Origin of the sequence: Arthrobacter sp. OV608, assembly GCA_900110595.1 — a bacterium.
Classification (GTDB): Bacteria; Actinomycetota; Actinomycetes; order Actinomycetales; family Micrococcaceae; genus Arthrobacter.
The window spans coordinates 1-111272 of the sequence record FOEZ01000008.1 but is presented as its reverse complement, the minus strand read 5'-3'; the positions used below and the strand labels follow the sequence as shown (position 1 = coordinate 111272).

The window sequence follows — 111272 nt, the reverse complement described above, 5'->3', positions numbered from 1 at the left end:
TTTATGCTCCGGGCATGCCGTTTGCCTTCCCGGAGCTTCAGGCGCTGGCCGCCGACGGCCTGCTGACCCGGTTCCATCAGCACGGTTACGCGCTGCCTGGAAGCACGGCCACCCCGCAACTCCGGGCACGGGCAGCCGCTGGAGCCGTTCCGGCAGCCGTGCGCCAACGGGTAGTGGCGGGGCGGATGACAGCGGCCTGGATCTATGGCTGTGCCGCCGAGCCGGACCGGTTGGCACTGCTGGTTGATGCCAAGCGCCGTGTTTCGAGCCTGCGCAACACCCGGGGCTGCAGCCTGCACGAAGTGAAGCTCGGGCCGTTCGATGTTGTCAGCCTGGGCGGTTTGATGGTCTCCAGTCCGCTGCGCACTGCGCTTGACGTAGCCCTGCATGTAGAGGCGGAGCGGGCGATCCCCACCCTGGAAAGTTTGCTGGCGCGCCCGCAGAACGATGTGCGCCTGCGGTTGCTGATCCTGGCCATCGAGGCCAGCCCCCGGGTCCCCCACAAAAGGGCGGCACTGGAAAAGCTGGCGCAGCTAGTTCCGGCGCTTGTTCCCCGTGGTGCGGTAGACGTCGAAAACACCGTCAATCCGGCGGACAGCACTCAGGACGTGGTGCAGGTACTTGGGGTCACCCATCTCGAAGGCGAACTTTGAAATGGCAACGCGGTCGCTGGAGGTATGGACGCTGGCCGCCAGGATGTTGACGTGGTTCTCGGAGAGCACGCGCGTGACGTCGGAGAGCAGCGATTTGCGGTCCAGCGCCTCCACCTGGATCTCCACCAGGAACACGCTGGACTGCGTGGGCGCCCAATCCACCTCAACGATCCGGTCCGGCTGGTCCTTCAGGTCGGAGATGTTGGTGCAGTCCGTCCGGTGCACGGACACGCCGGAGCCCCTGGTCACAAACCCGAGGATCGGGTCCGGAGGAACAGGCGTACAGCAGCGGGCCAGCTTCACCCAGACGTCGCCCACGCCACGGACCACAACACCGGAGTCGGAGAACTTTGCCTTCGTGACCTGCGTGGGGATGCTGACTTCGGTGATGTCGTCGTCGGTGCTTTCGTTCCCGCCGAGGCTCTCGACGAGCTTCTCCATGACCGCCTGGGCAGAGGTATGCCCGTCCCCCACACCGGCGTACAGCCCGGAGATGTCGACGTACTTGAAGTCCTCCGCCACCGCGGCCAACGCCTCATGAGTCATCAGGCGCTGGAGGGGCAGGTTCTGTTTCCGCATGGCACGGGTCAAGAGTTCCTTGCCGCGGTCGATCGCCTCTTCACGGCGTTCCTTGCTGAACCACTGCCGGATCTTGTTGCGGGCCCGGGCGCTCTTGACGAAATGCTGCCAGTCCTGGCTGGGCCCTGCTCCTTCAGCCTTGGAGGTGAAGATCTCCACCCAGTCGCCGTGGTTCAACTCGCTGTTGAGCGGAACGAGCTTTCCATTAACCCGGGCGCCGATGGTCCGGTGACCCACCTCGGTATGGACAGCATAGGCGAAGTCCACAGGGGTGGAGCCGGCCGGCAGGGCCATGACTTCGCCCTTGGGGGTGAAGACGAAAACTTCCCTCGCGTTGATCTCGAACCGCAGGGAATCGAGGAACTCCCCCGGGTCCGAGGTTTCCTGCTGCCAGTCCACCAGTGAGCGCAGCCAGCCCATGTCGCCGTCGCGCGGGCTCCCGGGGCCAACCGCGGTGCGGTTGGGCTGGTCCTTGTACTTCCAGTGCGCGGCGACGCCGTACTCGGCGCGGCGGTGCATCTCATGCGTCCGGATCTGGATTTCCACCGGCTTGCCGCCAGGACCGATCACCGTAGTGTGCAGGGACTGGTACATGTTGAACTTGGGCATCGCGATGTAGTCCTTGAACCTGCCGGGCAGCGGGTTCCAGCGCGAGTGCATGGTACCGAGGGCGGCGTAACAGTCCCGGACGGAGTCCACCAGGACACGGACACCCATGAGGTCATTGATGTCGTCGAAGTCCTTGTCGCGGACAATCATCTTCTGGTAGATCGAGTAGTAGTGCTTGGGCCGGCCGGTAATGGTTGCCTTGATCTTGGCCGTGCGGAGATCTTCAGTAATCTGGTCCCGGATGACGCCCAGGCTCTTCTCGCGCTCCGGAGTCCGGTCCCCCACCATGCGTACGATCTCTTCGTACACCTTGGGGTAGAGCGCCGCGAAGGACAGGTCCTCCAGCTCCCATTTGATGGTGTTCATGCCCAGCCGGTGCGCCAGCGGGGCAAAGATTTCCAGGGTTTCGCGCGCTTTTCGGGCCGAAGATTCGGCTGAAACGAAGCGCCACGTACGGGCGTTGTGGAGCCGGTCGGCGAGCTTGATCATCAGAACCCTGATGTCCTTGGCCATGGCCACAACCATCTTGCGGACCGTCTCGGACTGCGCCGCTTCGCCGAAGCTGACTTTGTCCAGCTTGGTGACCCCGTCAACGAGCATCGCCACTTCCGGACCGAAGTCACGCTTCAGGTCGGCGAGTGTGTACGGCGTGTCCTCGACGGTGTCATGCAGCAGAGCCGCTGCCAGGGTGGTTCCACTGAGTCCCAGTTCGGCGAGGATGGTGGCCACAGCCACCGGATGGGTGATGTAGGGGTCACCGCTCTTGCGCTTCTGCCCGCGATGGCTCCGTTCCGCCACGTCGAAGGCGCGCTGGATGAGGTCAAAATCCTCTTTGGGATTGTTGGCCCGGACCGTCCTCAGCAGTGGTTCGAGGATGGGTGAATAGTTTGCGGCACTCCGGCCTGTCAGCCGGGCGAGCCGTGACCTGGTGCGTTCCCGGCGGCCGGGAAAAGTGGGGCGGGACCCGGAGTTGTCCACGGGGACCAACGAACCTGCGCGCGCGGAAGCCGCCTGGCCGGTCTGCACACCGGCCGGACCCTGATCTCCTTGTGCCGTCGGCAGCGACGCAGAACGTTCTTCCAATGAAGCACCCCTCATGACCGTTTAATTACCCCAGTCTATTCCTCACCCGAAGGAGTTTTATAACCGGCTCTTAAAACAGCCAGGGCCGGACGGCGTCAGGATTCTGACACCGTCCGGCCCCTGCGAAAAACCTAGGCCTGGGCCGGCTCCGCGGGAGCCGCGGAACGCTCGGCACTAGCCCGGCGCTGCTCGACTCGCTTGGCCTGCCTGACGAGGTCCGGCTCGTTCTGCCGCAGCCAGGCGTACATCGGAGCGGCAACGAAAATGGTGGCCGCAGTACCGATCAGGATGCCAACGAACAGGGCAAGCGAGAGGTCGCGCAGAGTTCCCGCGCCCAGGAGTCCGGCACCGATGAACAAGATGGCGCCGACCGGAAGGATGGCCACCATCATGGTGTTGATCGAGCGGACCAGGGTCTGGTTCACGGCCAGGTTGACTTCCTCCGCGAAGGTGCGCCGTGTTGATGCGTCAAGCTCAGCCGTATTCTCACGGATCTTGTCGAACACCACCACCGTGTCATAGAGCGAGTAGCTCAGGACGGTGAGGAACCCGATAATCGCTGATGGGGTCACTTCGAAGTCGCTGAGCGCGTACACTCCGGCTGTAACGAACATGGTCACCACCATGCCCGCAATGGCCGAGAGCGACATCTTCCAGGTGCGGAAGTACAACGCCATCAGCACCGCGGCAAGGAGCACAAAAATCACCAGGCCGAGCAGCGCCTGCTTGGTGACGTCAGCACCCCAGGTGGGTCCCACAAAGGTCGAGGTCACCTCGTTGTCCGTGACTCCGTAAGCCGTGGTCAGGCCCTCTTTGATGCGAAGGGTTTCATCGTCGGTGAGTTTGTCGGTCTGGATCCGCATGGTGGTCCCGGCCACATTGGCGACGCGTGGCACGCTGCCGGCCACCACACTGGTGACGGCCTCCTCGCCTACCGTGGCGTCCGTACTCTTGACGTTCGAGACCGTGAACTCGGATCCGCCCCGGAACTCAATACCGAGGTTGAAGCCGCCCTTGGCCACCGGGATCAGGATGGACAGGGCAACGGCCACGGCCGCGATGATGAACCAGATCTTCTTGGCGCCTACGAAGTTGTAGGAGCGCTTGCCGGTGTAGAGCTCATTACCGAAAGTCGCGAAGCTTGGCATTACTTGTTCTCCTTCGCAGCAGACTTCGAGGAGCCGGCCAGCTCCGCCTGCTTCTGCGCCAGGCGGCGCTCGGCAATGGTCATTCGGCGTTCGGCCTCGGCCGTGGCGCCTGCATTCTTGGCTCGGACTGCAACGGCGGGCCGGTCTTCGGGTGTGCGGAGGCGGCCCGCGCCGCGGTACAGCGGAACTGCGCCGAGACGCTTGGGGTCGAGGCCGGAGAACCTGTGTCCTTCACCGAAGAACCGGGTGCGGGCCAGCAGTTGCAGCGTCGGGTGGGTGAACATAAACACCACGATGAGGTCAGCGATCGCGGTCAGGCCCAGGGTGAAGGCGAAGCCGCGCACGTTGCCGACGGCCACGAAGTACAGGACCAGTGCCGCCAGCAGGTTGACAGCCTTCGAGGCCAGGACGGTCCGCTTGGCGCGCTTCCAGCCGTTTTCGACGGCGGACACCAGCCCGCGCCCTTCACGGAGCTCATCGCGGATGCGTTCGAAGTAGACGATAAACGAGTCCGCAGTCTGGCCGATGGCAACGATGATGCCCGCTACGCCTGCCAGGGACAGCCGGTAGTTTTCCGTCCAGCCCAGGATGGCGATAGCCAGGTAGGTCAGGATACCGGCGACCACCAGCGAGGCGATGGTCACGAAACCAAGGGCCCGGTACTGGAACAGCGAGTAGACCACCACCAGGAGCAGGCCGATCAGGCCCGCGAGGAGGCCCATGCGCAGCTGCTCACCACCGAGGGTGGCGGAAATCTGCTGCTCGCTTTGAATCTCGAAGCTGATGGGCAGGGCACCGAACCGGAGCTGGTCCGAGAGGGCCTTGGCAGTCTGTTCGGTGAAGCCGCCAGTGATCTGCGGGCGGCCGTCGGTGATGACGGCAAGCGAACGGGGAGCGGAAATGACCTGGTCATCGAGCACGATGGCGAACTGTGCCTTGGGGTCGTTACCCGATTGCCCGCCGGCAGCCACGTAGAACTGGTTCAGGCGTTCGGTAACCTCTTTGAACTTACTGGTGCCTTCGCCGTCGAACTGGATGTTGACTGCCCACTCGTTCGTGACGGCACCCTGCGCACCCTGCTGGAGCTGGAAGGAGGAGGTGACGATGTTGCTGCCTTTGACCTCCACCGGACCCAGGATGTACTTGATCGCGGGGTTGTTCCCGGATGCAGGCTCACAGGTGACCAGCGGCTTGGCCGGGTCTGAGCGTTCCTGCTTGTCCTGGGACGGGTTGTCGCAGTCGAGGGCTTCGAACTGGCGGTAGATTTCCGGCGTGATCCAGTTGGTGTCGCTGCTGTTGGCGGGTTCCGCCGTCGGCTTCGGCAGCTGGTCTTCCGGAGCCCGCGACTCCTCCGGGACGGCCGCGCCTGCCCCGTTAAGCAGGACGGGACGGAAGTTCATGTCCGCGGAGGCCTGGATGAGGTCGCGCGTCTGGCTTGAAGGGGTGCCCGGAAGGCTGACCACAACATTGCGCCCGGACTGGGTGCTGATCTCGGCTTCGGCAACACCGGAGCCATCCACGCGCTGGCGGATGATCGCCACAGCCTGGTTGAGCTGTTCTTCGTTGATGTCCGAACCGCCCTCAACCTTGGGCGCCAGGATCATCTGGGTGCCGCCTTCGAGGTCCAGGGCCAGCTTGGGCGCCCAGCTTGCCTTCCCGGCCAGGGTGCCGCCCGCCAGGACAGCAGTCAGCGCGACGATGATGACGCCGAGCCAGACCAGGACCCTGAGGCCTGGTTTCTTAGGGCCAGTTCGTGCCATTGTTGATCTTTCTCTTATTCACGTCAGGAACCGCCGGTGCCTGGTTTTACCGGCACTGGCGGTATTCCGCAGCCGTAGAGGTGTTGAAAAGCGCTAACAGGGACTAGTTGTCCTTCTTGCCCTCGTCATTGAGGCGCTTCAGGGTCTCGTCGGGAGTCTCGGCCGGCTGGGCCGGGGTTCCCGTTTCCGCTGCGGGGATTTCCTGCCCTGTGATGGAGGAGGCATCATCCGGGACGGCCGGCGCAGCGGCCTCGGGCACAGCAGCGGGCTCAACAATCTTGGTGACGGCCTGGCGGTGTACGGTGGCGAGATTGCCGGGGGAAAGTTCAAGGGTGACCTTGTTCTCGGCTTCGTCGATGTCCACAATCCGGCCGTAGAGGCCGAAGCTGGTCATCACGTCGACGCCGGGGCCGAACTTCGACTGGAGTTCCGCCTGCTGCTGCTGCGTCTTCTTGTTGCGGCGGAACATCATAAAGATGAACACGCCGAGCATGACGAACAGGAGAATTGACATTGGATCCAAGGGGAATTCCGTCCTTTTATTTGCCTAGCTGATTTTCCAGCAACATCGGCTTCGCTCCGGCCGGGGCAGAACAGTCAGGCAGGCAGAGGCCTGACGGGTTCCTTCCCCAGCGACGCAGGCAGCGTGTGCAGCCCGCGAAACAAAGACCCGAACGTGCCGAGCGTCATACCAGTCTAAAGGGAAAAGCTGAAGGGAGCCTGCTACTGGCTTTGCGGGGCCCAGTTGTCGGTGCCGTCGGACTCATCTTGCGCAGCCGTATCGAAAAGGTCCAGCGGCTCCTGCCCGAAAACGCCGGACGGGATGGCATAGCCGAGGTGGGTCCAGGCGGGGGCCATGGCGATCCTTCCCCGCGGCGTACGGCCCAGCAGCCCCTCGCGCACCAGGAAGGGCTCGGCCACCGTCTCGACGGTCTCAGTTTCTTCGCCGACGGCGATGGCCAGGGTGGACAGGCCCACGGGGCCGCCGCCGAACTTGGTAATCAGCGCTTCCAGGACGGACCGGTCCAGCCGGTCGAGCCCCTTCTTATCGACTTCATACATATCCAGGGCCGCGGAGGCCGCCCGCGCATCAATCTGTTCGATGCCGTGCACCAGAGCCCAGTCACGGACCCGGCGCAGCAGCCTGTTGGCGATACGCGGTGTACCGCGGGAGCGCCCGGCGATCTCGCTGAATCCGGCGGAGTTGACCTTCAGGTCCAGCAGCCCGGCGGAACGCCGCAGGACAAGCTCAAGTTCGGCAACGGAATAGAACTCCAGGTGCCCGGTGAAGCCGAACCGGTCACGCAGCGGCCCCGGCAGGAGGCCCGCACGGGTGGTGGCACCGACGAGGGTGAACGGCGGCAGTTCGAGCGGAATGGCAGTGGCACCGGCGCCCTTGCCCACCACGATGTCCACCCGGAAGTCCTCCATGGCCATGTAGAGCATTTCTTCGGCCGGCCGGGACATCCGGTGGATTTCGTCCAGGAACAGGACCTCACCCTCGGACAGGGAGGACAGGATGGCGGCCAGGTCTCCTGCGTGCTGGATGGCGGGGCCGCTGCTGATCCGCAGCGGCGCGTTCATCTCGGATGCCACAATCATGGCCAGTGTGGTTTTGCCGAGCCCGGGCGGGCCCGAAAAAAGCACGTGGTCAGCGCTCCGGCCCCGCATGCGTGAGGCCTGCAGCACCAGCGACAACTGTTTCCGCACCCGGTGCTGGCCCACAAAGTCATCGAGGTTCTTGGGCCGGAGGGCGGCCTCGATGGCCCGCTCTTCCGGCTCCTCCCCCGCGGCCACCAGTGACGGTTCAGCCACGGCTGGCTACGCGGTTGCCGGCACGCGCCCCGTCCTGGCCGAGCCAGCGAAGCGTGGTCCGCAGGATTTCCGGCACGTTGCCGCGGAAGGAAACCTCGGGATCGTCCGCCAGTGCCTTGTCGATGCTGGCGGAGGCGTCCTTTTCGGACCAGCCAAGGCTTGTCAGCGCAGCCACCACCTGGGGTTTCCAGGCGGCCTCCGCAGCGGTAGGCGCGCCCGCTGCAGCCGCAGTGCCGTGCGGCACGAGCTTTCCGGCGAGTTCCAAAACGATCCTGCCGGCCACCTTGGGACCGATGCCTGGCACTTTGGTGAAGGTTTTGCTGTCGCCGGTGTGAGCCGCCACCCGGATCGCCTCGGGGTCATGGACCGCAAGAACTGCCAGCGCCAGCCGGGGGCCCACCCCACTGACACTGAGCAGGATGTCGAAAACTTCCCGCTCGTCGTCGGACGCGAAGCCAAAAAGCGTGAGCGAGTCCTCACGCACGATGAGGGATGTGAACAGCTGGCCCTCCTCCCCCGTGCGGAGCTTACTGAGGGTCTGCGGCGTGGCGTTAACGCTCATGCCCGCACCGTTGAGATCGATCACGGCCGTGGACAGGCCTACGTGCGCTACGGTTCCGCGAAGGAAACTGATCAAGGCCGGGCTCCTGGTGTACCGCCGTGCCGCCATCTGGAAAGAAGGCGGGCCCCGGCTATCCGAACATATCTACGAATACCCTAGCAAGGAGCCAGGACAATCAGCGGGCACGCCGCACTTTCGCCTCGGCCTCGGCCCATGCTCGTTGGGCCGGAGTCAGCGAAGAACTGCCGGGGCCGGTAGTGGCAATTGCCGCGCCGCTGCCGGCACGCCACGCATGGGTGATGGCCAGGGCCAGGGCATCTGCTGCGTCAGCCGGCCGGGGCGGGGCATCGAGCCGGAGGATCTTGGTGACGAGCTTGGTCACCGCGTCCTTGTTGGAGGAGCCGCTGCCGGTCACGGCCGCTTTTACTTCCGACGGCGTATGCAGCGCCACCGGGATTCCGCGGCGCGCGGCGGCGGCGATCACCACGCCGGACGCCTGGGCCACGCCCATCACCGTGCTGACGTTGAGCTGGGAAAAGACGCGTTCGACGGCGAGCACCTGGGGCTCGTAGCGGTCCAGCCATTCGTCGATGGCCAGGGCGATCACCAGGAGGCGCTGGTCCAGCGTCTCCTCGGGCGAGGTGCCCACCACGCCCACGGCCACCATGGTGGCCCGCCTGTTCCGCTCAACGTCCACCACGCCGATGCCGCAGCGGGTCAGTCCCGGGTCGACGCCGAGTACACGCAGCGTCACGGGCACGGGGGTTCAGCAGGCACCGCGGGACGTCACTCTGATTCCAGGGCAGCCTGGACTTCGTCGCTGAGGTCGGCGTTGCTGTAAACGTTCTGGACGTCGTCGAGGTCCTCGAGTGCATCGGCAAGCTTGAGGAACTTGCGGGCACCGTCGACGTCGAGCTCCACCTGCATGGAGGGGACGAACTCCACTTCGTCGGTGTCGTACTCGATGCCGGCTTCCTTGAGGGCGTCGCGGATGGCCTGCAGGTCGCCGGGCTCGGAGTGGATCTCGAACGTCTCGCCGTTGTCCTTGACTTCCTCGGCGCCGGCGTCCAGCACTGCCATCAGGACGTCGTCCTCGCTGAGGCCGTTCTTGGGCAGCGTTACAACACCCTTGCGGGCGAAGAGGTAGCTCACGGAACCGGGATCAGCGATGGTGCCGCCGTTGCGCGAAATGGCCAGGCGCACCTCGGAAGCAGCACGGTTCTTGTTGTCCGTAAGGCACTCGACCAGCAGCGCGGAGCCCTGCGGGCCGCGGGCTTCATACATGATTTCGGTGTAGTCCACCACTTCACCGGTGAGGCCGGCGCCGCGCTTGATGGCACGGTCGATGTTGTCGTTGGGAACCGAGGTCTTCTTCGCCTTGGTCACGGCCAGTTCCAGGCCGGGGTTGCCGGCGAGGTCCGGGCCGCCCATGCGTGCGGCAACTTCGATGTTCTTGATCAGCTTGGCGAACGACTTTGCGCGGCGGCTGTCAATGATCGCCTTCTTGTGCTTGGTCGTCGCCCATTTGGAGTGGCCTGACATGCTTTACGCTTCTCCTCTGATCATGCGGATAAAAAGTTCGTGTACGCGTTTCTCCCCCGTCACTTCCGGGTGGAAGGAGGTGGCCAGCAGCCGGCCTGAACGCACTGCAACAATTCTAGCCGTCCCGGGCAGCGGGACCGCGTGGGACGCGTGTTCAGGATCAGCCGGCTCCACCTGCGCCAGGATTTCGACGTCCGGTCCCACACGCTCCACCCACGGTCCGCGGATAAAGACGGCGTGGACGGGCGGAACCCCGGATTCCGTGGCGCTGAAGTCCAGCCCTTTGAAATCAAGGTCCGTCTCGAATGACTCGCGCTGCCGGCCGAACGCGTTGCGGCGCACCGTGATGTCCAGTCCACCGAACGTCTGCTGCGGTGCTCCGGAGAGGTCGGTGGCCGGATCGGCGATGTCAGAGGCCAGCAGGATCATCCCGGCGCAGGACCCGTACACCGGCAGACCGTCGGCGATGCGTTCCTTGAGCGGCCCGGCCAGGTCGAAGGCGCGGGCAAGCTTATCGATGGCGGTGGATTCGCCCCCTGGAATAACCAGGCCGTCCAGGCCGTCCAGTTCCTTGGGGCGGCGGATTCCCACCGCCTCCGCGCCGGTCGCTTCGATGGCCCGGAGGTGTTCGCGGAAGTCACCTTGGAGCGCCAGCACGCCGATCCTCAGACCGGATCCAACGCGTGCGGAAGCCGCTGAAGGGGAATTTGTCATCCATCCAGCATACGGCGCAGTCGCTTTCACACAGTCCGCAAGGCCGTCCCCAGCGGCAGCTGTATGCCGTTGCTGGGATATATTCGAACTATGTTCTCCTTCAGTGTTCCGCTCGGCAAGCTGGTCCGTCGCGCCTCCCGGCTCCGGGGTGGCGGGTCTGCGTTTCCGGGGCTGGTGGTCGAAAAGATCGATCCCGGCTTTATGCGGCGGACACTCACCACCCTCCCCCACGGCGTCGCCGTCGTCAGCGGCACCAACGGCAAAACCACCACCACCAAGATGGTGGTGGAACTGCTGGAAAGCCAGGGCCTGAAGGTTTTCACCAACCGCACCGGCAGCAATTTCACCCGCGGCGTGGCCGCGGCCCTGCTCGGCGAAGTGGACTGGCGCGGCCGGCTAGACGCCGACGTCGCGGTCCTGGAACTGGACGAGGCCCACGCCGTTCATTTCGTCAACAGCGTGCCCCCGCGCTACTGCCTCCTCCTGAACGTCCTGCGGGACCAGCTGGACAGGTTCGGCGAGATCGACAAAACAGCCCAGCTGCTCCAGCACATCGCCGCCAAAACCACGGGCACAGTGGTACTGAACCGCGAGGATCCCCGCGTTGCCCGGATCGCCGCAACGCTGACCGGGCAGGAGGTCAAGTACTTCGGCCTCGATGACTCCCTGCTGGGAACCTTCCCCAACGACGACGACATGCGGGCCGCTCCCGGAAGTCCCGCCCCGGCGGCCCTGCCGGAGAAGCCCGCTGCCGACGTCGTACTCCGCAAGGTAGGCGCGGACAGTGCTGAATTTGAGTACGACGGCGGCACGGTCACCACGGGCATGAAACTGCGCGGGGTGTACAACATCTTTAATGCCGCGGCGGCCCTGACGCTTGCGCGCAGTATTTGCGGCGGCGGCGCAGCCACCGCCGACCATGCCACCTTGCTGGAGGCACTGTCCAAGGTGGAGCCGGCGTTTGGCCGCGGTGAGAGCCTTACCGTGGACGGGCAGCCGTTGGACCTCGTCCTCGTGAAGAACCCGAGCGGCTTCCGGCTGGGGCTGAAGTCCTTTCCCGCCGGCGGCTACGCCACGATGATCGCCATCAATGACAACTACGCCGACGGCCGGGACATGTCCTGGCTGTGGGACGTGGAATTCGATTCCCTGCGCGCGGGCGGAGTGGACCAGGTGACCGGGTCCCGCGCCTACGACATGGCCCTGCGCCTGCAGTACGACGACGTCCGGATCGGCGCTGTGGACACCGAGATCGCCCCCGCCCTCGCGGCCTTCATCAGGGAGGCCCAAGGCAAGCCCAAGCGCGTTTTCTGCACCTACACCGCCATGCTGGGGATCCGCCGCGAGCTGTCCAAAATCACCACCGTGGAGGTTGTCTCATGAGCCAGGCAGGCGTGGATCCCGTCAACGGCAGCAAGGGCACCATCCGTGTGGTGCAGCTGTATCCGCGGGACATGAACATCTACGGCGACTGGGGTAACGCCCTGGTCCTGCAGCAGCGGCTCCGCTGGCACGGCTATACCCCGGAACTGCTCGAATACAACGTGGGCGATCCCTTCCCGGACACAGTGGATATCATCGTGGGCGGCGGCGGCCAGGACAGCGGCCAGCTGGTCATCCAGGACGACCTGCAGGCCCGCGCGGCAACGCTGAAGGACCTCGCCGAGGATGGCGCCCCGATGCTGGTCATCTGCGGGCTGTACCAGCTTTTCGGGCATTTCTTCAAGACGCGCACCGGAGCTGTCATCCCCGGAATCGGCGTCCTGGACGTGGAAACCCATGGCACGGACGAGCGCCTGATCGGGAACGTCAAGGTGTCCACGCCCGAGTTCGGCGAAGTCCTGGGTTACGAGAACCACAGCGGCCAGACCAGGCTCGGCAGCGGGGTTCGGCCCCTCGGCTCCGTTGCCAAGGGCACCGGGAACAACAGCAGCGACGGCCATGAGGGCGCCCGGTACCGCAATGTTGTGGCGAGTTACCTGCACGGCTCGCTGTTGCCGAAAAACCCGGCGATTGCCGATTTCCTGATCCGGACGGCTGCCGAGCGGAAATTCGGGACGTTCGAGCCGGGCCACCCCGACGACCGGTTCGCCGAACTCGCCAGGGAGCACGCGGCGCGCCGCCCGCGCTGATTCCGTTTTTGTTTCAACGGCCGGACGCCGGCACTTGCATTGGCGCCGGCTTACGGCTCGCGGGTGATCAGGAGTTCGTGGGCGCCCGCCGCTGCGGCTCCACGGGATTCCACCACGCTGGTGGTCCGCTGCCTGGTGGCGGCGTCCGCTTCCGGGCCGGCGCAGGGCCCCTGCGGAGCGTCGGCCGCTACCGGGCACCAGCGGTAGGGGTCCCGGACCATCACCGATGGAGCCCAGGCCATATCGGTGGCTGACCACTTCCCGGCGGCGTCCTGGCCAAACTGCACCCTGACCAGCAGGCCCTCATTGTTGACCACGTACCACGGTGACAGCTCGGTGATGCCGTTGCCGAGGCCGTACACAATCCAGGTGCCCTTGTAGTTTTCGATGGGCAGCACCGAGTGGGTGTGGTGCCCGTAGACCAGGTTGAACTGCCCGCTGTCCACCAGCGCATGCGCGACCTCCTGCTGCTGGGCGTTCGGTTCGCTGGCATACTCCTCCCCGGCATGCATCGCTCCCAGGACGATGTCGGCCCCGAGTTCCCGCGCCTTCACGGCCTTGGCAATCATGGCCGGGGCGTCCAGCATGTCCACCTGCCACGGGTAGTCCGGGACCAGCCCGTTGAGCCCGTAGGCGGCCTCGATGACCGCGACCTTCGCGGCCGGCGTCTGCATGATGAGGATCCCCTGGGACTCATTTTCGGTCCGGTAGGAACCAGTGTGTTTAAGGCCGGCGGCATCGAGGGCATCAAGGGTGCGCAGCAGTCCGTCCGTGCCACGGTCGATGGTGTGGTTGCTGGCTGTGGTGCATGCCTGGTACCCCACATTCCTGGATGCTGTGATGATCTGCGGCGGGACGTTGAAGGACGGGTACGCCGAGAACGGACCTTCCGGACCGGCCACGGGTGTTTCCTGGTGGCAGATGGCAAGGTCGCTGCCGTTGATGTACCGGCGTTGCGCTTCCAGCAGCGGCCCGAAATCGTAGCCGGGCTTCCCCGCTGCGGCCGCATCCTGCTGCGCCTGCTGCCAGAGCTGGGTGTGGACCAGCATGTCGCCGGTGACCAGGACCGATGTGCACCGCAGCACCGGGCAGGCCGGGCCCTTGCCAGGGGTGGGAGCAGGCGTCGGGGTGGGGCTGGGGGCCGGAGTTGAGGCTGGTGTCCCCGAACCGGCTACTTCGGAACTGGAAACTGCGGGCCTGGGGGTCTGCCCGTTCTGCTCAGCCACCAACCCGCAGCCGGCCAGTGCAGCAGCTGCGAACAATGCGCAGACGGTGGCGCCTGCGCGCGCGGCGGCACCACCCCAACTAATCCCCATAGCCGTCATTGTAGGTATTGTGGCCGGCCGCCACGGGCATTTGGAGGTCGTTGAGAAGGCGTGGCCCGTGTGGAAGATTTACGTCATGACAAACCCCCTGCTCCATCCCGGTCCGCTTCCATTCGGCCTGCCTCCCTTTGCTGACCTCCAAACCTCGCATTATGCGGAGGCCGCAGAGGCCGGGTTCGCCGGGCACCTGGCCGAAATCCAGGCCATTGCGGAGAACCCCGAACCGGCCACCTTTGAGAACACGGCGGTGGCGATGGAGCGGTCCGGCCAGTTGCTGCAAAGGGCTTCTGCCGCCTTCTTCACCCTGGTGTCCGCCGATGCTACAGACGACATCCGGGATCTTGAAACGGAACTCTCGCCCCGCTTTCCAGCCCACCAGGACGAGATTTTCCTGAACCGGGCGCTGTACGAGCGCTTTGCCGCCCTCGATACTTCCGGCCTCGATGCCGAGTCCGGGCGCCTGGTGGAAGAGTATCTGAAGGAATTCCGGCAGTCCGGCATCCAACTGGACGCGGCCGGGCAGGAGCGGCTCAGGGAGCTCAACGCGGAACTTTCCCGGCTGGGCACAGAGTTCGGCCAGCGGGTTAAGGAAGGGATGAAGTCGGCAGCCCTCCTGCTTGATGACGCGGCGGACCTGGCCGGGATGCCTGCCGACGACGTGGCACGGGCCGCGGAAGCTGCCCGTGCTGCGGGGCACCCTGGGAAGTTCCTCCTGACGCTGATCCAGCCCACCAACCAGCCGGCCCTCGCCGTCCTTGAGAACCGGGACATCCGTCGTCGGCTCTTTGAAGCCTCAGTGGCCCGCGGGAGCAGCGGCGGGAACCTCGACGTCCTGGAGTTGGCCCGGTCGATGGCGGGACTCCGTGCCGAAAAGGCGGCTTTGCTGGGCTTCGCCAACTACGCAGAACTGGTGGTGGACCGCCAGACCGCGCCTGATTTTGGGTCGGTCCAGTCGTTGCTGAACCGCATGGCACCGGCGGCAGTCCGCAACGCCGACCGTGAAGCCGCCGCCCTTGCCGAGTCAGCCGGACACCCTTTGGAAGCCTGGGATTGGGCCTTCTTCTCTGCAAAGGTCCGGCGGGAGAAATACGAGGTGGACGAGCAGGCACTTCGTCCATACTTCGAGCTGGAGGGGGTCCTCACTGACGGTGTCTTTTTCGCCGCAACATCCCTTTACGGCATCACCTTCCAGGAACGGACGGACCTGGCCGGCTACCACCCGGATGTCCGTGTCTGGGAGGTCCGGAACGAGGACGGCACTGCGTTGGGCCTGTTCCTGGGCGACTACTACACGCGGGAGTCCAAGCGCGGGGGCGCCTGGATGAATTCGCTGGTGGAACAATCGGAGCTGCTGGGAACAAGACCAGTTGTCATCAACAACCTAAATATCTCCAAGCCGCCGGCTGGCGAACCCACGCTGCTGACCCTCGACGAACTGCGGACCATGTTCCACGAATTCGGGCATGCACTCCACGGGTTGTTCTCGGACGTGACCTATCCGAGGTTCTCCGGCACTGCTGTCCCCCGCGACTTTGTGGAGTACCCGTCCCAGGTCAACGAAATGTGGATCATGTGGCCGGAAGTGCTGGCCAACTACGCGAAGCACTACAAAACCGGGGAGCCGCTCCCGCAGGACATCGTGGACAAACTCAACGAATCGCGGCTGTGGGGTGAAGGCTTCGCCACCACCGAGTACCTGGGCGCGGCCCTGCTGGACCTGGCCTGGCACGTCCTGGGAGCCTCCGACGTGCCTGAGGACGCAGTGGCCTTCGAGGACAAGTCCCTCGCGGCCGCCGGCATCGCCCATGCACTGGTTCCGCCGCGCTACCGGACAGGGTACTTCCAGCACGTTTTTGCCGGCGCGGGTTACGCGGCCGGCTACTACTCCTACATCTGGAGCGAGGTACTGGACGCCGAAACCGTGGACTGGTTCACCGAAAACGGCGGAATGACCCGGACCAACGGCGAACGATTCCGGCAGGAGCTCCTGTCCCGCGGAAACAGCAGGGACCCCCTCGAGTCCTTCCGAACCCTCCGAGGCCGCCAAGCAAAACTAGAGCCCCTCCTAAAGCGCCGCGGCCTCGAGTAGCCCCGCTCCCCATACCGCTTAAAGAAGTACGACGCCGGTCCCCACCACAAGAAGGTGAGGAACCGGCGTCGTACTTCAACAGCGAAGGCGACGAGTCATTCGGCAAAGGTGACTCGCCCCCGTCGCGGTTTGTTGCTCTAGGGCAGGCGGGGCTGGTCCGGCAGCGCGCGTAAAAGGGGCCCCGCGCCCATGCTCGCCGCGAAGCGGCCTAGCAGGGCGCGGGGAATAGCACGCAGAGGATGACGCCGCCCGGCGCCCCGAAAGGCGCCAGAGAAGCGATTTACCAGCCGCGCTCGGCGAGGCGGTGCGGCTGGGGGATCTCGTCGACGTTGATGCCCACCATGGCTTCGCCCAGGCCGCGGGAGGCCTTGGCGATGACGTCGGGGTCATCGTAGAAGGTGGTGGCCTTCACGACGGCGGCCGCGCGCTGGGCCGGGTTGCCGGACTTGAAGATGCCGGAGCCGACGAACACGCCGTCAGCGCCGAGCTGCATCATCATGGCGGCGTCGGCCGGGGTGGCGATGCCGCCGGCGGTGAACAGCACCACCGGAAGCTTGCCGGCCGCGGCGACTTCCTTGACCAGTTCGTACGGGGCCTGCAGTTCCTTGGCCGCAACGTACAGTTCGTCCTCGGGCAGGGCGGCGAGCTTGGCGATTTCGGAGCGGATCTGGCGCATGTGCCCGGTGGCGTTGGAGACGTCACCGGTGCCGGCCTCGCCCTTGGAGCGGATCATCGCCGCGCCCTCGTTGATGCGGCGCAGCGCCTCTCCGAGGTTGGTGGCACCGCAGACGAAGGGAACCTTGAAGTTCCACTTGTCGATGTGGTTGACGTAGTCGGCCGGGGTCAGGACCTCGGACTCGTCGATGTAGTCCACGCCCAGGGACTGCAGGATCTGGGCCTCGACGAAGTGGCCGATGCGGGCCTTGGCCATGACCGGGATGGACACGGCGTCGATGATCTGGTCGATCATGTCCGGATCGGACATGCGGGACACGCCGCCCTGGGCGCGGATATCGGCCGGAACGCGTTCCAGCGCCATCACAGCAACAGCACCGGCATCTTCGGCGATGCGGGCCTGTTCGACGTTGACGACGTCCATGATGACGCCGCCCTTGAGCATCTCAGCCATGCCCCGCTTCACGCGGCTGCTGCCCGTGACGCTGTTCGCGGACGAACCGGCCTCGTTGCTTACATCAGGTGTAGACACAAAAACCCCTATGGGTAGATAGATGACATTCGCCGGGCGTGCAGGGCGGCAAGGAGATGCCATGTTTACACACACCGGGTTGCCGGATCCATTGACCGGGCAGTCCTAATACTAGTCTCACCGCGGCCGGCCGGCTCAATTCGTGCTAATCCGCCGGGGACGGTTCCGCAAGAGCCTGGCGGCGGACCGAAACCACGCGCTGGACCACCGTGATGAAGCTGGCGAGGGCGAGCAGCGAAAGTGTCACCAGCAACACCACACTCGGAAGCCCCAAACCGGTAAATCCGGTGACCACCAGAACCGAAACCAGGCGTTCCGCCCGTTCGGCGATGCCGACGTTCGCGGTGAAGCCAAGGGACTCCGCTTTTGCCCTGGCATAGGACACCACCATGCCCAGGACGAGGCAGACGGTGGCCATCATCGCGATGGGAACATTGGCTCCGCCAGTGAAGAACCATACGGCGAGGCCCGCGAACAGGGCACCGTCGGCGATCCTGTCCAGGGTGGAGTCGAGGAAGTTGCCCCACCGGCCGCCCACCGCCTGCATCCTGGCCATGATGCCGTCAAGGACGTCGGAGAAGATAAACGCTGTGATGAACAGCGTTCCCCACCAGAGCTGGCCCAGGGGGTAGAAGACGAGGGCCCCCACCACCACACCGGCCGTGCCGATGATCGTGACGGCGTCGGGTGAAACGCCAATGCGCAGGAGCCAGCGGGCAAACGGGGTGAACAGCGCCGTGAAGAACCCGCGCGCGTGCTTATTCAGCATCCGTCTCCCCGGGCCAGGCGTCGGCAACCTGCTGGCGGACCTCATCAAGGGTCTGCGTGATCGCCTTGGTCTGGGCGATGATGGGAAAGAAGTTCCCGTCGCCGCCCCACCGGGGAACGATGTGCTGGTGCAGGTGCGCGGCGATGCCGGCCCCGCCCACCACGCCCTGGTTCATCCCCAGGTTGAAACCGCCCGGATTCGAAACCTTCCGCAGCACCCGCATGGCGGTCTGGGTCAGCTCGGCGAACTCGGCTGTCTCCTCCACCGTCAGGTCCGTGTAGTCCGGGACGTGGCGGTACGGGCAGACCAACAGGTGCCCGGGGTTATACGGAAACAGGTTCAGCACCACGTAGCAGGTCTTTCCCCGGTAGACGATGAGTGCTTCCTCATCGGTACGTGCAGGCCCAACGCAGAACGGGCAGTCGTTTTCGTTCTTGAACTGGTGCTGGCCGCCTTTGATGTAGGCCATGCGGTGCGGAGTCCACAGGCGCTGGAAAGCGTCCGGGACACCGGCGAGGTCAAAGTCGTCGGTAACGCCGGCATCCCCCGGATATCCTGCGCCTGTGTTCTCCTGCACCGTACTCTTCCGTTCCGCTAGCTGGTCCGGTTCCGGACGGCTTCCGTGATCCGCTTGACTGCCTCGGACACTGGCACGCCGTTGTCCTGGCTGCCATCCCGGAACCGGAAGGAGACAGCACCCGCCTCGGCGTCATCACCGCCGGCGATGAGCACAAACGGGATCTTGTCCTTGCTGGCGGTGCGGATCTTCTTGGGGAACCGGTCCGAGGAGGTGTCCACCTCGGCACGGATACCCGCGGCCTTCAGCTGGTCGACGACGTCGAACATGTATTCGTTGAACGTCTCCGCCACCGGAATGCCCACCACCTGGACAGGTGCGAGCCACGCCGGGAACGCGCCGGCGTAGTGCTCCGTGAGCACACCCATGAACCGCTCCACTGAACCGAAAAGCGCACGGTGGATCATCACGGGACGCTGGCGGGTGCCGTCGGCGGCCTGGAATTCCAGCTCGAAGCGTTCAGGCAGGTTGAAGTCCAGCTGGATGGTGGACATCTGCCAGGTGCGGCCCAGCGCGTCCTTGGCCTGGACGGAGATCTTGGGGCCGTAGAAGGCTGCCCCGCCCGGATCCGGCACGAGCTCCAGTCCGGATTCCTGCGCGACCTCGGCGAGGGTCCTGGTGGCTTCCTCCCAGGCGGCGTCCTCACCGACGTACTTTTCCGGGTCCTTGGTGGACAGTTCCAGGTAGAAGTCGTTGAGCCCGTAGTCCTTGAGCAGGTCCAGGACGAAGGTCAGGGTCTTGGTGAGTTCGTCCTTCATCTGTTCGCGGGTGCAGTAGATGTGGGCGTCGTCCTGTGTCATGCCGCGCACACGGGTGAGGCCATGCACCACACCGGACTTCTCGTAGCGGTAGACCGACCCGAATTCGAAGAGGCGCAGCGGCAGCTCCCGGTAGGAGCGCCCGCGGGACCGGAAGATGAGGTTGTGCATGGGGCAGTTCATCGGCTTCAGGTAGTAGTCCTGGCCGGGCTTGCGCACGGTGCCGTCCTCATTGAGCTCGGCGTCCACGTGCATGGCCGGGAACATGCCGTCCTTGTACCAGTCAAGGTGGCCCGAGACTTCGTAGAGGTGGCCCTTGGTGATGTGCGGGGTGTACACGAACTCATAGCCGGCCTCGACGTGGCGCTGCCGGGAGTAGTCTTCCATCTCCTTGCGGATGATGCCGCCCTTGGGGTGGAAGACGGGCAGGCCGGAGCCGAGTTCGTCGGGGAAGGAGAACAGGTCCAGTTCGGAGCCGAGCTTGCGGTGGTCGCGGCGCTCGGCCTCGGCAAGGCGTTCCTGGTACGCCTTGAGGGCGTCCTTGGTGGGCCAGGCCGTCCCGTAAATGCGCTGCAGCTGCTGGTTCTTCTGGTTTCCCAGCCAGTAGGCCGACGACGAACGGGTGAGGGCGAAGGCGTTGGAGATCATCTTGGTGTTGGGCAGGTGCGGGCCGCGGCAGAGGTCACACCAGACCGTGGTCCCTTCCTTGCGCTCAACGTTGTCGTAGATGGTGATGTCGCCGGCACCGACCTCTACGTTGACGCCCTCACCGGCTTCGGCGGCCTCGTTTTTCTTGCCCAGGAGTTCGAGCTTGTAGGGCTCGTTCTTCATCGCCTCGCGGGCCTCCTCCTCGGAGACGACGCGGCGGACAAACTTCTGGTTCTGGTTGACGATCTTGAGCATCATCTTCTCGAGGGTTTTGAGGTCCTCGGGGGTGAAGGGCTCGGCGACGTCGAAGTCGAAGTAGAAGCCGTCCGTAATGTACGGACCGATGCCCAGCTTGGCGTCTGGGCGCAGCTGCTGGACTGCCTGTGCCATCACGTGGGCGGTGGAGTGGCGGAGCACGTTAAGCCCGTCCGGGGAATCGATGGTGACACCCTCAACCTCGGCGCCTTCGGGCAGTTCCTGGTCCAGGTCCTTCAGCTCGCCATCGACGCGGGCCACAACAACATCACGGCGCTCAAAGAAGAGTTCCGCACCGGTTGTCCCGGTAGTCACCTTGGTCTCTTCGCCATCGACGAGAAGGGTGATCTGCTGGGCATCTGACACGGGTGTCTCCTATTCAAAGTTAAGGCTTCATAGCTTGTGGCATACGGGGACCACAGCCAGCCACCGTCAATGCTATCGGTTCGGCGAAGGGCCGACCAAAGCGGCACACGGCATCCTCACCCGCTAAAACCGGTAATCGCCAGGGTCCTGCTGATCCCGTCCAGGGGATGCGGGACGTCGGCAGGCTGGTCTGCCTGCGTTGGGAAGGGCAAAGTCTCCGTGCGGCTGAGGTCCCAGGCCATGCTGGCACTGATGCTGATGCCCCTCGGCCCGGTCCTCCTGGTGGTTCCGCGGATAAGCAGCAACCTTGTTCCGAACAGGAGCAGCCCGGCATTTTCCTGGGCTTCATGGAAGAAGACCGAATCGACGCAACCGGTGCCGTCGTCAATGCTGATGAAAACCACCCTCCTTCCGCCCCGCATGGGAGGTGTCTGGGTGGCAACCCGCACTCCGGCCACCAGCACTTCAGTCCCGTTGCGCAGGCCAAGGAGCTTGTCTGCCGTTGTGACGCCCAGCCGTTCCAGGGTGGGGCGGTGGCTTTCCATGAGGTGGCTGCTGACATCAACGGCCATCAGGTCCAGTTCTGCCCGGACATTCTCTACGAGGGTGGGTGCGGGCAATCCGGGTTTTACATTCCGCAGCTCCACATCGCCCAAGGGAAGGGACAGCTGCCCCTCGACCAGTTCGATGCCCTTCCGCCCGGTACCTGCATTTTGCAGCCGTTGCAGGTGCTGGACCAGGTCAGCCCGGTTGGCCATTCCGCCTGCCTCCCGGTGGAGGGAATCAAACGCACCCAGCTGGGCCAGCCGTTTGATGCTTGGCTTGCTCAGCCGCGAGCGCGCACGGAGGTCTGCGAGGGAGTCGTAGGGCTGGCCGGCAACTATCCTTTTCAGTTCGGTGCCGGACAGCCCATAGATCCCGTTCAGGCTCAGCCGGATTCCGAGCTTCCCGGCATCAGGTCCGTGCAGGATGCGCTCCACCCGGTACTCCCCTTTGCTGCGGTTGATGTCCAGCGGAAGGATGGGGATGCCGAGCCTTCTTGCCTCCGCCACGAGAAGCCGCTTGGGGTACATGCCGGGATCGTGCTCCCACAGGCCGGCAAGGAACGCTTCCGGGTGGTGCGCCTTCAGCCAGGCTGACTGGTACGTGGGGACGGCGAAGGCCGCGCCGTGGGCTTTGCAAAAACCGAAGCTGGCAAAGGACTTCAGGGTCTGCCAGACCTTGTCTACGACGTCGGGTGAGAAGTTCTTTTCCCTGGCATGCTTCCGGAAGTACTCCTCCACCCGGAATTCCCCAACCTCGCTGCTGAGGGCACGGCGGAATTCATCGGCCTTCGCAAGCCCGCACCCGGTCATGACATCGAGAGTGCGCAGGATTTGTTCGTGGAACACCGTCACGCCGTGGGTTTCCTGGAGTACCGGCTTCAGGAGGGGGTGCGGATAAACCTCCGGTGCAAACCCGTGCCGGTGCTCCAGGAAGGGCCGCACCATGTCCGATTTCATGGGCCCGGGACGGAACAGGGAAATATCGATGATGAGGTCATTGAACTCCCGCGGCGCCATCTTGCCGATCAGCTCACGCTGCCCGGGGGACTCGATCTGGAAGCAGCCCAAGGTGTGGGTGCTTCGGATGAGTTCAAAGGTGGGCTCATCATCCAAGGGGATGGCGTTCAGGTCGATGCGCCCGTTCTCTGCAATGAAATCGGGCCCGGCCCCGTCCCTTCCGGTGGGATGGCCGCCGGCAGCCACCACTTCCTTTTTGGAGGGATGGATGCGGATGATTTCCCGAACGGCAAAGGCCATGGCGCTTTGCATCCTGACCCCCAGGACGTCGAGCTTGAGCATGCCCATGGGATCCATGTCGTGCTTGTCGAACTGGCTCATGGGCAGTCCAAGCCCGCTGGGCTGGACAGGGGTGCGGTCCAGCAGGGTGGCATCCCCCAGGATCACCCCGCATGGATGCATGGAGATGTGCCGGGGCAACCGGTCCAGGCGTTCGGTCAGGTCCACCAGCAGGTCAAGCTGCTGGTTGCCATGGGAATCGCGCTGTTCCACCCGGCCGGCAAATTCCCTCAACTCGGGCTTCTCCTGCAGCGCCTCACGGAACTTCGAAGCTGAGAACCGCCACAATTGCTTGGCGATGTCCCCTACGTCCCCCTCATCCATCCCCAGGGCAAGGCCCGCGTCCCGGACGGCACCTCGTGCCCGGTAGCCGTTCTGCATGCTCATCAGCGTGACGCGTTCTTTGCCAAAGCGCTCGAAAATCCGGTGGTACACGTTATGCCGTTCGGCGCTCTCGACGTCTATATCAATATCCGGCAAGGTGGCCCGGTCCTGGGAGAGGAACCGTTCGAAGATGAGGTCGTGCTGCAGCGGATTTACCTGGCTGACGTCTATGAGGTAGTTGACCAGGCTGGAGGCTCCGGAGCCCCTGGCGGCTGCCCGCACCCCCATGTCCTGGATCATCCTCGAAACCTCCGCCACGGTGAGGAAGTAGGAGGAGAACCCCAGGTTCTGGATGATGCCCAGCTCGTGGTCAAGACGGTGGAGCATTTCCTTTTCGCTGGTGCCGGCAATTCCTGGGAATCTCCTGCCAACCCCGGCCTGGCAGCGCTGCACCAGTTCCACATGCGGATCCTGGCTGATCCCGATGACCGCCGCTTCAGGCACTACAGGCTTCTTCCATCCCATGTCGGTGACAGGATCGATCCTGCACACATCGGCGAGCGCCTCTGTCTGTGCCATGAGCCTGTTGAGGTCTTCTGCCCCGTAACCGGCAGCGGAGATGATTTCCTTCCCCAGCTGAAGCATTTGCCGCGCGGATTTCAGCCAGGCCTGGCCGTTGGGTTGCAGCAGTGGTTCCAGGGCCAGTTCCGGAAGGGATTTCAGGGTCCGGGCTGAATCCAGGACGTCTGCGGTTGCCGCTCCGTCCTCCGCGCAATACCGGACCGCGTTGGTGAGGATTGCCGGGATGCTGTTTTCTTCGGCGAGTTTGAGCATCCGGACGGCGTGTGCCGTGCTCAGGGGGGACCCCGGGGCGCTGAGCTGGGACACGATCTCGGCTACCACAGTTCCAGCGGGCATGGCGTCCAGCCACTGCTTGAAAAGGGTGCGCGGGCGCAGGTAACGCCGCCCGCCCATGGCCCGGCCGACGTCGGAATCCGGGCCTATCAGCACCATCAGCACGGGTTTAAGGGTTTGGGGATCCAGGGTGCGGGAGGCAAGTTCGGCACGGGTCACGGCCACCGGTACAACTCCCCCGGATTTTCCCGAAGTGCGGGCATGGGCGTCGGAAACCAGCCGGCACAGCGCGCGGTAGCCGGCACCGTTGTTGTTGCCGCGGGCGAGCACCACCACACGACCTGCCAGCTGCGTGCGGTGATCACCGTCGTCGTCATAGACCGCAAGGTCCACCCCCACGATGGGGTCAAGGCCGGCGGCCATACACGCCTTGAGGTGCTTGATGGTCCCGTACAGGCCGTCCCGGTCAGTGCAGGCGAGCGCGGTGGCACCGTCAGCAGCAGCCACCTGCGCCAGTTCCTCGGGCCAGGACACTCCATAATGGGCGCTGAATGCGGTGGAGACGTGAAGGTGCGTGAAGCTCATGCTGTTCTGGGTCGGAGTGCGTCATGGATCCGCAGGATGCGCCAGCGGCCGCTGCGGATATGGCGGGTCAGGTCAAGGGTGAGCGGCTCTCCCTGTTCAGCCAAGCCGGAGCCTGGAGCTGAAGGCAGCACCTGGACCCGCCAGATTTCGTGGTCCACCAGGCCGGGGCCGCTGCCCAGCGGTGCACGGATTTCTTCTGCCCACCATTGCCTGCGCTCGTACCAGCGCACAGGCTCGGCACAGACCGAATAGGAACGTCCGGCCCAGACAACAGCAACCGGATGGCCCTCAGGGGTGCAGGAGACGTCCACGGATTCGCTGAACATGCCCATGGCGCCTCCCGGATGCAAAAGTTAGAACAGAAACCATTCGAATATATATTCGAACAGAAACAGTCTACGCCTCCCTGAAGCCCCCGCATAGACAAAGGACGGGGCGCAGGTCCAGGGGGAAGGGGAATGCCCCGGATGCGTCTTCGGCTTCCATTTCCGTCAGCCTTCAGGGGTGGACGGACCGAACGGCAGGGAGCAGGATTGTGCCATGAGCACCCATGACGCACTCCTCAAGCAGGTCAGCATCAAGGCCCAGGACTCCACCCTTGTGGCAACATTCGATCTGGACGGCAGCATCCCCGGTTCCGGTGCCTACGTGGTGGGGCTTGTGGCCGCCAGTCCGGACTACTCGTCCCAGCGGCGACTGGGCATCGAGTTCATGAACGGGAAACCAATTTCCTTTTTCTCGTTCAACCATGACCAGAGTTGTGAGGAAAACTACGATCTCTCAGGCGTCAGCCACTCAGGCAGCACCATCACAGGCAACTTCCCCATGGCAGCGATCAATGGCCTCGGCGAGGGGCACGTGATGACCGGCTTCAGTGAGGCTGACGGCCGGGAATTCCAGTCAGGTGTTCCCGTGGAGGAGAACCTGTAACAGCTGGGCCGGGCGGCTCAGCTGTTTTCTTTGTGAACCCGGAGTTCGAGTTCGATGAAACCGGAGATCATGGCCCGGTAGGTGGACTCGACGATGTCCGGGTCGATGTCCTTCTTCTCGGCTGCGGACCGGACGTGTTCAATGATCCGTTCCACCCGCCCCGGAGCGCGCACCTCTGCGTCATCGCCCTTGAGCGTTCCGGCGATCCGGATCAGGCGCTCGCGGCGGGCGATCAGGGTGACAATCTGCTCATCCACTTCGTCCACGGCAATCCGGACGGCAGCGAGCTGTTCCTTGTCGGCCAAAGCATCTCTATCGTTCCCTTGAATTGTCGCCATCCTCTGACAGTATCGAACCATGCAGCCAAGAGTCGACTTCATTTCCCTGGGGGTCCGCAGCGTTCCGGCGTCCCGCTCGTTCTATGTTGACGGCCTGGGCTGGCCGGTCCACCGTGAGGTTCCGGGGGAAGTGGTGTTCATCCAGGTGAACCGCGGCCTGATGCTGTCGCTCTGGGACGTCCGCCAGATGCAGGCCGATGCCGGCGTCAGTGCCCCCGGTCCCGTCCCCCGCATCACACTGAGCCACAACCTTCCCGGCACTGAGGAGGTGGACCGGGTCATGGCAGAAGCAGCGGCGGCCGGCGCCGAAATCATTGCCGAGCCGATTACCCAGCCTTGGGGCGGGTACACCGGCTACTTCGGAGACCCTGACGGCTTCCGCTGGGAAGTGGCGTACAACCCCACTTGGACAGTGGACGACGACGGTACGGTCACCGTTTAGCTCCCGTCCCCCGCGGGTGGGGCTGCTAGAAGAGTGCTTCCACCGGGCGGATCAGCTCCGGCCCGTTGTTGCGCACATTCCCCACGTCCTTGCCTACTGAGTCAACGTGCCAATCCGACGCCACATCCTTGACCCCGGACCGGACCAGGTCCACCAGCCCGGCTGCATCGTCCGCCTGCGGGTCCAGCCACGCTTCCATGGTGGATTTGTCCATCGGCAGCGGAACCCGGTCGTGCAGTGCCGTCAGCTTGCCGAACACCGTCTCTTCGCTTCCGGGCGGCGGCGTGTCAGTGGTGAGGATGGACGTGGATAACACCCAGCCGCCCGGCTCCCCCGCCGGCCACGCCGGATCCTTCCACCACTCGTACAGCCCGGCGAAAACCAGGCCGCGGCCCTCTCCCGGATGCACGTAGTAGGGCTGCTTCGACTTCCCGGGCCCCTGCTTCCATTCGTAGTAGCCGTCCGCGGGGACAGCGCACCGGCGTGACTGGACGGCTTTTCGGAAGGCCGGTTTCTCCAGCACGGATTCGCTCCGGGCATTGATCATCCGGGAACCGATGCCGGGGTCCTTCGCCCAGGACGGAACAAGCCCCCACCGCGCCACGTGGAGCTGGCGCACCTGCTTCGGCGCAGGCCCCTCGTCAACCAGCCGCTCCAGGACGATGGGCACGGCATCGGTGGGCGCTACATTCCAGGACGGCGGAAGGTGCACTTCCTCCTCAAGTTCGGCGTCGAACTCAGCCAGCAGGTCCCCTACAGCACGTGCCATCACGTAACGTCCACACATGGCTCCAGCATGCCACCGGCCTGATGACCTGTCATGTGAAGCGCCGGGAACCGGGGAATATGGGCCTGCACGCTACCGTTGAAGGTAAGGAACCTCTGATCGACACATAGGAGACACTTATGGACTTCACTCCCGAATCCGGCACCATCACCATGTTCTCCACCACGTGGTGCGGCTACTGCAACCGGCTGAAGAAGCAGCTGGACGCGCAGGGCATCGGCTATAACGAGATCAACATCGAGGAAGTGGAAGGTACCGCTGAGCTCGTGGAGCAGCTTAACGGCGGCAACCGCACAGTGCCCACCGTCCTCTTCCCTGACGGCACCGCGGCCACCAACCCGTCCGCTGCTGAGGTCAAGACCCGCCTCGCAGCCTAAGAGCCAGGAAGCCACAGCACCGGGGCAGTCCACAGGCACCCCGGACAGGCGAAACGGGACCAACGCCTTTTGTTGGTCCCGTTTTTGTTGCAGTCCTATGCCCCCAGGCCGCTGAAGGGTGCCATCTCGAGGGCGGTGTGTCCGGCATAGGTTGCCAGCAGCGCCGCCTCCACCGCTGCGACGTCCACGCCGGGAACGAGATCGTCCACTGCCCCGGCCGTGGCAGGATCCCAGTCCAGCCCCAGGGCAGCATAGGTATCGGTCAGGACCTTGCGGATGGGCGCGGAGTTTTCCACCACGATGACGGAGCTGAACAGCCAGCCGCCGGCCACCACGCGCTGGGCGGTACCCACCAGCTTCACCTGGCCGGGATTACCGGGGCCGCTGCCGTGCACACTGAATTCCCCGGGGCAGTACTCGCCGGGAATTTCACCTACCGCTGCGTGCACCCCAAGGCTGCGCAGGGCATCCGCAAACAGCTCACCGAAGTACCCGAACCGGCTTTTTGATCCGGCGATGGCATCCGCGTCCGGTTCAATATGGTCCACCACCAGCGTCCCCTGGTGGTAGGCCGCCGCCCGGCCCCCGGCGCGGCGGACGAGCGGCTCAAAACCGTTGTCGCGGCAGGCCTGCTCCGCGGCTTCGAAACCCGGCAGCCGCGTGTCCCGCTGGCCGAATGCCACCGTGGGGGCCGGCCGGTACAGCCGCAGCGTGGGGCCGATGTCCCCGGACCTCGCCCTGCCCAGGAGCTCCAGGCCAAATTCCAGGTCCCGTCCGGCTCCCAGCGAAAGCTCCTGGCGCACCACTGTCAGTGTGCGGGTCCCCGGATCGGCATGGTGCATGTTGCTAAGCTCCCCTGTGGTCATCGTGCAGTTCCTTGTTGTTGCGGCCGCGTTCGCAGTGATTGACACGCGAGTTGCCGGCCGGACAGGCCAAACCTAGGTTACGCCGTGGCCTTCTACGGCATTGACATCGCCGGGATTGTGTTTGTTGCCCTTCGTCCGGCGTTCGACGGCGGCAGCCGGCTCACAGCCTCGGATTCCGGCCGCGCCGCCCCACCCACATGCCGTGCAGCAGCGGGAGGGCGGACGCAAGCATAAGCGCAATGCCGAGGGCGGGATCGTCCGCACGCACCACAGCCCCTGCAATCAAGACGGCGCCGAATACCAGGGCCGACGCCGCGCGCCGCACCGTCCGGTCCAGCCGGGCCGCCCGCCGCTCCAGGCGGGGGTTGGCAGCGGTAAGGTTGCCTTCCTCGATCCTGGCGATGAGTGCGTCGAGGCGCCCGGGCAGGCGGAGCGCTAGTCCTGCGGCCTCAAGCGCCTGCTGGGCAGCGTCCTGCAGGAGGTTGCCGCGCTCGTCCCGGAGCAACTGCGCGGCGTAGGGCTCCACCGAGTCCCACAGGTTGAACCGGGGATCCAGGGAACTGCACACTCCGGACGTCAGCGACATCGCACGGATGATGAGCAGGAAGTTCTCCGGCAGCTGGAACGGCAGGGAGCGGACCACGTCGCCGAATTCCACTGCGAAGTCACGGAACTCCCGCGGATCCACCTCGCGCAACTCGGCGAAACCCATTCCGCCGAAGCGGCCGAACAGCTGCGTCATGGCCCTTTCCAGCCCCGCCACGTCAGCTGACGGCATCAGGACGCCTACATCGCCGATGGCTGCGACCAGCCCTTTGCCGTCGCGCGAGGCGGCGGCGATCAAAAGCTTGCGCAGGCCGCTGCGGGTCGAGGCCGGAACCTCACCCATCATGCCGAAGTCGATAAACGTCAGTTTCCACGGGAGCCCGCCGGCGCCGGCAGGAGCCGGGGTGACGAAAATATTGCCCGGGTGCGGGTCCGCATGGAAAAACCCGTTGGTGAACAGCTGGTCGAACATCACGGACGCGAACACCGGCGCCACCTGGGCGGGATCGATGCCTGCCGCCTTGAGCGCCGCGACATCCGTAATCTTGATGGCCGTGACGTCCTCGAGCGTCAGCACGCGGCGGGTGCACCGCTCCCAGGCGACCCGGGGCACCGCCACCCTGTCATCGTCAGCGAAGTCCACCCCGAAACGCTCGGAGTTGGCGGCTTCATGGAGGTAGTCGATTTCCTCGAAGCTGGTCTGGGCGAATTCCATTACCAGGGCCGGGACGTCGGCGCGGCTGGACACCACGCGGAAGCGGCTCAGCCATCCGCCCACCTTCCGCAGTGCTGCCAGGTCGACGTCGACAATTACGTCGATGCCCGGGCGCTGCACTTTGATCACGACATCCTTGAGGCCCGTCTCGGCAGCATCAGCAGGAAGAAGCCGTGCACGGTGTGCCTGCCCCAGCGAGGCAGCGGCGATGGTGGTCTCCTCAACCCAGGCGAAGGCCCGCTCGAGCGGGACTCCCAGTTCCTTCTCGGCCAGGGCCCGGATGGCTGGAAACGGGACCGGCGGCACCTCGTCCTGCAGTCCCGCGAGTTCGGTGGTGATTTCCGGGGGAAGCACGTCAAGCCTGGACGAGAGGAACTGGCCCACCTTGATCATCAGGCCCCCGAGGTCCACCGCGAGCACGTGGAAGCGCCGCGCGAAGCGCTGCATCCTGGCCGGCCGCGTCCGCTCGGCCACCAGCCCAAGCCCGATCCGCGGGAGCAGCAGCTCAAACCACCAGGTCACTGCCAGGTTCCAGGCCGCGAAGCGGAGTATGCGGCGGTACCGGGCGCGGATATTTCCGGCGCCGGGATCGTCCACCGGATCTGCACGGTTGCGGCGGACCGAAGCCACCCGGGTCAGCCCTGGGCGAGGATGGAATACATCCGGCGGCGGGCCTCTTCGAGCACGGCCACGGCCTGCTGCACTTGGTCAGGCGTGCCCGTGCGGCCAACTTGCGCCGCGGCCTGCGCCAGTTCAATTCCAGCCTTGGGCAGGGAACCAGACCCGGCGGCCGGTCCTGCGGCGCCCCACGGCGCTGACTCATGGACGCCTGCGGCCTCCTCACGGCCGGCTTCGGTCAAAGAATAGATTTTTCGGCCGTTGGATTCCTCGACGCTGATGACACCTTCGTCGGCCAACAGTTGAAGGGTGGGGTAGACAGAGCCGGCGCTTGGTTTCCAGCTGCCGCCGCTGCGCTCCTCGATCTCACGGATGATCTGGTAGCCATGCATGGGGCGCTCCGCGAGCAGGGCAAGCACGGCTGCCCGCACCTCGCCCTTGCCGGCGCGGGTTCCACCACGCCTTTCGAACCGCGAACGGAACTCCTCAACAGCCTGCCAGAGGCCGTCGATACTGTGTCCGCCGAAGCCGCCTGCCGGGTACGAATCGCGCACTGGGTCTCCTCTGTAAATCGCCAACGATATACAACGACACTTAACGATACATCCGGGCGCGCTGGCGGGGTCAGCTTTTGCGGAGGGTCAAAATCTGCTCCGCGCGCCCGAAAGGGCCCTGCAGATCGTGCAGGACTGTTGAGGTGAGGCCAATCCCGTCCCGGCCAAAGGAGACGGCGTTGTCCAGGCCCAGCCACTCCCCTTCGGGGCGCCGGTACATGTGGATCTGGAGGTCAACGTTGGGGAAGGCGTAGCTGTCCTTGCCCGGCGGCACCCTTGCGGCAATCCCGTTGGCGGTGTCCACCAGTCCCATCAGGCGGGCGAGGTCGCCGCTGTCCGCCTTGTCCGTCAGGGGATGGTCCGCGCGCAGCCACACCTTGCCGGCCCCCGGCCGGTGGCCTTCCGCCATGCGCATTTCAAGGGAGCGGATGTAGCCGCCGGGCCACACTGATGAGCCGTCATAGGGCTTGCATTCCTCCGGGCCGGGAATGGCGGTGTCCTCCACGGCCGCCACGGCTGAAGTATCGCTGGTGACCATCCGCCAGGCTGTGGCCCGGATGGCGGTGCGGCCGCCTGCAATCAATTCGGCCTGCAGCAGTTCGATGGTTTTTCCCGGGCGGAGCGTGGTGGTCTCGATATGGAACCCGCCACCGGGAATCAGCCCCAGGATTTCGTAGCTGAGCCGCGCCATCCGCAACCCCTCCCGCGGCTGGTGCCGCTCCAGGGAATCCGCCATGAGGCCTGATGCGGGGGCCATGTGCTGCTCGTGGACATTCCAGGCACCCTGCGCGTGGATCGTGGAGCGGAAGCGTCCCCCGCCCAGTGACTGGTAGTAGTAGTTTCCCTCGGCCAGTTCAGGCAGATCGGTGGTCAACGGTGGCCCTCCCGGAGATTTCAGTGAATTCGGACTAACTCTATCGTTGTGGCGGCAGGCAACCGGCATAGGTTGTTGGAGGACTCGGTGAAATGTTGGACCCTGACGGCGGTCAGCGGACTAGACTCTTGATCGGTCCTGTCAGCAACCCTCGGAAGAGGTGTTCCATGCGCGTTATCAGCTACAACCTCCGCAAGCACAAAGCAAGCGGCGAGCTCCTCGCCCTGGCACGGAACCATGACATCGATGCACTCTGCCTCCAGGAGGTGGACTCCAGCGACCTCCCCGAGACCCTGGGCCCGCTGCACCTCGCTGACGCCACCAAGGGAAACCGGCTCGGGCTGGCCATCTACTACCGCACCAGCCGCTTCACGGCCCTGGACACCCAGTCCTTCGCCCTGAAGAAGTCGGTTCATGACAGGGTCCTGGCCCCGGCCCACGAGCGGCTCATCGGAACCAGGGTGGTGGACAACGAGACCCAGCATGAACTGGTGATCGGTTCCTTCCACGCAGCGCCCCTCACGGCCTCGAATTCCCTGCGCCGCAAGCAGATCCACGCCGCCCACGCCGAACTGCTCAGCATGGGCCAGGGACTCATGACCCTGATGGTGGGCGACTTCAACTACCCGTTCTTCACCAAGAACCTCCACATCCATATGAAGAACTCGGGCTACGCGCTCTCACTCAGCAACCGGCGGACCTACACCCGCTACAAGGTCTTCAAGGGCCACTTCGACTTCGCCACGTCACTGGGACTGGACATCGAGAGCGTTGAGACGCTGCCCCGCGGAAACTCAGACCACCTGCCCATCCTGGTCCACGCCGAATACGGCCGGGATTATTAAGCAGCCACGTCCAGTGAGCAGGACTGGAACGGGATCCGGCAGGGAGGAACCCTATGCCGAGGCGTCAATCCGTTCCCGCAGGTCCGGCCAGGCAGCGGCGAAGCCTGGGTGCAGTTCCTTGCCATCCACCTCAGCCAGCGGGATCCACAACAACTCGATGCTTTCGGGGTCGCTGATGACGGGGTCGAACGGTTCCCTCACCTGCACCACCACGGTGGTGTAGGACCAGTAGCCCAGGTCCAGCACGGAGGTGAAAAGCACCTCGACGTTCCCGGCGGGCACAGCGGCCTCCTCCCAGGCTTCGCGCAACGCTCCCGCCACGGCGTCCTCGCCCTCGTGCAGCGCTCCTCCCGGAAGGCCCCACGTTCCGCCGTTGTGGCTCCAGACGGCCCGATGCTGCAGGAGCACACCCTTGGCAGGATCGTAGGCGAGGACACCGGCGGCACCAAACCTGCCCCAGAAGCGGCCGCGGCTGCCCTCCACCCAGGCATCACCGGGATCGCGGGGACCGGTGCGGACAGGCGGGGTGGAGGACGCGGCGGACGCCAAAGAATGATCCATCGGTCCAGTCTGACAGGTGCCCGGGGACGGGCGCACCCACCCTGCCGGTACTAGTGCCCGTTGCCGCGCTCGACGGCGAAATCACCGCCGGGATACATGATCGTTTCGTGTCCGTCATCAAAACGGACCAGGTAGGGCGGCGTTCCGCCTTGGCCGCGGACCTCGAGAATCACTCCGTGCCGGTCCGTGGACCCTACCGTCCTGCCGTGCACAATGATCCGGTCGCCCTGGGTTGCCTCCATGGCAATCACCTCCAGCCCCAGATTACGACTCCGGACGGGGAGCGGAAAGGGCCGGCGCAAAGTGGACGTGGCAGGATTTCGGTATGCCGCTGAACCTCCTCCTGCTCGCCGACACCCATGTGCCCAAGCGTGCCCGCGCGCTCCCTGCGCAGGTATGGACCGCCGTCGAAAGCGCCGATGTGGTCTTCCACGCCGGCGACTGGGTGACGGCGGATCTGCTCGACGAACTTGAGCAGCGAAGCCGCTCCCTGGTGGGGGTCTACGGAAACAACGACGGCCCCGACCTGCGGTCGCGGCTGCCCGAAACGGCCGCAGTCACGCTGGACGGCGTCCGGTTTGCCATGGTGCACGAGACCGGGCCGGCGAAAGGCCGGGAAGCGCGGTGCGGTGCGCTGTTCCCTGATGCCGACGTACTGGTTTTCGGGCACAGCCACATCCCCTGGGACACTACCACCGAAGGCGGGCTGCGGCTGATCAACCCGGGCTCCCCTACCGACCGGCGCCGCCAGCCCGCCTGCACCTACATGACCGCCGTGGTGGACGCCGGCGCCCTCAAGGATGTCCGCCTGGTGGAAGTCCGCCGGGACCGGAGTTGAGGGCGAAAGCGGGTTGGCAGCGGCGCGCATCATTGCCTAGGCTTGAACGGTAAGCATACTTAGCTTTTAGTGTCGCCTTAGCAGCAGGAGGACCACCATGACTGACCAGTACACCTTCCGCAATCCCGTCACCGCCTACGAAAAGATCTCGCCGCCGGAGCAGCACCAGCCCGAGCCCGGACTGGACGCGGACCTGGCGCCGAAAGCGGATCTGGGCGAGGAGACCTACCGCGGCACTGGACGGCTGGAGGGCCGGAAGGCGATCGTCACGGGAGCAGATTCCGGGATCGGCGCGGCCACGGCCATTGCTTTTGCCCGCGAAGGGGCCGACGTTGTCCTTTCCTACCTGCCCGAGGAGGAAGAGGACGCGGCCCGCATCGCCGGCATCATCGAAGCCGCAGGACGGAAGGCCGTCAAGGTTCCCGGTGACCTGAAGGACCCCGCCACCTGCCAGGAGCTGGTAGATACTGCAGTGGCCGTTCTGGGCGGCGTGGACATCCTGGTCAACAACGCCGGAAAACAGGTGGCGCAGGAGGACATAGCCCAGATCACGGACGAACAGTTCGACCACACCCAGAAGACCAACGTCTATGCGATGTTCCGGGTGACCAAGGCCGCGGTTCCGCACATGCCGGCGGGGTCCACCATCATCAACACCACGTCCATCCAGGCGTACAACCCGTCCCCCACGCTTCTGGACTACGCCACCACCAAGGCGAGCATCAACAACTTCACCAAGGGCCTGGCGCAGCAGCTCGCGCCCAAGGGCATCCGCGTGAACGCGGTGGCGCCGGGGCCGATCTGGACGCCGCTGCAGGTCAGCAGCGGCCAGCCCAAGGAGGAACTGCCGGAGTTCGGCCAGTCCACGCCCCTCGGCCGGGCCGGCCAGCCCGCCGAACTCGCACCTGCCTACGTTTTCCTGGCCTCCCCTGAATCCAGTTTCGTGTTGGGGGAAACGTTGAACGTCAACGGCGGCAGCCCCACGCCGTAGCGCCCCACACAGCAGGGACGACGGCGGTGCCCCGTGCAGGACGGGCGGGGCATCGCCGTCGCGCTAGCCTTCGTTAAGGCCGGCGAGGAGATCGTCGGTTGCGGGGTCCGGCTGGCCGTCGAAAAACTGCGCCAGGACGGTTTTGAAGACGGTTTCCCCGGGAGCTGCGCGGAGGAACAGCGTCATGGACGAGCGCAGCTTCCGGGCGTCCACGCTGCCAAAAATCTCCTCGGCAGCGCGATCTTTATGGGTGCTGAGCACCTGGGCGCATTCGAGCAGCCGCGGGCCCAAGACCGGGTGGTCAAGGTAGTCCCGGGCCTCCTCAAGGGAGCTGATGGCGTACCGGCGGGAAGTGTCGCTGTGCCCCAGCCCCGCCACCTGGGGAAAAACGAACCACATCCAGTGTCCGGACTTGTTGCCCACCTGCAATTCGGCCAGCGCCTGGTCGTAGGTTCCACCGCTGTTTTGTGCGGCAACAAAGCGTTCCAGGTCATAGGGATCGTTCACGGGTGTCTCCTTGTGGTGGGGCTTGGGGTGCGGACTGTTGCTCGAGGAATGCTGACGCGTGGCGTAACTGCGGATCCGGGTCTGTCCGCCACCGGGCCAGGACAACGGCGGCCCGCTGGCTGTCACGGCCGTTGAGCCGCGCCAGGAAGGGGGCCACCACGTCCGCGAGCAGCGGGTCAACCAGTTCCCTTGTTCCGGCGGACCGAATAAAGCCCTCGATCCGGGTCAGGTCGGAATGACGCAGCAGCGCCGCTTTGGTTTGCAGCAGCACCACTGCGGCGAGCCTGCGCTCATAGACTGCGCGGGAGCCGGGCCCTGGCTGGCCCCACAGCGCGGACGCCAGCTGCACCACGGCGTCGTGGTCGAGGTCCTTGTACTTGCGCAGCGCATCCCGGACGGTTCCGCGGACGGCACCGACGGAAGACCCGTACGAGGCGAGCTCCCCGCCCAGCCTGTCCTCGACGTCGTCCGCCCGGTACCAGGCACCCTCATTCTGCAGGGTGCGGTCAACAAACCCGGCAGCAGCAGCCACCAGATCCCCCGCACTCATCGGGTGCGGCCTGCCGACGCGTGCCTGATGCAGAACGGCGTCCAGGGGCGCGCTTCCAGCCTTCCTTCCGCGATGGCTTCGCCGCAGACGGCGCAGGTCCCGTAGGTGCCGTCGGCGATCCTGGCCAGGGCGGCGTCAACCTGGTCCAGTCCGGCGCTGCTCTGCTTGAGAAGCGCCGACGCCTGGGAGAGTTCGAAGGCGATGGTGGAGCCTTCGGGATCATGTTCGTCGTCCACGTTGGAATCCTGGCGGGCGGAGTTGGCCGAAACGATGTCGGCGCGGAGGGCCGGAAGCAGCGCCACTTTCCGCGCCCGCTCCTCCTCGAGCAGGATCCGGAACCGTTCGAAGTCAGGCATGGGAAAAGCCTAGCGCGCCGGTCAGTACCAGTTGTTGGCCACCGAGTGGTTCCAGGCCCCGCACGGCGAGCCGTACCGGCCGCGGATGTAGCCCAGGCCCCAATCGACCTGGGTGCGGTAACTGGTGAGCCAGTCGCTGCCGGCGCTGGAGTATTTTCCGGGCGGCAGGGCCTGGGCTATTCCATAGGCGCCGGAGTAGGGGTTGGTGGCTGTGGTCAGCCAGTTCGATTCCTTGGTCCAGAGCTGGGCGAGGCACAGGAACTGGTCCTGGCCCCAGCCGTAGGCGCCCAGGCGCCCCGAGGCGTAGCTTTTGGCCCCTGCAGGGTCATTGACGGCGCCGCCTGGAACGGACGGCACGACGACGGGCGGCGGGCTGGGTGCGACCGGCAGCGCGGGTGCGGGGGCAGGATTTGCCGGCGCCGGGTTGGCGGGTGGTGCGGGGTTCGCGGGTGGTACGGGGTTCGCGGGTGCTGGATTTGCCGGCGCAGGGACGGCTGGAGCCTGCGGGCGGGCGGCAGCCGCGGCGGCCGCCCTGGCTGCCGCCTCTGCCTGCAGGCGGGCCTGTTCAGCGGCTGCGGCGCGTTTTGCCGCCTGCGCTGCCTCGTAGGCAGCCTGCGCCGCCTGGCCCTGCCGGTACGCGCCCTCTACTGCCGCCGTCGTGCCCTTGAGGGAGGCAAGTTGCGCTGTCAGCTCCTCGCTGCGCTTCTGGCTTTCGGCCACTTGGCGCGCCATCGCCTCCTGCGCGGACCGGGCAGCGTCCAGCTTCGCTTTGGCTTGCAGGGACAGCCGCACACGTTCGGCTTTGGCGGCGCTCTCCTGGCCAGCCAACGAGGACGCCACCCTGCCGGCCGATTCGGCCCTGGCCACCAGCGCTGCCGTCTTGTCACCCACGATGCGCACCACGTTCAGACCCTGGACGCTGTTGGTCTGGATCGCATCGAGGGCAACAAAGAATCCCATGGTGGTGCCGCCGGTTTTATAGGACTGGGCCGCGAGGGCGCCCAGGTCCTTCCGGTGCCGGGACAGCTCGGTGTTTGCTTGGGAAACCTGGGCGGTGAGGGTCTCCACTTTTGCGCTGGCCGCCCGAAGCGCAGAATCGGTTACGGCATACTCCGCCGCTGACTGGACGGCCGCTGTCCCCAGGGACTCGGATTGGGCCTGCAGGCCACCCAGCAGGCCACTGATCCTGTTGATTTCCTCTGCGGTGCCGGATTCCGTCAGCTTTGCCTGCTGGACGTCCTCCCAGGAGGGGTAATCACCCGCCGGATCCTGGTCCGCCGCCCCGGCCGGGCCGAGCCAAACAGTACCCGTAAGGGCAAGGGCCAGCAGCGCCGCAGGCAGGGGCAGGCGGGCTTTGATAACGAACCGAGACATAGTTCGGAAGCATACAGCTCTCAACCTTCAGTTGAAGGCTGGCGTGCTGACATCGTTATGCAATCTGGAAAGGTGAACCCCTACCCAGGACGGCCGAACGCCGCACACGCGCACGGCGGCCCAAAGCTCTGCCGCCTGCTGCCCACGAGTGCCGTTTCGGCTGGTGCCGGCACAACGTTTTATTACTTTGTGACGAACCTCATGCACTCCGTACCGGCGCGCCTATCTTCCGTGGTCAGCCTGCTATGCAAAGAACCTCCAGTCATTTGCGGAATACGAGAGAAGCCGCTCGTATGTTATTCAAATGTGACAATCGGCAGGCTGGCAGGTTATGGTCTTCAGGTGTCCCTCCCAGACGGGACATTCCCCTCAGCATGCCGAGCCCTGCCGCTGATCCGGGATTCAATCGTTTCCAGCTGGCAGGGACGGGGGAACCACCTTTCCGCGGCCTCATGCGAGGCCTTGGGGTTAAGTCGATAGCGCCTTCCGTTCCGTCCGGAGCCGCTACCGGCCGGGTATCTCCAACCCGAACCCGACAGCTCACCCCGCAGGCATGGGAGAGGCGATCAAACGTGTCAAAAAATTCCATCACCGCCCGTCACCGCGCGACTCCGGCCCGCTCAATCGCGCTCCAGGGCTTGGCTGTATCCGCCAAGTCGCTTGGCCGTCCGGCCCTGGCCGTAGCAGCAGCTTCCGGCATTGCCTTTGGTGTGGGCGCCCCGGCCCACGCAGGCGTAACCGGACCGGATACCACCGGGACCACTAACACCCAGGCGTCCGTGGCACCTGCAGCTGCCGTGGCTGCACCGGCAGCAGCTGCCGCCAACGTCCACACCGTGGTTTCGGGTGACACCCTGGGCGGCATCTCCGCTGCCTACGGCGTCAGCCTCAACGATGTACTGGCCGCCAACGGCCTGGCGATCTCCACGATCATCTTCCCGGGCGACCAGATCCAGATTCCGGGCGCCGGCTATGTTGCAGCTGCTCCGGCCCCCGTCCAGGCGGCCGCTGCTCCTGCTCCCGTCCAGACTGCCGTTGCCGCGGCTCCGGCCAACACCGGAGTAAATGTTTCCTACGCTTCAGCTCCGGCAGCTGCCACGGGTTCGGGCGCCGGCGCTGCGATCCTGGCATCGGCCTACGGCCAGGTTGGCATCCAGCAGGACTGCACCGCCATGGTGGAGAAGGCCCTGCGCAGCGTGGGCAAGTCTGTTGGCGACCTGGCTCCCGGCCAGTTCTACCAGTACGGCTCCGTGGTGGGCTCCCCCGCCGCCGGTGACCTGGTGATCACTGCCGGCCACGTCGGTGTCTACGCCGGCAACGGCCAGGTTGTCAGCGGCGGCGTGGACGGTTTCAAGACCGAGGTCCACTCCATTAGCTGGCTCCCGGGCGCTTCCTTCGTCCGCGTAGCTTAAGCAACACCACCCGGACAGGGGCGGCAGGCGGTTACCCGCCTGCCGCCCCTGTTTCGTTTTTGCCGGGTCCCGCCGTCCTCAGGTGCCGCAGAACGTCTGGTAGCTGCCGAAGTCCTCCGGCGCTCCCTCGGCGTAACGCTCCAGCCCCGACCGTTCCCGGTACGGGTCACGGACCACCTCCACGAGCCGGTTGAAGGGATCAACATCGCCGTCCGTTGCCGCGGCGAGCGCTTCCTCGACTAGGTGGTTGCGCGGAATGTAGGCAGGATTGACCCGGTCCATCAGGCCGGCGTCGGGCTGCAGGGCCAGCCACCGTTCTGCCCAGGCGTCGAAGGCGGCGAGATCCAGGACCATGCTTCGGGCGGGGCGGGAGTTTCCCCGCGCTGCGTGCCCGAGGTTCCGGAAGAACCGTGTGTAGTCCACCGGCCCGTCCTTGAGGATGGCGATCACACCGTCCACGAGTTCGGAGGCTTCTTCCGCCTCAGGGCTCCCCGCAGAACTTTCCCTGATTCCCAGCTTTGTTTTCATACCGGCGAACCAGGCGTCGCTGTACTGGCGGCGGAACCCGCCCAATGCCTCCACTGCGGGGGCTACGGCCTGTTCCTGGTCTTCATTGATGAGCGGCAGCATTGCCTCGGCGAGGCGGGCGAGGTTCCATTCAGCCATCACGGGCTGGTTGGCGTAGGCGTAACGGCCGCCAACGTCGATGGAGCTGTAAACCGCGGCCGGGTTGAAGGCGTCCATAAACGCGCACGGCCCGTAGTCGATGGTTTCCCCGGAAATGGTCATGTTGTCTGTATTCATCACGCCATGGACGAAGCCCACCAGCATCCATTGGGCCAGCAGTGAGGCCTGCGCAGCCACCACCCCTTCGAAGAGGGCGAGGTAGGGGTTGTCGGCCCGGGCAGCGGCGGGGTAATGCCGGCTGATGGCATGATCGGCGAGGCGGCGCAAGAGGTCGATATTGTCAGTGGCCCGCGCGTACTGGAAGCTTCCCACCCGCAGATGGCTGCTGGCCACCCTCGCCAGCACTGCTCCTGGAAGCATGGTGTCGCGGCGGACGGGGCGGCCGGTGGCCGTGACAGCAAGGGACCTTGTGGTGGGGATGCGCAGCGCGTGCATCGCCTCGCTCACCAGATACTCCCGCAGCATGGGCCCGACGACGGCACGTCCGTCGCCTGCCCGGGCGAAGGGCGTGCGGCCGGAACCTTTCAGGTGGATATCGCGCAGCCGGCCGTGCACATCGGTCACCTCGCCGAGCAGAAGGGCCCGGCCGTCGCCCAGCAGGGGTGAGTATCCGCCAAACTGGTGGCCAGCGTAGGCCTGTGCCACCGGCGTCGCCCCGTCCGGGATGTGGTTTCCCAGGAGGAGCCGGACGCCCTCCGCCGACCGGAGGTATTCCGGATCCAGTCCAAGTTCGGCCGCCAACTGCTCGTTAAGGACAAGAAGCTTGGGGTCCGGCGCTTCCTCTGCCTGCCAGGGAACAGCCAGTTCCGACAATTCCCGGGCAAACCGCCCGTCAAAAGTGATCGTTGATTCAGCAGCAGCTGTCATTCTTCAAGCCTTCCCTCGTGGTGTGTTTTCCGCGGCGTCGAACCGCGTGAAGAACACCCGATAATTCACTTTCTACCCCATGGTTTTGTTTGGCAATGAGCTCCCGGGGCCTTCCCGTGTCCGCGGCGCCGGGTCAGGCCAGCGCCGCCGTTCGGGAAGAGGTACCCGCTGCAGGTCGTGGGCAGCTACCACCGTCACCTGCGCGGCACGTGCGTTTGCCTGCGCAGCGAGCAGGGTGACGTCGTCGTACCGTGACGAAAAGTGGGCCAGCACCAGGGTGCCGGCCCCGGCGCGGCCGGCCATTTCCCCGGCCTGTCCGGCGGTGAGGTGGCGGTATTGGCCGGCGAGCGCGGCGTCGTCGTCGCTGAAGGTTGACTCGGCGACGAGGAGGTCCGCGCCGTCGGCCAGGTCTTCTGCCCCCTCGCAGGGCGCGGTGTCCATCACGAAGGCAAAGCGTTGGCCGCGCCGGGGAACGCTCACATCGCTGAGGCGGACGCCGGCCAGGCTGCCGTTGCGCTGCAGCCGGCCCACGTCCGGGCCCCGGATGCCGGCAGCGGCGAGGCGGTCCGGAAGCAGCGTGCGGCCGTCGGGCTCTGTGAGCCGGTAGCCATAAGTTTCGATGCGGTGCTTCAGCGGCCGGATCTCCAGCCCGTCGGCCACAGTTGCGCTTCCGGCATGGGGGTGGAGGCGCAGGTCGATGCCGGGCGAACTGACGGACACGAGGGCGCGGACCACGTCCTCGCCGGATGCGGGATAGTGGAGATGGACCGGGTGCGCCACGCCGTCCAATGCCATGCGGGAAAGCACGCCGGGCAGGCCGTAGCAGTGGTCACCGTGGACGTGGGTGAGGCAGATGCGGGTGATCGAGGAGGCTGAGACGCCGGCATAAATCATCTGGCGCTGGGTTCCTTCGCCGGGATCGAAGAGCAGCCCGTCACCGTCCCAGCGCAGCAGGTAGCCGTTATGGTTCCGGGTCCGAGTGGGAACCTGCGATGCAGTGCCTAGGACAACGAGTTCACGCATGGCGTTTGACAAACCAAAAGCAGGTTCCGGGAAGGCCCGGGACCTGCTTTTGGCTCATGCTCGTCGCGTTCATGCTGGTGGCTCAGTGCCGCCTGAACATTCCCATGATGCGATGGGCCATGCCACCGGACCTGGCGCCCATGGCACCGGTGGAGTTGGGCGTCCGGCCCGTGGTGTTCATCCCGCGGCCGCGGACCGTCCCGCCCGCGCCGGTCCTGCCTGCGAATCGTTCAGCGGCGTTCCTGATCCTGCTTCCCAAGTTCATGCGAAACTCCTTCAGTCTTGATCCTGCCGAAACTGATATTCATCAGTGGGCTTATTAGTTTAACCCCGTTTTATCCCCGGGCCAGTGGGCGGAGCCCCTATTCATCAGGTGGGGGATACCAGCTTCCGCCCTCAGCGTTCGAGGTCGTCAGGCTCAAACTCGCTGAGTGGGGACCCGCCGAAGTTTTCCTGGTCGTCGCTGGCGTCGGCTTCCCGGCCGGTGGGATCTTCGCCGAAATCCACGTCAGCCACCGCTTCTCCAAGGGTGGGAGTAGCCGCCGGCACCTGCTCGTTGCCGGCGCCGTCGCGGGTTGCCGCCATGTCGTCCCGCAGCGTTTGATCGCTCAGGAAATCCTCCTCCTCGCCGGAGACTTCGTCCTGGAGCAGCGGATCCTCCTGCCAGCGGTCCGGGTTATTCTCCGCGGCACCGGGATAGCTGTCCGGCTGGCCGCTGCTGACTGGGTCAAGCTCCAGGGAAGAGGCCGCGCCGGGGGTTTCGTCCAGGAGCACGTCGTTTTCCTCGACAACCTCAAGCTCGTCGTCAGGCAAGTTCTGTTCCGTCATGATGATGCCCTTTCTCGTGACCGGCTTTGCCAACAATAGTAAGCATACTGACGAATGGGGTGCGGTGGGAACCCGGCACGCGCGGATGGGGTTCAGTGCAGGAGCCAGGAGCTGTCATCGGGATGTTTGGGCTTCCGGCGCAGTTTGCGGATCAGCACAATAAAGGGCCATGCCAGCAACTGCAGCAGGCCTGCGGTCAACAACAGGCTGATGATCAGGACAATGACTGGTGAATAAAGGAGAAAGACTCCCACTGCGGTTGCAATATAGCCGCCAAGAAGCTCCAGAACCGCCGAAGCGTCCAATGCCACTGTGCATCCCTTCGGGATCGCCGGGGAGGTCAACACCCAGCCTGAATACCACCCAGTTGAAATACGTGGCCGCTTACTTCCTAACGGTTGTTTAAGCCTACTCCCCCGCCGCTTCCGCCGGAAGAAGCTCCACCAGGCGGTGCCATGGGCATGACCTTTGGCCCTACAGCTCCCGCCGTGCGGGTGTCAGTCTTGTAGGTGTCCCCGCGCCAGGTATTCGCTTCGTCCCACGCCTGTCCATTTCCTCAATCCAGGTCCAAATCCCATGAAAAAGACCGTTGCAATAATAATGCTGATCCTGGGGATCCTCCTGTCCCTCGCTGGCCTTGCTGCCGCAGCCGGCGGCATCGTGGCCCTGGCCGTAGGATCCGCACAGCGTGATGGATACCTCACTGCCGGCACAGCCCGGCTTTCCGTGGCTTCCGCCGCCTTGACCTCACCCCGGTTAGGCGCCATGGGCGAGGATATTCCCGGGCGTGTGCCGTTCGACGTCGGCACGCTCCGGTTGCGCGTAGCTTCCGCCGATCCCGGCAAGGCTGTTTTTATCGGCATCGCCCCGCAGTCCGACGTCGACAGGTACCTTTCCGGGGTACATCGCTCCGAACTGCTCGACGTTGACCGTTCACCTTTCCGTGCCGAGTACCGTGACATTCCCGGCTCCACTGCGCCTGCGCCTCCGGCTGGCGAGGCCTTCTGGCAGGCTTCGGCGTCGGGCCCCGGGGAGCAGGAGCTGACCTGGAACATCACCGCCGGGAGTTGGGCCATAGTGGTGATGAACGCGGACGCCAGTCCGGGAATTGACGTCCAGGTGCAGCCCGGGTTCCGGTCCGACCTGATCCGGCCGGCAGCCACCGGGCTGCTTGTGGGCGGAATTATCGCCCTGGTGATTGGGATCCCGTTGCTGATTTTCGGCGCTGCCGGCCTGGGGCGGCATGCCGCCCCGCGTTCCTCCGGGTCCGCTTACGGGGCCGGACCAGCGGGCGGCCCGGTGCCACCGGCCAGGCCGGGCGCGCCGGCAACCCCAGGTGGGACTGCCGCCGGGGTGGCACCTGCGGGATGGGCACCCCCGGGAGGAAGCCCGCCTTCCGGGAGTCAGCCTCCCGGGGTTCAGCCTCCGTACCGGGAGGTGCCCGCAGCAGAAGCCGACTGGGCCCCCTACCCGGCCCGGCTCTCCGGCGAGATTGACCCCGCGCTTTCGCGGTGGATGTGGCTGGTGAAGTGGTTCCTGGCCATTCCGCACTTCATCATCCTGTTCTTTTTGTGGTTTGCGTTCGCCGTCACCACGGTTGTTGCCGGCTTCGCCATTTTGTTCACCGCCCGATACCCCCGGGCCCTGTTCGATTTCAACGTCGGCGTTTTGCGGTGGAACTGGCGGGTTGCCTTCTACTCCTACGCTGCTGTGGGCACCGACCTGTACCCGCCCTTCACCCTGGCCCGCACGAACTATCCCGCGGACTTCGAAGTGGACTATCCGGAGCGGCTCTCCCGCGGACTGGTCCTCATCAAGTGGTGGCTCCTGGCGATCCCGCATCTGATCGTTGTTGCCTTGCTGGCCGGCGCCACGTGGACCTGGGGCTCAGGAACGGGCGATTTCGGGACAAGCTATGAAAGGGGAAGGGGCCTGTCCCTGCTGGGGTTGCTGGTCTTTATCGCGGCAGTGGCCCTGCTCTTTACTGGCCGGTACCTGCGTCCGCTGTTCGATCTGATACTGGGCATCAACCGTTGGATCTACCGCGTGTTGGCCTACACGGCGCTGATGCGCGACGAGTACCCGCCGTTCCGCCTGGACCAGGGCCCCCGTGAAACCGCTGCCCCGGCCACCGGGCCGCCCTTCCAGCCGGTCCGCCCGCAGTGAAGAATGGATTCAAGCCGGCACGGGCTGCCCTCCATCGGCGCGGGCCGGTCGTGGAGACAATGGGAGCGCTTGAGTGAAAAGGGAGGAGCCCGGACCGGATGGAGCATCAGATCCTCCGGATCCGGTCCGCGTCTTTATTCTTGATGATCATGAGCTTGTCCGGCAGGGACTGAAGGACCTGCTCGAGGGCGAGGGCTTCCTTGTGGTCGGTGAGAGCGGGTCGGCAGCCGAAGCGACACGAAGGATCCCTGCTCTCCGGCCCGACGTCGCGATCCTGGACGGCCGGCTCCCGGACGGCACCGGAATCGAAGTGTGCCGGGATGTCCGCTCGCTCAACCCCCGCCTACGGTGCCTGATCCTGACCAGTTACGACGACGAGCAGGCCCTGCGCGGCGCGGTTCTGGCAGGAGCCTCCGGTTACGTTTTGAAACAGATCAGGAACGATGACCTCCTCGCGGGCATCCGCAGGGCGGCCGCGGGTGAATCACTCTTCGAGCCCGGAGCTGAGCTACGGATCATTGCCGGCCTGTCCAAAGCGGCCACTGACCCGAGGATGGAGGCGCTGAGCGCGCAGGAGAAGAAAGTCCTCTCGCTGATCGGAGAAGGAATGACCAACCGCCAGATCGGCGCCGAACTCTTCCTCGCCGAGAAAACCGTCAAGAACTATGTCTCATCCATCCTGGCGAAACTGGGCTTCGAAAGACGAACCCAGGCCGCTGTGTTTGTCATCCGGCAGGGTGCGGACCCCCAGTAAGGGCGACGGCGGCCGGTACCCTCAACTGCGCGCTTCACCACTTCGGTCATTGGCAACAGGCGGACCACTCAATCCGGGTCCCCTTACCTGCCACACTGTGGATGGTACAGGTACCGCCGAGCAGCCCGGCCCGGTCCCGCATGTTGGCGAGGCCACTGGCTTCAAGCGGTTCATGGAAACCTCTGCCGTTGTCGGCTATGCGAAGTTCCACCTGCTTCCGCCCGGCCGACACGGTGACCTGGATGTCGTCGGCCCCCGAGTGCCGCATCGCGTTGCTCAACCCTTCAGAGAGGACCGAGAGCAGGTGGCCGGCAACATGATCGGGGACCGTGCCATCCACCGGCCCGGAAAAGTTCACTTGCGGCAGCAGGGAATAGCTGCGGGAGCTTTCCCGCACCACCTTCATGACGCGGCTGGTCAGAGGTTCCCGTTCATTGTCCCCGGTCCGGAGCGAATAGATGGTGTCCCGAAGGGTCCTGATGGAACCGTCAAGTTCAGCCGTCACTGCATCGATGCGCTCAATGGCTACTGGATCCCGGATGAAGCGGCGCAGGCTCTGAATGCCCAAACCCGCTGCGAACAGGCGCTGGATGACGAGGTCATGCACATCACGTGCGATCCGTTCCCGGTCCCTGAACAGAAGATTTTGTTCACGGAGGGCATGGACACGGGCCAGGTCAAGGGCCAAACCAATCCAGCGGCCAAAGAGGGAGCTGGACTCCAGGTCGGACTGGCTGTAGGCCGTTGACCCGCGTGGCCGTGCGAGCAGCAGCACGGGCCTGTCACTGCCGCCGCGCCCGAGCGCACAGACCAGCACGCAGCCCAGCTTTTCTGCCAGCTCATGGTCGAACACCTGCCCGGCATTCCGGGCCGAACGCGACTCGCCTGTTGCAAGAACCGCGGAAACCATTTCGGAAGCGGGCAGTTCCCGCCCTGCCTGCAGCCCTTGCACCCCCACAGATGACTGGCAGCGGAAAACGCCATCACCGGCCGGAACAGCTATGAGAGCCATCGCCGATTCCGAAACCCGAAGGGCAGTCTCGGCAACCAGGGCAAAGCTGTCCAGATCCTCCGTTTGAGCCGGCAGGATGAGGCGGTCACTCAACGCCATCCCCGCCTCCAGCCAGTCCTGGCGGCGCATATTGCCGTGTTCCTGCGTATGCAGGAGCTCGTCGGCGCGGGCAACCACCTCGCGCAGGAGATTTCCAACCCTTTGTTTCAGGGGTGGGCGCCACGGCTCAGTGCCCATCTCCAACCTCCTGCGACGACTGCCCGCGTCATTGCGGGCGTCAGCGCCTAACCAGTGTCAGGGAGCGTTGGTCTCCACCCCGCAGCCGTCGCCTTCGCCTGAGCACAAAGGGATGTTAGCCACAAGTCTAAGAGCCCTCGCCCAGGCGGGAAACCGGTTGGTGCGAGATTAGGTACTTCCGGTTTTCGGCACCTGATTTACGAGGGCGGGCTCAAGGCAGCAGCATGGACAATCGTGGCGCGGAAAGCCACTATTGGGCTGAAAGCCGAACTGTCCAGGAGCGCGGTGAAGCCATGCAGGAGCCAAGGTCCATAGTTGCCGGCTACGACGGCTCGCCTGAAGCTGCGGAAGCGGTCCGCTGGGCGGCACGCCATGCGCACCGTCGCGGCCTGGCCGTGCATGTGGTGCATTGTTCCATCTGGCCGCTGTTGACCAGGCACCTTGGCCCTGTCCCGGGCGTCTCGGACAGCGGATTGGAGAGGTCAGCCGAGTCAATCCTTGAAGAGGGACTTGCCCACGCGAAGGCTGCGGCGCCAGGAGCGGATGTTGAATCAACCTTGCTGCACGGCCTGCCTGCCCCGCACCTCGTTGGAATATCGGCCCGGCAGGAGATGCTTGTTGTCGGGAGCCGGGGGCTGGGCGGATTCCTGGGCCTGGTGGTGGGCTCCGTCAGCCTGGAACTGGCGGCCACTGCGTCCTGTCCCGTAGCCGTCATCCGTTCTGATCTCCATCCGGATGGACCAGTGGTGGTGGCAGTCGATGAAAGCGGCTCACCAACTGCGCTGAAGGATGCCTGCACGCTGGCGTCGGCATCCCGTGCGGACCTCGCGGTGGTCCATGTCCGCCACACACCTGCCGGATACCGCCGCTTCCGTGACAACCCTGAGGCGCTCGCCGCTGCCGAGGACGTCCTGCGGGCTGCCGTCACTTCTGCCCGCATTCACGCCCCTCGGGTCCGGGTGGAAGGAACCCTCCTCACCGATCCTTCGATTGCCCACGGCATTCTCGACGTTTCCGGGGATGCGGCGATGGTGGTAGTGGGCAGCAAGGGCCGTGGTCTGGTTAAGGAAACGATTGGTTCAACCGCCCACGCCGTGCTTCATCATGCGCGCGGCCCCGTTCTTGTTTCGCGCCATGGCTCCAATAACAGCAGATGAGGTTGCTGCCGGTATGGCACCCCCGGATTCCCGGAACGTAGGCTGAACTAATACAGAGCATGGGCTGGGCAGGGTGAGCGGTGGCTGCAGTAATTCTGGGATGGAACCCAAAGGGAGTGAACCGCTGGGACTACCGCGCCGCCGTCGAACAGGTGACGGAGTCCGGGCGCGTCCTCGCCCAGTGGAACGTTGGCGGCTCCCGGAACATCCTGCCAGGGACAGAGGTCTGGTTGCTGCTGCAGGGCAGCAGCGATGCAGGTCGCGGCCTGATCGGCCACGGGATGGCTGTGTCAGCGCCCGCGGAACCAGCTGGACGTGAGGAATGCGACGCCGGAGACGGGTACGCCAGCATTGAGTTCGACGCGCTGCTCCCCATCGGAGAACAGATACGCCCCGACCTCCTCAAGACAGGAATTTCGGGCCCGATCTGGTGGGAGGCCATCGCAGGCCCAGTTCCCGTCCCGCAGGCTGCGGAGCCTGAACTCCGCAGTCTCTGGCGGGAGCAGGGGCCAGTGGCCGCCAGCCACGCCGAACTGGTTCCCGGGACCTTCCCGCCTGAGGCTGTGGCGACGATCGACGTGAACCGCTACGAGCGGGACGTTGACGCGAGCAGGGTCTGCCTGGCATTCCACGGGACCTCCTGTGCTGCCTGCGGCTTCTCCTTCGAGGCTTTCTATGGCGACGCCGGCACAGGCTTCATTGAAGTGCACCACGTAGTACCGCCGGCGATGCTGAAGGGCGGATACAAACTGGACCCCGTGGCTGACCTGGTGCCGCTCTGCCCCAACTGCCACGCTATGGCGCATCTCGGCGTGATCCCGCCCCGGACGGTTTCGGAATTGCGGACCATCATCGCCGCCGCGGGGCATCTGCGGGGCCATGTGGTCAGTGAGCATGCCCTCGAAGCGCAGGATGATGCCCGGCGGATCCTTGAGGGGCCCCACGACAAAGGTTCGGGCTGAGGCGCTCGGCATGACCAAGGGAAGGGGATATGGCGGCCCGCACTGGCGCAGGGTGCTGGCTGCCCTCGCCAACAGTGACGCCCGGACCGCCTACGCGCAAATAATTCTGGGGGCAGGCAGGCCGGACGTTCTTGCCGGATTGAAGGATCACCGGCGGGACCGGGCCCTGGCCATACTGATCGAGTCGGGGCTCGTGGAACGAACAGCCTCCGGCGGACTGGCGGCACCGGAAGCGATCTATCGCGACCTTCTTGCCCAACAACCGCGGCGGCAGGCGAAAACCGGAGTGGACCGCTTCCTGCGGCTTGGGAGGATCGAGCGGTATCCGGCGAACGTGGCCGAGCGGCGGGAACTCCTGGCCTGGATTGCCGGCGATGCCATCCGGTCCGGCGAAAACCTGACGGAAAAACAGGTCAACGAGCGGCTCCTTAGTTATACCGACGATGTTGTCCTGCTGCGCCGCTACCTCGTGGATTTTGGCATACTGCAACGTACAGCGTCAGGCTCCGCCTACTTCCGGCCTGAGGAAACAACGGCCGGGTAGAACGGCCGCCGTCGTACTGGTGCAACTGCTCATTGAAGGCTGCCTCTTGACTGGCACAAAACGTTTTGCATATAGTGATGCAAGCAATATACAAAACGTTTTGCAAAGGAAGCGAAGTCGATGGCGACGAAGGTGAACATCCGGGACGTAGCGAAAGCAGCAGGCGTTTCTGTGACCACCGTGTCGCACGCACTCAGCGAAACACACAACTCCAGGGTCAACGCTCAGACCGTGGAGCACATCAAAGCGGTAGCCGGGAACCTCGGCTACGCGCCGAACCGGCTGGCAAGCGGGCTGCGCAACCAGCGCTCCCAGATCCTGGGCCTGGTCAGCGACGAGATCACCACCACCCCTTTTGCCGGCGCCATGATCCAGGGCGCACAGGATGCCGCCTCCGAGCACGGCCATCTGCTCATGGTGGTTAACTCCGGCCTCGATAACGAACTCGAGCGCCAGGAAATCCGTGCCCTGCAGCAGCACCAGGTGGACGGCGTCATCTACGCCCGCATGTACAACCAGCGGGTATCCGTTCCCGCGGAGCTGGAGGGAATGCCCGCCATCGTGCTGGACGCCACCTCGGACAACCCGGGGCTGTCCTCAGTGGTGCCGGATGAGTTCGGCGCCGGCCAATCCGCCGCCGAGCTCCTGGTCGCGGCCGGCCACCGCCGGATCGCCATGATCAACAACGAGGACGACATCCCGGCCGCCCACGGACGCCTCGATGGTTTCCGCGCCGGGCTGGCCCGGCACGGCATGCAGTTGCCCGTGGACTCCCTGGTGACCAGCCGGCCCAGCACCGCCGGTGGGCGGGAAGCGGCACTGGAGCTGCTGGCTGCTGCAGACCGGCCCACCGCCCTGTTCTGCTTCAGCGACCAAATGGCCATGGGCGCCTACCAGGCGGCCGGCCACCTTGGCCTGAAGATTCCGTCCGACGTCTCCATTGTGGGCGTGGACAACCTGGAGCTCATTGCTGACGGCCTCTGGCCGGGCCTGTCCACCATGGCCCTCCCCCACTATGAGATGGGCCGGTGGGCTGTCCTGAAACTCCTCGAGGAGCTCGAGAACCCCAAGGCGCCGCGGGTGCACGAAAAGGTGGCCTGCCCGCTTGTTGAGCGGGATTCGGTGGCGCCGCCCCAAGACTGAACCGGAGCTGTACCGCACCGGGCACAGCCCCGCACTTTTCCCAAAAAACGGGAACGCAGCCGTTGCAGCGGCCGCGCTCCCAGCAGGACCGACATCAATCACCCTGTCCAAGCAGAAAGACTGACCCATGAACAAGAAGTTCACGAAGATCCTGGCGACCAGCATAGCCGCAGCCGCCCTCACTGCCACCCTCGCCGGCTGCGGCAAGGGCAGTTCCTCGTCCACAACCGAAAGCTCCACAGAGATCACCATGTGGACCCACGCCGCCGGAAACCCGGCGGAACTGGCCGCCACGCAGTCGATCGTGGACTCCTATAACAAGAGCAGCGGCGCGAAGGCGCAGATCAAGGTACAGGCTTTCCCGCAGGAGTCCTACAACGATTCCGTTGTTGGGGCCGCGTCGGCCGGCAACCTCCCGTGCATCGTGGACATCGACGGGCCCAACGTTCCCAACTGGGCCTGGGCGCAATACCTCACGCCACTGAAACTGTCTGCGGACCTTACCAAGAACCTCCCCAGCACCGTTGCCAAGTGGCAGGGCGAGACCTATGCGGTTGGGTACGGCGACGTCGCTTTGTCCATGTTTGCCCGCAAATCTGACCTCGCCGCGGCAGGCGTCCGTGTGGCCACCATCGAGAAGCCATGGACGAAGGACGAGTTCCAGGACGCCCTGACCAAACTCAAGGCGCTGGGTAAATGGGACTACCCGTTGGACATGGGTACTGCCGGAACGGGCGAATGGCTGCCCTATGCGTACTCACCGTTCCTGCAGTCCTTCGGCGGAGACCTGATCGACCGCAAGGATTACCAGTCGGCTGACGGAGCCCTTAATGGCGACAAGGCTGTGGAATGGGCCAAGTGGTTCCGCGGTCTGGCGGATCAGGGCTTCATGGCGACCAAGAGCGGGAAAGATTCCACCCAGGACTTCCTGAACAACAAGAGCGGCCTCCTTTACACCGGTTCCTGGGCAGGGGACAAAACCCGGGAGGCACTGGGAGATGACTTGGCGGTCATGCCCTCGGTGGACCTGGGCAAGGGTCCCAAGATCGGCGGAGCTTCGTGGCAGTGGGGCGTCACCAGCGGCTGCAACAATACGGATGCCGCGATGGACTATCTGTCTTATTCCCTGAAGCCGGAAAACGTGGCTTCCGTGATCAAGGCAACGGGAGGCATCCCTGCCACTGATGAAGCCGCCGCCTTGATTCCCGCTTTCGCCGAAGGCGGCGCAAACCGGGTCTTCATGGAGTTCTCCCGCAACTACGCCGTGATGCGGCCGGAGACCCCCGCTTACCCGTTCATTGCCACCGAATTCGGCAAGGCCACCCAGGACATCCTTGCCGGAGCGGACCCGCAGGGTGCGCTGGACAAGGCAGCCAAGGCGATTGATGCCAACATCAAATCCAACGGCGGCTACCAGAAATAGCCGGCAGATCCGGAGTACGACGACGGCCGGCAAGTGCCGCCGTCGTCGTACCCCAGGTCCTGTCAAGGAGACTCCCATGACCCTCAGCCCGCTTCCCACCCGTCCTCCAGAGGCCATCGCGGCCGCAGCAAAGCAAAGCAGCAGCCCCACCCGGCACCGCCGCCCCCGCCCCGGTTTCCTCCGCGAACAGATCAGCGGTTGGGGCATGATCGCCCCGGCCGCCGTTCTGCTGCTGCTGTTCGTGTTCCTGCCGGCGATCCTTGGCTTCGGCCTGGCCTTCACCAATGCCCGCCTGATCTCTCCGCGGCCTGTGGAGTTTGTGGGGACAGACAACTTTGCCCGGCTCTTCACCGATCCCACGTTCTGGCGTGCTCTGCTGAACGTGACCTACTTTGCGGTGGTCGTGGTGCCAGTGCAGTCCGCCCTTGCCCTGGCCATGGCCCTGCTCATCAACAAGAAGTTCCGCGGCGTCAACTTCTTCCGCACCATCTACTTCCTGCCCGTGGTCACGTCCATGGTGGTGGTGTCCCTGCTCTGGATGTTTATGTACCGCCGCGAAGGCCTGATCAACCAGCTCCTCTCCACGTTCAGCTTCGGGCTCATCCAGGGTGCTGACTGGCTCAATGACCCCGCCACCGCCATGCCGGCCATCATCGCCCTGTCCATCTGGCAGGCAGCCGGGTTCCACATGATCATCTGGCTGGCCGGACTGCAGAGCATTTCCGGTGAACTGTACGAAGCCGCGCAGCTGGACGGCGCCAGCCGCTGGCACCAGTTCCGCTATGTGACGTGGCCGGGCCTGAAGCACACCCGCAGCCTGGTGCTGGTCACCATCACCATCCAGGCGCTGGGACTCTTTGACCAGGTCAGCGTCATGACCCAGGGCGGCCCCCTGGATTCCACCACCACCATCATCTACGAGGCAGTCCGGTCCGGATTCAAGCAGCAGGAAACTTCCTACGCCTCGGCCATCTCGCTCGTATTCTTCGTCCTCGTCCTGCTCGTCTCCGCGGTGCAGCGCTACCTCACCCGGGAGAAAGACTGACATGAACAACCAACTGCTCCTGAGGAGCGCCGGCACCATGCTGGTGCGCATCCTCTTCGCCGTCGTGGCCGCCTTCCCCATCGTTTTTATGCTGATTTCCTCCCTCAAGCCGGACCAGCAGATCTTCGGCGACATGTCCTCCGTGGCGGCGTTCCTGCCCATCGGGAACATCTCATTCGATAACTACGCGGCTGTGTTCGACCGCGTCCCCGCCGCCCGGTTCATGATCAACTCCATCGGGGTCTCCGCCGTGACGGTGGTGCTGGGCATCTTCATCAACAGCCTGTGCGCCTTCGCGCTCTCCCGCATGGAGGTCCGCGGCAAGCGGATCGTCTTCAGCGCCATCCTGGCCACCCTGATTGTCCCGTTCCAGACCCTGGCCCTGCCGCTGGTGTGGTGGGTCAACCAGCTGCCCTACTTTGAGCTCGACGGCTTCAGCCTGGAGTTCTCAAAGGGCTGGCTGGACACCTACCAGGTCCAGATCATTCCGTTCCTTGCCAACGCGTTCTCCATCTACCTGTACCACCAGTACTTTGAGTCCATCCCCAAGGAACTGGATGAAGCGGCCCGGATCGACGGTGCGGGCTGGTTCAAGATCTACCGGCAGGTAGTCATGCCCTTGGCAGGCCCGGCCACAGCCACAGTGGCCATCCTGACCTTCCTGCCTGCCTGGAACTCCTACCTCTGGCCGCTCATGGTGGTCCAGTCCGAGGAACTGCGGCCCGTGATGATCGGCATCCAGTACTTCTTCCAGCTCAATGTCTCCTGGGGCGAGGTGATGGCCTACGCCTCACTCATCACCGTCCCCGTGGTGATCCTCTTCATTGCCTTCCAGAAGTCCTTCATCAACAGCATCGCCTCCAGCGGCGTGAAAGGCTGACCATGACTTTCCTGACGACGACGGCTGCCGCGCCCGCCGCGGTTCCGGCGCCCGGTGCCGTGGCCGTTCCTGTTACGGACCCGTTCCGCCCGGAGTGGCACTACACTTCCGAACGCAACTGGCTCAACGACCCCAACGGCCTGGTGTACCTCAACGGCACCTACCACCTCTTCTACCAGCACAACCCGTTCGGCCCGGACTGGGGCAACATGTCCTGGGGCCACGCCACCTCCCGGGACCTTTGCCACTGGGACGAGCAGCCCGTGGCCATCCCCTGCGACGGGTCCGAGGCGATTTTCTCCGGCTCCGCAGTATTTGATAAGCACAACACCAGCGGACTTGGCACGGCGGACACTCCGCCACTGGTGGCCATCTACACCAGCGCGTACAGCGCCGCCTCAGCGCTGGCGGGACGGCAGGCCCAGTCCCTGGCCTACAGCCTGGACGAGGGAACGACGTGGACGAAGTACCAGGGCAACCCGGTCCTGGACCGGGCGTCCGCGGACTTCCGCGATCCCAAGGTTTTTTGGTACGACGGCGGAGCCGGCAGTTACTGGGTAATGGTCGCCGTGGAAGCAGTGCACCGCCAGGTGGTGCTGTACAAGTCCGCGGACCTTATGGCCTGGGAGCACCTGAGCACTTTCGGGCCCGCCAACGCCACCGGTGGAGTGTGGGAGTGCCCGGACCTCTTCGAGTTGCCCGTAGACGGGGATCAGGACGACACGAAGTGGGTCCTCATCGTGAACCTCAACCCCGGAGGGGTGGCCGGCGGCTCAGCCGGGCAGTACTTCCTGGGAGAGTTCGACGGCGTGACGTTCCGGTCCGAAACGACCGTCACCGCCGGCCTCCAGCAGGATGACAGCCGGATGCGGGACTACAACTGGCTGGACTGGGGGCGCGACTACTACGCTGCCGTCTCCTTCAGCAACGCGCCGGACGGCCGCCGGATCATGATCGGTTGGATGAACAACTGGGACTATGCCGGATCCACGCCCACCGGGAACTGGCGGAGTGCAATGTCCCTGCCTCGGGACGTGTCGCTGACCCGGGTGGACGGACGCGTGGTACTCCGGCAGGAGGCCATCGATCCCATTTCCGGACTGGAATCGGCGCAGTTCCGGCTGGGCTCCAGGCCCTTGGCATCCGGGGTTCTGGACCTCCCCGTCACCGCTGCAGTCACACGGATCGACGTTGACTTTCAGCCGGGTACGGCAAGCAGGGTGGGGCTTGTGGTCAGGGCCGGCGACGCCGAACGCACAGTTGTCGGCTATGACGTGGCGGAGGGAATACTCAGCCTGGACCGTCGCGAGTCCGGGCTTGTGAATTTCCATGGGGCCTTTCCGTCCGTCGAAGCCGTTGCCGTACCGCTGGAGGACGGCTTCCTCCGGCTCCGGATCTACCTTGACCGGTGCTCCGTGGAGGTCTTCGCCCAGGACGGGCTCGCCACCCTCACGGATCTGGTGTTCCCCTCGGAGGCGAGCACGGCTCTGGCGGTCTTCGCCGAAGGTGAGGGCGCGCACCTGGCGGCGCTCGCCGTCGTCGGGGGCTGATCGGCTGACTCAATAAGAGCCCTGCACGGCGGTCCGTGCAGGGCTCTTCAGCGTCTTTTTAACCGGCTACTTCGCCGCCGGCAGCGTGGTCCCGGCACGCAGCCCGAGGGCCATGTCCTGGGTAACTCCAAGAATCTCCACCAGGACGTCCGCTTCACGGCGGATGTCGGTGACGTTGACCGATCGGGCGGACCTTTCAACGCGGCCCGCCGGGAACCCGTTGATGGCCACAGCCCAGGAATAGGCAGCAGGGTCGTCCGATTCCCACGTCACCCGGATCTCGCTGACCCCGTCCACCGTGGACAGGACCTCCACCTGGACGTTCCGTGGTGCCGCCAACGGCTGAGGCATCGGCATGGCGCTGACGTGGACAGGGGTCTTCAGGACGTGACTGCTTCCAACCATGTTCGACACCCGCAGGATCATCTCCCCCTCGAACTCATGCGCATACGTGTGCTTGAGGACGGGTTCGCTGGAGGTCGCGTCGTAGTCGCCGTCGCCGTCGAGGTCCCATTCGTACTGGTTCACCGCGCCGATGGACGATGAGGCATCGAATCGGATCTCCATGCCGGGCGCAGCGAAATAGCCGTTGATCGGCAGCCTGGCCTCAACACCGTTGTTCCTGCCGAGCGGGATGACGGTGACCTGCACCGGCGATCCGGTCTGCTGGCCTGACGGCGTGGGGCCGGGCTGATGGATGGTGGCCAAAGGAGAAGGAATCCCTGTGTTCAGCGGAGCCGACGGAATGCCCGCCACTTCGGCACATCCGGCATCCAGCACGAGTACCAAGCCTGCGGTTGCCAGTTTTGCGGCGCTCCTTGTCATGATCTCCCCCTCGATCGTTGCCCTCAAGCATCAGCATGCGCAGATACCTGGGGTTTCCGATACTGGGGCAGACGCAAGATTCCGGAAAGAAGTTCTGGCTGCTGCCGGAGCTACTGCCCGGCCGGCGTGGTCCCGAACATCAGGGTCCGCCGCCGGACGTCGTAAAAGACGGTGGCCGAACGTTTCAGGAGGCCTTGGAGAACCTCGGCGTCCTCAGCGTCGAGCGTGAGCACTTCTTCCCAGGCCCCTTGGTCCAGGACCAGTTGCAGAGTCCAGGTGCCCGGCTTTCCGGCGTCTCCGGCCACCCAGCTGAATTGGTAATGGTTGACCTGCCGGACCTGGATGCTGTCATCGGTGATCGGTTGTTTCGGTGTGGGGCTCATGGTCCCCCTCCTGGATTTGGTGTGAGTGGGCCCGCTGCATAAGCCAAGACCCAATCTAGACCTGGTGCGCCGCTTCATCCAGAGCCAGCTGCAGCTGTATTCGGCCGCGAAAAAGATCTGAATCACCACACTCACATCGGTCCCACCCGGGTTATCCTCAAAATGCGTATCCAGTTGCGGGGGCATCCGGGCGGGGGGCTAGGCGCACCCGCGGTGTGACAGCCGCGGGCCAGTTTCATCATTTGCATTCACACCGGGGAAACCCGGGCGGATTTCAAAGGAAACGAGCATGGGCCGTCGTCGCGCAGCAACTGACCCGATCTATCCACGCTGGATCTGGATCGCCGCGGCGGCTACCGTGGCGCTTCTTATTGTGGGCGGCGCACTGGTGCTCCGGACGCTGATCTTTCCCGCCGATTCAGGTGACGGCGGAGCCGCAGGAAATGGCAATCCACCCCCTGCAGGCGAACCCCTGGCGCAGGACGCTCCTCCCGCCGTCGCCGGCGCCTCTCCTTGTATCCCCCTGAACATCCTCACGTCGCTGGAAAACGCGGAGATGGTCCGGGCCCTTGCAGCCGAGTACATATCCAGGCCCCGCAATGTTGACGGCAAATGCGTGGCACCGGCCGTCTCCCAGGAAAGATCAGGAGTGGCCGCCGGCAAGGCCGCGGCACAGTTCCCCGGCGTTTCCGCCGGGGAGAGGCCCACTGTCTGGCTGCCGGACTCCTCCGCGTGGTTACGCATTGCCGGAGAAGGTGCCGGCGCAAACCGCATCCCCCAGGAGGGAACCAGCGTGGCCCGGAGTGCCATCGTTGTGGCGATGCCGGAAACAATGGTGACTGCCCTCGGCTGGGACAGGCAACCGCCGTCGTGGTCTGAGGTGTTTAAGATGGCCGGCGAGCAGGACGTCTGGGAGCGCCTCGGCCACGGCGACTGGGGCAAATTCAAGTTCGGTAAGGCCAGTCCCCTCGTCTCGACGTCGGGCTTGATGGCCCTTGCTGCTTCCTACGGTGCCGCCGGCGGCAGCCCTGGCGGTTTGGACGGCATGGATCTGGAAGCATCGTCGCTGGTGGAGAAGGTGCGAGCCGTGGAATTGGGCACCAGCCACTACATGGCCACGCCCGAGCATTTCCTCTGGCACGCGAGGGAAGCCGACGACGCCGGGAAGGTTTCGGAATTCCTCTCCGCCGTAATCGTGGATGAAAAATCTGTGTGGGACTACAACCGCGGAGTGGTCAGCGAGGACGGAACAACGAAGACGTCCGGTCCTGCCCCCAAGGAGCCCCTTCGGGCCATCTACCCCACCGACGGAGTCCACGTCGCGGACAACCCGGCCGTCATCCTTGACGGCGCTTGGGTGGGGAACCAGCAGCGCCTGGCGGGCCAGGATTTCCTCGCGTTCGCAGTGACGGAACAGGGCCAACGTGTTGTTGAGGCGTCCGGGTACCGGAGCGTCCAGGGCAAACTGGATTCCGGGGTGGCGAAAACCGGCCGCTACGCCGAGACACTCCAGCCCCTGCCGCTGCCCAAGGCGGAGGCACTGGTTTCCATTCAGGAGAGCTTCCCCGAGGTCCGCAAACGGGCCAGGGCTTTGTTCCTGCTGGATGTCTCGGATTCCATGGTGCAGGAGCCCGGAGTCACCAAACTGCAACGGGCCAAGGACGCGGTTCTCAAGGCCCTGGACCATTTCACGGGTGAGGACGAAGTTGGACTGGCCGCGTTCTCCCATGAGGGCGACGGTCCGCTACAGCCGGGCATCGTCAGCCCGGTGGCCCCTTTCAAGACCAATAAGGGCGACATCGCCGCCAAGCTCAATGAACTCCAGGCCGTGGAGGCTACGCCTCTGTTCGAAGCGGTGAGCCGTTTCGCGGGCGATCTGGCCAAGGACTACAAGGACACGTTCATCAACACCATCGTGCTTTTGAGCGACGGCAAGAACGATACCCGCCACCCCGGAGACCTGGGCGGGCTCTCAGAACAGTTGAGCCATCAGTACCACTCGACGCCGGTGCTCGTCTTTACCCTCGCCTACGGACCGGACGCTGATGTCCCCACGCTCCGGGACATTGCCCGGGCCAGCGGCGCGCACTACTACGACGCCACCGATCCGACCAGGCTTGATGAGGTGCTCGGCGAATTGGTGACCAGCTTCTAGGAAGGGTTGCCCGCGGTCAGAACCTTGGCCCCCTCCGCAAGTTCGTCGTCGTATGCTTCTTCGAGCGGCGATTCACCCAGGCCCAGCTCTGCCAGCAGCGATGGATCGTCGAATGCATCGGCAACACAGCGGATAATCGCCGGGGGCACGCGAAAATGGGTGTCGATGGTCAGCAGCCCAAGTTCCGCCAGCTCCTCCAAGCGGTCCATGGCCACCTTGGTGAGCAATTCGGCGGCCTTCTGTTCTTCTTCGGGAGCGTGATCGGGCGCCGCCAGGACGCGTTCCACCAGAAGCGGTTCGGCCGCGGCCGACGCCAGGAGGACGGAAACCTGTATTGCGGCGATGGTGCGCTCCCACGGCTCTTCAGGATCGAGCCGGAGCACGGCCTGCTCGAGGAAGAGCGAGGTGAACATGGTGAACTCGTCCACCTGCTCGGCAACGCTGCCGTCCAGGAAGTGTGCGGGATCCTCGAACGGCACCACCTTCGTCGGCTTGACCTTGATCAGCTCGGCGGCCTGGAGTGCGGCCCAAATTTCGGCAAGCAGAGGTACCTCGTACATGCTCCGTACCGTAAGGACATCATCGGCTGCATCCTTCTTGGATCCGCCCTTGGCCTGCACGCCCACGCAGGCGGCCGCCTCCTCAATGTCCCGCAGGCGGAGGGCGCCCGTTCCGGTCACGGGCTTCCCTTCACCGATCCATACCAATAGCGCTGTTGCCTTCTGGATCAGTGGCATTTCCGTAAAGGCTGACAGTGCCTGATCCTCGGGAATGTCCGGAATCTCGATGGTCTCCTGTCCATCAACGCCCTCGGCAAGGCTGTCGAAGACATCCAGCACCTCGGCCAGTAGCTCCTCTGTCCCCGTCCACCGGCCGGTTTCAGAGAGGAACTCGACGTAGCTGTGGACCGAGTCAACGATGAGGGCAACCTGTTCGGCGTCCACCACCTCCGGCGCCTGTGCACCCGCGGTGGCCGACACTTCCTCCGCGACCGCGTTGGCCAGGGTTGCCGGGTCGAGACTTGTCATGTCCGGCGCAGACGTCATCTCCATGTAGCGGCTGATGGTGGGTTCCATCAGCTTCAGGTATTGCAGGGCTGCAGCGCCTGCTCCGGGAGTGCCGTCGTCGAACCACTGGACATAAGCCGGCGTTAAGGCGTCAAGGGCCCGCCCGGCACGGAAAGAACTGAGGGAGACCGGCGCTTGGTGTCGTTTCTGCGCCGAAGTTTTGCTTGCGCGCCGGTTCTTACTGTTCTTGCCCAAGGAGTACCTAACTGCTGGAGAAATGTTGCTCGAACGACGCTACTGATTTCGACGGCGGCATGCCACTTTGAATTGTTGTGCAGGAGGCTGTTCAAGATTCAGGCACCTTCCCGCGCCCCTTTTCAGGACGACCACCAGTTGGGCGTCCGGCCGAGGGAAAATGTCACACCCCCTTGTGATGATTGATGCATGGGGAAAACAGCGGTGGTGAAGGCGTTTGAGGACATCAAGGCCGCCCTTGCCGTGCTCAACGCGGAGGCGGAGGGCTGCGGTTCGGAGCCCTTCTCGGATGCCGATCCGCTGGCAGGGCTGGGAGATGGGTGCCTGGACATCCTTGCCGGGGCACGGGTGGCGGAGGCCGGGTTCGCCGCTGTGAAGGCCCGGGCTGCTGTCACGTGTGCGGACACTGCCCAGGCGATTGCGGGCCCCGAGGCCCCGGTGCAGGCGCTGGAAATGGCTGTCGCCGCGGAAATCGGCGCCCTCCTGGCCCTTGGTCCCCGGGCCGCGGGTGCGTTCCTGGCCGCGTCCCACGCGGTCGCGAAGGAACGGCCGCTGACGTTCACGGCTTTGCAGGCAGGGACGATCACCTGGCCGCATGCCCTGGTGGTGGTGGAGGAAACGGCTGGCCTCGACCCCGCCGGCGCTGCCGCGTTGGAGGCAGCGTTCCTGGACCCGGACGTGCCCAGGCCGGCCACCGCTGCCCCGGTCGGGGAGCTGCCGGCGTACAGGTTCCGTGCCAAGGCCAGGAAGTGGCGGGAACGCCACCACCCGGAGAGTCTGGAGAAGCGTCACGCCAAATGCGCGGCGGACCGGCGGATGGAATACACCCCGGACCGCGACGGGATGGCCCGGGTCTCCCTCTACGTGCCGGCGGACCAGGCCTCAGCGATCTGGAACCGCACCACCGCCATCGCCCGCGGCCTCCAAGGCCCCAACGAACCCCGCACCATCACCCAACTCCGCCCCGACATCGCCGCCAGCATCCTGCTCGGCGCCGGAACCGCGCTTCACCCCGGCCCGGAAACCAGCCCAGAACAAAGCAGCACGGGACAAAGCGGCGCGGGACAAAGCAATCCGGCTGCAGGCAGGCCGGGTGAAACCTACGCAGGTGCCGGCTTGGGCAACGTCCCGGTACCCAAGGCGGACGTCCTGGTCACCGTCCCGGTACTCGCCCTCTTCGACATCACGGACGAACCGGCAAACCTGGACGGGTATGGTCCGATCCCCGCGTCGATGGCCCGCAGACTCGTCGCCAACGGCGCCAGCTCGTTCTACCGGGTCCTCGTCGATCCGCGGGATGGGGCGCCGTTGGAAATCGGCCGCACCAGCTACCGGCTGACCAAGGCTATGAAAAAAGCCCTGCAGCTTCGGGACGGAAGATGTACTTTCCCCGGCTGCAACAACCCCTCCCTCGACAACGAGGCAGACCACCTTCAAGCCTGGGAGCATGGCGGGAACACTGGGATCAGTAACCTGGCCCAGCTCTGCCCGAAACATCACCGCCTCAAACACGCCACCGGATGGACGCCCACCACGGCCACCCAAAACGAACCACCCGGCTGGACCTCACCCACCGGCCGCCACTACAAAGCCGAACACCACGACTGGGAACCACCACACTGGCCCAGGCGACTGGTGCCGCCTTGGAAAGGCGCTTGGCCTTCACGATCGTCACCAGGCGATCCGCCCGACTTTGTCTACAGATGCTCTATCGGAGAGGACTACCTGGAGCGGTTCCTCCACGGCAGCTCCTAGCGAACCAGCAATCGGGGCGATCGGGGGTCCTGCATGCGAATCTGCTAGACCCCCAAACGTGTCTCACATGTCTTGCAGTATCCTGCAGCCTCATGCGGGCCTTTGCCGGGGCACCTGCACGAGCAGGAGGTGGCTCAGTTCATTCCTGCCCGGGCTGCCGGTGCGAGCGACAGTGCGAGCGCCCACCCGCCGGCCACTCCGATGGCAAGCAGTACGGTTACGAAGCCGATCGCCGGTGGGCTCGGCCATGTCAAGGCGCCGCCGTACCGCAGCAGGGCGATTGCCTGCAGAATGACGAAGGCAACGGAGGTCAGGGCCACGGGGCGGGCTGTACGGAGGTCGCGGCTGAACTGACCCTGCGCGGCCGCCCACCCCAGGCCGACCAGCCACGCTCCGATCGCCCTCCCTGTGAGCTCGGTCAGAGGCCAAGGCCACCACGCCGCGGCAGGAATCGGTGCTGCCAGCAGCGCCACGCCATACAACAACAGCACCCCGGCGATTCCTGCCAGGAGCAGCCGGAGGACAGGCGGCAACACTGGCCTTCCCGCTGTTCCGGACACGGGGGCAGGAGTCCGCGATCTGAGCTGCATTCTGCTGATGGCGAGCATCGCCACTGGCACCACCGCATATATTGCCAGCCATGCCCACGTGGCTATTTGGGCAGTGGGGGCAGTATCTGGCGAAAGGTGGAAGCGATCGATATGGACCAGGGTGACGCCCAAGGTCAATGTCGTGAAAATGAACACAGGCCACACCGCCAGCCTCGCTGAATCCCAACTCTCCGAACGGGCGCCGGTCACCTCCAGGCCTGCACTCGCCCAGTAGGCAGCCCCGAGGAAGACCGCAGTCATGGGCGGATTGACTGTCCACGCAAAGAATTCATTGGTCTGCAGCGGAAACACGAACAGCACGAGCCCGGCAAGGAATACCAGGAATGCAGCGATGTACAGCAGCCACCGCATCGGCGGAATCAACGGTGCGACTTCAGTTGACGCGGACATCACCTGGCCGCTCCTCGGGTGCGGTTTCCCCGCCAGGAGCATGAGGCGAGGCAGGCAGAGGGTTCTCGGCCAGGTATGCGTGAAGCATCGAGACCACGGTGGCGCCGTCCCCGACTGCCGTAGCCACCCTTTTGATCGAACCGGACCTCACGTCGCCGATAGCGAAAACGCCGGGCAAACTGGTTTCCAGCGCCAGTGGGGGCCTGGCGGCCCGGACGGACCCGGTGTCACTGACATCCCTGGCGCCCGTACGCAGAAAACCGGCCGGATCACGCTCTACAGTGGCCGGCAGCCAGGAGGTCCGCGGCACCGAACCGATCAGCACAAACAAACCTGCCGCTTCTATCTCCTCGCTCGCAGTTGCACCGGAGGCTTCGGATGCGGCAACCTTCACGGCGGTAAGGAATCCGTCCTGATGCCGGGCCCCCACGAGCACGGCGCGATAGCGGATCACGATATTCCGGGTGGCCTCAAGTTGGGAGATGAGGTATTCCGACATGCTGACCGACAGGGTGGGTCCCCGCACCAGCAGCATCACCTTCTTCGCGTACTTCGCAAGGTGCAGAACAGCCTGTCCGGCCGAATTGCCGCCACCCACCACACAGACGGGCTTTCCGGCCATAGACGGCGCCTCGGAAACTGTGGCCCCGTAGAAGACGCCTCTGCCCACCAGATCCTCGAGCTGAGGTATGCCGAGGCGGCGGTAGTCCACGCCGGCGGCCACCACCACGGTGCGGCATCGCACCACGCTGCCATCGGAAATTGACACAGCGTAGAGTGCCCCGTCCACGCGGAGCCCCTCCACCTTCCGCAGGAACAGGAAGTCCGTCCCCAAAGTCCAGGCCTGATGGAATGAGCGGTAGGCCAAGTGGGCACCGCTCACACCGCGGGAGAAGCCAGGGTAGTTGCGGATCAGTGAACTGGTGCCAGCCTGGCCGCCCACTGCTTCTCCCTCCACCACCATGGTGGAAAGGCCCTCCGAGGAGGCATAAACAGCAGTCGCGAGACCGGAGGGACCGGCTCCCACCACCACCACATCGAAGATCTTGTCCGCCGGTGGCGGTCGCGTCACCCCCATCGCTTCAGCGATCTCCTCGTTGCTGGGGTTCTCGAGCACAATTGGTGGAGCGGTGAACTCCAGCACCATAACCGGCATAACCGGGTTGCCCAGGCCCAGGCTCTCCAACGTCCGTTGCGCGGTCTCAGAACCCACAGGGTGGAAGACCGCCGGGATGTGGTTTCGGCTCAAGGAGTCGCGCAACATATGAGTCCTTTGGTCGCCTACCTCCCCGATCAGCCGGACTGCCTCGAAGCCGACACCCTGGGCCAGGTGCCAGTCGTCGAGGGCGTCAGTAATTGCCCCGTGGAACTCTTCGTCACGCGATCGCTCGGGACGTATGATCACCAATTCGGCGTACCCCTGGGCGATTGCCCGGAAAACGGTGGGGGCGCTGGCGAAGTCACCCCATGTCACCACAACACCGCGCTTGGCGGCAGGGTGAAAGCCATAGGCACGTCGCAGGAAGTCGAGTCCACTACGGTCAGCAGGTCCGTAGCACCCAAGTATGAGGGCGACCGGGCGGTTCCATCGCCGGAGCCCCTCCAGCACCGCCCGCCCGTGGGCGTAGTCGGCGCAGGCCACCACCTCGTAGTCGGCACCGTACCGTCGACGTAACTCATCTTCAAGAATCCGCCGGGAGTTCGGGTCTGTGGTGGCAAGCAGCATGATCGGAACCGAGTGGTCCATGGCCGCCGTCTTTCCGGATCAAAATGGTTCGGTGGCGCTCACGATACTCGCGATTGGACGATGGGGACAAGAGGTGCCCGGTGCCTGCGGAACGTCCTTTGCCGGCCGTCGACGGAGTTGTATCGCGCCCGCCTCGTCACCTCGAATCTGCCATTCCAAGGGCGCGACGATTCTGCCAGAATGGCTCCCTGGGCGGGCAAGCCGGATGACCTGGCAAAACGGCAGCGATGAAAGTAGAGGACCGATGGAGGATCGCCCGATTCCGGGAATCAGCCTCACTGCCATACCCAGTGGAACAGGGTGCCTGGAGTGCCTCAACGGTGACGGCCCAGGTTGGTGGCTTCATCTTCGCCGCTGCGCCCAATGCGGCCATATCGGATGCTGCGATTCGTCACCGTCACAGCATGCCAGTGCCCACGCGCGCGCCGTCGGCCATGCCGTCATGAGGTCATTTGAACCTGGCGAGAACTGGTTCTACCAGCACACCACCAAAAAGTTCTTCCACGGCCCACGGCTTCCGGATCCCCAGTCAAGGCCCCTGGATCAACCGGCGCCTGCCCCCGCAGACAAGGTGCCGGCAGACTGGCGGGACCACCTGCACCGGTAGCCGCGCAACCGGAAACAACCGCGACGCCGGGATTCAGTGAAGGAGGCTGGTTAGGCTGTAGGAATGGCGACAGTTATCCTCGTGCGGCACGGCCGCACCACAGCCAACGCCGCTGGACTGCTGGCTGGTCGGGCGGCCGGCGTCAGCTTGGACCAGATCGGGCTCGAGCAGGCAGCTCTAACAGGAGACCGGCTCGCGGTGGTGCCTTTGGCCGGGGTGGTATCCAGCCCCCTCGAGCGTTGCCAGCAGACCGCCCGGCTCATCCTCGACCGCCAGGCTGGTAATCCTCATTCGCCATCCGATCCCGATCTCACCGAGTGCGATTACGGCCAGTGGCAGGGCCGCATGCTCAGTGATCTCGCGACCGAAGACCTGTGGGCTGCCGTGCAGTCCCAGCCGTCCGCCGTCGTATTTCCCGGCGGTGAATCCATGGCGGCGATGCAGGCGCGGTCGGTAGCAGCAATCCGACGCCACGATGCAGCCTTCCAAGCCGAGTATGGGCCAGGAGCCGTGTGGGTGGCAGTAAGTCACGGTGACATCATCAAATCAATCCTCGCCGACGCGCTTGGAATGCACCTCGACCTTTTCCAGCGCATCAACGTGGGCCCTGCCTCCGTATCGATCGTGCACTATGGTGCTGTCCGGCCGAGCGTCTATGCGACAAACACCGATGCAGGCGATCTGTCATGGCTGTCCAAAGGCATCAACTCCGGCGATGCACCGGTGGGCGGCGGTGCAGGGCAAGCGGCGCCGTAACCTCATGTGCCTAGAATACTGACATGCCCACACGAGTTCATGAGTTTGCCTGGCCTGACCGGGTCGTCATCGGCACCATCGGCGAACCAGGGGCCCGCACGTTCTACCTGCAGGTACGCACAGGTAAGCAAATTGTGAGCATCGCCTTGGAGAAGCAGCAGTCGGCCCAGCTCGCAGAGAAGGTTGACGGCATCCTCGATCAGCTCAGCACCCTCGAGGGCAACCCCTTCAGCGTTCCCAAGGGTACTCCCATCGAACTGGTGGACAACGACCAGCTCGAGCCGGTCGAGGAGCAGTTCCGAACCGGTGCAATGACCTTGGGCTGGGACCCGACGACGGCGCAGGTGGTCATTGAGGCATACCCCCTCACCGACGCTGATGATGACGACGAATCGCCTGACCAGAACGGCATTGAAGTACCCGAAATGCTGCTGGTGCGGATGCCGGTTGGCACCGCCCGCGCCTTCGCCAAGCGGACCCGTGAAGTTGTGGGAGCCGGCCGTCCCGCCTGCCCGCTCTGCGGTTATCCCGTGGACGCGGACGGGCACGTCTGCACCCTGCCCGAAGCCTGATGCCCGCGCCCGAGCTGCTGACTGCCGAGCTCACGCTCACCGGGCGGATCACGACGGCGTCGAATGCCACCTTTCTGGGCACCATCGGCGACACCACAGTCGTTTATAAGCCGATAGCCGGGGAAAAACCGCTGTGGGATTTTCCCGACGGCTTCCTTGCCCACCGGGAGGTCGCCGCCTACCTGGTCTCTGAGGTTCTCGGCTGGAACGTTGTGCCTCGCACCTGGCTCCGCGATGGTCCTTTAGGCCAAGGAATGGTGCAACTGTGGCAGGACACTGACCCCGACCAGAACGCGGTGGATCTCGTTGCCGCGCATGACGTTCCGGAGATCGGGTGGAAACAGGTCCTTGAGGGGGAGGATGAGACGGGGCGGATGGTCGCCCTCATACATGAGGACACGCCAGCGCTCAGACGCATGGCGGTGTTCGACGTCGTCGTCAATAACGCTGACCGCAAAGGCGACCACGTCCTTGCCATGAAAGACGGGCACCGGCACGGCGTGGACCATGGACTCACCTTTCACCAGGACCACAAGCTGCGCACGGTGCTGTGGGGGTGGCTGGGAGACACATTGACCGACGAGGAATGCGACGGCGTCGATCGCGTCATCGAAGGACTGCACGGTGAGCTGGGGCGAAACCTGGCGAACTTGCTCAGCGCCGAGGAAATCGCCTCACTCGCCAAACGCTGTGCCCGGTTGCGCTCGGCAGGGCGGTTTCCGGCTCCGAGCGGTGACATGCCCGCAGTTCCTTGGCCACTGTTCTAAGGACACTACGGCTACAGGCTTCGCACATTGGCCCATCGCTCCCCCGCCGCCGCAACCTAGGCGCTCTTGTGGATAATTTCAACCTGAGGCCTGCACGGACGGCACCTCGCGCGAATCCTGGATTCTATTCAGCCGGGATGTCAGGACCCGAATTTGAAGGACTCGACGACGTCCCCGGCTCCGGCTTCCCTGAGATAGTCATTCAGACTCCACTGTGCGCGGAGGGCGGTCACCTCTACTGCAACGTTTCCGCCTCTCCAGTCAAGAAGGATGAGGCGTATTTCGAGTGGGGCACCGGCTGCGTGGTAGAAATCGGAAACTCCGCCACCGACCATAAGGGGAACTGCGTGGAATAAACCGCCGAGCGGGCATGTGCTCTTCCAGTCGTCGCTGACGCGGAAGTCTAGGGCTATTCCCGTCAAGCCGCCAAGTGAGGTGGGGGCCTCTGCTGCAATTTCAAGGCCTGGGACGGTGCGGTACCAGGCGGCAAGTTCTGCGGCGCTGGTACCTACTCCTGGCTGAGCTTCTTCACTGCACTGCGCCGCCGCGCGAACATTTTGGTACACACCAATGTAGCTTCCGCCCCAAACTCCTTCCTGGGGATCGCTGGGGCGGAGCAGCAGTACTTGGCCGGGAAGGTCTTCCTCGTTGGACCATCCCTTTGGGACTGTGTAGGACAGCTTCGGTTCAAATGATGTGGTTTCATGTTTTGTGCCGGGTTCCAGGGGGCCCAGGCAGATGCCACCGTGGGGATTGGGGCAGATGAAGGGTGCAGATTGCTCGGGGCGATCGAGCGTGGCACCGCTGGGGGCAGCAATCTGTGCAGCGGCAGCCACCTCATCGGCGCCGAGAGCGCGGGGCCAAGTTCGAACGTCGTAAATGGTTCCTTTGAAGAATCCTTCGGGTTCTCCGTGGGACTGGCCCCTGCCGAACAGCAATGCCCCCTGCCCTGCGAACAAAGGGTCAGTGGCGATACCTTGCTCGCTCACCGGGAAGCCGTTGAGATAGAAGCGGGCCTTTCCGGCCGCGGTATCGTAGACGCCGGCAAGGTGTACCCAGCGGTCCGGTGTCACCTCGACCCGCGTCGCCCGGTCCCGGTTGGTGACGAAGTTGTCCCCGTTTCCATCCTTGGGCTTGACCGAGAAGGACCAGAAACCTTCATTGACGCCCAGGAAAAACGCGCCGGCAGTTTGCCCTGCTTGGGTGAGCACTGTGACGTTCTGCCCGGGTTGGCCCTTGGGGCGTACCCACGCGCCGACCGTGAAGTTTGAGTCGGTGGCGACCGGACCGGGAGCGGAAGTGCTCGCGAAGCCAGTGCCCTCAACCACCAACCCCTCACCTGTCCATTGGGCGCCGCCTTGCATGGAGAGGGTCACGCCGCCAGTCGAAGCTTCAGGAGCCGTGAGTGGCCACACGTTAGCTGCGCCCAAGTCCTTTGATGAGTTGCAGGCAGCGAGGGTCCATGCCAGCATTGCGGCAACAATTATCGCGACGATTAGCGCCTGGCGACGGTCGGCCGGGGGTTTGATGATCGAAAAGGCACCACCGGTGCTGAGATCCCGGATACCCATAATGGCCTCTTTGCCGTCTAGTAAGGCGAGATCCGGACAAAAAAGGATCGCCGGTTACAGGTGGACCCATTCAACCGGAAATTGTGAGGAAGCCGTCGGCGCCGTCCGGCATGGGATGCGCAGACCTTCAAGATACGCTCAGCCCCCAGCTAAGGGAAGGGACCCGTCAGGCATCGCGCTGTGACAGCGGGCACAATTGGGCCCCGGTCCAAGGTGTTCTGCCCATCGTCATGCGGCTGGCAGGGTCCGGGCATAGTGAACTTATGACGCATGAGGCATCAGCTGCCACAGCCCGAGACCTGGCCGACCGAGCCGGTACGACGCCGGCTTCCCCGGGTCCCGGTCACGGCATCCTGTCTGGGTGTTCATCCCCGCAGAGTGAAGAAGCTCTTCGGATCGTCGGCGCCCAACAGGTCGTGGTGAAAGGCGATGGCGTCCACGGGCCGGGTGTCCACGAACAGGACCGCGACCTCCCGGGAGTGGACCACGGTGTACCGGGTCAGCTCTTCCACCCAGGAATGGATCCCGGTGAACTCCTCGACGAACAACCCGTCACCGAGCAGGGCCCGCTCCTCGAGCAGATCGTAGACAAGATTCCAGGCAAGATCCATCAGTTCGTGGATCGCAGCGTCAACAGTTGGAGCCGTCATAGCTCCATGGTGCTCCCGGGCACCGACAGTTTGGGGTAGCGGGCGGGTGTGTCCTGCACGGCTGTTGCTTTGAGCGCTGGGCGTGGCGAACATGGGAAGTGTGGACATGAAAGGCATCCGCCGGCTGGCCTTTCCCCTGTGCCTGCTGGTACCGATAGCCGGCGCGACAGGATGCTCCTATGACTACCCGGACCAGGCGAGCACCTCGACAGCCTCAGCCGACCGCACGAGCACAAACGACCCGTTATGGATCACCGGATCCTCTCCACAAACCGCTGATCCTCTGGTCCTTCAGCACGAGGTCAGAAACTACCAGGACCTGGACGCGCTCTTGAAAGCCGTGCCAGGGCCGGTCCTGCTCTTCCAAAAAGGTCCAATGGACGGCCCTGCCAGGGGCTTCGGCGGGAGGGAACAGGTGCCGGCGGCCGGCCAGTACACGGTCACTGTCGCCTGCGTGGGGGCCGCTAAAGCCACGATCTTCATCCGGCAGGAGCATCCCACGGTCACCCTCTGGCCCGTCGAGCTCACAGTGGACTGCCCAGGAACCACGTCCCAGGTCATCACGCTTCAAAAGGGCTACGTTTCGACACACCTATCCCTGCCCAGTCCCGGAGACACGCCCTGGACAGGGGCAGTCGGCGGAGTACGCGTTACCGGTTGAGCATCCCGTCTGCTCGACGCCGCTTCCCTACCAAGATCCGCGAGTCGAAAGGGTGGCGGTCCCGTCGCCTCCCCATGAGATCAAGCTTTCCGCGGTCGGTCTGATCACCCATCCACAGCACTCGCTCCATGGGCTCAGCGTGACGCCACTACTGCCCTTGAGCTTGTCGATGACCCGATTCTGCGAGCCAGTCCGGGTTCCTGAGCCTCTGCAGTGGATCGGCGGTCGTCTGCTGGCCGAGGGCCACCAAGGCGAGGGCATCGAACTTGGTCCCCATTGTTCCCTGCGGCCCGGAACTCGTCGGTCTTGCGGGACGCGGCGATGGCCTTGGTGCCCCAGGTGTTGGCGTCGTTCACCCCAGCCCGTTCCGGATGCAGTCATGCTGCGATCCAAGCGCTGATTGCGGCCCAAGGCAAGCCTCGAACTCGTCCGCGCACAAGTCGTCGGTTCCGTGCGGCTGACCTTCTCAGGCGAGCTTATTACCGAGTGTCCAGAATGCGGCGAGATCCCCACGTCGTGCTAAACAGCGGGTGGTCGACCCAGCGTGCTCAGCCCTTACATTCCAGGCCAACTCGTATACCGGGGAGGACCGGCGCGGTCCCTGGAGCGACGTGAGGCCGCGATTAGTACCAGTACCGTCTTCCGGCTAGAGGTCGTCCGATTGCACCGAGCAAGAAAAGCACGAGGCCGACAACAACCAGAATCCACCCAATAGTTATCAGTATTCCGATATTGAAAATATAACCAAGGATTAGTAGAACAACTCCGAGTGAAAGCACCTTAGTCCTTACCTTCCCAAATTTTCGGACCAACCCTAGGCTGCAAGAAGGTTGCTTGCGGTCGTCTCATTCGTACCACACCGGGTTGTCCAGGGGAACAGGAACCTAGTACAGGTGTGCATCTGTGACTGGCGTAGCAACACCACCTGTCAAAGGCCCCGCGCATCTTAGGGCTAAGACCTTGCTATTTTGCTTCGACTTCGCTGGATACGCGATTTGTGCCCGGTTAGGATCCCTCAGCGGTCTATGTCAAGATCCAGTGTTCGAAAGCCGGTTTCCCGCGAGAAGAAAAAGGGGATCCACAGCAGCGGTTTGAGGTAGGGACGTGCGCGGATGGCCGGTCATGAAGCTGAAGAACTCCCCCGGGTACGACTGGGCGGGTATCGATGACGCGGCGTGGGAATGGACGCGTGATCACGGCTTCCCCGAGTTGCAGATGATTCCTGGTGGGCTCGACAATGACGAAGTCAGGCAGGCGATCACTGCTACCGAGCAGGTGCGTGACCAAGCGTCGGCGGCACTGGGGATCTCCAAGGTCTCGCTGCTCGCCCGTCTTGTTCTGGCGGCCTATGAGGACGCCCCTATCTGATCCTTGAATCTGAAAATGGACGATTCGTCCGCGGTACGCTCTTCCGGCTAGCCGGGGAGAAGATCGCGGAAATCAGCTCCCCGGAAGCTGGCCATGGCCCCGACTCAACCGGTGGAGAAGAAAGTCCGGGCACTCCTTGCCACCGTTGATCCCAGCACGGCAAACCCGGCATGGACAGAGTTCGCCCCCAGGGATCTCCTGCCGCTGCCTGAAGGATCTCAAGCGATTAACTTGGAAAAGGCACCTTCTTGGTCTCCGATAATGACCAGTCCACGGCCCAGTGACACCTGACGTAGCGTCGCGCGGTGCGGCAGGCCACATCAACTGAGGGTGCAAGTCGGCACGTACGACTTGCGCGGTGAATCCTAAGCATGCTTAGTATGGGTGCAGCCGAATGCGAACGGCTGCCAACCAGAGGAGGAAACACCATGGGACTAGGCGACAAGATTGAGAACGCTGCCGAGAAGGCTGGCGGCAAGGGCAAGGAAGCGGCCGGTAACGCCACGGGCGATGACAGCCTGAAGGCTGAAGGCCAGACGGACCAGGCCAAAGGCGACGTGAAGCAGGCCGGCGAAAAGGTCAAAGACGCCTTCAAAGACTAAATGATTTTACGACAAGGGTGCGCTCAGCGAACGGGGCGCACCTTTTTCGTGCCCTCATTTTGTGCGGCCACGCCCGCCGATCCGGCACTGCCCGCGGCACTTTAAAACGCCCATCGACAAACCGGCAGCTCGAGCCTACTCTGACCTCGCAGGAATCCGACAACGAAGACGGAGGTGCCCAAAATGGGCGCACAGGAAGATGTGGCACTGGTACGGCGCGGCTATGAAGCTTTCAACGCGGGCGACATGGACACACTCAGGGAACTATTTACCGAGGACGCTGTGTGGCGCGTCGGCGGCAGCGGCGCCCTGTCAGGCGCGAAGCAGGGCAGGGACGCAATCCTGGCCTATTTCGGCGAGCTGGGTTCGCGCTCCGACGGAACCGTCAAGGTCGATCTGGAAGACGTGTCCGCCGGTGACAGATATGTGATCGGTGTCCAGTCGAACCATGCCGAGCGCGACGGCAAGTTCCTGGACCAGCGATCCGCCCTCGTGTTTACCCTCGCTGACGGAAAGGTAACTGAAGTCCTCGAACTCCAGGAAGACACGGACAAGGCATCTGACTTCTGGTCCTGACCGCAAGTCATTCGAAAGGCGCACCGCAGTATAGGTGCGCCTTTTCGTGTCACTCGAATGTGCCCGGTCAAGAAATTCTTGATCAACTCTTGGGGACTTTCGTATTCACTCTTTGCACCCGGCCCCCCATCATTGCCTCAACGCGCCGGTCAGTCCCGGCCGGGCTCGGGTCGGGAGCTTCCCACCCGTGATGAGGATGGAGCCGAAATGGTGGCGTTCCGAGTAGAAATCGGTGAGGGTGGACAACCGTCGTGGTGGCTTTACGGAGTCAATGACGAACTCCTGGCCTGGGCCGGCAGGTATTACGTTTCCCTGGCCTTTGCGCGCGATGAGGCGGCCGCATTCCGGTCATCCGCGCTTCGGGCGGTGTACGAAATCTATCCGCACCCGGCTGGTGGCTGGGGCTGGAGGGCTGTGCAGCCCGTGGACTACTACATGGCCCATTCCGCCGCCGGTTTCACTAAGCCGGCAGAAGCGCGCCGCGCTGCGAGACACATCAAGACAGTGGCACATCGGGCCTCCGGGCTGTAGACAACGCCCCGGACGTATAGGGCTGGACACCCTGCTGTCGTTAGAGAACCAGTAGGCCGCGGAGTTGCGTCCGGGATTCACGGTCCTTCAGTCCTAGGCTTTCGGCATGCACCCCTTAGCGGCGATCGGTCTGGTGTTCCTCGGCGCCACGGCTTGGACCGTCACGATCCTGACCATGCTGATTCTTCTGGTCAAAGCCCGGCGCCGTCCCCCAGCCGAAGCCAGGCGCGCAGTCCCGGGTGCAGCGGTCCAAGGCTCCGTTGAGCGGGCGGAGTAGAGATAGCCAGGGCCCCTTGCCGACCGCGTAGCCTAGGGGCAACGACTATTTGGGGGTAGCAATGTTTAGTCTCAGTCCCGCGTTTGGCATCCTCGGCATTCTGTCCGCGGCACTCAGCATCGTCCTGGCCGGCCTGGCGGTGTACGCCCTGGTGTTGGTCATCGTCTTCCTTCGGCTGCGGATCACCGAGCTGAAACGTGCTGCCCCGCCGAGGAACAACCCGTAAACCCCATGACCCAGGTCAAACGCCCTGCACCACACCCGGAGTGGGTCATGATGTACAGCAAGGGCACCAGCGCTCCGAGGATCGCCGCCGGGGCTGGCGTGGCTCCATCGGTGGTGCGCTACACCTGGCTATTGCCGCAAAACTGGAGCCCGGTCTGAGGTCTGAACATCGCGAGGCCCTGCCGCCTGCTGGGCCGCGGCTCGCCGTTGCCGGCCAGCAGAACCTTGACGACATCCTCGCCTTTTACGCGTCCGAGGACCGGCTGCCCGTAAGGGGTCGGTCTGCACGAGAGTCGGCGTTGGCTAATTGGCTGCCACGCCGCCGCAAGGAGGCATCCGAGGGAAGCCTCTCCCCTGCCTACGCTGCCCTGAACCAGGTCCCCGGCTGGCGGGAGTACCCGACGAAGCGGGACGCCGACGAGGCCCGCTGGAAGCAGCCCCTGGACCAGGCGGCCGCCTACCTGGCCGCCGACAACCAGTGGGCCCGGCACAATAAGACCGAGGACCAGTCGGAACGCACCCTGGGCGTCTGGCTGCATACCCAACGGATCACCCGTCGGGCGGGGAAACTCGACGCGGCCAAGGAGAAACAGCTGGACGAGGTCGTCCCCGGCTGGCGACAAGGCCGCGCGCGCAGCGCCCAGAGGCGAATTAGAGACCGCGAGTAGTGTGGAGAGACGCCAAGCAACAACATTTCGGGGGAAATAATGCTTGAAAATACCGCCCGGCCATCGCAGCCACCGCCGCCGGCAGCCCATCGCCACGTTCATCAGGTGGACCTTCCTAAGAACAAATCTACGTCCTGGAAGCGGTGCCCAGACGGCGGCTGGGCGGCTGCTTAGTCGCGATACTTCTCAGTTGCTGGATGCTGGTAATTCCGATCGCCCTTATCGACCGACTCAAAGATGTTCCGGGACCAGGGGCGGGAGTGGTTTCGGTCGTCATCGTCGCCTCTGCTGTGGCGACTGCCGCTCTTGGATGCTTTCGTTTGTTCAACGCCCGCGATGAACGCAGGAGCCTGGCCATCGCCCTGGTCATTTCGTTGGCAGCGACTGTTGGTGCGGCGGTCGCATCAGTTGCCATTCCCGGTTACGGTCCACTCCTGATTATCCCCGCCCTGATCGCAGGACTGCCCGCAGTATTCATGCTCAGCAAGGACACCCACCGCAGATAGCTGCGGGTTCAACCTTCCGGATGGCAGTTGATCGTCAGTCTCTGGAAGAACACATCGGCTGACGGCCGGCGCTGCACGCTACCGGAGGGCCGCGCGCAGCCTCTCCGACAGGTCGTCGAGGGATTCTCGCCATTCGGGCTCGTCGGCGTCGTCCCACAGCTCGGCCAGCTCGGACTTCTCCCCGACCACGCGTCCTACCGCTTCCAACGCCAGCTCCACGTCTTCGGGGGTGAGCTCGGCCCCGTGTGCGGTCACCCAGTCGGCGACATGCTCGGGCAGGTCCCCGGACGGGTTGCCCTGGCAGGCTGCGGTGATATCGGCGGCCGCGATGGCGATGCTGCCCTCTTGTGCTCGGACGTAGCCGCCGTTGGTTTTGGCCAGCGCCCCACGGATAACGTCCGCACCGCCGGCTTCGAGTTCGTCCAGCCAGTCCAGCGCGTCGTCGTTCTCAAACGGCATGTAGCCCCACGCGGCCATTGATCCTCACCCCTTCAGTTGCCCGAACTGGCACCAATATGGCAGATCCTGCTGGGATTCTTGCATACCCACACGGAGGCCGCGGTCCTATCCTGGCCGCATGTCAGTCGTCGAGCAGCTGGAGTACAGTACCGTCGGTTTTCCGTGCCCGAACTGTGCTGAGCGTGTTCTCCGTACCACTCTTCATTGTCACGAGTTCTGTGCCGGAGGAGACTTGAGGCGACGGCATCCCATCTTGGGCCGCCCGCGGGGCCACCCGGCTGCGGGGCCCCACAGTACCCCTGTAGCGGCTTGGTGGATCGATGAGCTCCATGACACCTCTCGAAAAAGCCGCTCAGCGGTCGCGCCAACTCTTGCCCTTGGTGACTGTCGCACTGATTTCATGTCTCGGCGGGTGCGAGTATGAGCCCGACGACGTCCCCTTCCTGTCAACCAGTTCTCCGACTATGGAGGCTCGCACCGTCTCACCGCTGCCGGAGAGTGGCGACACTCGCACGGTCCGACCGCTGCCGGAGAGTGGCGACATCGACGCCGGCACATACCTCGTCCCCGTCGCCGGCTATACGGAACCTTTCGAGATCACCGTCCCAGACGGCTGGTTTGCTCTTGACAGCAAAAGCCTGGGCAAGGACGACCCGGATCACCCGGCTGAATGGGCCGTCTACATAACTCTTTGGCCTGCCAACTATGTGTCGATGGACGTATGCAAGTGGATGGGCGCTCTTGCCGATGTCGGTCCGTCGGCCGAGGCCTTCATCAAGGCTATGGCGGCGCAGGCGTCAACGGCAAGTACCTCTCCCACCAAGGTCATGGTCGGCAATGACTCCGGCTTTGAGTTCGACCACTCGGTCGAGGGCGATGTGGACATCAACGCCTGCGACGCCGACAGGTTATGTATCCACTCAGAAAATAGATTTACCTGCACACACGGGTACTCGACTCGGGGCCAACGCGAAACCTACCGGGTGGCCGACCTCAACGGTCAGCGCGCTGTCGTCGCGGTGGGCAATATCGCCGAATCAATCAATCCTGAACTGACGAGAGAGGCACGCGTCGTCTTCGACTCGATCGTGTTCAAGTCCGACAAGTGACCAGCTGATCCGATAGGCGATTCCGCCCGCGGGCGGGATTGGTCCGCCCGCGGGCTAACGGAAGGCACCCACTCAGGCATTGCCCGGTGACAGCGGGGCATAACCTGGCCCCTGCCCCTAGCGTTCAGCCCACGGTCATGTGCGGCTGCTAGGGTCCGGGCATGGATTAACTGATGACGCATGAGGCGCAGGTCGCCACCGCCCGGGACGTGGCGGGCCGGGCGGGGTACGATGCCGGTTTCCTCTGCGTCCCGGTCCCGATCCCCGAGCTGCCCGGCGTGGAGACTGTCCTGCTCCCGTACACGCATTTCTCGGTCTTGATGCGCCCGGACAAGCGGCTTGCCGCGGTGACTGCCCTGGCCATGGACGGGCAGAAGCTGATGGAGCTGGACCGGGCCGGGATCCGGTGGCGGCTGGACCCGCGCCTGCCGGAGGACCAGCAGACCGGCGAACGGGTCTATGCCCGCAACGACCTGGACCGCGGCCATCTGGTCCGCCGCGCCTCTGCGGTGTGGGGCGATACCCGGGCCGAGGCTGCCCAGGCGAACGAGGACACGTTCTACTACACCAATGCGGCCCCGCAGGTGGCCAAGTTCAACCAGGGCATGGAACTCTGGCTAGGGCTGGAGTCCTACCTGCAGGAGAACGCCGCGGACAACAGCCGCCGGATTGCCGTGTTCACCGGGCCGGTCTTTGGCGCCACCGACCCGGTCTATCGGGGAGTGGACATCCCGCTGCGCTTCTTTAAGGTCGCCGCCTTCCTGCACCATGGTGAACTGGCCGCCACCGGCTACGTCGTGGACCAGACACCATCCCTGGCCGACCTCCCGGACGTCCCTCGGCCCGGGGTGACCGACGAGGCCCCGCCGCTGGGGCCGTTCCGGACCTTCCAGGTACCCATCCGGGACATCGCAGCGCTCACCGGCCTGGACCTCGACCAGCTCATGGCCGTGGACAGGATGCCCATCGCTGCAGCCCTGCCCAGCGCACGGGTGACGGAAACGTGGCGGGAGGTCCACTCCCCCGAAGACCTGGACCTGGACTTCGACCTCGGCGAGTGACGAGAGAACGCATTCACGGGATGGTCCTGAAGAACAGCGGCGAGCTCCACGCGTGGTGGCTGGAACGCCGTTGAGCTGCCGGGCGGCTCAGTCCCCCTGGTTTCGGCCCAGCATGCCTAGCTAATGACACGCCTAATCAGTGCAGCTGCATCCTGGACGGCGTCGTGGGCCATGGTCAGTGGCTCAGGATCGCCGGATACCGTCAGCCCGGTAACGTCCCACAATCCGAAACTGGCCCAGCGGGGCTCGTAAAAGGACCACCAGGAGAGACCGGCGTAATCTGCGGTTTCGTACATGGACCGTGCCCACTGCTGGGTGGATGCCCGGTCACGGGAGACAACGTTGCTGGGGCGCAGCGACCATTCCTGCAGCGTCTCCGGGTCGTCCAGATCCAGGATCGGCGGATCCCCTTCGTACTTCACCAGCGCCTTCCTGGTGCCGTCCGGTGTCCCTGGCGGCGGGGCAAGGATGTCAGAGGTCCACAACGGATACCGGCCGAACGCCTCCGCCGCGGCTCCTTCAGCCGAGTCACCCACGTAGAGCACTATGTATTCCCGGTCCGGGTCGTCCACCCTGCCGGCTCCCTGCCGCGGCCAGATATAGAGCGGGTGCCCGTTCTCCGCCGGGGTTGAGGCGTCAGGGTGCCAATTGAATACGCGCCAGAACTCCACCTAGGCGAACGCTCCCTGTTCAAAGGCGCGGATCGCCTCGATAACCGGGGCAGCGCCTTCAAGCCGGTACACGTCGATGGGGCGGGCTCCCAGATGCGGGTCCTGGCCTTCGAGCCACAACCTGGCCTGGGTCGGGGTGAACGCACTGTGCAGGTGACCCACCAGGGCGTCCAGGTCCGCAAGCTGTGCACGGTTTTCTTCGTTCGGTGCATCCTGCCCGGAGACCCAGCGGCCAGGCCTGTCCTTGTTGACCCCGAGCAGGGCCGCCACGGCGTTGTTGCCGAGCGCGTTCACCAGGCGTTGGGTGATGGCCCGAGGGCCGTAGTCCGGGGCGTCTTTCAGGCCGGCCAGGTTGACCGTGACCGTTTTAGCGGGGGCCTTGCCCCGGCGGACGGTACGGCCGGGCGTAACTTTGAACCCCTTGGGGAGAAGGATGACACCGTTGCGCATTTTGACCGTGGTCTCCCGGCCGTCACCCTTCAGGATCACAGTCTGCTCTACGGCCTTCCGCTGCTTTTCCATAACCCAACAGTATCTGTTGGGCAGATCGCAGGGAAGGCCGGTCGACAGTCGCCATCTTCACAGCGGTCTTGCTGGGCAGAGCATGCCATATGCCAAAGAGCCTGTGCAGAGGGTGCTCTGGCGCAGACTCCCCTTCGTCCTTGAGCATTCGTCGGCTGACCCTGTTCTATGTCTGGGCCCGCTCAGAGGAGTCGGCCTCGGCGCTCGATTTCTTCCCGGCGAGCTTCATCCTCAGCCCAAAAAGGGGCATCGTTCCGCCGCACATACAGCAGGTGCACAACCTGCCCAGTGGCCAAGAGGAACAACACCGTGTAAATCCAGAAGCCAAGGACGTCCTGACCATCGTCTGGACTTGAAACGAGCCGGGTAATCGCAAGAAACGCACTGATTGGGATCTGCAGGCCGAACGCCCACATGCTGAAGCGCCAACTGCCTCGCCCCATTTGCGGCCGAAGGCGCTTGCGACCTTCCGACTCTGACATATCCGGAGCCTACAACTGGATGCAGTCACCTGCCATCAATTGTGAGCAGCACGTGAGGAGCTGAGTTGGGCAGTGGCGCCCCCTTGCTGTCGCCCCCAGGGAGATCCGTATGGCTAGACTGGCGAGGTTAGGACGGATTGGGGGATCCAGAGTGGCTCACGCCGCGGCTCCGCTGGTCGGTTGCCATCAGCCAGCTAAGGATGACCATGACGTTCTTCCGAGACCTGCCCGTACCCGAAGAACCACGCCGCGGCAGGACCGTCCGGTACGTTCCCCCGGCCTGGGCTGGTGCGCCGGCCCACGAGCTGCCGGCAGTCGTTCGCATCGGACAGTTCCTGCACCGCAGCCAGACGTTCATCATGGCTGTCGAACTCGCGAAGGTCTATTCGACCGGTTGCTCCTTCGATCTGACATGGACACTCCGGCGGGGTTACGAAGACGATGAAGCCTGGGCTCAGCTGAATGCGGCGTTCTTCGGTCACCCGCACAGCATGCAGCCCATAGAACGACGTCCCTTCGCAGCCCTCCTCCTCGGTGTCCAGCTGCCCGACGGGGCCAAGGCCCGGGCCGACTCAACTCTGCACGGCCGCTATCCTCCGGGAACCGCCAAGCAGCCCGACCCGCCGGTCCTCATCCTTCAAGGAAACGGTGGCAATGGAGGCGACGACGAAATGGCCGGTAAGGGCAGCGTATGGCTTTGGCCGTTGCCCCCGGCCGGAGACCTCCGTCTGGTAGCCCAATGGGCAGAGCTGGGAATGCCGGAGACCTCTATCACCATGGACGGCAACCTGCTCCGCGATGCCGCAGCAGGCGCCCAGAAGTACTGGCCCGAGGAGCGCGGGCAGGGATGATGGCTCTGGACAGCTTGGTCCTGACCGTGGTCTTTGCGGCGGTCTTCTTCTACGTCCTCTACGGCGTTATCCGCGTCGCTGTCCGTGAAGGCATCCTCCAGGCGGACGAGCAGCGGCAGAAGGCCCGGGTTGGGGTCAACAGCGGCGGAGAAGGAGCATGACTGCCCGCGGCTGGCTCCTGGCTGTCACCGGGACGGTCTTCCTTGTCTTTGTGCTCTTACGTCCTGGCGATGTTCGGGCTGGCTCCGAACGGCACCGAAACCCTGTTTCTCGTCGTCCTGCTCTGGGCCGGCAGGTGGGTCTTTGCCCGCCGGCGAACCGCAAAAAGACGCGAGTCAGCGTAGGTGCCCGTGCCGCGGCGACGCCAAAGGGCAACAGACCGGTGAAGTCCAGAGCCCTCAGAAACGCCTGCCTAGTATTCGATGGCTTTTCGGTCGATGGACTTCAGTGCGGCGAGGCGTGCTTCCACTTCGGTCTGCTCGCCGAGGTCTTCCAGGGAGGCGAACTGGGCTTCCAGGGATGAGGCGGCGAGTTCCTGCTGGCCGCGGACCGTGGCTTCCTGGCGGCGGATGTTCTGCTCGTACCGGCCGATGGCTGAGGTCGGATCTCCGGCGTCCAGGGACTTGAGCGCATCGTTGACCTGAGACTGGGCGGCGGCGACTCGGGAGCGGTTGACCAGCTCGTTGCGCTTGGCGGTCAGCTCGTGCAGCTTGCCCTTCATCTGGTCCAGGCCGCTCTTGAGCTTGTCGACGACCTGGTTTTGGGTGGCCAGGGCCGGTTCCCTTGCCTTGGCGGTGGATTCGGCGGTCATCTGCCGCTGAAGGGCGACCTTGGCCAGGGCGTCGAACTTGTCCGCGTCCACACTGTTCCCGGCGGCGCGGAACTCGTCCGCCTTGCGGGAGGCGGCGATGGCCTTGTTGCCCCAGGTATTGGCATCGTTCACGGCGCGGGCGTGGTCGTCCTCGGCCATCCGGAGGTTTCCGATAGTCTGCGCGACTGCCGCCTCGGCTTCACGGATGTTTTCCGAGTAGTCGCGGACCATCTGGTCCAGCATCTTCTGTGGGTCTTCGCTGGAACCCAGGAGGGCGTTGATGTTGGCCTTTGCCAACTGGGCGACGCGGGCGAAAATACTCTGCTTCACGGGGGTCTTTCTATCGGTGGAATTTGCATCCTATGTGTACGGCATATCGGACGGCCAGAATCGGGTTCCTACCGCCTGTCGCTATTGGGCCGCTTCCGGGTGCAGTCATGCTGCGATCCAAGCGCTGATTACGGCCCAAGGCAAGCCTCGAACTCGTCCGGGCACAAGTCGTCGGTTCGGTGCCGCTGACCTTGTCACATCGCTGCCGGCGGTGCTCAACCGTGACCCAACAGAACGAGAAGGCCGCGCTTTGGAGCACAGATCCCGGGGCGTCCTGCCCCGCGGCCTGAGCGTTACCAGTGGCCAGAAGATCATGAACCGGTAACGGCTGTATCGATGCAATCACGTGTCCGTAACCCTTTGGGCGAATGGAGGAACCGACGCCTCGCTACACACCTACACTGAGCCATGAGCACGACCGCAGCGTTGATCCTGATCTTCTGTGTTGCCACCGCCTGGATCTGCTTGACGGTATTCGTGCTCTTACGGTTGCGCCGCCGCCGGCGTGGGTCATCGCTCGTCGCTTCCGCTCCACCTACGGCCGAACCCGTCAGCAGCCTCTCTTACAGACCATGGCGCGCCGAAGGTGCAGTAACCGGCAAGGTCCCGAGACATCGGCGCCGGCTAAGAATCAGGAAAGTACACGGCTGATCCCTCTGCTCTACAGTCCCCTCTGCCGTCGGTCCCGTACCCTGATGACCTCGACGACCCCGGCCAAGGCGAGCGGGAACGCCACGACAACGGCGAGGTATCGCTTCAGGTCGTACGGGGAATCCAAGGTCGCCCCGCCCACGAGAAGCCCTGGCAGCCCCACGCAGACTGTCACCCAGACGCGGTTGTCCCGTGCGCCGGACCAGACGGCGGCCGCGAGGGACATCGTGCAGCCGGCGAAGATGTAGCGGTTAGCGATCCAGACCTCTTCCTGCTCTGCTGGAGCCGGGAGCCACATGTGCCAGCCGGCGTGCCATATCCCGTAGCCGATCAGGATCAGCGAGGCGAGGACGAGCAGGATCCAGGCAATGGTTCTGGCTCGCCGGTCGATCTCAGCCGACTGTGGCCTGGTCCAAGGCATAGAGCAGCCCCTCAGTGTCCGGGACGTCGTAGAAGGCCACGGTTTGCCCGAGTCCCGGGCTGAAGAAGTCCATCCCTGTGTTTTGGTACATTCCCATTCCCGTGCCGAAAAGTCCGGCCACGCCCTGAGCCCCGAAAGTCAGGCTGACATGGCGTCCGTCTTTGGACCGATCTACCTTGGTCGGCATGCCGCTCACAGGCGAATCGGAAACGGAACGCTCTCCTGTGCAGACAATTGCCCTGCGATCGGTGAGCCCGTAAACGGTGCGTAGCTTCCGCCACCAGTAAGGCATCCGCACCGGTGAAACGAACCTTTGGGTCCGGTTGACCCACCCACAGAAGCCTTTCGCCCTGACGAAGGAGTGGCAGAATCCGGCTTCTGGGATCGTTCATGCCACGAAGTGTTGCACAGCAGCGTGTCTACCGGAATGGGTACTCTTATGGACCGCTCCCCTCCAGTGCACGCCCGAGTGGTTGAGTCTCGAGGATGTGGGCAGTCCCCCGCGCGTCACGCTGCTGTCCTGCTGATGAGCCACGAGGATGACAGCATGGACATAGCCGATTTTTACGCCCTTCAGACGGGACCCGCACCCCTTGGCTCGGGAGCACCAGCAAAACTCACCGTTCACGATTTGGGAAACCTACGCGTGCCATCGGGCAACGTTGGCGCTTGTGATCCCTTCGTGTCCCTCGAATACCCGCTGGTTGTGCAGGTTCCGCCAGGGGACTTTCCCGTCCGCGTCACGGTCGCAGACGTCTCCGAGGAACAAGACGGGTCACACCTGCGCGAGGCATACCTTTCGCTGGTGCTCTCTGAAGCGGATTCGGTCACCGTGGAAGCGGTGCCAGGCCCAGACGGTCCGCCTCCTCCGGGCCACTACTTCACGGTGGGAGTGGACGCCGGGACCGTAGCCTTTGTCGATGCAAAAGCCGTGAAGCGCTGCATGCCCGACGCGACAACCTGGTACGAGGGGGTGTTCGATTCGGATGAAGCCGACTCCTGGTTCAGCCGTATGGACGCTGACGGACCCCACCCCGCCGGCACTGCAAACATAGTCATGCCCTTGGCATCGAACGGTGAGAATATCGTGCTGTCACACTCCGGCTGGGGTGATGGCTTCTACTGGCTCCTTCAAACCAAGGATGCCGAAGGCAACTTAACGGGCATCCACGTCGACCTCGCAGTCGTTGGAAAGTTCGACGAAGAACCCAACGACGACAAAGAGGCCCCAACGGATGCTGTCTCCACAGTTGAGAAGTCGAAGAAGAGCTGGCTGGCCAACTTGTTAAGGCGCTGATCGCCGACTGCTACGACTCCATGCGCAGCGTTGCGGTTCCCTAAGGTGTGGCACCTACTGGCCAATGGCCACCCTCTTCGCCCCGCACAAAAGCTGCAGTTCCCCGTCTGCGCTGTCCAGTCGGCAGTTCTGGTCTTTGACGCGAGGCCACCCGGAAATCTCGGGGGCGTCGCGGACCCGCTTGTAGTGGTACTCGTCGTGTCTTGTGTAGATGACGACGCTGTCGCCGTCGAACCCGTCCTGAGTGACGAGTACTGACTGCCCGCCCGCGGTGCTGACCTTCACGGTGTCGCCAATGCCGAATGCGCCTAGTCCGGCAAAGATGAACATCAGGCCGATGCACGGCACGGCGGCCGCGGCTGCCACCACGGCGGTCCACGCGACGATCCGCCGCGGCACCTTCCGGGGAATGCGGCTTATCACTGCCGGGAGCAGCAGCAGCAGCCCCACAGCCCCGGACAGGAGCGCCGCGATCAGGAACCAGTTGGCGATCGAGTCCGCTGGAATGCCGACGTAGAGGAGCATGCCCTCGCGCGCAGCAGCCCAGTACGCCTCATGGATGGCCTCGTACGCCCAAATACAGGGTGCCGCCACTACGATGAGCCCGATCCCACAGAACTCCCGGCGGCTAAAGCGCCTCATCCAGTACCTCACCGGCGGAACTTCAGCCTGCCTGCGATATCCGGGTCACCGAGCCACCAGTACAGTACCCGGCGGATCCGCGGCCTTCGACGTGCAGCTCAAATCGACGAATGCCGTTCTGCATCTTGAGTGACTTAGAAGTCCCAGTCCTCGTCTTCAGTATTAACTGCCTTGCCGATCACGTACGAAGAACCCGAGCCCGAGAAGAAGTCGTGGTTCTCGTCAGCGTTCGGCGAGAGTGCGGACAGGATGGCCGGGTTCACGTCGGTGACTGAGGAGGGGAACATCGCCTCGTAGCCAAGGTTCATCAGGGCCTTGTTGGCGTTGTAGTGCAGGAACTTCTTGACGTCCTCGGCCAGGCCAACGCCGTCGTAAAGGTCGTGCGTGTACTGGACTTCGTTTTCGTACAGCTCGAACAGCAGCTCGAACGTGTAGTCCTTGATCTCCTGCTTGCGTTCCTCGGACAGGCCTTCCAGGCCCTTCTGGAACTTGTAGCCGATGTAGTAGCCGTGCACAGCTTCGTCGCGGATGATCAGGCGGATCAGGTCAGCGGTGTTCGTGAGCTTGGCGCGTGAAGACCAGTACATGGGCAGGTAGAAGCCCGAGTAGAACAGGAAGCTCTCCAGCAGCGTGGAAGCCACTTTCCGCTTCAGGGGGTCGTCGCCCTGGTAGTAGTCCATGACGATCTGGGCCTTCTTCTGAAGGTTCGAGTTCTCGGTGGACCAGCGGAAAGCCTCGTCGATCTCCTTCGTGGAGGCCAGCGTGGAGAAGATGGAGGAGTAGCTCTTGGCGTGCACGGACTCCATAAAGGCGATGTTGGTGTACACGGCCTCTTCATGCGGGGTGAGCGCATCCGGGATCAGCGAGACAGCGCCGACCGTGCCCTGGATGGTGTCCAGCAGGGTCAGTCCAGTGAACACGCGCATGGTGAGCTGCTGCTCAGCGGGCGTGAGGGTGTTCCATGACTGGACGTCATTGGACAGCGGCACCTTCTCCGGCAGCCAGAAGTTGTTGACGAGCCGGTTCCAGACCTCTACGTCCTTGTCGTCCTGGATGCGGTTCCAGTTAATGGCCTCGACGTGGCTCAGCAGCTTGACCTTCTCGGTCATGTCATCCCCTAAACGTTGGGTGGGTTTCTCTAAGTTAAAGCGTACGACGGCGGGCGGGCGCCCGCCGTCGTACTTCACGAGTTACTTGAAGCTACAACTACAGCATGCAGCTGACGCAGCCCTCCACTTCCGTCCCTTCCAGCGCGAGCTGGCGGAGACGGATGTAGTAGATGGTCTTGATGCCCTTCTTCCAGGCGTAGATCTGGGCCTTGTTGATGTCGCGGGTGGTGGCGGTGTCCTTGAAGAACAGCGTCAGGGACAGGCCCTGGTCAACGTGCTGGGTGGCCGCGGCGTAGGTGTCGATGACCTTCTCGTAGCCGATCTCGTACGCGTCCTGGTAGTACTCCAGGTTGTCGTTCGTCAGGTACGGCGCCGGGTAGTAGACGCGGCCGATCTTGCCTTCCTTGCGGATCTCAATCTTGGACGCCACCGGGTGAATCGAGGAGGTGGAGTTGTTGATGTAGGAGATCGAGCCCGTGGGCGGCACGGCCTGCAGGTTCTGGTTGTAGATGCCGTGCTCCATAACCGAAGCCTTCAGCGCCAGCCAGTCAGCCTGCGTGGGGATGTGCACGTTCTTGAACAGCTCACGGACCTTCTCGGTCTGCGGCACCCACTCCTGCTCCGTGTACTTGTCGAAGAACTCACCCGAAGCGTACTTGGACTTCTCGAAGCCGCCGAACGTCTGACCCGTCTCGATGGACAACAGGTTGGAAGCGCGGACGGCGTGGTACACCACCGAGTAGAAGTAGATGTTGGTGAAGTCCAGGCCCTCTTCGGAACCGTAGTGCACCCGCTCGCGGGCCAGGTAGCCGTGGAGGTTCATCTGGCCCAGGCCAATGGCGTGGCTCTGGTCGTTGCCCTTGGCGATGGAGGGCACCGAAGTGATGTTGGACATGTCCGAGACAGCCGAGAGCGAGCGGATGGCCGTCTCGATGGTCAGGCCGAAGTCCGGCGAGTCCATGGTCTTGGCGATGTTCAGCGAGCCCAGGTTGCAGGAGATGTCCTTGCCGGTGTCAGCGTAGGACAGGTCATCGTTGTACGTGGTGGGCTGGGAAACCTGGAGGATCTCAGAGCACAGGTTGGACATGATGATCTTGCCGTCGATCGGGTTGGCCCGGTTCACCGTGTCCTCGAACATGATGTACGGGTAGCCGGATTCGAACTGGATCTCGGCGAGGGTCTGGAAGAACTCGCGGGCCTTGATCTTGGTCTTCTTGATCCGGGAATCGTCCACCATCTCGTAGTACTTCTCGGTGACCGAGACGTCGGAGAACGGCATCCCGTAGACGCGTTCGACGTCGTAGGGCGAGAACAGGTACATGTCCTCGTCCTTCTTGGCCAGCTCGAACGTGATGTCCGGGATGACCACGCCAAGGGACAGGGTCTTGATGCGGATCTTCTCGTCCGCGTTCTCCCGCTTGGTGTCCAGGAAGCGGTAGATGTCCGGGTGGTGCGCGTGCAGGTACACGGCACCGGCACCCTGGCGGGCACCAAGCTGGTTGGCGTAGGAGAAGCTGTCTTCGAGGAGCTTCATCACGGGGATGACGCCGGAGGACTGGTTCTCGATCTGCTTGATGGGCGCGCCCACTTCGCGGATGTTGGTCAGCGCGAACGCCACCCCGCCGCCGCGCTTGGACAGCTGCAGTGCGGAGTTGATGGAGCGGCCGATCGACTCCATGTTGTCTTCGATGCGCAGCAGGAAGCAGGACACCAGCTCGCCGCGTTGCTTCTTGCCCGCGTTCAGGAACGTGGGGGTGGCCGGCTGGAAGCGGCCCTCGATGATCTCGTCCACCATCTGCAAGGCGAGCTGCTCGTTGCCGCGGGCCAGGTGCAGGGCAACCATGCACACTCGGTCCTCGTAGCGCTCCAGGAAACGCTTGCCGTCAAACGTCTTCAGCGTGTAGGACGTGTAGAACTTGAACGCGCCCAGGAAGGTCTCGAAGCGGAACTTCTTTTTGTAGGCGCGGTTGAACAGGTCACGGATGAAGTTCATCGTGTACTGGTCGAGGGTTTCGCGCTCGTAGTAGTCGTTTTTGACCAGGTATTCGAGCTTCTCTTCCAGGTCGTGGAAGAACACGGTGTTGTTGTTCACGTGCTGCAGGAAGTACTGGTGGGCGGCCTCGCGGTCCGCCTCGAACTGGATCTCGCCGCTGGGACCGTACAGGTTCAGCATCGCGTTCAGCTCGTGATAGCCCAGGCCCTTGTAGGCGGCAGGCATCTCAGGCTTCTGGGCCCTGGTTACTTCTGTGTCTGCGACAGTCGTGTCCAAAACGTGTCCAATCCATTGTTTACACGGGTCACGTCGTCTGGCGTGCCCATTAATTCGAAGCGGTAGAGGTGCGGTACTCCGCACTTGGCGGCGATGATGTCCCCCGCCATGCAGTAGTTGTTCCCGAAGTTTGTGTTGCCGGCCCCGATGACACCGCGGATCAGTTGCCTGTTCTGCGGGTTGTTCAGGAAGCGGATGACCTGCTTTGGGACGGATCCCTCTCCCCCGGTGCCGCCATATGTTGGCACCACCAGCACATACGGCCGCGTGGCAAGGAGGGGTGCGTCCTTCGGGAGCAGCGGAATCCGGGCCACCTCACGGCCAAGCTTCGAGACGAAGCGGCTGGTGTTCTCGGATGCCGAGGAAAAGTAGATGAGCTGGCTGCCGGTGACAACCGCGGAAACCGGCTCCGCAGCATCCACGCGCTGAGCCGCGTGAAAGTGTTGTGCCTTGTACGATTGCTCTGCTGCTGGTGCTGCCATGGGAGTCACCTCAGCTGGTTGACGTTTGCCGGCAGGAAAAAGTGTGGCCCCTTAGGCCACGGAGGAAACTGCGGAGAGTGCCAGTTCCTCGATCTTGTCCGGGCGGAAGCCTGACCAGTGGTCCTGGTCCGTGACCACAACGGGGGCCTGCATGTAACCCAGTGCCTTGAGGCGCTCGAGGGCTTCGGCGTCCTGGGAGATGTCAACGCTCTGGTAGGTGATGCCCTTTTTGTCGAGAGCCCGGTAGGTGGCGTTGCACTGAACACAAGCAGGCTTGGTGTAAACCGTTACGGTCATGGTTCCTGTCCCCTTTTCTGGAAAAACTTGCTCGTCCGGTGTTCCCGCCCAAGCTGTATGTAGATACTACATCTAGTGCAGACGCCTCTTCGGAACCCCAAGATGATGTATTACAAGTATGTCATTTAATGCACTTTTAATCCACAGGCAGAGGCCTTCAAAATGTCCGGAATCCCGCTGTTTTTGCGGACGGAATCCACATCCTGTGGAGTACTTAGCCACAATTAACGCCCCGCGTGTCGTGGAAAAGACGGCGTGTCGCGCCTGCCGCGGGGAGTACCGGCGGAGTGCCAAGGGCACCAAAAAGGGGCTCCGAAGTGACCTTCGGAACCTCTTCTGGTGATCAAACGCACGACGCCGGCCGGCGGCCAAGTGCCGGACCCTGCCTTAGGCATGGGCTGCTAGAGCTGGGCCTCCCGGCGATCCAGCACAACCTGCTGCACATCAAGGTAGCCGGACTGGAAGCCTGCCCGGGAGTAGCACAGGTAGAACAGCCACATCCGCTGGAACACCGCATCGAAGCCGAGCTCCGCCACCTCGAGGGACCTCTCCAGGAACCGCTCCTCCCACAACCGCAGGGTGGCCGCGTAGTGGTCCCCCATGCCCATCCGCTCGCGCACGCGCAGGGTGGTGTGCTGCTGGGTCACACTCTCGATGGCCCGGACGGACGGCAGGAAACCGCCGGGGAAAATGTACTTGTGGACCCAGGTGTAGGCGTTCCGGGTGGCCAGCATCCGGCCGTGAGGCATCGTGATCGCCTGAATAGCCACCTTTCCGCCCGGCGCCAGGACCCGGTCGACGGTCTGGAAATAGATGGGCCAGTATTCGTAGCCCACGGCCTCGATCATCTCCACGGACACCACGGCGTCGTACTCGCCTTCCACCGCGCGGTAGTCCTGCAGGGCCACCGTCACGCGGTCCGCGTAGCCGGCTGCCGCGATCCGCTCCTGGGCGAGCGCCTGCTGCTCGCTGGAGAGGGTGACGCTGTAGACAGTGGCGCCGCGCGCTGCTGCCCGCAGTGCCAGTTCGCCCCAGCCGGTGCCGATCTCCAGCAGCCGGGTGCCCTCACCCACGCCGGCTTTATCCAGCAGCCTGTCGATTTTTGCCCGCTGTGCTTCCGCCAGGGCGTCCCACCCCACGGAGCTCAAGGGTCCCGCGTCAGCCGGGAACAGGGCCGAGGAGTAGCTCATGGTGGCGTCGAGGAAGGTGGAGAACAGGTCATTGGAGAGGTCGTAGTGCCGGGAGATGTTGCTCCGTGTGTTCTGTTCGGCGTTACGCTCCTGCCGCGGGGTACGCGGCAGGTACAGGGTTCGGAGTTTCTGCAGCGGGGCAGGAATCAGCCTGTCCACCGATGCGGCGAACACCTCGAGGACGCCGGCCAGATCGCTGGCTTCCCAGTCGCCGGCCATAAAGGACTCCCCCAGCCCGATCAGGCCGTTGTCCCCAATCCGGGCTTCAAATGCCTCCGGCCGCACCATCACCATCACCGGCGCGTCCGGACCGCCTGTCCCCAAGACAGCACCATCCGGATACTCCACCCGCAGGGGCAGGCGCTTCACTGCCCCCTTGAAAAGGAGCCCGGCGGCCTTCCCGGCGATCGCTGCCTTGGCTCCCGACGGCGGTTGTGCCACTCCCGGCCACAGGTCCGCGTCGATGGAAGCGGGCGACGCCGGCACTCCCGTTGGGTTCCATGTTCCGGCCAGTTGCGTGATGCCCTGGTCCGGCGCCGGCTTCACGGCGTTGCGTTCAGCCTGCTGCGCGGCTTTGTCCCGGAGAGGAGCTGCAGCCGTTTCGTTGTCGTCCGTCATTGTCATTGAGCTGCCTCCTGTGAGGGGTGGTGTGGTCTGGCGACGACGGGCAGGCGTCTTGCCCAGAGTGTAATGCCCTGTACCCGGATGAGGGCGGAAACCAACAGCGGCGCGGCTGGGACCGTCAACGCAGCCGCCAGGATGTTCCGCACGGTGGCGGGCCGTCGTTTGCCGTCCACGCTGGCCACGAAGGGCCGGTGGCCTTCTCGTTCCAGAACGATGGACACGGCCAGCCGCTCCCCCGGCGGGGGCAGCTTCATCCGGTACTGCCCGTCCACCTCATTGAACGGTGAAACGTAGAACGCCTTCGGCACCGAGGCACGCCCGGAGATGTCTGTCCTGAGCAGGTAGCAATGCCGCTCACCGTACGTGTTGTGGACTTCGGCGACCACGCACTCAAGCTCTCCATTGGAGCGGTAGCACCAGAAGAGCGTCAGCGGGTTGAAAACATAGCCGAAGACCCTGGCGCTGGTCAGCATGTGGATAGGGCCGCCGTCGGGCTCTATCCCCTGTGTACGCAGGTACCGCTCCACGTTGCTGCGGATGGTGGCGTCCGGATCGCCCAGATGGTCGCCGGACCGGAACACGGCCAAAGGCCGCATCAGCAGCGGAAGCCGCGGAAGGTTGTCAACGTCCACGAACCAGCTGTAGCTGCGGTAGGTGAACGAGTTCTTCAAGGGGGTGTGCCGCACGTGGGAGATCGAGGTGCGGTAGATCGCTGCGCTCATGCGGGTTCCGCTGCGGGAAGAAGCTCCCGCTCCCCGCCGTCCAGGGATTCAAACGGATCAGCAGGCAGGGCAATAGGCCAGGAGCGTCCCAGCGATTCAGCGGCCCGGACGCCGGACAGTGCGCCATCCTCGTGGAAACCCCAGCCGAGGTACGCGCCGGCATAGGCAATGCGGTTGTCGCTGAGTGCCGTGATTGCCTGCTGTGCCTGCACCGATTCCGGAGTGTACTGCGGGTGCTCGTAGACCATCCGCTCCAGGACGGCGTCATCGGCGATGAGTTCGGACTCCCCCAGGCTCGCCAGGTACGGCTTGCCGTCCAAGGGAGTCAGCCGCTGCAGGCGGGTGAGGTCGTAGCTGACCAGGACCTTGTCGGGCCGGGCTTCGCAGGACGGAAGCCGGTAATTCCAGGATGCCCTGGCGTTGTCGGCGGACGGCAGGACAGCAGGGTCCCGGTGGAACACCGTGTGGTTCACCGAATACGGCATCCCGCCCAGCGCTTCCTTTTCATCCGGGGTGGCGTCGGCCAGGAACCCGAGCGCCTGCGCCGGGTGGGTTGCGATGACAACGGCCTCGAAATCCTCGACGCCGGCTTCCGTCACCACTTCGATGCCCAGCGCGTGCCGCCGGACGGCGGACACGGGCGAGTTGAGCCGGATATCCGGCAGGGTGGCCGCCAGCTTCTCCACGTACCGCGCCGAGCCGCCCGTAACCGTGCGCCACTGGGGTGAACCCTTGACGCCCAGCAGCCCGTGGTGCCCAAGGAACGTGAAGAGATAGCGGGCCGGATAGGCCAAAGCGGTGGTGGGGTCGCAGGACCAGACAGCGCTGACCACCGGGGTCATGAAGTGGGAAACGAAGTAGGGGCTGAAATTTTCATGCTCGAGGAACTGCCCCAGGGTCAGTTCGGGAACTGCCTCGTCCGGGCTGACCGAGGCGACCGGGGCGGTGTTCAGCAGCGCCCTGGCCTTGCGGTAAAAGCGGGTGACCTCCAGCAGCATCAGCAGGTAACGGCCCCGCAGCAGGCTGGACGGGCGGGCGATGATGCCGCGGGCACCGCCACGGGCACCGGCGTATTCCAGCCCGCAGCCGTCGCAGCGGATGGACATGCTCATTTCGGAGTCCTGGGTTTCCACCCCCAGCTCGGCAAACAGCCGCAGCAGCGTGGGGTACGTCCGCTCATTGTGGACGATGAACCCGGTGTCAACACCGAGAACCGAGCCGTCCGGTTGCGGCATGTCGTGGGTGTGGGCGTGCCCGCCCAGCCGCGAATCCGCCTCGAACAGGGTCACGTCGTCCTCGCGGCTGAGGACGTAGGCGGCCATGAGGCCGGCGACGCCGCTGCCGATGACGGCCACCCGCCGTCGTCCGCCTCCGCTTGCTGCTGGATCAGGTGACAATTGATGCTCCTCTGCTGAACATTTGCCAGTGATGGGTATACAGAGGGAAATTCGCAGCGCCCGGGCCGCCGGATGGGTGCGGGCTTCAGCTTCTTCGGCAGGAGGCGGCAGAGTACTGTGGGCTGGTGGTAAATCCGGTACACCTGAAGACCCTCCTGGAGGTCACGCGGCTAGGCTCGTTCGCGGCCGCTGCGGCAACGCTTGGCTACACCGCCTCGGCCGTTTCACAGCAGATGTCCGCGCTGGAACGGGACACGGGCGTGGTCCTCTTCCAGCGCTCGGCGCGCAGCGTGGTGCCCACGGAAGCCGCCGTCGTGATGACCCGGCACGCCGCGAAGGTGCTCACGGACATCGAGGCACTCATGGCAGCCGCCTCCAAAACCCAGGATTCGGCGCACCAGGAACTGCGCCTCGGAATCTTTCCCAGCCTGGCCACCTTCGTCCTGCCGCGGATCCTGAAGAATCCAACGTGGAAGAACCTGGGCATCGACCTGAAAGTCTCAGTCGCTGAGCCCGGCCAGACCATCCAGGGGCTGCGCACCGGCGGCGACCTGGACCTGGCAGTGGTTTTCCAGGTGGGCCAGACCGGCTTCGCCTGGCCCAACACGATTAACAGGCAATGGATCGGCGACGACGACTTCCGGGTGGTGCTGCCTGCCGGCTGGGGCTTCCGCGCCGATGCGAAAGTGGCCGCCGACCACCTGTCCGAGATGCCCTGGATCATGCACCACCCCGGCACAGCCGACGCCATGGTGATCGAACGGCTCTTCGCCGGCTGTAACCTGCACCCCCGGGTTGTGGCCCACAGCGATGACTTCCACGCGAGCTTGGAGATGGCTGCTGCCGGGCTGGGCGCGGCGCTGGTACCCGAGCTCGCGCTGCGCAACAAACCCGCCGGCGTGGTGGTGCTGGACGTCCCGGAGATCCGGCTGGCCCGCAACGTTTTCGCGCTGCTGATCAACGACAGGAAAACCGCCAGGGTACAGCTGTTTGTCGACTTACTGGCCGAGACCTTTGCCGGGATGCCCAAGGCGGTGAATTAGGCCCGAACGCTGGAATGCACCGCTGTTCGGGTCTATGTTGAAACTATGAACAAGGTAGCGAGCCAGCACTTTGGCGAGATCGAGCTCAATCACGGCAGCGATCACAACATCGCTGCCAAACATGAGCTGCGGGGCCATCCGCTGGAGATCGACCTGAACATCACCGCCCACGACCACTTCGACGAGGCGGCACTGCGCAAGGTGGATTACCGCCTGCGGTTCCTGCCCGAACTGGTGGACGAGGTGCGGGACATGATCGCGGAGGAGCTGGACCAGGAAGGCACCAGCCCGCAGGAATACCTCCATTTCCACTGCAACGCGCTCAAGGATGAGCACCTGCACAAGGTTTTTGGTGTCCAGGAACGGAGCCAGCTCACCAAGGAAGTGTTCCTCAAAGCACTGAAGCTCGGCCACGTGGGCATCTACCCCGGCCAACCCGAACGCTACTTTGTGATGGACTTCACCCTGGGCGAGCACTTCACCGATGAAGTCCTGGTGGCCTCGGCGGACGAGGACGGCGTCGTGGACGACGAGATCGTCTGGGAGTCCTGACGCGGGATGCACTTAAACCAAAACGGTGGCTGAGCAGACGCTCAGCCACCGTTCTTGGTTTCGACAGGCTCAACCACCGGTGGTTGAGCCTGTCGAAACCCTTGCTGTTGTTTTACTTCGCCGCTTCCAGCAGTCCGGCGCGGACCGTCTTGGTGGCCTCGACCAGGTTCCGCAGGGATTCCTCGGTCTCAACGTAGCCGCGGGTCTTCAGGCCGCAGTCCGGGTTGACCCAGAGCTGGCGGGACGGAACGTGCTTCACGGCGGTGCTGAGCAGCTCAGTCACTTCCTCGGTGCCGGGAACGCGCGGCGAGTGGATGTCGTAGACACCAGGACCAACGCCGCGGCCGAAGCCGTGGGACTCAAGGTCGTGCACAACCTCCATGCGGGACCGGGCGGCCTCAATGGAGGTCACATCCGCGTCCAGCCCGTCGATCGCGTCGATGATCACGCCGAACTCGGAGTAGCAGAGGTGGGTGTGGATCTGGGTGGCGTCGGCCGCGCCGGCGGTAGCCAGGCGGAAGGAATCCACGGACCACTTCAGGTACTCGGCGTGGTCTGCCTTGCGCAGCGGAAGGAGCTCGCGCAGGGCAGGCTCGTCCACCTGGATGACCTTGATGCCGGCGGCTTCGAGGTCGGCGATCTCGTCGCGCAGGGCCAGACCGACCTGGTTGGCCGTCTCGCCCAGCGGCTGGTCGTCGCGGACGAAGGACCACGCCAGGATGGTGACCGGACCGGTGAGCATGCCCTTCATCGGCTTGCTGGTCAGGGACTGCGCGTACTCGGCCCACTTCACCGTGATGGGGGCGCTTCGGGTCACGTCGCCCCACAGGATGGACGGACGGGTGCAGCGCGAGCCGTAGGACTGGACCCAGCCGTGGACGGTGACGTCGAAGCCTTCGAGGTTCTCGGCGAAGTACTGCACCATGTCGTTGCGCTCGGGCTCGCCGTGCACCAGGACGTCGTAGCCCAGCTCTTCCTGCAGGTCCACAACGCGCTTGATCTCGTCCTTCATGAGCTTCTCGTACTGCTCATCAGTGAGATCGCCCTTGTTGTTGCGGGCGCGGGCCGAACGGATCTCCGACGTCTGCGGGAAGGAGCCGATGGTGGTGGTGGGCAGCGGCGGCAGGTGCAGCGACTCTTCCTGGGCGGCTTCGCGGACTGAGTACTCGGAGCGGGCGAAGTCCGCGGCGGTCAGGGCTTCGGTGCGTGCCCGGACGTCTGAACGGCGGACGCCTTCGGCGGTGGCGCGGGAGGCGATCACTGCCGTTGCATCGTCGATGGCTGCTTTGGCGGAGGCGGGGTTGGCCAGGTACTCGGCGAGGGTCTTGACCTCCACGGCCTTCTGGTCGGAGAACGCGAGCCAGCTGCGGAGCTGCTCGGAAAGTTGGGTTTCCTCGGCGACGTCGTGCGGGACGTGCTGCGTGGAGGTGGACGTCGAAACGGCGAGCGTGCCGGCGGCTTCCTTCAGTGCGTCCAGCTTCGCAGCGGAGGCTGCGAGGTCGTTGCGCCAGATGTTGTGACCGTCCACGACGCCGGCAACCAGGGTTTTGCTGCCCAGGCCCGCCAGGGCGGCGGCGGAGGGGACAGCGCCCTTGAAGACGTCGATATGAAGGGCCTCGATGTTGGTGGCTGCGAGGGTGCCGAGCTGGCCGTCGAGCGAGCCGTACGGGGTGGACACGAGGATCTGCGGGCGGTTGGCTGCTGCGGTCAGGACGTCGTAGGCGCGGGCCACGGCTGCTTCGATGTCACCGGCCGGGGTGTCCTGGTCGACCACCAGGGCGGGTTCGTCCAGCTGGACCCAGCCGGCCCCGGCTGCTGCCAGCTTCTCGAGCAGCTGCACGTAGACGGGCAGGATGTCCCCGAGGCGGGACAGCGGGTTGAAGCCGGCCGGGGCGTCGTCGGAAGCCTTGGAGAGCAGCAGGTAGGTGACCGGGCCAACGAGGTACGGGCGGGTTTCGATGCCGTTGGCAAGGGCGAAGGCAAACTCGTCAACCTTGGCGGTGGAGGCGAGGGTGAACCCGGTTTCCGGACCGATTTCCGGCACCAGGTAGTGGTAGTTGGTGTCGAACCACTTGGTCATTTCCAGCGGCTGCTGTTCCTTGCTGCCGCGGGCCAGCGTGAAGTAGCCGTCGATGTCCAGCTGTCCCTCAGCGTTGAGGAGGTTGCCGAAACGGGCCGGCACGGCGCCGAGGTGCGCGGTGGTGTCCAGGACCTGGTCGTAGTAGGAGAAGGTGCCGGGCACGGCGGCGGCTTCGGTCAGGCCGAGCTCCTGCAGGCGCTTGGCGATGGTCAGCTGGATGTCCTTGGCAGCGGCGTCCAGGGCGGCGGCGTCGATCTTGCCGGCCCAGTAGGCCTCGACGGCCTTCTTGAGCTCGCGGCGCCGGCCGATACGGGGGTAGCCAAGGAGTGAGGCGGACGGGAAGGGCGTGTTGTTTTCAGGCATGACAAATCCTCAGGTAGGAGCTGGGTTTGAAACTTTGGGCTTTATAGCCAGGGTCTAAAGCGCGGGGTGCTTCGCGGAAGTCGTCAGCTGGCGAGCTGGCGCCGGGTGAGCGCGTCCCGCCGGATCCCGGAACGGGAATGCCGGGGAAGTGCCAGTTTGTCCAGCACCTCCAGTGCGCTTTGGTGTTCATTGAAGGTGTAGAGGTGGATGCCGGGCGCGCCGGCATCCAGTGCGGCGTTGGCCAGGTCCACGGTGGCATCGACGCCGATGTGGAGGCGTTCGATGTCGTTGTCCGCGGCGGCCAGGCGTTCCATCAGTTCCGCTGCGGGCTCCACGCCCGCCAGCTCACCCAGCCGCTTGAGGCGGCGGAGGCTGGTCAGCGGCATCACGCCGGGAATGATGGGGATGGTGACTCCGGCCCGGCGTGCCCGGGTGAGGAGGTCGGCGTACTGTTCTGCACGGAAGAAGACCTGGGTGATGGCGAAGTCCGCGCCGGAACGCTGCTTTGCGAGCAGCACCTCGACGTCGTGCTCCTCACTCGGCGATTCCGGGTGCCTGGTGGGGTACGCCGCCACGCCAACCGCAATCTTCCCGGCGCACAGCAGTGCCGAACGGCGCTGCTCTACGCGGCGGATGAGTTCGATCAGGTCCTGGGCGTACCGCAGGGCTCCGTCGACGGGTTCGCCGCCGTCCTTGGGAAGATCGCCGCGCAGCGCCAGGATGCCGCGCACCCCGGTGTCCAGCAGTTCGCCGATGATGCCCGCCAGTTCCTGCGGCGTGTTGCCAACACAGGTCAGGTGGGCCAGCGGCCGGAGGGTAGTTTCGAGCAGGAGCCGGTTGATAAGTTCGACGGCGGTGTCCCGGTTGGAGCCACTGGCACCATACGTGACGGAGACGTAGTCAGGTTCGGTGGTTTCCAGTTCCCGGATGGTGGTCCAGAGCGTTTCCGCGGCTGCCGGCGAACGGGGCGGGAACAGCTCGTAGGAAAGCGCCACGGGGGCGGCTTCGGAGAGATTCGGGTGTGTGTCGATAAGGCTTGGTGGCGACATTTGCATCCTTGGCTTTGGGCCATTGGAGGTTCCCTGTCAGAAACTGGACGGGGACCGGCAATGAATTTGAGTTTGGGGAACACGAAAAAACTCCACAAGGACGCAGCCGCGACTGTTACGCCTGGAATGAAGTTGTCCGTGAGCAAATGTCAGGCCCACATGGGGGCACCCACACCCTCCGCAACGGAGGATCGCTGACACGTTACCGCGGTAACTTGTATAGAACTCTATGAGCGGCCGGAGGAGCTTTCAAGTCGGCGCCCGAATTAAGACGCAGTCTTACGCCTTGTTTCGTTCGGCAACAGAATATTCTTCGCTCCGCTCCCCCTTTGCGCCTGTGGCCGCTGGTCACCAGGGCCGGTCCACGCCGGGAGCGGTGTCCTCAAGGTAGTCCGACCGTTCCCGTCCGCTGTTGCGTTCCCGCTGGGACTCCCGGGCGCTCTCCTGCAACTGCTGCAGCTGGTCCTCGCCGGGCGACTTGGCCTTCGGCTCGTCCGGTCCTCCCTCCTCCGCCGCGTTTGCCTGATCCTCGGCGGACCCCTTGGTTGACTCGAGTTTTCCGTTCAGGCGCCCTTCCGCCTCCTTTAGCTTTTGGCCGGCATCAGCGGAGGGTCCCGCGTCGAAACAGCCCTCCGGGGCCTCGCTGGCGGCTTCCAATGCCTCGGTAAACAGGGCTGCGGCACCCGCCCTATCCTCCAGACGCAGCTTCTCGTCACCGAGCCGCTCGATGGCGAGGACAAGGTTGAGCCGCACCACGCAGGCATCCAGCGAGCCTGGCGGGGCAAGGTCCAGGGCTTCCTCGAAGCGCAACCGGGCAGCTCCGAAATTTCCGGCGAGCGCCTGGGCGTCCCCGGCGGCGAAGGGCGCTTTGTGCGGCTCCACGATGTTTGCGGCCTGGAGCGCCTCCGCAGCCATTCCGACGGCGGCCGCGTCCTTGGCTTCGAAGGCCTTCGCGGCGTGCCCCGCAAGCGGGTCGAGGCTGAGAAGTTTCGCCGCGACCAACAGCACCAGCAGAGCGGGAAGGGCCGACCACACCAGCAGGCGGCGCCTCATCCTGCCGTATCCTTTGGCTGGCCGCCGTGTGCGGCACGAAGGGGCCTGGCCGCAGGCCGCACTTCGCGCAGCTGCCGGATGATGCCCATCAGCTCGGCCAACCCCACCACGAAGGCACCCGCAGCGAAAAGCCAGTAGAACTCGGTCCGGCCCCCAAGGGTGCCGTCTTGTTCCGTTCGTTCCAGGGCGCCGGCGCGCGCCTCCTGCAGCATGGCTGAGACCGGGTCCCCCGCTGACCGGTGCACATAGGGCACACCCAGCCGCGCAGCGACCTCCCGGAGCCTGTCCTCATCAATGATGGACAGCGCATCCTTGGCGGCATCTACGGTGCGGTCCTGGATGTAGGGGGCATCGTCGTCGGACTCCATCCCGGTGTTCTCCTTCATGCGCCCGCCGCCGGAGGTCCCGTACCCCAGCACCGCTCCCCCGGCCACCAGTTCCCCATCCAGCGCCATGGGCTCCGGCTCCTTCCCGCTGGTTTGCTCGCCGTCGCCCAGGTAGAAGACGAGCCGGGGCCGCTCGGGGTGGCTGTCCCTGGCTGCGGACAGGCGTTCGGCGAGCACTTGGCGGGCGGCCGTGATGCTGCTGCCTTTGGCATAGGACGTGACCTGCGGCTGGAGGATCGAGGTAATGGTGTCAAGCGCTGACGTGTCGGTGGTCAGGGGCATCCGGACATGGGCTTCGGTGTCAAAGGTGATGACGGAAAAACGGGCACCCGGCAGTTCCCCGGCGATGGCCATGATGTCCTGGCGGACGCCGGCGAGGCGCGGTGCGGCATTGCCGTAGTCCTCGGCCACCATGCTGCTGGTGGTGTCCACCACAAAAAAGACGTTCAGGTCCGCTGCAGCGGCCTGGGCGGAGCCGCCGGGGATGCCTGGCCGGAATGCTGCTGTCAGCACGAACAGCACCAGCAGGGCCCGCCGGATTCGTCCAGTGCGGCCGGGGCGCCTCCGTTCGCAAAGGATCCGCCAGCCCAGGAAGACCAGTGCGGCGGCGGTGAGGGGCAGGAGGAGCCACCACGGCAGGATCGGCTGCAGTGTCATGGGCGGAGCCGCCAGGACGCAACAGCGAGGACAAGGCCGGCCAGGAGCGCAACGGCCAACGGAAGGTTGGGCAAGTCGGTGACCACGGCACGCGGCGCGCCCTGCAGGGTGGACTTCTCCGTTTCCTGCACGGCCCGCACAATGCCCGGCACCGCGTCCGGGCTGTCCAGGGCGTAATAGGCTCCCCCACTGGACTCGGCGGCCGCACGCAATTGCGCCCCGGGCTGGTCAGCGTCGGTGCCGTAGTCAAAGTCCCCCGGGTTCAGCGCATAAACACGGGCTTCCCTTTCCTTCGCCATTCCGGCAGCTTCCTGCAGGGTCATGATGGGATCGCCCGAAACAAAGTTGTCCGTGGCCAGGATCACCGACCGCGAGCGCGGTTGCCGGCTGCCCTGCTGGCCAGCGTTCTGCTGCTTGCTGTTTTCCGGGTCCCGGGAGGGTGGAAAGCTGGTGATGCATGAGGCGAGGCCATCCCCGATCAGGGATGAACCGCGGCCGCTCCAGGTTCCGTCGAGGAAGCCGGACGTGCCGGGTTTGCCGTTGAAGGCATCACGGGCCAGGGCCAGCTGTTCCCTGGCGTACTCATAGTCGTCGGTGAGGGGAAAGACCTGGATGGCTGTGCTGTCGAAGATGGTCAGGCCTATTCTTTCGCCCTCGAAGTCCTCTGCCAGCCGGGCAAACACGTCCACCACCTCCGCGTCTGCGCTGCTCATGGATCCGGAAGCGTCCAGGCACAGGACGATGTCGCGGTTGTGCTGCTCCGGCCGGACGGTGTCCACATTCACAGGGCGTGCGGCGGCGAGCAGGGTTGACGCCAGCAGGACCCCGCAGGCAGTTGCCGCGACCACCAGCCACTGGCGGTGCCGCCGCAGTGCGGCCTGGTATTCGGGCAGGCGGGTGAGCCTGTCCGCATGGGCTGCCGGCCGCCGTCGTGCGCTTGTGTTCCTGCCCGGGCGCCACGCCGCCCAGGCCGCGAGGCCTGCCACGGCCGCACCCAGGGGAACCACCCACCAGAACATCAGCTCCACGAGCGCACCGCCTCGCGTGCCGCCGCGGCAGAGCTTGCGACGGCGGGCAGCGGCTCGGACCCGAACTCACCCGGGTACAGCGCGCCGACGGCCTTCGCGGCCGCGGGCAACGGGTGGCTCGCGAGGTCGGCGTACGTCATTCTCGGCGCGTCCACCCCGGTGGCGTCGCGGACGAAGCGGCGCAGGAGGAGGCTGATCTGCTGGTGGGCAGCGCGGGTACTGATGTTTCCGGCGGCTGCCTCCCGTTCCACGTCAATAATCCGCTGCAGGTACGCCGATTGGAGTGCCGGCAGGTCGGTGAGCGGTCCCGACCCGGCGGGGGTGCTGGGCCGGGGACGCCTGGTACTGGCGAAAACAAACGTGTACCAGGCGGCCAGCAGGAGCAGCAGGGCCAGCCCTGTCCACGTCCACAGCGGACTGTACGGCAGCGGGCCGAGGAATTCGGGATCAGCCTGCACGCCGGTGCCTTTCCAGGAGTGCGAACAGCTCCGTGATGACCTCCGGGCTCCCGCTGACCGAACCCCCGGTGATCCCTGCCTGGCGCAGCATGTCAGTGCGTCCGGAGTCCCTGTCCGTCACTGCCTGGGAGTATGCTGCAGCCACTCGCGGAGACCGGGCCAGGTGGCCCATCAGAGGCGAGGAATCGTGAACGCTGAACCACGGCGCTTCCGCCGTCAGATCCGCATCACGGACCGTCAGCCACAGGATCTCATGCTGTGCCCGAAGCCGGCGGAGCAGCCCTGACAGCGAGGGGGTGGCTACCATTTCGTCCGCCACAACGAACAACAGGAACCTGCCCTTGACGGTGCGGGCCACATGCTCCAGTTGGTCCTCAAGCCGGCTGGCAGCAGAATCCATGGTGGCGTTGTTATGGACATGGCGCAGGAGCCGTTCGAGGTGCGCCTCGCCGCTTTTGGCCGGCAGGGATGTTGTTTTATGGGCGTCGCCGCACACCAGGCCCACCACGTCGCCGTGCCGGTGGGCCAGGTACCCGATAACCCCCAGCGCCATGATGGCAATGTCCTTCTTGGTTTCCCCGCCGGCTGCTTCGGCTGCCATGTTGCGCCCGGTATCGGTGATGAGCAGGACTGTCTGCCGCCGGACGGCCACGTACCTCCTGATCAATGGGGACCCGTGGCGGGCTGTTGCCTTCCAGTCGATATCGCGCACCTCGTCTCCCGGAACATAGGCGCGGAGGTCATCAAAGTCCAGGCTGCGGCCGCGGAAAACAGAACCGTATTCGCCGTCAAGCATGCCGCGGGCCTTACGGTGCGCAAAGATGGCCATCTTCGACTTCACCCGGTGAAGGAGGCTGGTCATGGCGGGCTCAGGGCGTCTGGACGGCGGCGACCACGGCGTCGATGACCGTTTCCACCGGCACCTGCTCAGCCACTGCCTCAAAATTCAGGATGAGGCGGTGCCGCAGGACGCGGTGGGCCAGCGATTTCACATCTTCCGGGATCACATGGTCCCGGCCCTGCAGGAGCGCCACTGCGCGTGCCGCCTGGCTGAAGGCGATGCTGGCGCGCGGACTGGCACCGAACTCGATGAAGCCGGCAAGCCGCGGATCAATGTACTGCTGCGCGTTCCGGGTGACGTAGACCAGCCCCACGATGTAGTTGATGACCGCCGGATCGATGTAGATCCGCTTGACCATGCTTTGGGCGTGGGCCACCGCCTCAAGGGACGCCGCGGCCGCCGGCTTCTGCTCGTCGGTGAACACTCCGGCGTCGAGCCTACGGATGATCTCGGCCTCCTCGGCAGGCGACGGATAATCCAGGACGTCCTTGAGCATAAAGCGGTCCATCTGGGCTTCCGGAAGCTGGTAGGTGCCTTCCTGCTCGATCGGGTTCTGCGTAGCCAGGACCAGGAACGGGGAAGGGAGCCGGTGTTCCTGGCCGCCGATGGACGTCTGCCGTTCCTGCATGGCCTCCAGCATGGCGCTCTGGGTCTTGGCGCTGGAGCGGTTGATCTCGTCCAGCAGCACGATGTTGGCGTGCACCGGGCCCAGCTGCGTGACGAAGGTTCCCTTGGCGGCGTCGTAGATCTGCGTCCCCACAATGTCACTGGGCAGCAGGTCCGGAGTGCACTGGATCCGCCGGAACTCCGCGCTGATGGCTTCGGCGACAGTCTGGGCAGCCGTGGTTTTGGCCAGGCCCGGAACGCTTTCCAGCAGGATATGGCCGCCGGTGAGCAGGCCCACCAGCAGCGATTCCCGCAGCCGGGATTGCCCCACCATCTTCGCGTCGAAGCTCCTGGAAATGTTGGCTGCAACCTGTTGCGCCCGTGCCAGCTCCGCCGGTTCGATCCTTGCCGAAGAGCTGGTTTGAAGCACTGCGATTCCCCCTGATGGCTGTGTTTTGGCGTCCGGTACGGCCGGACCGCACTCCGCCGCCATCCTATCCAAGACGGATCCGCGGGTTCGGGCAATGGGGACCACTCCCCACGGGGGCTCCCCAGGTCTATTCTTTTGACATGAGCGAGCTTCCAGCCAGTTACAAGGAGTTTCTCGCCGACAAAAGCGAGATGTTCATCAACACCGTCAAGCCTGTCCTGCAGCAGTCAGCCGCGGACAGGCTCCATGGAGTCCGGGTTGTCTACAACCCAGGCTCAACCGGCCACCAGGCACACCTTGACGACAGCATCCCCTTCGGAGTGGTTGTCGAGGATATCGACTAGCGGGCGGCTAACCCCGCACCGCGCCGGACAAGGCAAATGAGCTCCCGGCACCCCTGGCCACAATGACGTACAGGGCCAGCACCGGCAGCGAGTACAGGATGGAGAAGGCGGCGAGCTGGCCGTAGGCAACTGCGCCATGCTGTCCGAAGAAACTGAAAATGGATACCGCCGCTGGCTGCTTCGCCTCGGACAGGAGCAGCACAAACGGGACGAAGAAGTTTCCCCAGGCCTGGATGAACACAAAAATGAACACCACGCCGAGTCCCTGGCGCATCAACGGCAGGACGATGGTGCGCAGCGCTGTCATCCTGGACGCGCCGTCCACCCATGCCGCCTCCTCGAGGGACACCGGCACAGCGTCCATGAAGTTCCGGGTCATCCAGATGGCCATCGGCAGGGCGGTGGCGGCCATAAACAGCATGGTTGCCGGCATTGAATCCAATAGCTCCAGCTGGACGAAAAGTCCGTAGACCGGCACCATGATGGCTGTAACGGGAAGGCAGGTCCCTAGGAGCACAGCGTACATAAACGGCGTGTTGAACCGGGACCGGTAGCGGGACAGTGGATACGCGGCCAGCACGGCGGCCGCGAGCGTGGCCGTGGCCGTCCCTGCGGACAGGAGCAGGCTGTTCCACAACGGCTGCAACAGCAGCCCCGGCGTCATCACCGCGGCGAAATTCTCCAGGGTGAGGGCGGCTGGAACGCTGGTCTCGTGGCCTGCCTCCGCGTCGAAGGACGCCAGGACCAGCCACAGCAGCGGCAGCACAAAACAGGCACCGAGGACCAGCAGTGCCACATCTGCGGGACTGACACGGCTGTTCCCGGGCCTGCGCGGGCGGGGGGCCTTTTCGAAGAGGGCAGTTCCGGATGCCCGTGCCGGTGCGGTCAACGCTTCCCCTCCCTCAGCAGCCGGATGTACCCCACACCGAACACCGCACCGATAAGAAGCAGCACCGAAGCCACCGCAGTCCCGTACCCGATGTCACCGAATTTGAAGGCCTCCTGGTAGGCCAGGACCGGGAGGGTAGTGCTGGCATTGGCCGGACCTCCGGCGGTCATCACCCAGATCAGGGTGAACACGGCAAGCGTCTGCAAGGTGACCAGCATCAGGTTGGTGGCGATGCTGCCCCGGATCATGGGCAGCGTGATGAAAGCCAGCCGCTTCCAGCCGCCGGCGCCGTCCATCTGCGCGGCCTCGGCCACTTCCGTGGGAATGTCGTTCAGGGCCGCCCGGTACACCAGCATGGAAAAGGCCGTGCCCCGCCAGATATTCGCCAGCACCACGGCCGCCATCGGCCAGGAATAGAGCCAGTCCGGCTCTCCCATTCCCAGGCCGCCCAGCAACTGGTTCAGGGTGCCGTCCCGGCTGAAGTAGGCGTAGGCGGCGAAGGCCGCCACGATCTCGGGCAGCACCCAGGCAGCCACTACCGCCGTGCCCACAGCTGCGGACACGGCCCGGCGTGCGCGCCGCATCAGCACCGCGAGGGCCAGCCCCAGCAGGTTCTGGCCCAGGACAGCAGAAGCCCCAACGAACAGGACTGTCAGCCACAGCGAGAGGGGAAACACCGGATCCAGCAGCAGCCGCTGGTAGTTCTCCAGCCCCACCCATTCGGGGTTGCGCGCATTCCTGCCCGTCAGCCCGGTATTGGTAAAGGACGCCTGGAAGGCCCAAAACACCGGACCGGCCAGGAACACCAGCAAAAGCAGCAGGGCAGGCAGGACGGGCAGGTAGCGCAGCAGCCCGCGTCCCCCCATTCGGGCCGGCACCGGCTACTTCCGGACGGTCTTGTCGCCGCCCACTATGTCTGCCACGGCGGCGTCGTAGTCTGCGGCCGCCTGGTCGGGCGACTTGGCACCGGTGATCACACCCTCCGTCGCCTCCTGGACGGCGGCAGAGATCCGGGGGTAGTCGGAAGTGGCCGGGCGGTAGCGGGTGACTGAGACGAGTCCGGAGACGTCCTTCACGAACGGGTTGGCCCCCTGGTAGCCGGAGTCCTCAGCGACGTCGCTTCGAACCGCGATCTGGGAACTGTCCAGCGTGAATTTCAGCGAGTTGTCCCGGTTGAGCGCCGTGCTCAGGAATTTGAAGGCGAGGTCCGGTTCTTTGGTCCCTGCTCCGATGGCCAGCGTCCAGCCCCCGGACATGCTCACCGCACCCGGCTCGCCGCCGTCCTGCGTGGGGAACGGGGCAACCGCCATGTCCTGTGCGTAGCCGGGCCATTCGTAACTGCCGCCGTCCTGCCAGAACGACGGCGCGTAGGAGCCTTCCACGGTGGCGCCCAGTTTTCCGTCCGGGAACCATTCGCCGAACACCTTTTTCCAGACGTTCGCATCGAGGGCTTCGGCAGGCGTCACTGCGAGCCCTTCGTCATAGAGGGTCTTGAGGAAGCCCAGCGAATCCTTGAAACCGGCGGATCCCACCACCCATTTTTTGGACTCCTCGTCGTAGAGGGTGGAGCCGGTGCCGTAGAGCAGTTCGTAGAACCCCTGCATGACGGTGCCCTCGCCGCTGCCTTTCCCGGCGTACATGTTGAACGGGACCACCGAGGGGTCGTCCGCTTTGATCTTCCGCGCCGTATCCAGGATGTCCTGCCAGTTGCGCGGCTGCCACGGAAGGCTGATGCCCGCGGCTTCGAAGACTTTTTTGTTGTACCAGATGGCCCGGGTGTCGGTGCCCAGGGGCACTGCATAAGTGCCGCCGTCGTCCGCACGCCCTGCCGCCTTGGCGCCGTCGTCGAACTTTTCCCAGTCCGCCCAGCCATCAAGGTGGCTGTCCAGCTTCAGGAGGTAGCCGGCGTCGACGTCGGAGCGGACCTTGAACGTGTCCTCGTAGAAGACGTCCGGTGCGGTGGACGGCGATCTCAAGGCAAGGGCCAGCTTGGTGCCGTAATCGTCGTCGTTGCCCTGGATGGGCTGCAGCTCGACGGTGACTCCCTGGTTGGCCGCCTCGAACTCCTTCTTGGCGGCCTGGAACATTGTCTCCAGCGCGGTGAAGGAGTCAGTTTTCTGGTAGACCACCTTCAGGGTCTTGGAGCCGTCATCGGGGGCCGCCGGCGTACACGCGGTGAGGAGGAACAGTGCCGAAGCGATGAGGGACAGGGTCTTCAGTGCCGGGCGACGCATCATGCTCCATTCAATCGAAGGCTGCGGACCCCTTTTGTCAGCGGGCCCCAGCCGCGGCAATACGCAAATGCTAGATGGGAGTCCTGCCCCGGACAAGGGCGGGCAGCCCCCTCAGCTCTCCAGGAGCAATCTTTGGGCCCTCGGCGCGAGTGTGTGTTCCAGAACGAGGGAGGCGGCACCGATGGCGCCCACGTCTTCGCCCACCCCGGTGCCCACCACCTCGATGGGATGGATCAGCCGGGTGTCACTGTTGGCATCCAGCAGGGCCGGTATCTTCTCAAGGTAGCGTTCGGCCAGGCGGCTCCAGAACGGTCCGCCAAACACCACCCGCTCCACATCCAGCGTGTTGGTCACCACGGAGGCTGCCCGTGCCACCAGCACGGCGGACTTGTCGATGATGGCGATGGCCTGTTCATTTCCCGCGTCGGCCAGGTCGCACAGCGCAGAGAAGCTCTGCTGGATTTCGGCGCCACTATTGCCCGAGCGGGAGCCGTCCAGGATGCCGGCAGCCTCGGCCTCGGCCACCAGGACCTGCGGGATGCAGGAGGATTTGACGCAGCCCCGCAGGCCGCAGTCGCACGGCGGGCCGTGCGGGTCCACCACGATATGGCCGATCTCCCCGGCGTTGCCGGACATGCCCCGGACCACCTCGTCATTAAGCACGATTCCACAGCCGATACCGGTGCCCATGTACATAAAAATGAAGCTGCCCGCTCCGCTGGGACCGCCGGCCCAGGTTTCGGCCACGGCCGCGCTGGTGACGTCCTTGTCCATGAGGACGGAGTATCCGGTGGCCTGGGACAGGGCGTTGCGCAGTTCCACCCGGTCCCAGCCGGGAAGGAGCGGCGGGTCCACCACTGTGCCGTTGTCCAGGTCGATGGGGCCCGGTGCCGCCACACCGAGGCCTGCAATCCTGTCCCGGTCCACGCCTGAGTCCTCCACGAGCTGGGCGATTTCGGCGGCGATGGTGGAAATAACGGCCGAAGGATCGTTGCCGCCGGGTGTCTTGATGCGGGAGTGCTGCACCACCGCACCCACCAGGTCCAGGACCACGAAGGTGGTCACGGCGGGGTCCAGGTGGACGCCGACTGCGTACATCCCGCGGGGGTTGAGGCGGAGGATGGTGCGGGGCTTTCCGGGGCCGCTGCCTTCCTTGCCGGCTTCGACAATAAGGTTCTGGTCCAGGAGGCGGCGGGAGATGTTCGAGATGGTCTGCGGCGAGAGTCCCACGATCTGGGCGAGTTCCACCCTGCTCAGTCCGCCCGAGGACCTGCGGATGGCGTCGAGGATCACAGTGAGGTTGAAGTCGCCCATCCGGGGCAGGTTCGTGCCGCGCCTCGGTGAGGATTGGCGGATCTCAGTCACGGCGTCCCCTTCGTCTTCGGCACAAAGATACTGATGTCTGAATCGTACGTTACGCACCGGCACAGACCCACCGGAACGGCCGACGGCGCGGCACAATGTGTGGGAAAGCGCAGCGGGTTACGGCCCGGGGCGCTCCGCTGCCGCGGCAATGGCTCCGGCAGGGTCATTGGTGCCCCGGCGGGTGCTCAGGGTCACCGTGAATCTAGGGTTCCGGCCCAACACCCGTGTGGGTCCGATGTGGCGCTCAAGTGCGGGAACGTAGGCCAGGTGGCGGTTGTAGACGGTCCAGAGCTCACCGCCCGGGGCGAGTACCCGGCCGGCTGCTTCGATGAGTTTCAGGCCCGCTCCGGCATGGACGCCGGCACCGACATGGAACGGTGGGTTCAGGAGGATCAGGTCCGCGCTGGCGTCGGCCAGTGTGGCCATCGCATCATCCTGCAGGACGTGGACCTGTTCCGCCAGGCCGTTCGCGCTGGCCGTGGCCCGCGCGGATGCCACGGCTGCGGCTGACTGGTCCGTGGCGGTCACGGTTGAGCCCGGGTGCTGCCGGGCATACATCGCGGCAAGGATGCCGGTGCCGCAGCCAAGGTCGATGGCGTGCCGCGCGGGCCGCATGGAAGGCAGGAATGTCAGCAGGAACCTGGTGCCGATGTCCAGCTTTGGGCCCGCGAAGACCGCGCCGTGGGCAGCGACGTCGAGGTCGATTTCGGCGAGGTGTTCGACGACCGGGAAGCGCTGCGGCTCCCCCGTCCTGCGGGGACCGCTGGCCAGGATGACACGCGATTTCTGCCGAGCCAGCTGCGGTGCGACCGAGCTGAAGTGGCGTTCCAGGACCGCATTCATCCCCAGCGACATGTGCTTCACGCGGCCGCCGGCCAGGAGCACCACGTCCGGCGCGGCGTACCGTGCCATCGCGTCGGTGATCTGGTCCAGCTCGGCAAGGGTCTTGGGCAGTTGCAGCAGGACAATGCCGGCCCCATCAAGCAGTTCCGGGCCCAGGGGCAGCTGGGTGAAGCCGGCTTCCCCATCAGCGAACACCTCGGCTGCGTTCAGTCGCAGTGCCTGCTCCCCGGTGATGAGGTCCTGGTGCACGCTCACGGTTCCGGGATCAAGCACCGCCAGTGCGCCAAGGGTCAGGGCACCGTAGCGGTCGCCGATCACTGCCATGCTGGTTCCCGGCCGCATCCGTTCGGCTGCCGTGTCGAGCAGCAGGCGGTCGGTCGCATCCCAGGCCTGCAGGTTGGGTGCTTCCACGTCCGGCCTGCGGCGGAGCTTCGGAAGGACGTCGTCGAGACTCTTTACTGCCACCGGGTTTCCTGCCGTCTTTCCTGTATGCCATACCCGTCCGGCTTCCGGACGGTCAGCCCCAATTTACCGTCTCTGCCCGGGGGCGGATCCCCGGCAGCTTCAGGATCGCCGATACTGCGGCGCGTCCGGCCCGGTTGGCACCGATGGTGGACGACGACGGGCCGTAGCCCACCAGATGGACGCGCGGCTCTCCCGCCACCTGGGTCCCGTCCATCGCGATCCCGCCGCCCGGCCCGCAGAGGTGCAGCGGGGCCAGGTGTTCAAGTTCCGCCCGGAAGCCGGTGGCCCACAAAATCACATCTGCCGCCAGGTGGCCCCCGTCGGCCAGCCGGACGCCGTCGGGCTCAATGGAAGTAAACATGGGCTGCCGGTTGAGCGCACCCCGCGCGGCAGCGGCCCGAAGGGACGGCGTCCAGATCAGGCCTGTCACTGACACCACGCTCTGCGGCGGCAGGCCTTGGCGCACACGGTCCTCCACCAGGGCGACGGCATCGTGCCCGGCCTTCGCATCGAACTCAGCGTCCCGCCATACGGGCTCCCGCCGGGTGAACCAGCTGGTGGTGGTGACGAGCGAAATCTCGTCCAGGAGGCCGACGGCTGAGATCCCGCCGCCCACCACGATCACGTGTTTTCCCGCGAATTCTTCGGCAGAAACATAGTCGGCTACATGCAGTTGCCTGCCCCGGAACGTTGACTGCCCGGGATAAATGGGCCAGAAGGGCCGGGTCCAGGTACCGGTGGCGTTGATCAGCGCTGCTGCGCTCCAGTCCCCGCGGGACGTGCTGACCAGCAGCCTGCCTGCCGGGTCGTCGTCCTCACGGCTGACGGAGCTGACCTTGACCGGACGCTGGACCTGAAGTCCCAGCTCCTGCTCATAGTCGCGGAAGTAGCGCGTAAGGAATTCCGAGCTTGGTTCCTTGGGGTCGACTGCCGGCTTGGCGATGCCCGGCAGGTCGCTGATGCCGTTGACAGTTGCCATCCGCAGGCTCTTCCACCGGTGCCGCCACGCACCGCCCGGACCCTCCTCGGCGTCGAGCACTGCAAACTCCAGCCCCCGGCGCTGGAGATGGAACGCGGCGGAAAGCCCGGCCTGGCCCGCGCCGATAACAACAACGTCGGCGCGGGGAGAATTCACCCACCCATGATAGTCGCGCGGGCTGTCCCTCCCTTAGTGTTGGCCCAAGGACACAGGGAGGACGGCCATGACCACCAGAAGAGGAAACGCAGATCGGCTCGCAAGGGCACTCGCCATTGTGCTGGGGACCCGGGACATCCCGCTCCGGCTCCGCGCATGGGACGGCTCGGAGGCTGGGCCGGAAGGGGCGCCGGTCCTCGAATTCCGGTCCCGCCGCGCGTTGCGGCGCATCCTGTGGTCCCCCGGCCAGCTGGGCCTCAGCCGCGCCTACGTGTCCGGTGATATTGATGCTCCCGGGGATATCTTCGCCGCCTTCACGGCGCTGAGTTCGGCGGGCAAGTTTGCCGAGCCCGGGCCGTTCAAGCCGCTCACTGCGGGCGAACTGTGGACCCTGTTCCGGACGGCGGTGAGGCTGGGTGCGCTTGGCCCCAACCCTGCTCCCCCGGCCGAAGAGGCGCGGGTGGCAAGGAAGGGGCGGATCCACTCGCGGCGGCGTGATTCAGCCGCCATCTCCCACCACTATGACGTGGGCAACGACTTCTATTCCCTGCTGCTGGGCCCTTCCATGGTGTACTCCTGCGCGGTGTGGCCTGATGCCATGCCGCCTGTGTCTGTGGGAGCACGGGAATCCGCCGGTTCGAGCCTTGCCGACGGTCTGGACGCCGCCCAGGAAGCCAAACTGGACCTGGTATGCCGCAAGCTGGGGCTGACAGCAGGCATGCGGGTGTTGGACGTGGGCTGCGGCTGGGGCAGTTTCGCGCTGCATGCGGCCGGCAAGTACGGCGCCACTGTAGTGGGCGTGACGCTGTCCAATGAGCAGGCCATCCTGGCCCGCAAGCGCGCAGCCGACGCCGGCCTCACAGGAAGCGTGGACATCCGCGTGCAGGATTACCGGGATGTTGATGACGGGCCGTTTGATGCGATCAGTTCCATCGGCATGTCCGAGCATGTGGGCCGGGCGGAGATGCCCCGGTATACGGCGGCATTGTTCAACCTCCTGCGCCCGGGCGGCCGGTTGCTGAACCACGCCATCTCATGGAATGCCGGTCCCACCGACCCCGACCCGGATTCCTTTATCCCCCGCTACGTTTTCCCCGACGGCGAGATGATCAGCCTCGGCGAGATGTCCGTGGCCCTGGAATCTGCGGGCTTCGAGATCCTGGACGTTGAGGCGCTGCGCCGGCACTACGCTCTTACCCTCCGGGCATGGGTCAGCAGGCTGGAGGAACACTGGGACGAGGCTGTGAAGCTGACCAGCCTGGGCCGCGCCCGGGTATGGCGGCTGTACATGGCCTCCAGTGCCCTGGGTTTTGAAAACGGGCTGACGGGCGTGAACCAGGTCCTGGTCCAGCGGCCGGGCGGAAACCCGCCACCGCTGCGCCGCACGGATTGGATCTAGGAGGCAGTAAGCCCGGATTCAGAGGCCTGTTCGCCGATCCGAACCTTCAAGGCAGGGATCTGGGGCCGCTAACCCGGGATCTGCGAACAAGCCGGGGAGGGCCTGAGGGTTAGCGGCCAAAATGTGTGTACGCGATGGCTTTGGTTGTCAGTGTTCACAGGGGTTGTAGGGGTTTGCACATGCTTTGAAAGCATGTGGAGTGACGGTTCCATCGAATCAACCCAGGTGTGGTGTA

The 111272-nt window shown here is 64.6% G+C and carries 115 protein-coding genes and 1 riboswitch (1 of these 116 running past the window's edge); of the genes, 46 read left to right on the top strand and 69 right to left on the bottom strand.

Translation table 11 applies throughout. The annotated features are described in order from the left end of the window. Nucleotides 1–653, top strand: partial view of a type IV toxin-antitoxin system AbiEi family antitoxin gene (locus BMX78_RS12490; RefSeq protein WP_170850799.1) — the 3' portion only. 85 nt of this gene lie to the left of the window's left edge; only the last 653 of its 738 coding nucleotides appear in the window; its start codon lies beyond the left edge, outside the window; the stop codon is at nt 651–653. Here BMX78_RS12490 and BMX78_RS12485 read toward each other — a convergent pair. The 9 genes from BMX78_RS12485 to pdxT form a co-directional block, all read right to left on the bottom strand. Continuing rightward, a complete protein-coding gene (locus BMX78_RS12485) occupies nt 534–2924 on the bottom strand; it encodes a RelA/SpoT family protein (protein WP_091420019.1) in 2391 nt (796 codons plus the stop codon). The genes BMX78_RS12490 and BMX78_RS12485 overlap by 120 nt on opposite strands. 131 nt (nt 2925–3055) lie before the next feature. Next, nucleotides 3056–4072 (bottom strand): protein translocase subunit SecF, encoded by a 1017-nt coding sequence (gene secF, locus BMX78_RS12480; protein WP_091419839.1) that lies wholly within the window; start codon nt 4070–4072, stop codon nt 3056–3058. After that, a complete protein-coding gene (gene secD, locus BMX78_RS12475; RefSeq protein ID WP_091419838.1) occupies nt 4072–5832 on the bottom strand; it encodes a protein translocase subunit SecD in 1761 nt (586 codons plus the stop codon). Before secD ends, secF begins: the two co-directional genes overlap by 1 nt. A 103-nt stretch (nt 5833–5935) precedes the next feature. Further along, nucleotides 5936–6346, bottom strand: coding sequence for a preprotein translocase subunit YajC (gene yajC, locus BMX78_RS12470; protein WP_091419836.1), 411 nt, complete (start codon nt 6344–6346; stop codon nt 5936–5938). 209 nt (nt 6347–6555) lie between these two features. Next, entirely contained in the window at nt 6556–7647 is a 1092-nt protein-coding gene (ruvB, locus tag BMX78_RS12465) for a Holliday junction branch migration DNA helicase RuvB (protein ID WP_091419835.1), read from the bottom strand. Next, nucleotides 7640–8284 (bottom strand): Holliday junction branch migration protein RuvA, encoded by a 645-nt coding sequence (gene ruvA / locus BMX78_RS12460; protein WP_091419833.1) that lies wholly within the window; start codon nt 8282–8284, stop codon nt 7640–7642. The genes ruvB and ruvA overlap by 8 nt, the downstream gene beginning before the upstream one ends. 100 nt (nt 8285–8384) lie before the next feature. Next, entirely contained in the window at nt 8385–8963 is a 579-nt protein-coding gene (gene ruvC / locus BMX78_RS12455; RefSeq protein WP_091419831.1) for a crossover junction endodeoxyribonuclease RuvC, read from the bottom strand. A 32-nt stretch (nt 8964–8995) separates the two neighbouring features. Beyond that, the gene (locus BMX78_RS12450) at nt 8996–9751 is read right to left on the bottom strand and encodes a YebC/PmpR family DNA-binding transcriptional regulator (RefSeq protein WP_091419830.1); all 756 of its coding nucleotides are present in this window, start codon (nt 9749–9751) and stop codon (nt 8996–8998) included. Nucleotides 9752–9754: 3 nt separating this feature from the next. Further along, nucleotides 9755–10465 carry a pyridoxal 5'-phosphate synthase glutaminase subunit PdxT gene (pdxT, locus tag BMX78_RS12445; protein ID WP_091419828.1) on the bottom strand — a complete coding sequence of 237 codons (711 nt, stop codon included), beginning with the start codon at nt 10463–10465 and terminating at the stop codon, nt 9755–9757. Nucleotides 10466–10555: 90 nt separating this feature from the next. Here pdxT and BMX78_RS12440 point away from each other — a divergent pair, with 90 nt between their 5' ends. Beyond that, complete coding sequence (locus tag BMX78_RS12440; protein ID WP_170850798.1) at nt 10556–11848, top strand: Mur ligase family protein; 1293 nt, start codon at nt 10556–10558, stop codon at nt 11846–11848. Beyond that, entirely contained in the window at nt 11845–12597 is a 753-nt protein-coding gene (locus tag BMX78_RS12435) for a type 1 glutamine amidotransferase (protein WP_091419824.1), read from the top strand. The genes BMX78_RS12440 and BMX78_RS12435 overlap by 4 nt, the downstream gene beginning before the upstream one ends. A 50-nt stretch (nt 12598–12647) precedes the next feature. Here the strand turns inward: BMX78_RS12435 and BMX78_RS12430 are convergent, their stop codons facing one another. Further along, nucleotides 12648–13913 (bottom strand): CapA family protein, encoded by a 1266-nt coding sequence (locus BMX78_RS12430; protein WP_502686292.1) that lies wholly within the window; start codon nt 13911–13913, stop codon nt 12648–12650. Between the two features lie 85 nt (nt 13914–13998). Between BMX78_RS12430 and BMX78_RS12425 the strand changes: the two genes are divergently transcribed. Further along, complete coding sequence (locus BMX78_RS12425; protein WP_091420017.1) at nt 13999–16011, top strand: M3 family metallopeptidase; 2013 nt, start codon at nt 13999–14001, stop codon at nt 16009–16011. A 280-nt stretch (nt 16012–16291) separates the two neighbouring features. Here the strand turns inward: BMX78_RS12425 and pdxS are convergent, their stop codons facing one another. The 6 genes from pdxS to BMX78_RS12395 all read right to left on the bottom strand — a co-directional run bounded on the left by pdxS (nt 16292) and on the right by BMX78_RS12395 (nt 24528). Further along, complete coding sequence (pdxS, locus tag BMX78_RS12420) at nt 16292–17218, bottom strand: pyridoxal 5'-phosphate synthase lyase subunit PdxS (RefSeq protein WP_091419821.1); 927 nt, start codon at nt 17216–17218, stop codon at nt 16292–16294. Between the two features lie 145 nt (nt 17219–17363). Further along, complete coding sequence (gene pgsA / locus BMX78_RS12415; RefSeq protein ID WP_091419820.1) at nt 17364–17987, bottom strand: phosphatidylinositol phosphate synthase; 624 nt, start codon at nt 17985–17987, stop codon at nt 17364–17366. After that, nucleotides 17977–18564 carry an HIT family protein gene (locus tag BMX78_RS12410; protein WP_091419818.1) on the bottom strand — a complete coding sequence of 196 codons (588 nt, stop codon included), beginning with the start codon at nt 18562–18564 and terminating at the stop codon, nt 17977–17979. Before BMX78_RS12410 ends, pgsA begins: the two co-directional genes overlap by 11 nt. A 17-nt stretch (nt 18565–18581) precedes the next feature. Next, nucleotides 18582–20591, bottom strand: coding sequence for a threonine--tRNA ligase (thrS, locus tag BMX78_RS12405; protein ID WP_091419817.1), 2010 nt, complete (start codon nt 20589–20591; stop codon nt 18582–18584). A gap of 116 nt (nt 20592–20707) precedes the next feature. After that, nucleotides 20708–24196: a DNA polymerase III subunit alpha gene (locus BMX78_RS12400; protein ID WP_091419815.1), complete on the bottom strand. Its 3489-nt coding sequence runs from the start codon at nt 24194–24196 to the stop codon at nt 20708–20710. Further along, nucleotides 24193–24528, bottom strand: coding sequence for a DUF6504 family protein (locus tag BMX78_RS12395; RefSeq protein WP_091419813.1), 336 nt, complete (start codon nt 24526–24528; stop codon nt 24193–24195). Before BMX78_RS12395 ends, BMX78_RS12400 begins: the two co-directional genes overlap by 4 nt. 208 nt (nt 24529–24736) lie before the next feature. Here BMX78_RS12395 and BMX78_RS12390 point away from each other — a divergent pair, with 208 nt between their 5' ends. Then, on the top strand, nt 24737–25126 hold the full coding sequence (locus BMX78_RS12390) for a hypothetical protein (RefSeq protein WP_091419812.1): 390 nt from the start codon (nt 24737–24739) through the stop codon (nt 25124–25126). A gap of 17 nt (nt 25127–25143) precedes the next feature. On the opposite strand, the gene BMX78_RS12385 is transcribed toward BMX78_RS12390, so the two are convergent. Then, nucleotides 25144–25464: a chorismate mutase gene (locus BMX78_RS12385; protein WP_091419810.1), complete on the bottom strand. Its 321-nt coding sequence runs from the start codon at nt 25462–25464 to the stop codon at nt 25144–25146. 19 nt (nt 25465–25483) lie between these two features. Between BMX78_RS12385 and BMX78_RS12380 the strand changes: the two genes are divergently transcribed. After that, nucleotides 25484–25906 carry a VOC family protein gene (locus tag BMX78_RS12380; protein ID WP_091419809.1) on the top strand — a complete coding sequence of 141 codons (423 nt, stop codon included), beginning with the start codon at nt 25484–25486 and terminating at the stop codon, nt 25904–25906. Between the two features lie 25 nt (nt 25907–25931). Here BMX78_RS12380 and BMX78_RS12375 read toward each other — a convergent pair whose 3' ends face one another. Further along, nucleotides 25932–26693 carry an SOS response-associated peptidase gene (locus BMX78_RS12375; RefSeq protein WP_091419807.1) on the bottom strand — a complete coding sequence of 254 codons (762 nt, stop codon included), beginning with the start codon at nt 26691–26693 and terminating at the stop codon, nt 25932–25934. 119 nt (nt 26694–26812) lie between these two features. Between BMX78_RS12375 and BMX78_RS12370 the strand changes: the two genes are divergently transcribed. Next, entirely contained in the window at nt 26813–27070 is a 258-nt protein-coding gene (locus BMX78_RS12370; protein WP_050054887.1) for a mycoredoxin, read from the top strand. A gap of 95 nt (nt 27071–27165) precedes the next feature. Here the strand turns inward: BMX78_RS12370 and BMX78_RS12365 are convergent, their stop codons facing one another. The 4 genes from BMX78_RS12365 to BMX78_RS12345 form a co-directional block, all read right to left on the bottom strand. Beyond that, complete coding sequence (locus BMX78_RS12365) at nt 27166–27912, bottom strand: lipoate--protein ligase family protein (protein WP_091420015.1); 747 nt, start codon at nt 27910–27912, stop codon at nt 27166–27168. 184 nt (nt 27913–28096) lie between these two features. Continuing rightward, complete coding sequence (locus BMX78_RS12355) at nt 28097–29827, bottom strand: ABC1 kinase family protein (protein WP_091419806.1); 1731 nt, start codon at nt 29825–29827, stop codon at nt 28097–28099. Nucleotides 29828–29832: 5 nt separating this feature from the next. After that, on the bottom strand, nt 29833–30369 hold the full coding sequence (locus tag BMX78_RS12350) for a PadR family transcriptional regulator (RefSeq protein ID WP_091419804.1): 537 nt from the start codon (nt 30367–30369) through the stop codon (nt 29833–29835). Nucleotides 30370–30439: 70 nt separating this feature from the next. Beyond that, a complete protein-coding gene (locus BMX78_RS12345) occupies nt 30440–31243 on the bottom strand; it encodes a thioesterase family protein (protein WP_091419803.1) in 804 nt (267 codons plus the stop codon). 167 nt (nt 31244–31410) lie between these two features. Here BMX78_RS12345 and BMX78_RS12340 point away from each other — a divergent pair, with 167 nt between their 5' ends. After that, a complete protein-coding gene (locus BMX78_RS12340; protein ID WP_091419801.1) occupies nt 31411–32088 on the top strand; it encodes an endonuclease/exonuclease/phosphatase family protein in 678 nt (225 codons plus the stop codon). Between the two features lie 51 nt (nt 32089–32139). Here BMX78_RS12340 and BMX78_RS12335 read toward each other — a convergent pair whose 3' ends face one another. Next, on the bottom strand, nt 32140–32649 hold the full coding sequence (locus tag BMX78_RS12335) for an NUDIX domain-containing protein (RefSeq protein ID WP_091419799.1): 510 nt from the start codon (nt 32647–32649) through the stop codon (nt 32140–32142). Nucleotides 32650–32699: 50 nt separating this feature from the next. Then, on the bottom strand, nt 32700–32891 hold the full coding sequence (locus BMX78_RS12330) for a DUF1918 domain-containing protein (RefSeq protein WP_091419798.1): 192 nt from the start codon (nt 32889–32891) through the stop codon (nt 32700–32702). 83 nt (nt 32892–32974) lie between these two features. Here BMX78_RS12330 and BMX78_RS12325 point away from each other — a divergent pair, with 83 nt between their 5' ends. Next, entirely contained in the window at nt 32975–33487 is a 513-nt protein-coding gene (locus tag BMX78_RS12325; RefSeq protein WP_091419796.1) for a metallophosphoesterase family protein, read from the top strand. A gap of 97 nt (nt 33488–33584) precedes the next feature. Beyond that, the gene (locus BMX78_RS12320; RefSeq protein WP_091419794.1) at nt 33585–34478 is read left to right on the top strand and encodes a glucose 1-dehydrogenase; all 894 of its coding nucleotides are present in this window, start codon (nt 33585–33587) and stop codon (nt 34476–34478) included. 63 nt (nt 34479–34541) lie between these two features. Here BMX78_RS12320 and BMX78_RS12315 read toward each other — a convergent pair whose 3' ends face one another. The 4 genes from BMX78_RS12315 to BMX78_RS12300 are packed head-to-tail and all read right to left on the bottom strand — an operon-like array spanning nt 34542 to nt 37265. Beyond that, a complete protein-coding gene (locus BMX78_RS12315) occupies nt 34542–34985 on the bottom strand; it encodes a DUF1810 domain-containing protein (RefSeq protein ID WP_091419793.1) in 444 nt (147 codons plus the stop codon). Continuing rightward, entirely contained in the window at nt 34969–35535 is a 567-nt protein-coding gene (locus BMX78_RS12310) for a DNA alkylation repair protein (protein ID WP_091419791.1), read from the bottom strand. Before BMX78_RS12310 ends, BMX78_RS12315 begins: the two co-directional genes overlap by 17 nt. Next, nucleotides 35532–35891 (bottom strand): TraR/DksA family transcriptional regulator, encoded by a 360-nt coding sequence (locus tag BMX78_RS12305; RefSeq protein WP_091419789.1) that lies wholly within the window; start codon nt 35889–35891, stop codon nt 35532–35534. The genes BMX78_RS12310 and BMX78_RS12305 overlap by 4 nt, the downstream gene beginning before the upstream one ends. A gap of 21 nt (nt 35892–35912) precedes the next feature. Further along, complete coding sequence (locus tag BMX78_RS12300) at nt 35913–37265, bottom strand: coiled-coil domain-containing protein (protein WP_091419788.1); 1353 nt, start codon at nt 37263–37265, stop codon at nt 35913–35915. A gap of 378 nt (nt 37266–37643) precedes the next feature. Further along, nucleotides 37644–37834: riboswitch (cyclic di-AMP (ydaO/yuaA leader) on the top strand. Between the two features lie 3 nt (nt 37835–37837). Between BMX78_RS12300 and BMX78_RS12295 the strand changes: the two genes are divergently transcribed. Continuing rightward, nucleotides 37838–38677: a C40 family peptidase gene (locus BMX78_RS12295; RefSeq protein WP_091419786.1), complete on the top strand. Its 840-nt coding sequence runs from the start codon at nt 37838–37840 to the stop codon at nt 38675–38677. A 78-nt stretch (nt 38678–38755) separates the two neighbouring features. On the opposite strand, the gene BMX78_RS12290 is transcribed toward BMX78_RS12295, so the two are convergent. From BMX78_RS12290 to BMX78_RS12270, 5 genes are all read right to left on the bottom strand, one after another. After that, nucleotides 38756–40231 carry a protein adenylyltransferase SelO gene (locus tag BMX78_RS12290; protein WP_091419785.1) on the bottom strand — a complete coding sequence of 492 codons (1476 nt, stop codon included), beginning with the start codon at nt 40229–40231 and terminating at the stop codon, nt 38756–38758. 72 nt (nt 40232–40303) lie between these two features. Next, a complete protein-coding gene (locus BMX78_RS12285; protein WP_091419783.1) occupies nt 40304–41254 on the bottom strand; it encodes a ribonuclease Z in 951 nt (316 codons plus the stop codon). A gap of 82 nt (nt 41255–41336) precedes the next feature. Continuing rightward, nucleotides 41337–41519, bottom strand: coding sequence for a hypothetical protein (locus tag BMX78_RS12280; RefSeq protein ID WP_091419782.1), 183 nt, complete (start codon nt 41517–41519; stop codon nt 41337–41339). 131 nt (nt 41520–41650) lie between these two features. After that, nucleotides 41651–42082 (bottom strand): hypothetical protein, encoded by a 432-nt coding sequence (locus tag BMX78_RS12275; RefSeq protein WP_091419780.1) that lies wholly within the window; start codon nt 42080–42082, stop codon nt 41651–41653. A 92-nt stretch (nt 42083–42174) separates the two neighbouring features. Next, nucleotides 42175–42393: a hypothetical protein gene (locus tag BMX78_RS12270; protein WP_255470712.1), complete on the bottom strand. Its 219-nt coding sequence runs from the start codon at nt 42391–42393 to the stop codon at nt 42175–42177. A 265-nt stretch (nt 42394–42658) separates the two neighbouring features. Here BMX78_RS12270 and BMX78_RS12265 point away from each other — a divergent pair, with 265 nt between their 5' ends. Both BMX78_RS12265 and BMX78_RS12260 read left to right on the top strand, forming a co-directional pair. Then, nucleotides 42659–44248: a DUF4389 domain-containing protein gene (locus BMX78_RS12265; RefSeq protein ID WP_091419778.1), complete on the top strand. Its 1590-nt coding sequence runs from the start codon at nt 42659–42661 to the stop codon at nt 44246–44248. Between the two features lie 73 nt (nt 44249–44321). After that, nucleotides 44322–45002 carry a response regulator gene (locus BMX78_RS12260; protein ID WP_091419777.1) on the top strand — a complete coding sequence of 227 codons (681 nt, stop codon included), beginning with the start codon at nt 44322–44324 and terminating at the stop codon, nt 45000–45002. A 46-nt stretch (nt 45003–45048) separates the two neighbouring features. On the opposite strand, the gene BMX78_RS12255 is transcribed toward BMX78_RS12260, so the two are convergent. Then, nucleotides 45049–46251 (bottom strand): sensor histidine kinase, encoded by a 1203-nt coding sequence (locus BMX78_RS12255; protein WP_091419775.1) that lies wholly within the window; start codon nt 46249–46251, stop codon nt 45049–45051. A gap of 224 nt (nt 46252–46475) precedes the next feature. Between BMX78_RS12255 and BMX78_RS12250 the strand changes: the two genes are divergently transcribed. The 8 genes from BMX78_RS12250 (at nt 46476) to BMX78_RS12215 (ending at nt 54955) form a co-directional block, all read left to right on the top strand. After that, nucleotides 46476–47408: a universal stress protein gene (locus BMX78_RS12250; protein ID WP_353615439.1), complete on the top strand. Its 933-nt coding sequence runs from the start codon at nt 46476–46478 to the stop codon at nt 47406–47408. 116 nt (nt 47409–47524) lie between these two features. After that, nucleotides 47525–48370 (top strand): HNH endonuclease, encoded by an 846-nt coding sequence (locus BMX78_RS12245; protein ID WP_286138926.1) that lies wholly within the window; start codon nt 47525–47527, stop codon nt 48368–48370. Nucleotides 48371–48380: 10 nt separating this feature from the next. After that, nucleotides 48381–48914, top strand: a complete 534-nt coding sequence (locus BMX78_RS12240; protein ID WP_091419772.1) for a DUF2087 domain-containing protein — start codon at nt 48381–48383, stop codon at nt 48912–48914. A gap of 120 nt (nt 48915–49034) precedes the next feature. Then, the gene (locus BMX78_RS12235) at nt 49035–50057 is read left to right on the top strand and encodes a LacI family DNA-binding transcriptional regulator (protein WP_091419771.1); all 1023 of its coding nucleotides are present in this window, start codon (nt 49035–49037) and stop codon (nt 50055–50057) included. 127 nt (nt 50058–50184) lie between these two features. Then, a complete protein-coding gene (locus BMX78_RS12230; RefSeq protein ID WP_091419769.1) occupies nt 50185–51480 on the top strand; it encodes an extracellular solute-binding protein in 1296 nt (431 codons plus the stop codon). A 76-nt stretch (nt 51481–51556) separates the two neighbouring features. Beyond that, the gene (locus tag BMX78_RS12225) at nt 51557–52525 is read left to right on the top strand and encodes a carbohydrate ABC transporter permease (protein WP_091419768.1); all 969 of its coding nucleotides are present in this window, start codon (nt 51557–51559) and stop codon (nt 52523–52525) included. A gap of 1 nt (nt 52526) precedes the next feature. Next, entirely contained in the window at nt 52527–53405 is an 879-nt protein-coding gene (locus BMX78_RS12220) for a carbohydrate ABC transporter permease (RefSeq protein ID WP_091419766.1), read from the top strand. 2 nt (nt 53406–53407) lie between these two features. After that, nucleotides 53408–54955 (top strand): glycoside hydrolase family 32 protein, encoded by a 1548-nt coding sequence (locus BMX78_RS12215; RefSeq protein ID WP_091419764.1) that lies wholly within the window; start codon nt 53408–53410, stop codon nt 54953–54955. A gap of 66 nt (nt 54956–55021) precedes the next feature. Here BMX78_RS12215 and BMX78_RS12210 read toward each other — a convergent pair whose 3' ends face one another. Both BMX78_RS12210 and BMX78_RS12205 read right to left on the bottom strand, forming a co-directional pair. After that, nucleotides 55022–55780: a PKD domain-containing protein gene (locus tag BMX78_RS12210; protein ID WP_091419763.1), complete on the bottom strand. Its 759-nt coding sequence runs from the start codon at nt 55778–55780 to the stop codon at nt 55022–55024. A gap of 110 nt (nt 55781–55890) precedes the next feature. After that, nucleotides 55891–56163 (bottom strand): hypothetical protein, encoded by a 273-nt coding sequence (locus tag BMX78_RS12205; protein ID WP_091419761.1) that lies wholly within the window; start codon nt 56161–56163, stop codon nt 55891–55893. A gap of 289 nt (nt 56164–56452) precedes the next feature. On the opposite strand from BMX78_RS12205, the gene BMX78_RS12200 reads away from it, so the two are divergent. Beyond that, complete coding sequence (locus tag BMX78_RS12200; protein ID WP_091419760.1) at nt 56453–58318, top strand: vWA domain-containing protein; 1866 nt, start codon at nt 56453–56455, stop codon at nt 58316–58318. On the opposite strand, the gene BMX78_RS12195 is transcribed toward BMX78_RS12200, so the two are convergent. Beyond that, nucleotides 58315–59580 (bottom strand): hypothetical protein, encoded by a 1266-nt coding sequence (locus BMX78_RS12195; RefSeq protein WP_091419757.1) that lies wholly within the window; start codon nt 59578–59580, stop codon nt 58315–58317. The genes BMX78_RS12200 and BMX78_RS12195 overlap by 4 nt on opposite strands. A 189-nt stretch (nt 59581–59769) precedes the next feature. Here BMX78_RS12195 and BMX78_RS12190 point away from each other — a divergent pair, with 189 nt between their 5' ends. After that, entirely contained in the window at nt 59770–61335 is a 1566-nt protein-coding gene (locus BMX78_RS12190) for an HNH endonuclease signature motif containing protein (RefSeq protein ID WP_091419756.1), read from the top strand. A gap of 134 nt (nt 61336–61469) precedes the next feature. Here BMX78_RS12190 and BMX78_RS12185 read toward each other — a convergent pair whose 3' ends face one another. Both BMX78_RS12185 and BMX78_RS12180 read right to left on the bottom strand, forming a co-directional pair. Further along, nucleotides 61470–62336 (bottom strand): hypothetical protein, encoded by an 867-nt coding sequence (locus BMX78_RS12185; RefSeq protein WP_091419754.1) that lies wholly within the window; start codon nt 62334–62336, stop codon nt 61470–61472. Beyond that, nucleotides 62320–64083 (bottom strand): NAD(P)/FAD-dependent oxidoreductase, encoded by a 1764-nt coding sequence (locus BMX78_RS12180; protein WP_091419752.1) that lies wholly within the window; start codon nt 64081–64083, stop codon nt 62320–62322. Before BMX78_RS12180 ends, BMX78_RS12185 begins: the two co-directional genes overlap by 17 nt. Between BMX78_RS12180 and BMX78_RS23870 the strand changes: the two genes are divergently transcribed. The 4 genes from BMX78_RS23870 (at nt 64061) to BMX78_RS12160 (ending at nt 66785) form a co-directional block, all read left to right on the top strand. Continuing rightward, nucleotides 64061–64690: a UBP-type zinc finger domain-containing protein gene (locus BMX78_RS23870; RefSeq protein ID WP_502686291.1), complete on the top strand. Its 630-nt coding sequence runs from the start codon at nt 64061–64063 to the stop codon at nt 64688–64690. The two genes, BMX78_RS12180 and BMX78_RS23870, sit on opposite strands and share 23 nt — an antisense overlap. A gap of 63 nt (nt 64691–64753) precedes the next feature. Next, a complete protein-coding gene (locus BMX78_RS12170) occupies nt 64754–65446 on the top strand; it encodes an MSMEG_4193 family putative phosphomutase (protein WP_091419748.1) in 693 nt (230 codons plus the stop codon). Nucleotides 65447–65469: 23 nt separating this feature from the next. After that, nucleotides 65470–66018, top strand: a complete 549-nt coding sequence (locus BMX78_RS12165; RefSeq protein ID WP_091419747.1) for a DUF3090 domain-containing protein — start codon at nt 65470–65472, stop codon at nt 66016–66018. Then, entirely contained in the window at nt 66018–66785 is a 768-nt protein-coding gene (locus tag BMX78_RS12160) for an SCO1664 family protein (RefSeq protein WP_091419745.1), read from the top strand. The genes BMX78_RS12165 and BMX78_RS12160 overlap by 1 nt, the downstream gene beginning before the upstream one ends. A 140-nt stretch (nt 66786–66925) precedes the next feature. Here the strand turns inward: BMX78_RS12160 and BMX78_RS12155 are convergent, their stop codons facing one another. Together BMX78_RS12155 and BMX78_RS12150 are read right to left on the bottom strand one after the other, a co-directional pair. Further along, nucleotides 66926–68356, bottom strand: coding sequence for a LamG domain-containing protein (locus BMX78_RS12155; protein ID WP_091419743.1), 1431 nt, complete (start codon nt 68354–68356; stop codon nt 66926–66928). Nucleotides 68357–68721: 365 nt separating this feature from the next. Continuing rightward, nucleotides 68722–69006, bottom strand: coding sequence for a hypothetical protein (locus BMX78_RS12150; protein ID WP_091419726.1), 285 nt, complete (start codon nt 69004–69006; stop codon nt 68722–68724). A 106-nt stretch (nt 69007–69112) separates the two neighbouring features. Between BMX78_RS12150 and BMX78_RS12145 the strand changes: the two genes are divergently transcribed. Next, on the top strand, nt 69113–69667 hold the full coding sequence (locus BMX78_RS12145; protein WP_091419724.1) for a hypothetical protein: 555 nt from the start codon (nt 69113–69115) through the stop codon (nt 69665–69667). A 623-nt stretch (nt 69668–70290) separates the two neighbouring features. Here BMX78_RS12145 and BMX78_RS23435 read toward each other — a convergent pair. Continuing rightward, nucleotides 70291–70446, bottom strand: a complete 156-nt coding sequence (locus tag BMX78_RS23435; protein ID WP_091419722.1) for a hypothetical protein — start codon at nt 70444–70446, stop codon at nt 70291–70293. Between the two features lie 343 nt (nt 70447–70789). On the opposite strand from BMX78_RS23435, the gene BMX78_RS12135 reads away from it, so the two are divergent. The 8 genes from BMX78_RS12135 (at nt 70790) to BMX78_RS12110 (ending at nt 74420) form a co-directional block, all read left to right on the top strand. Continuing rightward, nucleotides 70790–71035 (top strand): hypothetical protein, encoded by a 246-nt coding sequence (locus BMX78_RS12135; protein WP_091419720.1) that lies wholly within the window; start codon nt 70790–70792, stop codon nt 71033–71035. A 428-nt stretch (nt 71036–71463) separates the two neighbouring features. Continuing rightward, the gene (locus BMX78_RS12130; RefSeq protein WP_091418386.1) at nt 71464–71637 is read left to right on the top strand and encodes a CsbD family protein; all 174 of its coding nucleotides are present in this window, start codon (nt 71464–71466) and stop codon (nt 71635–71637) included. A 183-nt stretch (nt 71638–71820) separates the two neighbouring features. After that, a complete protein-coding gene (locus BMX78_RS12125) occupies nt 71821–72213 on the top strand; it encodes a nuclear transport factor 2 family protein (protein ID WP_170850796.1) in 393 nt (130 codons plus the stop codon). Nucleotides 72214–72420: 207 nt separating this feature from the next. Further along, nucleotides 72421–72744 carry a hypothetical protein gene (locus BMX78_RS12120; protein ID WP_091419718.1) on the top strand — a complete coding sequence of 108 codons (324 nt, stop codon included), beginning with the start codon at nt 72421–72423 and terminating at the stop codon, nt 72742–72744. A 106-nt stretch (nt 72745–72850) separates the two neighbouring features. After that, nucleotides 72851–73021, top strand: coding sequence for a hypothetical protein (locus BMX78_RS23130; RefSeq protein ID WP_170850795.1), 171 nt, complete (start codon nt 72851–72853; stop codon nt 73019–73021). 61 nt (nt 73022–73082) lie between these two features. Next, entirely contained in the window at nt 73083–73247 is a 165-nt protein-coding gene (locus tag BMX78_RS23125; protein ID WP_170850794.1) for a hypothetical protein, read from the top strand. 40 nt (nt 73248–73287) lie between these two features. Next, the gene (locus BMX78_RS12115; RefSeq protein WP_091419717.1) at nt 73288–73914 is read left to right on the top strand and encodes a helicase associated domain-containing protein; all 627 of its coding nucleotides are present in this window, start codon (nt 73288–73290) and stop codon (nt 73912–73914) included. Between the two features lie 197 nt (nt 73915–74111). Then, nucleotides 74112–74420 (top strand): hypothetical protein, encoded by a 309-nt coding sequence (locus BMX78_RS12110; protein WP_286138925.1) that lies wholly within the window; start codon nt 74112–74114, stop codon nt 74418–74420. A gap of 78 nt (nt 74421–74498) precedes the next feature. Here the strand turns inward: BMX78_RS12110 and BMX78_RS12105 are convergent, their stop codons facing one another. Next, on the bottom strand, nt 74499–74897 hold the full coding sequence (locus BMX78_RS12105; protein WP_091419715.1) for a DUF4259 domain-containing protein: 399 nt from the start codon (nt 74895–74897) through the stop codon (nt 74499–74501). 311 nt (nt 74898–75208) lie between these two features. On the opposite strand from BMX78_RS12105, the gene BMX78_RS12100 reads away from it, so the two are divergent. Then, the gene (locus tag BMX78_RS12100; protein ID WP_502686290.1) at nt 75209–75988 is read left to right on the top strand and encodes a hypothetical protein; all 780 of its coding nucleotides are present in this window, start codon (nt 75209–75211) and stop codon (nt 75986–75988) included. Between the two features lie 173 nt (nt 75989–76161). After that, nucleotides 76162–77049, top strand: a complete 888-nt coding sequence (locus tag BMX78_RS12095; protein ID WP_091419712.1) for a DNA/RNA non-specific endonuclease — start codon at nt 76162–76164, stop codon at nt 77047–77049. A gap of 116 nt (nt 77050–77165) precedes the next feature. On the opposite strand, the gene BMX78_RS12090 is transcribed toward BMX78_RS12095, so the two are convergent. Then, nucleotides 77166–77720: an RES domain-containing protein gene (locus tag BMX78_RS12090; protein ID WP_091419710.1), complete on the bottom strand. Its 555-nt coding sequence runs from the start codon at nt 77718–77720 to the stop codon at nt 77166–77168. Next, complete coding sequence (locus BMX78_RS12085) at nt 77721–78242, bottom strand: hypothetical protein (RefSeq protein WP_091419709.1); 522 nt, start codon at nt 78240–78242, stop codon at nt 77721–77723. It lies immediately after the preceding gene. A gap of 140 nt (nt 78243–78382) precedes the next feature. Here BMX78_RS12085 and BMX78_RS22750 point away from each other — a divergent pair, with 140 nt between their 5' ends. The 3 genes from BMX78_RS22750 (at nt 78383) to BMX78_RS23120 (ending at nt 79736) form a co-directional block, all read left to right on the top strand. Beyond that, a complete protein-coding gene (locus BMX78_RS22750; RefSeq protein ID WP_139204926.1) occupies nt 78383–78598 on the top strand; it encodes a hypothetical protein in 216 nt (71 codons plus the stop codon). A 332-nt stretch (nt 78599–78930) separates the two neighbouring features. Further along, nucleotides 78931–79575 (top strand): hypothetical protein, encoded by a 645-nt coding sequence (locus tag BMX78_RS12075; protein WP_091419705.1) that lies wholly within the window; start codon nt 78931–78933, stop codon nt 79573–79575. Beyond that, nucleotides 79572–79736, top strand: a complete 165-nt coding sequence (locus BMX78_RS23120; protein WP_170850790.1) for a hypothetical protein — start codon at nt 79572–79574, stop codon at nt 79734–79736. The genes BMX78_RS12075 and BMX78_RS23120 overlap by 4 nt, the downstream gene beginning before the upstream one ends. A gap of 251 nt (nt 79737–79987) precedes the next feature. Here BMX78_RS23120 and BMX78_RS12070 read toward each other — a convergent pair whose 3' ends face one another. Further along, the gene (locus BMX78_RS12070; RefSeq protein ID WP_091419703.1) at nt 79988–80716 is read right to left on the bottom strand and encodes a PspA/IM30 family protein; all 729 of its coding nucleotides are present in this window, start codon (nt 80714–80716) and stop codon (nt 79988–79990) included. Nucleotides 80717–81377: 661 nt separating this feature from the next. After that, entirely contained in the window at nt 81378–81788 is a 411-nt protein-coding gene (locus BMX78_RS12065; RefSeq protein ID WP_286138924.1) for a hypothetical protein, read from the bottom strand. A 427-nt stretch (nt 81789–82215) separates the two neighbouring features. On the opposite strand from BMX78_RS12065, the gene BMX78_RS12055 reads away from it, so the two are divergent. After that, the gene (locus BMX78_RS12055) at nt 82216–83085 is read left to right on the top strand and encodes a DUF4241 domain-containing protein (protein WP_091419700.1); all 870 of its coding nucleotides are present in this window, start codon (nt 82216–82218) and stop codon (nt 83083–83085) included. Between the two features lie 54 nt (nt 83086–83139). Here the strand turns inward: BMX78_RS12055 and BMX78_RS12050 are convergent, their stop codons facing one another. From BMX78_RS12050 to BMX78_RS12015, 8 genes are all read right to left on the bottom strand, one after another. After that, entirely contained in the window at nt 83140–83727 is a 588-nt protein-coding gene (locus BMX78_RS12050) for a hypothetical protein (RefSeq protein WP_139204924.1), read from the bottom strand. A gap of 134 nt (nt 83728–83861) precedes the next feature. Further along, nucleotides 83862–84836, bottom strand: a complete 975-nt coding sequence (gene nrdF, locus BMX78_RS12045; protein WP_050054849.1) for a class 1b ribonucleoside-diphosphate reductase subunit beta — start codon at nt 84834–84836, stop codon at nt 83862–83864. Nucleotides 84837–84933: 97 nt separating this feature from the next. Beyond that, the gene (nrdE, locus tag BMX78_RS12040) at nt 84934–87054 is read right to left on the bottom strand and encodes a class 1b ribonucleoside-diphosphate reductase subunit alpha (RefSeq protein ID WP_091419697.1); all 2121 of its coding nucleotides are present in this window, start codon (nt 87052–87054) and stop codon (nt 84934–84936) included. A gap of 20 nt (nt 87055–87074) precedes the next feature. Then, nucleotides 87075–87587, bottom strand: a complete 513-nt coding sequence (gene nrdI, locus BMX78_RS12035; RefSeq protein WP_286138923.1) for a class Ib ribonucleoside-diphosphate reductase assembly flavoprotein NrdI — start codon at nt 87585–87587, stop codon at nt 87075–87077. Nucleotides 87588–87638: 51 nt separating this feature from the next. Further along, on the bottom strand, nt 87639–87884 hold the full coding sequence (nrdH, locus tag BMX78_RS12030) for a glutaredoxin-like protein NrdH (RefSeq protein WP_013601222.1): 246 nt from the start codon (nt 87882–87884) through the stop codon (nt 87639–87641). A gap of 401 nt (nt 87885–88285) precedes the next feature. Further along, nucleotides 88286–89698: a class I SAM-dependent methyltransferase gene (locus BMX78_RS12025; RefSeq protein WP_170850792.1), complete on the bottom strand. Its 1413-nt coding sequence runs from the start codon at nt 89696–89698 to the stop codon at nt 88286–88288. Continuing rightward, nucleotides 89695–90420 carry a DUF1365 domain-containing protein gene (locus tag BMX78_RS12020; protein ID WP_091419693.1) on the bottom strand — a complete coding sequence of 242 codons (726 nt, stop codon included), beginning with the start codon at nt 90418–90420 and terminating at the stop codon, nt 89695–89697. The genes BMX78_RS12025 and BMX78_RS12020 overlap by 4 nt, the downstream gene beginning before the upstream one ends. After that, complete coding sequence (locus tag BMX78_RS12015) at nt 90417–91817, bottom strand: NAD(P)/FAD-dependent oxidoreductase (RefSeq protein WP_091419691.1); 1401 nt, start codon at nt 91815–91817, stop codon at nt 90417–90419. The genes BMX78_RS12020 and BMX78_RS12015 overlap by 4 nt, the downstream gene beginning before the upstream one ends. 125 nt (nt 91818–91942) lie before the next feature. Here BMX78_RS12015 and BMX78_RS12010 point away from each other — a divergent pair, with 125 nt between their 5' ends. After that, a complete protein-coding gene (locus BMX78_RS12010) occupies nt 91943–92860 on the top strand; it encodes a LysR family transcriptional regulator (protein WP_091419689.1) in 918 nt (305 codons plus the stop codon). Nucleotides 92861–92905: 45 nt separating this feature from the next. Continuing rightward, complete coding sequence (locus BMX78_RS12005) at nt 92906–93412, top strand: DUF2004 domain-containing protein (protein ID WP_091419687.1); 507 nt, start codon at nt 92906–92908, stop codon at nt 93410–93412. Nucleotides 93413–93524: 112 nt separating this feature from the next. Here BMX78_RS12005 and metE read toward each other — a convergent pair whose 3' ends face one another. From metE to BMX78_RS11965, 8 genes are all read right to left on the bottom strand, one after another. After that, nucleotides 93525–95855 (bottom strand): 5-methyltetrahydropteroyltriglutamate--homocysteine S-methyltransferase, encoded by a 2331-nt coding sequence (metE, locus tag BMX78_RS12000; RefSeq protein ID WP_091419686.1) that lies wholly within the window; start codon nt 95853–95855, stop codon nt 93525–93527. Nucleotides 95856–95938: 83 nt separating this feature from the next. Continuing rightward, nucleotides 95939–96904 carry a methylenetetrahydrofolate reductase gene (locus BMX78_RS11995; RefSeq protein WP_091419684.1) on the bottom strand — a complete coding sequence of 322 codons (966 nt, stop codon included), beginning with the start codon at nt 96902–96904 and terminating at the stop codon, nt 95939–95941. Between the two features lie 348 nt (nt 96905–97252). Beyond that, nucleotides 97253–97957 (bottom strand): hypothetical protein, encoded by a 705-nt coding sequence (locus BMX78_RS11990; protein WP_091419682.1) that lies wholly within the window; start codon nt 97955–97957, stop codon nt 97253–97255. Further along, nucleotides 97954–99000: a vWA domain-containing protein gene (locus tag BMX78_RS11985; RefSeq protein ID WP_170850791.1), complete on the bottom strand. Its 1047-nt coding sequence runs from the start codon at nt 98998–99000 to the stop codon at nt 97954–97956. Before BMX78_RS11985 ends, BMX78_RS11990 begins: the two co-directional genes overlap by 4 nt. Continuing rightward, on the bottom strand, nt 98997–100019 hold the full coding sequence (locus BMX78_RS11980; protein WP_091419680.1) for a vWA domain-containing protein: 1023 nt from the start codon (nt 100017–100019) through the stop codon (nt 98997–98999). The genes BMX78_RS11985 and BMX78_RS11980 overlap by 4 nt, the downstream gene beginning before the upstream one ends. Beyond that, nucleotides 100019–100486 carry a hypothetical protein gene (locus BMX78_RS11975; protein ID WP_091419678.1) on the bottom strand — a complete coding sequence of 156 codons (468 nt, stop codon included), beginning with the start codon at nt 100484–100486 and terminating at the stop codon, nt 100019–100021. Before BMX78_RS11975 ends, BMX78_RS11980 begins: the two co-directional genes overlap by 1 nt. After that, a complete protein-coding gene (locus BMX78_RS11970; protein ID WP_091419677.1) occupies nt 100476–101348 on the bottom strand; it encodes a DUF58 domain-containing protein in 873 nt (290 codons plus the stop codon). The genes BMX78_RS11975 and BMX78_RS11970 overlap by 11 nt, the downstream gene beginning before the upstream one ends. Before the next feature lie 7 nt (nt 101349–101355). Next, nucleotides 101356–102363 (bottom strand): AAA family ATPase, encoded by a 1008-nt coding sequence (locus BMX78_RS11965; protein ID WP_091420005.1) that lies wholly within the window; start codon nt 102361–102363, stop codon nt 101356–101358. Nucleotides 102364–102503: 140 nt separating this feature from the next. On the opposite strand from BMX78_RS11965, the gene BMX78_RS11960 reads away from it, so the two are divergent. After that, nucleotides 102504–102707 (top strand): hypothetical protein, encoded by a 204-nt coding sequence (locus BMX78_RS11960; protein WP_091419676.1) that lies wholly within the window; start codon nt 102504–102506, stop codon nt 102705–102707. Between the two features lie 7 nt (nt 102708–102714). Here BMX78_RS11960 and BMX78_RS11955 read toward each other — a convergent pair whose 3' ends face one another. The 6 genes from BMX78_RS11955 to BMX78_RS11930 all read right to left on the bottom strand — a co-directional run bounded on the left by BMX78_RS11955 (nt 102715) and on the right by BMX78_RS11930 (nt 109638). Continuing rightward, the gene (locus BMX78_RS11955) at nt 102715–103596 is read right to left on the bottom strand and encodes a carbohydrate ABC transporter permease (protein WP_091419675.1); all 882 of its coding nucleotides are present in this window, start codon (nt 103594–103596) and stop codon (nt 102715–102717) included. Next, entirely contained in the window at nt 103593–104462 is an 870-nt protein-coding gene (locus tag BMX78_RS11950) for a carbohydrate ABC transporter permease (RefSeq protein WP_091419673.1), read from the bottom strand. Before BMX78_RS11950 ends, BMX78_RS11955 begins: the two co-directional genes overlap by 4 nt. A gap of 15 nt (nt 104463–104477) precedes the next feature. Continuing rightward, entirely contained in the window at nt 104478–105830 is a 1353-nt protein-coding gene (locus BMX78_RS11945) for an extracellular solute-binding protein (protein WP_502686294.1), read from the bottom strand. A gap of 111 nt (nt 105831–105941) precedes the next feature. Continuing rightward, nucleotides 105942–107144 (bottom strand): ROK family transcriptional regulator, encoded by a 1203-nt coding sequence (locus BMX78_RS11940; RefSeq protein WP_091419670.1) that lies wholly within the window; start codon nt 107142–107144, stop codon nt 105942–105944. 168 nt (nt 107145–107312) lie between these two features. After that, nucleotides 107313–108503: a class I SAM-dependent methyltransferase gene (locus BMX78_RS11935; protein ID WP_091419668.1), complete on the bottom strand. Its 1191-nt coding sequence runs from the start codon at nt 108501–108503 to the stop codon at nt 107313–107315. Nucleotides 108504–108555: 52 nt separating this feature from the next. After that, nucleotides 108556–109638, bottom strand: coding sequence for an FAD-dependent oxidoreductase (locus BMX78_RS11930; protein ID WP_091419667.1), 1083 nt, complete (start codon nt 109636–109638; stop codon nt 108556–108558). A gap of 67 nt (nt 109639–109705) precedes the next feature. Here BMX78_RS11930 and BMX78_RS11925 point away from each other — a divergent pair, with 67 nt between their 5' ends. Further along, complete coding sequence (locus BMX78_RS11925) at nt 109706–111037, top strand: class I SAM-dependent methyltransferase (protein WP_091419666.1); 1332 nt, start codon at nt 109706–109708, stop codon at nt 111035–111037. Nucleotides 111038–111272 lie beyond the last annotated feature (235 nt).

Bases quoted from the DNA above. Each gene is read 5' to 3' on its own strand.
- secF (WP_091419839.1), bottom strand. From the start codon at position 4,072: ATGCCAAGCTTCGCGACTTTCGGTAATGAGCTCTACACCGGCAAGCGC.
- secD (WP_091419838.1), bottom strand. From the start codon at position 5,832: ATGGCACGAACTGGCCCTAAGAAACCAGGCCTCAGGGTCCTGGTCTGG.
- yajC (WP_091419836.1), bottom strand. From the start codon at position 6,346: ATGTCAATTCTCCTGTTCGTCATGCTCGGCGTGTTCATCTTTATGATG.
- BMX78_RS12450 (WP_091419830.1), bottom strand. From the start codon at position 9,751: ATGTCAGGCCACTCCAAATGGGCGACGACCAAGCACAAGAAGGCGATC.
- pdxT (WP_091419828.1), bottom strand. From the start codon at position 10,465: ATGACAAATTCCCCTTCAGCGGCTTCCGCACGCGTTGGATCCGGTCTG.
- BMX78_RS12440 (WP_170850798.1), top strand. From the start codon at position 10,556: ATGTTCTCCTTCAGTGTTCCGCTCGGCAAGCTGGTCCGTCGCGCCTCC.
- BMX78_RS12435 (WP_091419824.1), top strand. From the start codon at position 11,845: ATGAGCCAGGCAGGCGTGGATCCCGTCAACGGCAGCAAGGGCACCATC.
- BMX78_RS12430 (WP_502686292.1), bottom strand. From the start codon at position 13,913: ATGGGGATTAGTTGGGGTGGTGCCGCCGCGCGCGCAGGCGCCACCGTC.
- BMX78_RS12425 (WP_091420017.1), top strand. From the start codon at position 13,999: ATGACAAACCCCCTGCTCCATCCCGGTCCGCTTCCATTCGGCCTGCCT.
- pgsA (WP_091419820.1), bottom strand. From the start codon at position 17,987: ATGCTGAATAAGCACGCGCGCGGGTTCTTCACGGCGCTGTTCACCCCG.
- BMX78_RS12400 (WP_091419815.1), bottom strand. From the start codon at position 24,196: ATGAGCTTCACGCACCTTCACGTCTCCACCGCATTCAGCGCCCATTAT.
- BMX78_RS12395 (WP_091419813.1), bottom strand. From the start codon at position 24,528: ATGGGCATGTTCAGCGAATCCGTGGACGTCTCCTGCACCCCTGAGGGC.
- BMX78_RS12390 (WP_091419812.1), top strand. From the start codon at position 24,737: ATGAGCACCCATGACGCACTCCTCAAGCAGGTCAGCATCAAGGCCCAG.
- BMX78_RS12385 (WP_091419810.1), bottom strand. From the start codon at position 25,464: ATGGCGACAATTCAAGGGAACGATAGAGATGCTTTGGCCGACAAGGAA.
- BMX78_RS12380 (WP_091419809.1), top strand. From the start codon at position 25,484: ATGCAGCCAAGAGTCGACTTCATTTCCCTGGGGGTCCGCAGCGTTCCG.
- BMX78_RS12375 (WP_091419807.1), bottom strand. From the start codon at position 26,693: ATGTGTGGACGTTACGTGATGGCACGTGCTGTAGGGGACCTGCTGGCT.
- BMX78_RS12370 (WP_050054887.1), top strand. From the start codon at position 26,813: ATGGACTTCACTCCCGAATCCGGCACCATCACCATGTTCTCCACCACG.
- BMX78_RS12365 (WP_091420015.1), bottom strand. From the start codon at position 27,912: ATGCACCATGCCGATCCGGGGACCCGCACACTGACAGTGGTGCGCCAG.
- BMX78_RS12340 (WP_091419801.1), top strand. From the start codon at position 31,411: ATGCGCGTTATCAGCTACAACCTCCGCAAGCACAAAGCAAGCGGCGAG.
- BMX78_RS12335 (WP_091419799.1), bottom strand. From the start codon at position 32,649: ATGGATCATTCTTTGGCGTCCGCCGCGTCCTCCACCCCGCCTGTCCGC.
- BMX78_RS12330 (WP_091419798.1), bottom strand. From the start codon at position 32,891: ATGGAGGCAACCCAGGGCGACCGGATCATTGTGCACGGCAGGACGGTA.
- BMX78_RS12325 (WP_091419796.1), top strand. From the start codon at position 32,975: ATGCCGCTGAACCTCCTCCTGCTCGCCGACACCCATGTGCCCAAGCGT.
- BMX78_RS12320 (WP_091419794.1), top strand. From the start codon at position 33,585: ATGACTGACCAGTACACCTTCCGCAATCCCGTCACCGCCTACGAAAAG.
- BMX78_RS12310 (WP_091419791.1), bottom strand. From the start codon at position 35,535: ATGAGTGCGGGGGATCTGGTGGCTGCTGCTGCCGGGTTTGTTGACCGC.
- BMX78_RS12305 (WP_091419789.1), bottom strand. From the start codon at position 35,891: ATGCCTGACTTCGAACGGTTCCGGATCCTGCTCGAGGAGGAGCGGGCG.
- BMX78_RS12300 (WP_091419788.1), bottom strand. From the start codon at position 37,265: ATGTCTCGGTTCGTTATCAAAGCCCGCCTGCCCCTGCCTGCGGCGCTG.
- BMX78_RS12290 (WP_091419785.1), bottom strand. From the start codon at position 40,231: ATGACAGCTGCTGCTGAATCAACGATCACTTTTGACGGGCGGTTTGCC.
- BMX78_RS12285 (WP_091419783.1), bottom strand. From the start codon at position 41,254: ATGCGTGAACTCGTTGTCCTAGGCACTGCATCGCAGGTTCCCACTCGG.
- BMX78_RS12280 (WP_091419782.1), bottom strand. From the start codon at position 41,519: ATGAACTTGGGAAGCAGGATCAGGAACGCCGCTGAACGATTCGCAGGC.
- BMX78_RS12275 (WP_091419780.1), bottom strand. From the start codon at position 42,082: ATGACGGAACAGAACTTGCCTGACGACGAGCTTGAGGTTGTCGAGGAA.
- BMX78_RS12265 (WP_091419778.1), top strand. From the start codon at position 42,659: ATGAAAAAGACCGTTGCAATAATAATGCTGATCCTGGGGATCCTCCTG.
- BMX78_RS12255 (WP_091419775.1), bottom strand. From the start codon at position 46,251: ATGGGCACTGAGCCGTGGCGCCCACCCCTGAAACAAAGGGTTGGAAAT.
- BMX78_RS12250 (WP_353615439.1), top strand. From the start codon at position 46,476: ATGGACAATCGTGGCGCGGAAAGCCACTATTGGGCTGAAAGCCGAACT.
- BMX78_RS12240 (WP_091419772.1), top strand. From the start codon at position 48,381: ATGACCAAGGGAAGGGGATATGGCGGCCCGCACTGGCGCAGGGTGCTG.
- BMX78_RS12235 (WP_091419771.1), top strand. From the start codon at position 49,035: ATGGCGACGAAGGTGAACATCCGGGACGTAGCGAAAGCAGCAGGCGTT.
- BMX78_RS12230 (WP_091419769.1), top strand. From the start codon at position 50,185: ATGAACAAGAAGTTCACGAAGATCCTGGCGACCAGCATAGCCGCAGCC.
- BMX78_RS12225 (WP_091419768.1), top strand. From the start codon at position 51,557: ATGACCCTCAGCCCGCTTCCCACCCGTCCTCCAGAGGCCATCGCGGCC.
- BMX78_RS12220 (WP_091419766.1), top strand. From the start codon at position 52,527: ATGAACAACCAACTGCTCCTGAGGAGCGCCGGCACCATGCTGGTGCGC.
- BMX78_RS12215 (WP_091419764.1), top strand. From the start codon at position 53,408: ATGACTTTCCTGACGACGACGGCTGCCGCGCCCGCCGCGGTTCCGGCG.
- BMX78_RS12210 (WP_091419763.1), bottom strand. From the start codon at position 55,780: ATGACAAGGAGCGCCGCAAAACTGGCAACCGCAGGCTTGGTACTCGTG.
- BMX78_RS12205 (WP_091419761.1), bottom strand. From the start codon at position 56,163: ATGAGCCCCACACCGAAACAACCGATCACCGATGACAGCATCCAGGTC.
- BMX78_RS12200 (WP_091419760.1), top strand. From the start codon at position 56,453: ATGGGCCGTCGTCGCGCAGCAACTGACCCGATCTATCCACGCTGGATC.
- BMX78_RS12190 (WP_091419756.1), top strand. From the start codon at position 59,770: ATGGGGAAAACAGCGGTGGTGAAGGCGTTTGAGGACATCAAGGCCGCC.
- BMX78_RS12185 (WP_091419754.1), bottom strand. From the start codon at position 62,336: ATGTCCGCGTCAACTGAAGTCGCACCGTTGATTCCGCCGATGCGGTGG.
- BMX78_RS23870 (WP_502686291.1), top strand. From the start codon at position 64,061: ATGATCGGAACCGAGTGGTCCATGGCCGCCGTCTTTCCGGATCAAAAT.
- BMX78_RS12180 (WP_091419752.1), bottom strand. From the start codon at position 64,083: ATGGACCACTCGGTTCCGATCATGCTGCTTGCCACCACAGACCCGAAC.
- BMX78_RS12170 (WP_091419748.1), top strand. From the start codon at position 64,754: ATGGCGACAGTTATCCTCGTGCGGCACGGCCGCACCACAGCCAACGCC.
- BMX78_RS12165 (WP_091419747.1), top strand. From the start codon at position 65,470: ATGCCCACACGAGTTCATGAGTTTGCCTGGCCTGACCGGGTCGTCATC.
- BMX78_RS12160 (WP_091419745.1), top strand. From the start codon at position 66,018: ATGCCCGCGCCCGAGCTGCTGACTGCCGAGCTCACGCTCACCGGGCGG.
- BMX78_RS12155 (WP_091419743.1), bottom strand. From the start codon at position 68,356: ATGGGTATCCGGGATCTCAGCACCGGTGGTGCCTTTTCGATCATCAAA.
- BMX78_RS12150 (WP_091419726.1), bottom strand. From the start codon at position 69,006: ATGACGGCTCCAACTGTTGACGCTGCGATCCACGAACTGATGGATCTT.
- BMX78_RS12145 (WP_091419724.1), top strand. From the start codon at position 69,113: ATGAAAGGCATCCGCCGGCTGGCCTTTCCCCTGTGCCTGCTGGTACCG.
- BMX78_RS12135 (WP_091419720.1), top strand. From the start codon at position 70,790: ATGAAGCTGAAGAACTCCCCCGGGTACGACTGGGCGGGTATCGATGAC.
- BMX78_RS12130 (WP_091418386.1), top strand. From the start codon at position 71,464: ATGGGACTAGGCGACAAGATTGAGAACGCTGCCGAGAAGGCTGGCGGC.
- BMX78_RS12125 (WP_170850796.1), top strand. From the start codon at position 71,821: ATGGGCGCACAGGAAGATGTGGCACTGGTACGGCGCGGCTATGAAGCT.
- BMX78_RS12120 (WP_091419718.1), top strand. From the start codon at position 72,421: ATGGTGGCGTTCCGAGTAGAAATCGGTGAGGGTGGACAACCGTCGTGG.
- BMX78_RS23130 (WP_170850795.1), top strand. From the start codon at position 72,851: ATGCACCCCTTAGCGGCGATCGGTCTGGTGTTCCTCGGCGCCACGGCT.
- BMX78_RS23125 (WP_170850794.1), top strand. From the start codon at position 73,083: ATGTTTAGTCTCAGTCCCGCGTTTGGCATCCTCGGCATTCTGTCCGCG.
- BMX78_RS12110 (WP_286138925.1), top strand. From the start codon at position 74,112: ATGCTGGTAATTCCGATCGCCCTTATCGACCGACTCAAAGATGTTCCG.
- BMX78_RS12105 (WP_091419715.1), bottom strand. From the start codon at position 74,897: ATGGCCGCGTGGGGCTACATGCCGTTTGAGAACGACGACGCGCTGGAC.
- BMX78_RS12100 (WP_502686290.1), top strand. From the start codon at position 75,209: ATGACACCTCTCGAAAAAGCCGCTCAGCGGTCGCGCCAACTCTTGCCC.
- BMX78_RS12095 (WP_091419712.1), top strand. From the start codon at position 76,162: ATGACGCATGAGGCGCAGGTCGCCACCGCCCGGGACGTGGCGGGCCGG.
- BMX78_RS12085 (WP_091419709.1), bottom strand. From the start codon at position 78,242: ATGGAAAAGCAGCGGAAGGCCGTAGAGCAGACTGTGATCCTGAAGGGT.
- BMX78_RS12075 (WP_091419705.1), top strand. From the start codon at position 78,931: ATGACGTTCTTCCGAGACCTGCCCGTACCCGAAGAACCACGCCGCGGC.
- BMX78_RS23120 (WP_170850790.1), top strand. From the start codon at position 79,572: ATGATGGCTCTGGACAGCTTGGTCCTGACCGTGGTCTTTGCGGCGGTC.
- BMX78_RS12065 (WP_286138924.1), bottom strand. From the start codon at position 81,788: ATGCCTTGGACCAGGCCACAGTCGGCTGAGATCGACCGGCGAGCCAGA.
- BMX78_RS12055 (WP_091419700.1), top strand. From the start codon at position 82,216: ATGGGTACTCTTATGGACCGCTCCCCTCCAGTGCACGCCCGAGTGGTT.
- BMX78_RS12050 (WP_139204924.1), bottom strand. From the start codon at position 83,727: ATGAGGCGCTTTAGCCGCCGGGAGTTCTGTGGGATCGGGCTCATCGTA.
- nrdF (WP_050054849.1), bottom strand. From the start codon at position 84,836: ATGACCGAGAAGGTCAAGCTGCTGAGCCACGTCGAGGCCATTAACTGG.
- nrdE (WP_091419697.1), bottom strand. From the start codon at position 87,054: ATGCCTGCCGCCTACAAGGGCCTGGGCTATCACGAGCTGAACGCGATG.
- nrdI (WP_286138923.1), bottom strand. From the start codon at position 87,587: ATGGCAGCACCAGCAGCAGAGCAATCGTACAAGGCACAACACTTTCAC.
- nrdH (WP_013601222.1), bottom strand. From the start codon at position 87,884: ATGACCGTAACGGTTTACACCAAGCCTGCTTGTGTTCAGTGCAACGCC.
- BMX78_RS12025 (WP_170850792.1), bottom strand. From the start codon at position 89,698: ATGACAATGACGGACGACAACGAAACGGCTGCAGCTCCTCTCCGGGAC.
- BMX78_RS12020 (WP_091419693.1), bottom strand. From the start codon at position 90,420: ATGAGCGCAGCGATCTACCGCACCTCGATCTCCCACGTGCGGCACACC.
- BMX78_RS12005 (WP_091419687.1), top strand. From the start codon at position 92,906: ATGAACAAGGTAGCGAGCCAGCACTTTGGCGAGATCGAGCTCAATCAC.
- metE (WP_091419686.1), bottom strand. From the start codon at position 95,855: ATGCCTGAAAACAACACGCCCTTCCCGTCCGCCTCACTCCTTGGCTAC.
- BMX78_RS11995 (WP_091419684.1), bottom strand. From the start codon at position 96,904: ATGTCGCCACCAAGCCTTATCGACACACACCCGAATCTCTCCGAAGCC.
- BMX78_RS11990 (WP_091419682.1), bottom strand. From the start codon at position 97,957: ATGAGGCGCCGCCTGCTGGTGTGGTCGGCCCTTCCCGCTCTGCTGGTG.
- BMX78_RS11985 (WP_170850791.1), bottom strand. From the start codon at position 99,000: ATGACACTGCAGCCGATCCTGCCGTGGTGGCTCCTCCTGCCCCTCACC.
- BMX78_RS11980 (WP_091419680.1), bottom strand. From the start codon at position 100,019: ATGTTCTGGTGGGTGGTTCCCCTGGGTGCGGCCGTGGCAGGCCTCGCG.
- BMX78_RS11970 (WP_091419677.1), bottom strand. From the start codon at position 101,348: ATGACCAGCCTCCTTCACCGGGTGAAGTCGAAGATGGCCATCTTTGCG.
- BMX78_RS11960 (WP_091419676.1), top strand. From the start codon at position 102,504: ATGAGCGAGCTTCCAGCCAGTTACAAGGAGTTTCTCGCCGACAAAAGC.
- BMX78_RS11950 (WP_091419673.1), bottom strand. From the start codon at position 104,462: ATGGGGGGACGCGGGCTGCTGCGCTACCTGCCCGTCCTGCCTGCCCTG.
- BMX78_RS11945 (WP_502686294.1), bottom strand. From the start codon at position 105,830: ATGCGTCGCCCGGCACTGAAGACCCTGTCCCTCATCGCTTCGGCACTG.
- BMX78_RS11940 (WP_091419670.1), bottom strand. From the start codon at position 107,144: ATGGGCGACTTCAACCTCACTGTGATCCTCGACGCCATCCGCAGGTCC.
- BMX78_RS11925 (WP_091419666.1), top strand. From the start codon at position 109,706: ATGACCACCAGAAGAGGAAACGCAGATCGGCTCGCAAGGGCACTCGCC.